Raw genomic sequence first — 115,343 nt, 5'->3', positions numbered from 1 at the left:
GGTCTTTGGTGTCGGCCGGGGTGCCGTGGGCCACCACGCCCAGCACCGGAATGTTGGTCATGCGGGCCAGGTCGTTCTGGCCCTGCACGGTCTGGTTGGCTTTGTCGAGCAGCAGCACCAGGCCGGCGGGCAGCAGCAGCCCGGCCAGCAGCGCAATGAGCCCCACCAGCTTGGGATTGGGCGAATCGGGGCCGGCGCTGGTGCGTTGGGCGCGGTCCACTACGCGCTTGTCGGTGGTGTTGGTGGCCAGGGCCAGGGCGGCCTCGTTGCGCTTCTCCACCAGGAAGTTGTAATTCTTTTCGTTGAAGTCGCTCTCGCCCTTCAGCGAAGCCAGCTGGCGCTCGTTCTCGGGCATGCGGCTGATTTGGCCGCGCACCCGGGCCAGCTGGGCGTCGAGGTCGCGCAGGCCGATGGCGGCGGTGCGGCTCATGTTGGTGAGGGTCTGCATCAGGGCCTCCTTGGTGCTGCGGATGCGCTCGTCCGTCACCACCAGCAGGGGGTTGGCGTCGCTGCCGTTCACGCTCAAGGCGGCGCGGCGGCTGTTGAGCTCGTTGAGCTGCAGAATGAGGCTGTTGAGCACGCCGTCGTCGATGCCGGCGCTGCTGGGCGAGGCCATCTGGCCGCCGCCCCGGTTGGCCTGCAGGTAGTCGAGCAGGCTCTGGCAGTAGCGGCGGGTGGTGGCGGCGCGGGCGCGGGCCGTTTCCAGCTCGGCCAGCCGGCCAATCTCCGACGACGACTGCGCCTGCACGTCCACCACGCCCCGCGTGGCCCGGAACGCCGACAGCGCCCCCGCGGCCTGCTGGCGGGTGCGGGCCAGCTTGGCAATCTCCTCATCCAAAAACGCCAAGCTTTTGCGGCCGGTCTGGTTTTTGGCGCGCAGGTCGGCGGCGATGTACACGGCCATCAGCGTATCGAGAAAGGCCTGTGCCTGGACCGGCACGCTGTTTTTGAGGCGTATCTCCACAATGCGCGAGTCGTGGTCGATGGGGCGCACGGCCAGGCCTTCGGCGTAGCGGCCGGCGGCCCCGTTCACGTCGTTCAGCACAAAGCCGTAGCGCCCGGCGCCGGCCTCGAAGGGCACGCCCGGCACGGGCCGCAGCACCAGGCGCAGCAGCGGGTGGCGCAGGGTGTCGCCGGCGGCCAGGGTGGTGTCGAGGCGCACGTTCCAGGTGTCGCGCACCACGCGGCCGGTGGGCAGGTCGGCGAGCCGGGCGCGGGCAGCGGTGGCCTGCAGGCGGTAGCGCCCGGCCCCGGCGGGCGTCACGTACACGCGCACGTCGGCGAGCTGGGGGGCCGTCAGGTCGGGCAGCACCTCAAAGGGCATGGCGGCGGCAGGCTGCTCGCGGCGCAGCACGGGCCGCAGGCGGTTCAGCCAGGAGGCGGGCTCGCGGAAGTAGGCCACGGCAAAGGGCAGCCGGCGCACGGCCTGCCGCACGGTGGCCCCCGAGGTGATGAGGCCAATTTCGTCTTCCATCTTCAGCCCCTTGTCGTGCACTTCCAGAATCTGCAGCAGCTCCTGGGCCCGCTTCGAGCCCGTGGCCTGGTCGCCGAGCAGCATGGTGGCGCGCAGGCCGTACACCGGCGGCGTCACTTGCAGGTACACGTAGGCCAGCGCCCCGGCCAGCAGCAGGGCACCCGCAAACAGCAGCCAGCGCCGCCGCAGCTTAAAAAACAGCTGGCTCAGGTCCAGTTCGTCGGGGGCCGGTTCGGGAGGTGTTTTCATACGGCAAGCCGGGCCCGGCGGCGGCCCGCAGCCGCCCGCCTGCCCCGCGGTTAGTTGGATTTCAGAAAGCTGAGCAGCAGCACCACGGCCGAAATGCCGGCGAAGGCCAGGCCGAGGTTGTTGGCGTTGGCGCGGGCGGCGCGGGCCTGCAGCGGCTCCACGTAGAGGGCGTCGTTGGGCAGCAGGTAGTAGTAGGGCGAGCCCAGCAGGGCAGGGTCGGTGAGGTTGAGCAGCACCACCTGCGAGCCCGTGGGCGTTTGGCGGATGAGCTTCACGTTCTGGCGGTTGCCGTATTCGGTGAGGTCGCCGGCCAGGCCCAGGCCTTCGAGCACGCTGGCCTGGCCGTTGTACACGAAGTAGCGGCCGGGGTTGCGCACCTCGCCCAGTACCGTCACCTTGAAGCTCAGCAGCTTCACCACCACGTTGGCCCCCCGCACGAAGCCGCTCACGCGCTGCTGCACCAGGGCCTGCGCGGCCATAACATCCAGCCCGGCCACTTTGAGGGCGCCCACCGTGGGCAGCGTAATCTGCCCATCCTCGCTCACCGAGTAGCCGCTCAGGAACATGGCGCCGGGGTCGCTGTTCATCATGACGCGCGCATCGGCCACGTTAAACAGCTCGTTGAATTCGGGCTGCGGGCTCTGCACCCGCACCGACAGCACGTCGTTGGGCTGAATGCGGTAGCTGGGTCGGGCATTGGCCACGGCCACGGCCGAGGACGCGGAGTAGCCCGGGCTTTGCAGGTAGGGCAGCTGCCGTTGGGCCACGCAGCCGCTCAGCAGCGTTAGGGCCGGCAGCAGCCACCGCAAGCAGGAGGAGGGGAGAGACGGCATGGCGAAGGAAGCAGTGGCGGTCGGAGCAGGCAGTGGGCCCCCGAAACGGGTTGGGTGACGGTTCTGGCGCGGCGAGGGGTGCTCGCGGCGCACCGGGCAGCAGCCGGTTGGAGTAGCCTGACAAAACTCGTCGCCGGTCCCAGCCATCGAAATGAGGAGCATCAATTTCCGAATTGAGGATGCTCACTTGCGCGCCGCAGCGGTAAGGGCCTTATTGCCAAACGAAAACCCTCCGGACCTTTTCAGCTGCCGACAGTGCCCGCGGCGCGCCATGGGGCAAAATTCCGCAGCGGGCACACGAGTCCGCGGTTGCATTTTCTTTGATAATATACTATATTTGATATATTGTGATGGCGTCCGGGTGCATCACAATACTGCGCTGCCGTCACTGCCTCATTCCTCGTAAGCGCCATGGCTGACTCCGCACTTCTCCGCTGCCTTATCGTGGACGACAACGAAGCCAGCCGCCTGATGCTGGCGCACATGGTTGGGCTCACCCACACGCTGGAGCTGGTGGCCAGCCTGCCCGACGGCGTGCAGGCCCTGAGCTACCTGCAAACCCACCCGCCGGTCGACATCCTGTTGCTCGACATCGAAATGCCGGAGCTGACCGGCCTCGCCCTCGTGCAGCTCCTGCCCGAGCCCCACCCGGAAATCATCCTCGTGAGCACGCACGCCGACTTCGCCATCGAAGCCTTCGAGCTGCACGTGACCGACTACCTGGTGAAGCCGGTCGATTTCGCCCGGTTTCGGCGGGCCGTGGACGTGGCCGTGCGCCGCCGCCGGGCCGCCCTGGCCCACGAAGCCGCCGCCGCATTGCCCGTGGCCGCCCGCAAAGACGCCCTCGAAGACTGGTCGGAGCTGTTTGTGAAAGTCAACAACCGCTTGGTCAAGCTCAATTTCGACGAAGTGCTCTACATCGAGGCCATGTCGATGTATTCGGTGCTGGTCATGGCCAACCACAAATACATTGTGCACGCCACGCTCAAGCAGCTGGCCGAGCGGCTGCCGTTTGCGCACTTTCAGCGCGTGCATCGGTCCTACATCGTCAACACCCGCCTCATCGACAGCATTGAGGACAACATGCTGGTGGTGGGGCCTTACGAAGTGCCGCTGGCTAAATCCTACCAGGAGGTGCTGTTTCGCTCTATTCGGAGCTTGTAACGTGGGCGTCCGCGTCGCGGCGCAGGGCCTGCACCACGTCTTCCACGGTGGCCACAAATTCCTGCGCCGCCGCCCGAAACGCCGCCGGGTCCACCGCCGCCGGGCCGCGCCCCCGCCCGTGAATGGGCGCAAGCAGGGTGGTGGTGCAGGTTTCGAGCCCGCCCACGTCCAGCGTCTTCACATTGAAGTGCAGGTAGTGCACCTGCTGGGCCGCCGTGCGCCAGTCGCCCGCGGCGGCGGCCGCGCTCAGCTTGGCCAGGGCGGCGGGGGCATTGTTCAAAAACGAGGCAACGACTTTGTCCACCAGCGCGTGGTCGCCTTTGGCAAAGCTCTGCAGGCCGGCCAGGCTGTAGGGGCGCGCCGGCCGGGGCACGGCCAGGAGCTGCTGGCACAATTCGGCTTCGCTGAAGGGCTTGGCTAGCCGGCCGATGATGCCCTGGCGCCGGTAGTAGTCGTCGGGGCGCGGCAGCGCGGCCGCCGTGAACGCAATGACCGGGGTGTGGGCCCGCGCCGGGTGGGGCAGGGCGCGCAGGCGGCGCACCACCTCCAGCCCGCTGAGGTCCGGCATCTGAATGTCGAGCAGGGCCACGTCGAAGTCCTGCGCCGCCAGCAGGCGCAGCGCTTCGCTTCCGCTGGCGGCTTCGGTGGGCCGAATGCCCCAGTCGGCCAGCGTCAGGCGCGTGACTTCGCGGTTCATCTCGTTGTCGTCGGCCAGCAGCACGCGCAGGCCCGCCAGGCGGGCCGGGAGGGAGGGCTGCTCCGCGGCGGGCGCCGGCCGGGCCCCGGCTGGGGCTTTGGGCAGGGCCAGCTCCAGCGCGAAGCAGCTGCCCCGGCCCGGCTGGCTGGTCACGCCGAGCGTGCCGCCCATTTGCCGGGCCAGGCGCCGACTGATGCTCAGGCCCAGTCCGGCGCCGCCGTAGTGCCGGCCGGTGGCCGCGTGGGCCTGGGTGAAGTCGTCGAACACGCTCGCCAGCATTTCCGGCGCAATGCCAATGCCGGTGTCGGCCACCCGAAACCGGACCCGCAGGGCGGTGGAGCTTTCGGCCAGCACCCGGCAGCTAACGCGAATGCTGCCCCGGTCCGTGAATTTCAGGGCGTTGCTCACCAGGTTGAGCAGAATCTGGTTGAGGCGGAGCGGGTCGCCCAGCACCCAGCGCCGCGGAAACGGCCGCCCCGCCGTGGCCCCCAGAAACCGCAGCCCCTTCTCCCGGGCCTGCGCCGCCAGCGGCCGCAGCACGGCGTCCACCGAGTCGCCCAGCACAAACGGCACGGCTTCGAGCTCAATGGCCCCGCTGTTGAGGCGGCTGAGGTCGAGCACGTCGTTGAGCAGGCCGGTGAGGTGCGCGCCGGCCTGGCAAATGCTGCTCAGCAAATACCGCTGCCGCTCGGTCAGGGCGGTTTTGCCCAGCTGCGCCGCCAGCCCCAACATGCCGTGAATGGGCGTGCGCACCTCGTGGCTGATGCTGGCCAGGAACACTTCGCGGGCCCGGGCGCTGGCCGCCGCCTGCTGACGGCTGCGCCGGGCTTCCCGCTCGGCCTCGATGCGCGCCGTGATGTCGTGCGAATGGCCGATGACGTAGGCCGGCTGGTCGGGTTCCTGCACCAAGGTGTTGTGAAACAACAGGTAGCGCACCTTTCCGGGCGCCGTGGCTACCCGCAGTACGCCCGTGGCGCTGCCCGCCGAACTGACCCGGGCCAGGTACCGGCTCAGCGCGCCCTGCTGTTCCGGCTGCAGAAACCGGCCAAGGGGCTGGCCCACCAGCTCGGCTTCGGGCCGCTGCAGGAGCGCGGCCAGGGCCGGGTTCACCGTAAGCAGGCGGCCGGTCAGGTCGTGGGTGCAAATCAGGGTTTGGGTGTGGCGCAGCAGGTCGTGGTACTGCTTTTCGCGCAGGGCCAGCACCTGCTCGTGGCGCTTGAGGTCGGTGATGTCGGTGGTCACGCCCAGCACGAACACCGTGCCGTCGGGGTTGTGCAGGGGGCAGCGCACGGTCTGGTACCAGCGCCGCTCCCCCGAGTCAAGGGTCAGCGTCATTTCCTGCCGCACCTCGCCGTTGGTTTGCCGCGCTTGCTCGTTGATTTCGGTGCGGCGTCGGCGTTCGGCGTAGGCGGGGGTGGCCGGGTCGTGGTGCGCCGGCCCGCTGTACACCTGCAGGTGCTGCATCAGCTCGCGCACGGCCCGGTTGTAGAAGACGGGCCGGTCGGCCGTGTCGTACACGGTAAACAAGGTAGAGCTGGTGTCGAGCATGAGCTGCCGGAAATCCTGCTGGTGGCGCAGCTGCTGCTCGGTGGCCCGCCACGCGGTCACGTCGACCAGGTAAAAAAACGTTAGTTCCTGGTCCGTTGCGCTGGCGCTGCTCACTTGCCAGCACTGCCCGTTGGCCTCCAGCACGGCCGGCTGGTTGGCAGGCTGCGTGCGCAGCCACTCCGCGGCGTCGCTCAGTGCTTGCCACAAAGCCGTGGGGCTGCTGCCTTGAAACGCCTCCCGGACGCTACTGGCGGCAGGATTGGCATAGCGCAGCCGGCCGCGTGCGTCGAAACACAGCACCGGGTGCGGGTTGTGGCCAAGAAGCGCCGCCGGAAGCGCCGGGTCGGAAGGACATGCACCGGAGCGGATACCCAGGGCGGAAGAGTCGGTGGTACTTTCGAACATGCTCATGCGTGCTGAGAAGTGAAGCGCACAACATGGATGCGCCTCGGGGGCCAGCAGCAAGTTGCTGCTCCTCAGTAGCCCCTTATGTGGCGGCTACACCGCTGAATGCTACTGATTCTAAGCAAATATATTAAATAATATATGTTTTGCTGCTTAGTTTCCTGGTGTGTTTATTAGATAGCGCCTTTTGTTACCAGCTATTTGCAACAATGGCGTCCAATCAGCCGGTTTGCCTACCGGTCGACTGGACACCATAAAGTCGTTGGAAACTTCTTGTTGGGCAGCACAGCGGCAGATGCTCCACCGAACAAGGGCGCGCATTATACCTGCGTTGTGCCGCCGTCCACGGCCATCGAGATGCCCGTGATGTAGCTCGAATCGGCCGAAGCCAGGAACAGGGCGGCGGTGGCAACCTCGCGAGGCTGGCCAGCCCGGCCCATTGGCACGGTGCTGACGAAGGCGGCTTTTTGCTCGTCGCTGAGCTGTGCAAATGCGGGGGTGTTAATCGGGCCGGGGTGAATGACGTTCACGCGGATGTTTCGCGCTTTCAAGTCCGCCGTCCAGGTTTTGGCAAACGTGCTCAGGGCGGCTTTGCTCGCGCTGTAAACGCTGGTGTAGGCGTTGCCTTTCAAGGCGGCCGCCGAGCCCGTCATGAGGATGGAAGCCCCGTCGCTGAGCAGCGGCAGGGGCCTTCTGCACCGTGAAGAACGTGCCCTTGGCGTTGACCGCAAACTGCGTGTCGAAGTGTGCTTCCGTCACCTTGCCCAGCGGCGCGAATTCCACCGCGCCGGCGCTGGCGTAGAGCACGTCAATGCGACCTTTTTCGGCTTGTACCTGGGCATACAAGCGGTCCAGGTCGGCGAGGTTGCCCGAGTCGCACACCACGCCGGTCACGTGGCGCCCAATGGTTTTCACGGCTTCGTCCAACTCGTGTTGGCGGCGGCCGGTGATGAAGACGTACGCGCCTTCTTCGACGAAAAGTTGGGCTGTGGCCAACGCCATGCCCAAACTAGCGCCCGTAATGACCGCAATTTCATTCCTGCAAATTCCGTGGCGAACAAACAGAAACTAGGCTGCTCGAGCTCAAGCCGCTGACTTTCCCGCCCCATTTCCGCTTGGTGAATCTGGTTTTCCCAACGGCTGCGTGCGCCCAGAAGCAGGGCTTCATCAGTGCAAGTGCTTTATTTCAACGCATTTAAGTTGCCTCTCAGAACAACTTCGCGATGGTTTGCGGGGCTGGAATGCCGCCCGTCAATTGAACATTGACATTATTCAACTAAGAAAAAGCACGGCTTGTGTTTGGGCAATTACCGCCTGTCCCTCGGCGCCGGTTGCCCCAGCAGTTGGATGGCATTCGCTTGAGGAACAATAACCCCAACAAGCTATAGGCCATGAAGGCGCACTTGCTTGCCCTGGGCTAGCCGTAAACTGCTGTTGCCCCCCATCCAATGCTGGTCTGGTTAGGTGTGGCCCTACCCTTGTAAAAAAAGCTGCAATTAGCGGAGCTATTGGCAGCTATACTACAAGCCCTGCTTATGCCAAGGCATATTTTTAACCCGAAATGCGGCCGTGAGCAGCACTATGTGCTGCCAGTTCACCCGCCGCGGCTCGTAGCCAGTCCACCAATTCCAGTAAATTACCTGCATCGTGATGCCCGCCCGGGGTTCGAACTGCACACCGGCCTGGGAGCGCACCTCTTGCAGCCAGCTGCCGGTCCGGTACACGAATGGCTCGGTATTGAGGACTAAGCTCAGGTGCGAGTTGAGCGGGGGCATTATGCCGGCCAGGGTGCGAACCCGATAGATGGGCTGCCGCTGCTGCCCTTCGTAGAGCCCCGGCGTGAACCAGAGGCGGTCTAAAGAAAGCTGCCAGCGTGGGTGCAGCGGCCGGTTGGCCAATACCTGGCCCCCGTAGAGACGGGCGAGCTGCAGCGTGCCTTGCTGGTCGATTGCGCCCACCTCGTACACGGCAGATAGGGTTAGCTGCTGCCGCGGCCAGGCGTAGCAGACCCGGCCAAGGCCCAGCTGCAAAAACGTGCGCGTCAGATTCTGGTAGGCCACGTAATTGGGCGAAATTTCCAGTGCCCAACGGCTGCTGTCGGGTTGCCATGTTATACTCGTCCAGTTCCAGCTTACCAGGTCCGACTGCTGCTGCGCGTGGCTACTGATGGGCTGTAGCACAATGCCAACAAATACGCTGGTTAGCAGTAAGTGGCGCCGGCCTATCATGCTTTCTCCTGATAAACTGCCCAGGGCGTTTCCTGCTCGGGAACAGCGGGCTTGGCTGGCGCAGAACCGGGCTGCGGGCCGCTGCCGTGACTTGAATTCTGCTTCGGTTCGTGGGTGTAGCGGGAGGCAATGGTGGGGAAGCCGGTGACCGGGGCCAGCGGGCCGAAATAGTCCTGGAGCACAATGCCCAGGCCGGTGGCGGCACCCAGCAGCAACAAGAGCAGCGGCGAAGCCCAAGACGCAGCCAGCAGCAGGCAGCCCCCGGCCACTAAGCGAAGGGCCACGCGCCGCCTGGCGCCGGGCTGGGCTTGCTCGCTGGCCCAGCTGTTAACAATGCCGAGCAGCCCCATGACCAGGTAGCTGCCGCCCACTCCGCCCCCGACCAGCCAGCTGGTGAGGGCAACCTCCGGCTTTTCGTCCACGGCCAGGGTCAGGCCCGCGCTGCCCAGGAGCAGAAACAAGGTCAGCGGCAGGTGCAGGTAGGCCCAGGTCCAAAACGGGGCAGTGCGTTTCCGTTCGCTCAGGGCCTGCACCGGTGCCTCGTACACCCGGGTGAAGTAGGCCCCGCCGAGCCCGATGAGGGTGCCGCCCGCCAGTAGCGCCCGGCCGAGGCCATCGGCGTTAAGGCCGGTTTGGGAGAGCCCTTGCGTGATGCCGTGCGCCACCTGCCCCAGCACCAGCAGCACGAAGGTGGCCACTCGGCCCGGCAGGTGGCGGGCATCGGGCGGGATGTGCTGGTGCAAGGCGCGCCCACCCGCCACCAAGGGCGTACATATCTCTGCGGCCAACGCCAACGCCCACAAGTAGTAGCCAACCGGCGCCTCCGCCAGCGCCGCCCCAACCCAGCAGGCCAGCGACACCGCGAAGCCGACCTGCACGTGCCGCACGTAGGCCCGGGCGGCCGGCACGAAATGCGCCACGCGGGCATACTGCACATGCACCACCCCGCGCAGCCCTGCGTAGATGCCCACGAAAATGACCGTATTGGTGTGGCTGGTCAGGGCCAGTTTGATGACGACTGCCAGCACCAGCAGGCCCAGCAGTTGCACCACCGTGAACAGGAAGTCGCCCAGGTCGTTGACCACCGCAAAACGGTTGGTGTAAAACGTGAGCCCATTCCAGAGCCACCAGACCGGCACCACCAGCAGCAGCAAATCGAAGACGGCCGCTCCGCCAGGCGCAGCAAGCAGCCGGCTCACCAACTGGCCCAAAATGACCACGAACGCCAAGTCGGTTAGCGTTTCCAGCCAGGAGGGGCGGCGCGTGCCGGGTGGGTCGCAGGCGCGCAGGCGAGGGACCGTATCAGGGGCGTTCTGACTCATGCGGGAAAACGATAGTAGGGTAAGCGGCTACAGATTTAGTGGCTATGCACGGCCCCGGCCCGCTCGCGCAACGGCCGCCCCAACCCGCCGCTGCGATGCGCCTGGATTTCCGCCACAATGCAAAGAGCTATTTCCTCGGGCGTGTCACTGCCCAAGTCCAGGCCAATGGGGCTGTGCAGGCGTTGGTAGAGCGAATGCGTGTCGCCGGTCAGGTCTGCGAGCAGGCGCTGCCCTTTTTTGCGCGGACCGAGCAGGCCCACGTAGGGCGCGGGCGCGCCGGCCAAGGCTTGCAGCGCGGCTAGGTCGTAGGCGTAGTTGTGGCTGAGCAGCACGTGATAGGCCAGCGGGTCGGGCGTTTGCGTGGCCAGCGCCTGCACCGATACCAGGCGCACGGCCGCTGCCTCTGGGAAGCGGGCGGCCGTGGCCAGGTTGGGCCGGCCATCGACCACCGTGATGTGCCAGCCCAGCGAGCCGGCCAGCCGCACCAGGGGCTGGGCGTCGTTGCCGGCGCCGTACACCACCAGCCGCAGCGGCGGCACCAGCACCTCCAGCAGCGCCCGCACCGGCCCGGCGTCCGTGTCGATGTCCAGCACCCGCGACTGGCCCAGCAGCAGCGTGGCGCGGGCCGCTTCCGTCAGGGGCCCGGCCAAGAAGGAGTTGCCTTCCATGCTGCCGCCGTCGGTGAGCAACAGGCGCTGGCCAACCACCGCCTGGGGGCCGGTCGCGTCGGTGGCGAAGATGGTGGCCAGCACGGCGGGCACGGGGTGGCGGGCAAAGGCGCGCAGCATTTCCAGCGCGTTGGCCTGGTCAGCAAAATCGAGCGGTTCGAGCAGGATGCGCACCACGCCCTGGCAGCCGGGCCCCAGACCGTGGCGCGGGTCGTCCTCGTCGCGGGTGTCGTAGGTGACGAGCGCCGGCTCGCCCTGGAAAATGGCGCGCCGGGCCCGCTGCCGGGCATCGCCTTCCAAGCAGCCGCCGCTGATGGCGCCGGTCAGCTCGCCGTCTTCGGTCACGAGCATGCGCGCGCCGGGGCGGCGGTAGGCCGACCCCAGCACCTCCACCACCGTGGCCAGGGCACAAGGTCGGGCCGCGGCGCGGTGCGCGTCGTAGGCCAGGAAAAGTCGCTGCAGCTCCGTCATGTTATCCGCGAATAGCGTGGCAGGGGCCTACAGCAGCTTATCCATTGTGATGGGCAGCTCGCGGACGCGCTTGCCCGTGGCGTGGTAAATGGCGTTGGCCACGGCCGCCGTCACACCCAACATGCCCACTTCCCCAATGCCTTTCACCCCGATGGGGCTCACCACATCGTCGTTTTCCTCCACAAAAATCACGTCGATTGTATGGATGTCGGCGTTGACCGGAACGTGGTACTCGCCGTAGTTGTGGTTCACGTAGCGGCCGAAATGGTGGTCGGTAACGGTTTCCTCCATCAACGCCATGCCGATGCCCCACACCACCGAGCCCAGAATCTGGCTGCGCGCCGTTTTGGGGTTCATGATGCGGCCGGCCGCCACGGCGTTGACCACCCGCGTGACGTGCACCACGCCCAGCTCCTCGTCCACTTTCACCTCCGCAAACACGGCGTTGTGCGAGTGGCAAGAATACTGCGCCTGCCGGGCGGCGTCGGGCTTGGCCCCGCCTTCGGCTTCGAGGGCGACGGGCCCGCTGGCCGCCAGCACCTCGCGGATGGCGACCTGGCGGCTCAGGTCGTCGTTGGCGCGCATCACGCCGTCGACAAACTGCACGTCCTCGAAAGCCAGCCCGGCCAGGGGCGAATCGGCCTGCTGCTGCGCCAGCGCCAGCACCTTCTTGCCCAGGGCCTGACAGGTGTTCTGCACCGCCGTGCCCAGCGAGGCCGACATCCACGAGCCGCCCTGGATGGGCGCCTGGGGCAAGCTGGTGTCGCCGAGCACCAGGGTAACATCCTCGATGGGCAGGCCTAGGGTTTGGGCGGCCATCTGCGTCATGATGGTGTAGGTGCCGGTGCCGATGTCGGTGCTGGCGCTGCTCACCGTGAGGTGGCCTTCGGAGCTCAGCCGCGCCTTGGCCTTGACCGGCTGCTGCTTGGCTTCCCACATGCCGGTGCCCACGCCCCAGCCCACCAGCAGGTGGCCGTCGCGCATGGAGCGGGGCTCGGGCGTGCGCTGCTCCCAGCCAAACCGGGCCGCGCCCTCGTGGTAGCACTCGCGCAGGCGCTTGCTGCTGAAGGGCTTGTTTTCGGCCTTGTCCCGCTCGGCGTAGTTCAGCAGGCGAAATTCCAGCGGGTCGCGGCCGGCCTGGTAGGCCATTTCGTCGATGGCGACTTCGAGGGCAAACTCGCCCGAGGCCGCGCCCGGCGCCCGCATGGATTGGGGCGTGTAGAGGTCGAGTGGCACGATTTGGTGCTGGAGCGAGACGTTGTCGCAGTTGTACAACACCCCGGAAGTCGGCACCACGTTGTCGGCGTAGTTTTCGAAGCGCGAGGTTTCGCTCACAGCCGTGTGCTGCAGGGCCGTGAGGTGGCCCCACTCGTCGGTGCCCAGCTGCAGGTGCTGGATGACGCCGGGCCGGTTGCCCATGCTGAACATCTGGTCGCGGGTGAGGGTGAGGCGCACCGAGTGCTGCAGCTCCAGGGCCGCCAGCGTGGCCAGAAACACCTGATGCTGCGGCCGCAGCCCCGAGCCGAAGCCGCCGCCCATGTAGGCCGTAATCACCTGCGCGTCGGCTTTTTCCAGCCCAAACACGTTGCACAGGTACTCCTGCACGTTGTATACGCCCTGGGTTTTGTCGTAGATTTTCATCTTCCGGCCCTCGCCCAGCCACTGCACCGTGGTGGCAAACAGCTCCATCGGGTTGTGGTGCTGTGCCTGGTGCCGGTACTCGCCGCTGTGCCGGTGGGTGGCCTGCGCAAACGCCTGCCCGAAGTGCCCATAGGAAGCCGGGGGCGTGAACACGCTGTCCTTCGGCGGCGTGAAGCCCGCGTGCTGCCCTTGCTCCAGGTCGGTATTGAAATCGGCGGTTTCGTAGTCGATTTCCAGCACCGAGGCGGCGTAGCGGGCCAGCTCAAAGGTATCGGCCACCACCAGCGCCACCGGTTGCAGGTTGAACAGAATATCGGGGGCGTGCAGCGGCCGAAACGGCGACCCATTCGGTGCAATGACGTCTTGGTAGCTTTTATCGAGCGAGGCCAGGGCCGGCACGTTTTCGTGCGTAAAAATCTGCTTCACGCCGGGCAGGGCCAGCACGGGCGCCGTGTCAATCCGTGTGATTCGGCCCTTGGTGATGGGGCTGTTTACCACGTAGCCGTACCACAGGTCGGCCACGGGATAATCGGCGGCGTAATGGGCCGCGCCCGATACTTTGGCCGGTCCCTCCACGCGGTTGGTCGGCTGGCCTACGTAGTCGGTGCCCAGCTTCACGGTGGGCGGCGGCGCAATGGTCTGGCTCATGGCTTACGGGTTAGAATTGAGAAATGCGTTCGGACTCAGGGCCTGATTCATGGCCGCGGCCTGCGTGAGGGCCCGCACGATGGCGCGCTGGCCCAATTCAATTTTGAAGGCATTGTATTGGTAGCCCTTGGCCTCGGCAAATACCAGGGCCGCCGCCCGGCGAAACGCGGTGGGCGAGGCGGGCTGGCCTTCGAGCAGGCGCTCGGCTTCCGGGTCGCGCCAGGGCTTGTGGGCCACGCCGCCCAGGGCAAAGCGAGCTTTTCGGATGGTGTCACCGTCCATTTCCAGGCCCACGGCCACGCTCACCGTGGCGAAGGCGTAGCTGGTGCGGTCGCGCACTTTCAGGTAGGTGAAGTGCTCGGCGTAGCCCTGCGCGGGCAGGTCGATGGCCGTCACCAGCTCGCCGGGCCGCAGCGTGTTGTCGAGGTGGGGTGTGTCGCCCGGCAGCCGGTGGTAGTCTTTGATGGGAATGGTGCGCTCGCCCTCCGGGCCTTGCACGCGCACCACGGCCTCCAGCACGGCCAGGGCCACGCACATATCCGAGGGGTGGGTGGCAATGCAGCTTTCACTGGTGCCCAGCACGCCATGCCCGCGGTTGAAGCCGGCAATGGCCGAGCAGCCGGTGCCCGGCTCGCGCTTGTTGCAGGGCGTGGCCAGGTCGTAGAAATAAGGGCAGCGGGTGCGCTGGTTGAGGTTGCCGCCGTCGGTGGCCGCGTTGCGCAGCTGCGGCGTAGCCCCCGACAAAATGCTCTGGCTCAGCACCGGGTAGCGCGCCTGCACCTGCGCATCGTAAGCCGTGGCCGAGTTGGTGACGAGGGCACCCAGCCGCAAGCCGCCATCGGGCAGCGGCTCGATGTGGTGCAGCGGCAGGTGGCCCAAGCTGGTGAGGTGACGCGGGCGCGTCACGTTGTATTTCAGCAGGTCCACGAGGTTGGTGCCGCCGCTCAGGTAGGCCGATTCCGCGTGGCCGACCCGGTCGGCTACTGCCGCCGCCACCGAGTCCACTTGGGTTAGCGTGAAGCTGTTCATAGGAAGCGCGTTGGTTATTGGGCGGTGGCGGGAATGGTCGTCAGGGTGCCGTTGTCTACCACGGCCTGGCCGTCGTGCAGCACCTCCATCACGGCCGAGAGAATGTTGGTGTAGGCTCCGCAGCGGCACAGGTTGCCGCTCAGCAGCTCGCGCACCTCGTCCACGGTCTGGGCACGGCTCTCGTTGATGAGGCCCTGCGCCGAGCAAATCTGGCCGGGCGTGCAGTAGCCGCACTGGAAGGCGTCGTGGTCGATGAAGGCCTGCTGCAAGGGCGAGAGGTTGTCGGCGCTGCCCAGCCCTTCGATGGTTTCGATTTTTCGGCCCTGGTACACGGTGACCAGCGCCAGGCAGGCGTTGATGCGCAGGCCGTCGACCAGCACGGTGCAGGCGCCGCACTGGCCGTGGTCGCAGCCCTTTTTGGTGCCCGTCAGGCCCACGTACTCGCGCAGGGCGTCGAGCAGGCTGGTCCAGGGCGCAATGTGGATGGTGCGGTCCTGGCCGTTCACGTGCAGCGTCACCGGCTGGGCCGCGGCAACAGTTGGCGCCGGCGGACTTAGCGGCTTCTGGAGGAAGTGAGTCATAAAAACAACGAAAAGCGAGCGACTAGGAAAGGGCTGGCGCAGCGGTCAGCTCAGGCCCGCGCCCGGCGTTTCAGGGCGAAGCCTGAGCTGACCGGAGCGGGTTAATGCGTGGCCGCGGCCATTTCCGGCCGCGCTACTTTGTGGCTCACCAGCCACTCGGTCACGGCCAGCGAGAAATCGGCCACGTCGATGGGGTGGCGGCTGGTAATGAGGTTGCCATCCACCACCACGGGCTCGTCCACCACGTTGCCGCCGGCGTTCACCAAATCGGTCTGAATGTTCCAGTAGCCGGTGAGTTTTTTGCCCTTCAGCAGGTCGGCCGTGGCCAGCACCACCGGGGCATGGCAGATGGCCGCCACCAGCTTGCCCGCTTTAGAAAAGTCCTGCACGTACTTGATGACGGCTTTGTCGTAGCGCAGATTATCGGGATTCCAGGCGCCGCCGGGGATGAACACGGCGTCGTAGTCGTCCACCTTAACCTGGTCGGCCCGGCGGTCGAGCTTCACCCAGCCCACCGGCGTCAGGTACTGAATGGCCATGATGTGGTCTTTGGCCATTTCCGGGGTGCTGAGCCCAAAGCGGGCCGGGGCCGGATTGTCCGACGGCCCCACAATTTCGACCTGCGCGCCCAGGGCGCGGAAGTACCACACGGGCCCCAGCATCTCGATTTCCTCGAAGCCATCGGCGGCAATGACCCCAATCTTTTTGCCCGCCAGCTTTTTCGGGTCGTCGATGGGAGTAAAGAAAAACTCCCGCATCTTCTCGTTGCCGGGCGCCGTGAGCAGTTTTGCCACCGGCAGCCCCGCCACCGCCGTTTGGCTGGTCAGCTGCATGACGATTTCTAGTTCGCGTTTGCTTTCATCTGATACATTCATGATTTAGGGGTGTTAAAGGGTGAAAAAGGGGAAGGCATTATTTCCAGTGCAGCGGGGCCAGCTCGGTCAGTTTGTGCAGGCCCTGCTCGAAAGGCGGGTTGGTGATGGAGGAGTGCAGAAAATCGAGGATGGGCGCCAGAAACGGAAACTTCAAATGGTCCTGCAAAGCCTGCTCGCTGCGGAACTTCTCGTAGGTAATGAACTTATCAGCAGCCCCTTCTATCTGGGTCAGTTGGTAGGTCACCACGCCGGCTTCGCCCCGGATTTGCGGCATGGCGGCGTGGTAGCGCTTTTTGAATTCTGCCCCGGTTCCCGGCTTCGCATCCACGAATAGCATCACGGTCATGGGCTGGTCGTCGGGGTTAGGAGCCCGCTGCCACGCTTCTTTGGCGAGGGGTTCGAGGTCCTGCACGGCCAGGGTTTCGGCGGGCGCTTCCAGGGCCTCCGCCGCCAGGCGGCTAATGGCGGCGGCCGGGCTGCTTTTCTGGTGGGCCTCCAGATGCGTCTGGGTTTCCCAGCGTTCCACTAGCCAAAGCACGCCGGCCTTGTCGCGCTCGGCGTAGGCCTCGGCCATGATGTTGCCGGTGCTTTGAAGCGCGCCAGCCACGTACTCGCTCAGGGCCTGACGGAAAGCGTCCTGCTGCGCCGGCTTGACGTGGTAGCTGGTCAGCCGCGCCACTGGGGCGGTGCTTGCGGACGGCGGTGCGGCGGCTTGGGGAGAAGATTTTTGCTTTGTTTCCATAAGTTTACATGCGGTTGGGTAAGGCGTATGGCAGTTGGGAAGGCGCCATTCATTCAATGGCCCAGGACTCCGGATTCTGCTCCTGCTTGGCGTTCATTCCGGCCTGCAGGATGGGAAACAGCACCTAATAGCAGGGTCGTGAGCATGTGGGCTCGTCCCGTCAATGGCCTTAAAGGGGTGGATGCTAATCGGCGTAGACCATGGCCTGCTCTCCCATCGAACCGGCCGCTAATACTGCGGGCGGCACAGCCGCAAGCCGGGAAATGTTTATCAAGGGAGGCTACTCCGACACGCGGCAGCAGGTCAACCAATCGTTAGTCTGGTGGTCCAAAGGTCACCGTTGCAGCCCTTTTCCTTTGTCTCTTTTTGAACAAATATTGTTCAATCCCTATTTATTATTTATGCATCTTTTAATCAGCAACTTATATTGATAACACACGCCTGCATGTGAGGCTTTTTTTGTTTTTTGTGCGCGCTTGTCAAAATACTCTTATTGAAAGCAGGCCTCATTTAAGTGCGTTACTCCTGCCGGTGCGCCACAGCTCCAGTAACCAGCTGCAGTGGCTAAACACCGGGAGCAAATAGCCTTTCGGATGCCCGCTTACATGCGAATGCCCAGAAGCAACGATACTGCTTCTGGGCATTCGCATGTAAGCGGGTACTATTGGTAGAAAAAACGATACTTCCAACCAGCAGAATCAGGTCTGACTACTCAGAGAATTGGTTGGTGACGACCCAGGCAAATACTGCTGACCTTGAATGGCGGTCAAGTGACTAGCCGGAAAGCAGCCACACCGTACTGCGGCAATTACGGGGCGAGGCCTTAGCTGTGTTCCAACACCACACCGGCGCCCATGGCCTCGACCCAGCGTTTGAATCAGGGGCGCGAAGCCGCTACGAGCGGTCAGTTAGCCGGGAAATAAGTCGTTTTCAAGTACTCGCGCAGCGACGTGGGCTTGCGGCCCAGCAGCCGCTCCACCGTACCATCCGGCACCGCCAGCATGCCGTGCTTGATGGCATCATCCCACTGGGCGAAGAACTTGGCCACGGCTTCGGGGAAGCCAGCGGCTACTTTTTGCGCGATGTAAGGCGCCGGCTCGGTGTTTTTGTAAACAATGGGCCGGCCCGCCAGCGCGGAGAGTTCCTGGGCTACGTCGTGAAACGAATAAGCTTCGCTCCCGGCCAGGGTATACTCTTGGTTGTCATGGGCTTCGCTGGTTAGCAGGGCGGCCGTGGCAGCGGCCAACTCAGCCCGCTTAACAAACGCGGCCTTGCCTTCTCCCGCCGGGACCTCAATCTCCGACTCGGGCACCTCGCTGCCAATCAGGTACCCGAGGCCTTCGAAGTAGTAGCCGTTTTTGAGAATGGTGTAAACCAGCCCGGACGCTTTGAGGTAGGCTTCGGTGGCCAGGTCGCTTTCCGTGACCTCCGGCATCACAAAATCGGAGCTGCGCTGGATGCTGGTGTAGAACAGGTGCTTCACCCCTGCCTCCTTGGCGGCGTCGATGACGTTGCGGTGCTGGCTCACCCGGTCGGTAAAGGCGACGGCAGAAACCAGCAGCACCTTCTCAATGCCCCGGAAGGCTTGCACCAGCGCAGGGTAGTCAAAATAGTCGGCTCGCCGCACATCGACGCCCCGCTGCACGAGGTCAGTGGCTTTGCTGGCGTCGCGCACCAAGGCGGCGATTTCCGCGGCCGGGATGGTCGTGAGCAGGCAATCGATGGTTTCGTGGCCTAAGCCACCGGTGGCTCCAGTTACTAAAAGCATGGTAAACAGAAAAAGAGAGTTGTTAAATAAAGAAAACCGCCCAGGCTGAGCCGGGCAGGCTCCCAGTGACGGCAGGAAAAAACCCTGCGTATATTTGCTTGCAAATTGCAAGTGCAAATGTATTGTTAAATACTTGCAAAAAGCAAGTGAAAAATATTTTTTGTTATGAAACCGCTCAAACAGCGTTCTACCTGCCCCGTTAGCACCTCGCTCGACGTGTTGGGCGACAGATGGACCCTACTCATTCTCCGAGACATGGTGTTCGCGGGGAAGTCTACCTATGGGCAATTCCTGCAGTCCGCAGAGAAAATAGCCACCAATGTGCTGGCCGACCGTCTGGCGGTATTGGAGGCGCAAGGCCTCTTAACCAAGGCCGTAGCCGCCGATAAGAAGTCGAAGTTCACCTACCGCCTGACGGAAAAAGGCGTCGATACCATCCCCATTATTATAGAACTCGTGCTGTGGGGCGCCGCGCATTGCCCCACCGTCACCGACACTGGCTTATTGGCAGAACTCCAGACCGGAAAAGATGCGGCGGTGGAGAAGTACAAGCAGCTCGCCCGCGAAAAAGCCCTGACCTAAACAAAAAGGCACCGCCTGGGTGAGCGGTGCAAAGCCCCAGGAGTGAATGGGGTGTGCGCGGTTAGCGGGCGTTGGCGCAATAAGTCAGCGTATCATGCTTCCGCCAGCATCACAAGTTGGCCTACGAAAATGACTTTTTTACGCGCACGAGCGCCCCTACCGCCATGCCAAGCAGGGATAGCAACGGCCGATGGAAAGGCTAGAATGAAGCCAGGAATGGCAAACCGCCGCGCTTACAGCGTCCAGGGCAGCCGGAGGGCGTTGGGGTAAAGCGCGAATACTTTGTCGGCCTCCAGGTCGGGGTAGTGCGGGGCGGCTTTCTCATAGAGCAGCAGCGCCGACTCGTTGCCGGCGGGCACGATGTCGCCTTTTTCCATCTGCTTCTGTTGCAGCAGGTAGGGCTTCAGCCACAGCAGGGCGGCGTGCAGGCCGCGGCCGTCGGGCAAGGCATAATTCCACAAGTCGATGTGGAGGCGTTGGGCGAGCTGCGCCAGCCGCACCCAGCCCACCAGGTTCATGGTCACGTAGTTCCAGGGGCGGGTGCGGGCCAGCTCCAGGGGCTGGGCGCCGTCGGGGGCCAGCTGCATGGCCAGGCGCGGCTTCGTCTGCGTTTCGATTACCTGCCGGGCCAGCGCTTCATCGCCGGTGAACAGCGCGTAATCAATCATTTGCGTGTCGTAGAAGGTGCCGTGGTTGTTCTTCACCTTGCCCTCGGCTACGCCCAGCTTGCTGGTGGTGGCCCAAGTGGTAAATTGCCAAAACCAGTCCCGCAGGCCGCTTACCAGTGGGTCATCAATGCTTTTGCTGCCGTTCATCATAGCCAGCGCATCCGGAATTTCTACCAGGTTGCGGGTTTCAATCATACCGTAGCTGCGGCCAGTGGTCACGCCCGGAATGGCCTGCGCGAAATTTAGGTTGGGGTTCATGCGGGTGGCGGGGTCCAGAAAAAACACCCGCAACAGCTTGGCGGCATGCGCCGCGTATTCCTCCTTGCCGCTGAAGTAATACGCCACGCCCAGCTTTTTCACGTCGCTAATCATGCCGACGCAATTGGCCCCGTCGGTAAACGTCGCGGCTTCGGGGTTGCGCAGGCCGTCGCGGTCGATGTAAGGCTTGCCGCCGGGCTTGGTCGTGTCGGCCCAGCTGTAGGGCGCCTGCGACATGTAGTCGTGCTTGTCGCCGCTGGGCGGCACCTGGCTTTTGCCCGTGATGAAGTAGGGCCCGCGGCGCAGGGCTAGGTCGGCTTCGCGCAGCACGGCCTGCACCTGCTTGGTTTCGGCGGGCTGCTTTTTCAGATAGGCCGCCTTGTACGCGGCCAGTTGGGTCTCATCGAGCAAAATGAACGCGGGGCCCCGGCCGGCCTGGGCCAAAGCCAGGTGTTGAGGTAAGCCCAGCAAAGCCAGCACCAGCCAGCAGTTGATAACAAGCACGCGCAACATAGAAGAAAGGAAAATGGGCTGGAGCCTGTTCAGGAAACCGGCCAACTCGGTGTAGCGCAAAGGTGCGCGCGGTCACGCAGGCACGCTGTCTGATTTTATACATTCTGTGTTCACAAATACATTTTGTGTAGAAATGCTGACCACCAACATATTAAAAATAAAAAACCGGGCCTTTAATGAGCCCGGTTTCACTTTTTGAACGTGACAAGTAGCCTGGGTTTTAGTGCGGAGCGTGCTGCAACCGGTATTCGGAGGGCGTGAGCTGGTAACGTGAGCGGAAGCTGCTGGAGAAATACGACGGCGTGGAGAACCCCAGCTCGTAGGCTACTTCGGTGATGGTGCGCGACCCTTCCAGCAACAGCTCGCACGCCTTCACCAGCCGGCGGCCTTGGATGAACTCCGTAATGTTCATGCCCAGCACGGCCTTCACTTTGCGGTAGAGCTGCATGCGCGTCAGGCCCACGTAGCGGGCCACGTCTTCCACGGCCAGGTTGGCGTCGCTCAGGTGCGCGTCCACGGTGGCCGTGAGGTTGGCCACGAACTGCTGGTCGGGGGTGAGGGCGACTTCGTCGAGGCGGAACTCGCGGCGGAACTGCGCGCGCTGGCGGGCGCGGTTGGCCAGCAGCGTGCGCACGCTTTCGAGCAGGAGCGCGGGGTTGAAGGGCTTGGTCAGGTACACGTCGGCGCCGGCCTGCACGCCTTCCACCTGCTGCTCGGGCGCGCCGCGGGCCGTGAGCAGCACCACCGGAATGTGCGAGGTGCGCCAGTCGGCCCGCAGGCGGGCCACCACTTCCAGCCCGTTCAGGCCGGGCATCATCACGTCGCACACTATCAGGTCGGGCAGCAGCTCGGTGGCCAGCCGAAAACCCGAGTGGCCGTCGGTGGCGCTCTGCACCCGGAAGTCCCCGCCCAGCTTGCGCACCAAAAAGTCGTTGACTTCTTGGTTGTCCTCAATCACCAGCACCAGCGTTTCGCTTTCGGCGTTGGCCGACACCTCGGTTTCGGGCACCAAGTCGCTCAGCGCGCCCGTCGGCTCGTCGAGCCAGCTCGCCGGAGGTTCCAGCGGCTGGCGGGCCGTCAGCTCGGCGGGCAGTTCGCGCGGCAGCGTCACGGTGAAGGTGCTGCCCCGCCCGGCCAGGCTGCTGAACGTTAGCTCGCCTTGGTGCAGGCGCACCAGCCCGTGGGCCAGCGCCAGCCCAATGCCGGAGCCTTTGGCCCCGGACCCCTGGCTGCCCTGGTAAAACCACTCGAAAATGTGGGCCCGGTCTTGCTCCGTGATGCCGCGGCCCGTATCGGCAATGCTCACCTGCACGGACCGGCCCGCCGCCACGGGCTGCAGGCTGATGGTAATCGTGCCCCGGTCGGGCGTGAACTTCACCGCATTGGAAAGCAGGTTGAAAAACACCTTGTCCAGGATATTGCCATCGAACCAAGCCAGCAGTTCCGGCTTGGGGCTCAGCAGCCGCAGGTCGATTCCGCGCAGCTGGGCCGGCTTCTCAAACAGTTCCACAATCTCGCGCACAAAGCCCACCAGGTCGCCCCGCGTGGCATGCACGGCCGTTTTGCCCACCTCAATTTTGCGGAAATCCAGCAGCTGATTCACCAGTTGCAGCAGCCGCTGGGTGTTGCGCCGCACCAACGCCAAATCCTGGCGCTGCCCCTCGGTGAGGGCGGAGCCCGTGGTGAGCAATTCTTCCACCGGCCCCATAATCAAGGTGAGGGGCGTGCGCAGCTCGTGCGACAGGTTGGTGAAGAAGCGCAGCTTGGCTTCGGTTTCGGCGCGGGCCTGCTCGGCCAGCGCTTCGAGCTGGTTGCGCTGCGCCAAGATTTCCTCGTTCTGGCTTATTAACTGCCGATTAATCCGGTCGTTCTCCTCGTTTTGGGCGATTAACTCGCGGTTGATTTTATCGTTTTCCGCGTTTTGCAGCGCCAGCTGGCGGTTCACCAGCCGGATTTTGCGCGCCGAGCCCCAGGCAATAATACCCAGCACAATGGCCCCGGCCAACGAGGCCAACAGCGCGTACAGAGCCGTCCGCTGCGTGGCATAAGTGTCCTGCAAATGCTGTAACAAGCCCTGCTGCCGCTCAATGTCGCGCCGCTGACTCGCCATTTTGCCGGTCTGGTATTGTATCGTCGCGGCGTTGGTCGAATCAACGACAATCGTGCCGATGACATTCTCCCGCTTGAAAGGCAGCTTGTCCAGAATGCGGGCCGCCAGCCGAATGGCATCTTCGCCCGCCGTGGGATACAGCAGCGAGGCCGTTAGTTCGCCCCGCTGTATCAGCACCGGGTCGAGCCCATCGACGCCGATGATGCGCACTTGCCGCGTGCGGCCCATTCGCTGCAGCACGTCGGCGGCGCCGCGCGCCATGGCGTCGTTATGCGCAAAAATGAGCGACACCCCGGGGTGCGCTTGCAGGGCTTCGGTCAGGGCCGGCTGCAGCGCGGTGCGGTTCCAATTGCCGGCCACTTGGGCCACCAAGTGCAGGTCGCGAAACTCGGCCAAGCCTTCGCCAAAGCCTTGGTGCCGGTTGATAGTGGCCGGCGCATCGGCCGTGCCCAGAATCTCCACCACGCTGCCCCGGCCTTTGAGCAAGCGGGCAGCGTAGCGCGCAGCGGTTTTGCCAGCAGCTAGGTTGTCGCCCCCCACAAAAGCCGTGTACTGGGCCGATGCAGTCCGCCGGTCAAGCAATATGACGGGAATGCCGCGTTGGTACACCTCTTCCACCACCGGCGTCAACGCCTTCGCTTCCTGCGGCGACACGATGAGCAGGTCGATGCCCTCGCGCAGCAACGCGCGGATTTGCTCCTGCTGCCGCTGGCTGTCACTGCGCGCGTCCATCACGCGCAGCCGCAGTTCAGGGTGGAAGCTCAATTCCCGCTCCATGCCCGCCGATACGGCCTGCCGCCACGTGCCGCCAGTGTTGCACTGCGAAAACCCAATGCGGTAAGGCCGCGGTTTCACGGGCCCGCTGCAGGCACTGAGCAGCACAACGAGGGCGGGTGCCAAGCGCCACAAAAAGCGAATACGAACTTTGTGGGTCAATGCGTTAGAGGGTATTCTTAATCTGGAACCAACACGTTACTTTCCAAATATACATAATCGGAAGAGGAGCCGTAATAAATCGTCACCACTTCATTTTGCAAAAAAGCAGGAGTTCGTTAAGCGCTAATTCTTTGACGTAACTGCTTTGGAATTATCCTCGACGTTCCATTCAATCAGCAACTGGCGCGGGTCGACACCAGCTTTTGCCGGGCGGTAGGGCACCGTGAACACAATGGTTTGCTGGCCGGATTTGATGAGGTGCTTTTGCCGATATATCCTTTTGCCGTCTTCCTTGCCTTTGTCAGCGGGGGCGAAGGCGCCGATTTCCACCCATTCCTTCAGGGGGCGTTTGGTCTCGGTGCCGGCGCTGTCCACGGCCAGCTTGCGGGCCTGCAGGGTAAGCGTCACCTGCCAGGCGCCTCCGTTCAGTTGTTTGGTGGTGGCGGTTTTCGCGGCTAATTCCCAAAAGGTATTGGCCCGGAACAGGTCGTGCAGCAGCGGGTGGAGCGAGTCCGGCGTGGCCGTTTGCAGCTCCCGGTAGAGGTCGAGCGAAGTAGCGAAGGGGCGAGTCCCGGGGCGATGGTGCGCCAGCAGCTGCCGAAGGGCCCCATTTACCCGGTCGCGGCCGATGTATTGGCTCAGCGCGTACAGCGCCAGGGGCCCTTTGCGGTAGTTCTGGTAAAAATCGTCGGCTTGCAGCAGCGGCTTGGCGGCGCGGGTGCGCGGGGTTTCGTTTTCTTCCCGCAGGAAGCGGAGCAGCGCCCGCAGGTGCTCCGGGCCGTACTTGTCCTCCACCACGCCCAGGGCCGAGTACCACGCCAGGCTTTCGGAAATGAGGCCGGCGCCCTCCACGTAGGCTTGTTTGAGCTGGTTGCCCCACCACTGGTGCGCCACTTCGTGCGCCACCACGGCCGTCACCAGGTCGAAGCCGCGCTGGTCCGCCTTCGGGTTCAGCAGGAAAAAGCCCTCTTCGGCCGTGATGTCGAGGGGCGCGGCGTGGTGGCCAAAGGCGTAGCTTGGGTGGGCCACAAAGCGCAGCTGCCGGTGCGGGTAAGGCCCAAACTGCTGCGTGTAATAATCCAGCGACGCCCGGGCGCTCCGAACCATGCGCGCCGGGTTCTCCGTCAGCCCCGGGGGATAATAAATCTGGATGGCCACGTCCTGGCCGGCTCCGGCCGATGGGCTCTGCCATTTTCCTGCCAGCACCGCGTAGCTAGCCGAGAAAAAGGCGTATTCGTTGCGAATGGGCGCGTCCGTGGCGTAGTGGAAGTAGCGGCGGCCGGCGGTGGTCCAGGTGCGGCGCAAGGTGCCCGGCGCCACCGCCGTCTGGTCGGCATCCGTGCCGATGATGGCTTCGAAGCGGATTTGCTCGGGAAACGGGGCGTAGCGGCGGGCGGCCCCGTCGTGGAGCGAGTAGGAGGCGGGCCGGGGAGGCAAGCCGTAGGTCTTGCGGGCGCCGGCCTCGTCCAGCTCGCGGTAGGGCTGGTACCCCAGAACCGGCAGCCACTCCAGATTCCGGAAACTGGTGCCGTTGGCCTGCACCTGCGCGTCGGCGCCGTCGTTGGAAAAGCCCTGCGGGTGGTGCTTCACCTGAAAACTGAGGCGCAGCGAGTCGCCGGGAAGGAGGGGGTGGGCGAGGGTGTAAATGCGGTAGCCTTGCTCCGCGTCCACGAGCACGGCCTTGGCTGGCTGGTCGAAGCGGATGGCGGTGGTTTCAACGCCGGCCCCGGTCGCCAGGTGAACCGAGTCGATGGGCGCTTGGCCGTTGTTTACCAGCAGGTAGGTGCCCTGGATTTCTGCCGCCCGCTGCTTGGGATACATTTCCACCCGCAGCTTTACGCCGGTCAGCAGGGGCTGCGGGGCGTGCTGGTACCGGCGGTAGTGCTGCTCGTAGGCCGCGCGCTGCGCCGCAGTCTTCGAAGATGACGCGTAGGCATGCAGCACGTTGGTGTTGTAGAATATGAACCCGCCACACAAGCAGATGCCAGCAACCGCCGCCCCCGAAACCAGGCCGGTGGAACGCGTAACTCGCCGCCGCGCCAGCTGCAGCCGCGCCGCCAGGCCACCCTCCCGGCCCCGCACCCAAAACAGCCGCGCCACCACCGCCAGCAGCAGCGCCCAGGCCACCCAGTACCCTTTAAACCACAGCCACGGTCCCAGCGTCGGCCCGAAACCCGCCATGTCGGTATACGTCCAGCCCGGACTGGCGCCAAAGAGCAGCAGCTTGTGCTCAATGCCCAATTTGGGCGCCAAGACAATGAAGCCATAGGCCAGGAGCGCCACCAGATGCCCCACGAATTTCTGATTAATCAGCACGTGCACCAGCAGGGCCACCAGGGCGAAAAGCAGGCAGTCTACCAACTGCAGCCCGAAGAGAATTTTTAAGTACAGCCCAATTTCCGCAGTGGCCCCGCCAAAGGCTACCTGCGCCAGCGTGCCGGCCGTCATCACAAAGGCCAGCCAGGCCACCAGTACCAGGCCCAGGGCCAGAAACCGGCTGCCGAACAGCACCCATTCCGGCACCGGCGCCGCGTTGGCCAGTTCGCTCAGGCCCGCATCCCGTTCCCGCCACACCAGCGCGCCGGCGTAGAAAATGGTGAGCAGGGCCATGAACAGCCAGAAAACCGTGGGCTCCGTCAGGGGAGCCGTTAGCTGATGCAGCACGAAGTCGGTGCGGGGCAGCAGCGGCACGCCCCGGCCCTTCAGGTTGCCGCGCAAAGTCAAGGCGAATAGGCCGGCCAGGACGGCCAGCAGGGGCAACCCAGCCTTGCTGGCAGCGAGCTGCCGAAAGCATTCCCAGGCGATGCGGCGCAGCTGGTGCAGCTGCGTGGCCCAGCCGTACGTGCCTCGTACCGGCGACAGCGCTTTGCCGGTTTCCCAGCTCAACTCTTCCCGGGCCGTCCGCGCGGGCGCTGGCTGGCTGCCCGAAAGCGGCTGTTGGCCGCTTTCGGGCAGCACAAACTGAAAACGGGCATACGTAAACATCAGCAGGCCCAACGAAGCGGCGAGCCACAGCAGGCGGTTGGCAAGGAAAAAGCCCTCGGGCAGCACCAGACGCGTGTTTCGCTCCAGCGGGCCCCACGTGGTCAGGTAGCGCATCACCGGGGCAAACCCCGTGGAATCCACCAGATGGGCCCATTCCCCAGTTTGGTGCAGCACGAGGCCGAGCCCGTAGCCCGCCGCCCAAAGGGCCGTGGCGCCCGCATAACTACCCATGACCCGGCGGCTGAGCGTCGCCGCCGAGAATTGCGTGGCCGTCGCAAAAAACGCGTTGGGCAGCAGGATAAAGCCAAAAGTTGTCAGGTAAGGCGCCGTCCGGAACGGGCCCAGAATTTCCGCCTCCAGCCCGGAGAAGCGCAGGGCCAGCAGCGTGCCCAGCGGCACGGCCAGCAGGAGCAGGCCATTGAGGGCCAAAGCGGCGCCAAACCGCCCGCCCAGGTAAGCGGCCTTGCCGGCGGGGGCCGGGTAGGTGAGCAAATGCATGCGGGTCTGCACGTCGCGGGCCGCCGCCTCGCCCGCCACGGAGGCCCCAATGACCAGCCAAAACCCGCTGCAAACCACCGCCACCGAGGCGATGACGACGGGCGCATTCGCCAAAAAATACCCGTCCCGCGCATCGGAGGCATAATTGGCCGTGACAATCAGAAACGCGAGGACCAGCAGGGCCCCGAAGTAGAGCCAGGTGGTGGCCCGGCGCAGCTGGTAGCGAAATTCCAGCGCAAAAATGGTTCGGAACTTCATCGCGCTGCTTCCTCCGCGTTTGGCTGCGCCCGGGCCGGGCCGAAGCAGCCCGTCATGGCACTGAAATAGACATCCTCCAGGTCCGGCTCCACCGGCTCGAACCCGGGCCCCGGCATTGCGAGGCTGTGCACGTGCACCATCGTGCGGCCACTGAGCAGCTTGGCCGAAATAAGCCGGTGTTCCTGCTCCAGCGCCGGGAGGACGGTTTTGTCGGTCAGCTTGCGCCAGATGCGGCCCTTGAGGGCGGCCACGGCTTCCAGCGGCTGCGCTTCCAGCAGGATTTGGCCCTGGTTGATGATGGCCATGTTGGTGCACAGCTCCGAAACGTCTTCCACGATGTGCGTGGAGAGGATGACGACGCTGTTCTCGCCCAACTCGCTGAGCAGGTTGAGAAAACGAACCCGCTCGGTGGGGTCCAGGCCGGCCGTGGGCTCGTCGACGATGAGCAGCCGGGGGTTGCCCAACAGGGCCACGGCCACGCCGAAGCGCTGCCGCATGCCGCCCGAGTAGCCGCCGAGTTTCTGTTTGCGCTTGTCCCAAAGGTTGGTTTGCCGGAGCAGGGCCTCGGTGGCGGCGCGGCGCTCGGCCCGGTTGGTGATGCCTTTGAGGACCGCGAAGTAGTCGAGCAGCTCCTCGGCGCTGGCTTTGGGGTACACGCCGAACTCTTGGGGCAGGTAGCCCAGCGTCTGGCGCAGCGCTTCTTTTTGGTGTATCACGTCAATGTCGCCCAGGAAGACTTGTCCGGTATCGGGCTCCTGGAGCGTGGCCAGGGTGCGCATCAGCGTGGATTTGCCGGCGCCGTTCGGGCCCAGCAGGCCGTACATGCCCGGCGGGATGTCCAGCGACACATTGTTCAGGGCCTGCACGCCATTCGCATACTTTTTGGAGACGTTGCGGATGGAGAGGCCCAGCGGGTGCTTTCCCATTTTATTGGTTTTGCTTCGGTGAATCGTTCAATCGGGAGAAAGCCTCAGCCCCTTGGCCGGAGCCGGCTGCCTCGCTTTCAGGACGAAGCACCTGGCGCCGGCGCGAATGGCCAAAACCGATATGCTGATGCGCCGAACCGCTCTACCAAGCCGGGCTTTGCCGCCGCGAAAGCCCTGGTAGTGTCCTTTCCGCCTCCCGTAGATTAGCCCCCGCAGCTGGTCGAAACGCGGGCCCGGACCACCGCCCACCGCCCCACCTTTGTGCCATGGAGCGCGTCAAAAAAATCTTCCGGCTGATTCACCTGGTCGTTTGGGGCTTGTTCACCTCGTTGGTGGTGCTGCAGCTGAGCAGTGAAACCGATGCCCATTGGCGTAGCACCGCCGCGGGGTTCATTGCCACCTGTCTGTATGTGTTTTACGCCCACTTCACCCTATTGACCCGGTACGCCGGCAAGCAAAAGGGCTATTGGCCCCGGCTAGCGGCCATTGCCTTGACCGGGCCGGTTCCGTCTGTGTTTTTTCAGCAAAAGCCGTTTGATTTTGGGTACTACGCCATGCACCTGGCTACTACGGTGCTCATCTTTCTCTTTCTGAGCTGGCTGGCCCGGGTCACGGAAACGCTGGTGCTCAACACCATCCGGAAAGAACAGCTGGAGAAACAGGCCGTGGAGGCCGAGCTGAATTACCTGAAGTCGCAGATTAACCCGCACTTTCTCTTCAACACCCTCAACAACATCCACACGCTGGTGTACAAGCAGGCTCCGGCCGCCCCGGAGGCCGTCATGCACCTGGCCTCGCTGATGCGCTACATGATATACGAGTCGAACGCGGCCACGGTGCCGCTGGCCCGGGAGCTGGACTACCTGCGGGACTACGTGAGCTTGCAGCAACTGCGCTACAAGCACAGCCCGGTGGTCGACCTGCATCTCACGGGCGAAACAACGCCCTGCCACATCGCTCCTTTGCTGTTCATCCACCTGCTCGAAAACGCCTACAAGCACAGCCCCGCCCGGTTGGAACCCGGCGACTTGCGGGTCAACGTAGCGCTGCACGAAGGCACCCTGATTTTCCGCGTGCAAAACCCCGTCGCGAGCAAGCCGGCCAACCTGCTGGAGGAGCCGGGCGGCATCGGCTTGCCCAACGTCCGCAAACGGCTGGCGTTGCTCTATCCCGGCCGGCACACGCTGGCCATTGAGCACACCGGCGAGACCTTTGCGGTCCTGCTCACCATCCACGGCCTTCACGCCCCGGCTCATGAAAGACAAGCTCACCTGCATCATCATTGAGGACGAGTACCTGGCCCAGGAAATTCTGGAAGAGTACATCCGCAAGGTCTCCTTTCTGGAGCTGAAAGGGACCTACGCCAGCCCGCTGGAGGCCGCGGGCCAGCTAGCCGAGGATAACCCCGACCTGCTGTTCCTCGACATCAACATGCCGGACCTGGACGGGCTCAGCTTCATCCCGATGCTGAACCCCAAGCCCCTGATTATCCTCACCACCGCCTACGACCAGTACGCCCTGAAAGCCTACGATTTGGAGGTGAAAGACTACCTGCTCAAGCCCTTCACGTTCGAGCGGTTTTACCGGGCCGTGCTGCGGCTGTACCAGGAGCACGGCCCCCGGCCGGCCCCGGAAAAGAAGGCGGAAAAAACCGAGGCGAGGCCGGAGCCGGAATACCTTTTCCTCAAGGTGGGCCACCGCATCCAGCGAGTGGCGACCCGCGACATTCTCTTCGTGGAGGGCATGAAAGACTATTTGCGGATTCACACCCGGGAAGAAAAAATCATGACACTGCTCAGCTTCGCCAAATTGGAAGAGCTGCTGCCCGCCCCGGAATTTGCCCGCGTGCACCGGTCCTTCCTGGTCGCCATCGACAAAATCGACCACATCGAGAAAAACCGGATTCAGATTGCCGACCAACTCATTCCCATCAGCGACACTTACGCCGAGGCTTTCTATAACATGCTGAAAGGGATGCAGTAAGGGAACAGACTCTTGGCACTGCCCTTACCTGCGGAAATGCGCTGACGGCATTTCACACCGGTATTTCCAGCGGTTGCCGGCTTTTAAACTTGACCAGCAAGTGGAAACAAGGAACGCCGCGATGAAGAAGGGCGACTGCGGCCCGGCAGGCTATCAGGAATCAGCGATGCTCATCCCCATTACTTCTTCGGACGTGAGGCCAAAGAGGGGAGGGGTCGGCACGTCCACCAGGCCCAGGTAGACGTACAGCTGCCCCCGGTGATGAATTTCATGCTCCAGGAGCGCCCGCAGCCATTTCCACAGCGTAATCTGCCCGTTGCCCGGCGGGTAGCGCTTTTGCTGCAGGTCGCTGTCGCTCAGGCTGCTGAAGATGGCCGCGGACTCTGCCCGCAGCCGCTGGTAGTAGCGCAGCACCTCAGCGGGCCCATCGGCCAGATTCCGGCCACAGCCCGCGTAGGCACTCGGCCGGCCCGCCGCCACTTCGGCGTACAGGTACCGCTCGATGGCCGCGAGGTGGCGAACGGTATCGCCGAGGGAGAAGCTGCCAGGCCGGGGGCGCCATTCCACGTGGTCAGGAGGCACCAGCGCAACCACCCGGTCGGTGCGCTGGCGGATTTTCCCGTGGTAGTCGAGAAAAGAGGCAATGGTGCGGATTTCCATCAGGGTTTCGCCAAGAGGGCGGTACCTGCCGCGCCTTCGTCCAGCAGCAGTTCCATGTGAATGTTGACCCGCTCGTAGGGCGAAGGCCGGTCGGGCTCAATTTTTCGGAAGCCCAGCTTGTAGTAAAGCCGAATGGCGGCCGTGAGCCCGGTGTTGCTTTCCAGGTACACGCGCCGCGCGCCCATGCCGCGGGCCGTGTCGAGGGCGGCCTGGGCCAGGCGCTGGCCAATGCCCAGCCCTTGCGCGGCCGGCGACACGGCCATTTTGGCCAGCTCCAGCGTGTCGGCGTCCATGCGTATCAGCGCGCAGGCGCCCACCACCTGCCCCTGGTATTCGGCCAGTAGGATTTGGCCGCCCCCCTGCAGCACGTATTCTTCCGGGTGGTCGAGCATTTTCAGGTCGGCGGCTTCGAGCACGAAGTCCTTCTCAATCCACTCCACGTTCAGGCGCTTGAAATCTGCCGCGTACTGCGGCTGGTAAGTCAGAATGCGGACGTGTTCAGTGAAGAGCCCGGCTTGGCGGGCCTTCGTCCCACGTTTTTCGGGGGTGTCAGGTGTATCAAGAGTGGGCATGGCATTGAGTAAATAAGCTTGTGAAAAGTGACGGAATCGGCTGGTTAGGCCTGCCGAAAGCAGGCGGCTTGGCCCTTTCTAGGACGCCGAGGGCTGCTGGTTTTGCAAGTACTCGTCGGTGAAGTGCACCGTGCGTTTGGGCTGGGCAAACTTCTCGGCGTTGTAACTCTGCGAATTACCCCGCGGAATGGACAGCGACTGCCACTGGCCATCGAGCACCAGTTTGCCGATGAACACGATTTGGCCCACGTGGTAGGGGTAGTGCGCCAGCTGCCGGTTGATGGCCTCGGTGATGCTGTGGCCCTGGTTGCGGATGTAGACCATAGTGTCCTGGTTGGCCTCCGTGATGGAGTCAAGGGCCGTGAACAGGCACGTCCAGCCGGCTTCCCACTGGGCCAGCAGGTCGGCGCGGGTCCGGCTGCCGGTTTCAAATTCCGCGTCGCGGTTGCGCCATTCCTTCTCTCCGTCGGAAGTGAGGAAATCGGTCCAGCGGGAGAGCATGTTGCCCCACAGGTGCTGCACGATAATGGCAATGCTGTTGCTTTCGGCGTTGTACTGCCAGAACAGGGCCTCGTCGGGCAGCTGGGCAAACGTCTGGTCGCCGAGCAGCTTATAGTACTCGAACTGTTTTCTTACACTGGTGAGGTAGTCGGGGGCCATGAGAAAAGGGTTGGAGGATGAGGGAAAAAGCAACGGGTTCTCTGATAGGAAGTGCGTTAAGCCAAAAGCTTGGCGGGCTGCTTTTTTGGCTGCTGCGCTTGGCTGGACGGCAGCGGTGGGACAAGAGCCGGACGGTTGATGAGCCACACGCCGCCCAGTATCACCCCCAGGGCCAGCACCTGCTGGCGGCTGATGGCCTCGTGGGCCAGGCCTGCCCCCAGCAGCACGGCCACCACGGGATTGACGTAGGCGTAGGTGCCCACCACGGCCGGTGGCCGCACCTGCAGCAGCCACAGGTAAGCCAGGTAGGCCACGCCCGAGCCGAATACCACCAAGTAGCCCACCGCCCACAAACTCCGGCCACTGACCTGGGCCGGCGCCACCTGCGCCCACTCGCCCGCCGCAGTGCCCACCAGTCCGCAAAACAACCCCGCCGCCAAGAGCTGCTGCGCCGCGTTGGGCAGGGGCGGGCCCGGCGCGGCCCAGTAGCGGTTCAGCAGCGCCCCGGCCGCGGTGCACAAGCTCCCCGCCCCAATGGCCCCGACCGCCAGCCAATACCCGGGGCCGGGCAACCGCGCGGCCGAGGCCAACAGCTGCTCGCCAAACAGGCCCACCACGCCCAAGCCGCCCAGCAGCAGGCCCAGCAACCGCAGCTTCTCGTGTCGGTACTGCGCCCACCGCGGCCAGTCGAGGACGGCCAGCCACAGCGGCACCGTGGTGGCCAGAATGGCGGCCAGGCTGCTGGGCAGCACCTGCTCGGCCCATACCGTGGAACCGCTGCCCAGTCCCAGAATCAGCACGCCGCAGGCCGCGTTGCGGGGCCAGCCGGCCCGCCTCAAGGCCGGCTGACCCCGCAGTTGGCTCAGGCCCGCCAATAGCGTGCCGGCCAGCAGCAAGCGGGCGGCCATCAGCAGGTAGGGCGGCAGCGTTTCCAGGGCCACCAGCGCCGCGAAGTACGTCGACCCCCAAATCACATAAATGGCCGCAAAAGCCAGCGCTACGGCGCCGCGCTTGGCCTGAGCGGGCGCGGGTGGGCTGCGGTGAACGGGAGAATTGGCAGTCGCGGGCATGGGGAGACGAGCAGCAGCAGCCGCTGATTGAATGAAATGCACATTTCTAAGCCGATGAGAGGCTAGCCGTTGGCCGGCTCGGCCAGTTCCGTGGGCACCACCACAATGCCCTGCTGCAGCTTGGAATGCTTGCGGCCATACAGAAAGTAAACCCCGAAGCCGAGCAGCATCCACACCACGGCCACTTGCAGCGTAAAGGCATCGAGGGCCACAATGAGCAGGGTGCAGAGTACGGCCCCCAGCGCGGGCACCAGCGGAAAGCCCGGCGACGAAAGCGGGGCCCGGAACGGCCGCGGCTGCTCGGGGTGGGAGCGGCGCATGAGCCACACGCCGATGCTCACCAGCACGAAGGCCAGTAGCGTGCCGAAGGAGGTCAAATCGCCCGCCAGCGAGCCGGGCACGAAGGCCGCAAACAAGCCCACGAACACCATTAGCATGAGGTTGGACTTGTAGGGCGTGCGGTAGCGCGGGTGCAGTTCGGCAAAGGCCGGCGGCATGAGGCCGTCCTTGGCCATGGAGAAAAACACGCGACTCTGGCCCATGAGCATCACCAGCACCACCGACGAGAAGCCCAGCAGAATGGCCAGCGTCACGGCCGTGGCCAGCCAGCCGTAGCCGGGCATGTGCGCCCGGATGGCGTAGGCCACGCTCGCCTCGGCCCCCAGCGAGGGGTCGGCAAACTCGCGCCAGTTGGCCACGCCCGTGAGCACGTGCCCAAACAGGATGTAGAGCACCGTGCAGATGGCCAGCGACCCCAAAATGCTCAGCGGCATGTCGCGCTTGGGGTTTTTGGCTTCTTGGGCGGCCGTGCTCACGGCATCAAATCCAATGAAGGCGAAGAACACAATGGCCGCCCCGCCCAAGATGCCGCCCAGGCCATGCTTGTTCCAGGCCGAATACTCGCGCACCACCGCGCCGGCTGCATTGCGCACCGGCGCCGCGTTTTCGGGAATGAGGTAAGGCGTGTGGTTGGCGGGGGTGATGAATTGCCAGCCGACCCCGATAAAGAGCAGTACCACCGCCACCTTGACGACGACCATGACGGAGTTGAACACCGCCGATTCCTGCGTGCCCTTCACCAGCAGCAAGCTCAGGGCCACCACCACCAGCACCGCCGGCAGGTTGATAAGCCCGTGCTGCGTGACGCCGCCCAGCACGGCGCTTTCCAGTGGGGAGTGGCACCAGGCGTAAGGCATCTGAATGCCAAACGCCTGCAAGAGCTTGTTCAGGTATTCACTCCAGCCGATGCTGACGGTGGCCGCGCCCAGCGCGTATTCCATAATCAGGGCCCAGCCAATCACCCAGGCCACGAACTCGCCCATGGTGGTGTAAGCGTAGGTGTAGGCCGACCCAGCAATGGGAATCATGGCCGCGAACTCGGCGTAGCATAACCCCGCGAACACGCAGCCCAGCGCCGCCAGCACGAAGGCCAGCGTCACGCCCGGGCCCGAGGCCTGCGAAACAGCATTGGCCGTGCGGATAAACAGGCCGGAGCCGATGATGGCCCCCACGCCCAGGGCAATGAGGTTGCCCGCGCCCAGCGTGCGCTTCAGCGCGCCGTGCCCGGAGGCGTTGGCCTCGCCCAGCAGCACGGCCAGGGGTTTGGTGGCGAAGATGTTTTTCATGAATGCGAGGCAGGAGTAAGGGGTGAGGCAATGCCAACGGAGTGAGAGCCGCCCAGCTGCCGGGCCAGCTCGCTGATGCGGGCCAGGTGGTGGTCGTCGTGCTCGGCCACGAACAAAAACAGGTCCGTCGGCCGCATCGGCGTGCGCATGCGCGGGTGCAGCCCCGACCGGCTGAGCACGGCCTCGTCTAGCGCCTGCAGGCGCTGCACCGTGCGCATGCGCTGCTGCCGGAAACTGCCCAGCAGCGCGGGCAGGGCCGTGGCGTTGTGATTCGCCCGGGTCGTGGCCTCGTTGGTCAAATCGGTTGGGCGCAGCTCGGCCTTACCGGCTGCGATGTCTTCCAGCCGGCCCAGCCACAGGGGCTCCAGGTCCCCGAGGTGGCCCGCGTTTTCCTGGATGGTCCAGGTGCCGTCCACGCGCGCCGTCAGCCATTCGGGCGGCATCGCGGCCAGCTTTTCTTCCAGTCGGGCCGGGGTGCCCGCCAGCCGCTCCAGCAGCGAGGGCAGCAGGCGCGGGTCGGCCAATTGAGAAAATTCGCGCTCAAACCATTTGAGTTGTTTCATGCGGGGGGATTGGCAAGGGGCCGCAAGGCCGGGTTTTGAATGCGGAAGGGGAATGCCCGCCGCGCTAGGTTGGGGGCTGGGCCAGCGCGATGGCCTCGCGCACGAGCCCGGCCAGGCGAATAAGGCCGGCTTCTACCTCCTCGCTGAACGGCAGCCCGTAGCTGAGCCGGAAGCAGTTGTGGTATTGCTCGTGCAGGGTAAACATGCGGCCCGGCGCCAGGCTGATGCCCGCCTGCGCCGCCCGCCGAAACAGCGCCGTGGCGCTGACCTGGGCCGGCAGCTCCACCCATAGCAGAAAGCCGCCCTGCGGCCGGCTGACCTTAGCACCCGGAAAGTGCTGCTCCAGGACCCGGGCGTAGCGCCGGTAGTTGTCGAGCAAAAAGCGCCGCAGCCGCTGCAGGTGCAGCTCGTAGCGGCCGGTGGCCAGCAAATAGCCAATGGCCTGCTGCGTGAGCCCCGGCGAGGCCACCTGCTGGTAGAGCTTCAGCCGCTTGATTTGCTCCAGGTAGCGGCCGGGCGCCACCCAGCCCACCCGGTAGCCGGGGGCCAGCGTCTTGCTCACCGAGCCGCACCAGAGCACGAGGCCGGTGGTGTCGAAGGCCTTGCAGGGCTTGGGCCGCTGAGCTCCGAAGTGCAGGTCCCCGTAGAGGTCGTCCTCGATGAGCGGCACCTGATAGCGCTCGAGCAGCTGCACCAGCCGGCGCTTGTGGGCTTCGGGCATGCAGCTGCCCATGGGGTTGAGGAAATTGGGCGTCAGCAGGCACACCTGCACGCGGCCCGCCGCCAGGTGCTCGGCCAGCGCGTCGAGCTCCACGCCGGTTTCGGGGTGGGTGGGCAGCTCCAGCACCTGCCGGCCCAGGGCGCGGGCCAGCTGCAGCACGCCCAGGTAGGTGGGGCTTTCCACGGCCAGCGTGTCGCCGGGCTTGGTCAGGGCCAGCAGGCACAGCGACATGGCCGCCATGCAGCCCTCTGTAGTTAGCAGCTCGTGCTCCGTGAGCTGCCCGCCCCAGAGCAGGCTATAGCGGGCAATCTGCTGGCGCAGCAGCAGGTTGCCCTGCACGGGCTCATAGCGGGTGCCGGCCTGCGGCAGCTGCTGCTGGGCCCGCCGCATGGCCTCGGCCAGCCGGGCCACGGGCAGCACCGAAGGGTCGGGACCCGATAGCGAAAGCGGCAGCAAATCCGGCCGGTGCATCTGGGCCGAGTATTCGGCAATCAGGTCCTCGGCTTCGCTGAAGGCTGCGGGCGCCGGCGGGTGTGCGGCGGGCTGCGTGGGCGTGGGCTGGGCGGGGGCGGCCCGGCCCGCCGCCCGCACGTAGTAGCCCGACTGAGCCCGGACTTCCACCAGCCCGCCCGCCTCCAGCGCGTAGTAGGCCTGCAAAATGGTGCTCACGCTCAGCCCCTGCTCCCGGCTCAGTACCCGCACCGAGGGCAACTTGTCGCCCGCGCGCAGCACGCCGCCCCGAATCTGGGCCGTCAGGTGGTGGGCCACCACTTGGTACTTGTGCAGCGGGGCAGCGCCGGGCAGCGTAGGGTTCATGGTAAGTCAAAGGTGTTGATAATGAACAGGAGAATCCGGTCGGGGATGCACCGCGAGTCAGGCGCCGGCCGCCGGCGCCGCGTAGTGCGCCCGCACCCGCTGCACCCGGCCCTGGGCGTTTAGCTCCATGTATTCGGCGGCCGGCCAGTCGTTGATGCTGCGGTAGCAGAGCACCACCGACTGCACGCCGGGCAGCACCTGCTGCAAGTCAAAGCGCAGGTCGGGGTAGCGGGCCAGGCCCGTGGCAAAGTAGGCGCGCAGGGCGGCTTTAGTGTGAAGAGTGCCGCTGGCGTCCGCACCCAGCTGCTGAATCAGCGGCGAGCGGAAGTCCAGCTCGTCGGCGTAGTGGGCCATGATGCGGTCTAAGTCGTGGGCATTCCAGCTGTCGACCCAGTCGTGGGCAAAGGCGGTGGCTTGTTCGGGGTTCATGGGAAAAGCAGAATGGCAGTGGCACGGGCGGCGCCGGAACCCGACAAAAGTCCGGGGCGCTGTACCGCCAAAACAGAGGCAGTTTTCGACTTATTGCACCAGCACAGTTGGCCCCTGCGCCACCATCCGGATGCCCCAATAGGCCCGGCGCCCGCCTCGACAGTGTGCTTTTGGCCGAGCAAGAGGCCATTGCCGTGCATGTTTAGTCGATGCCAAGGGGATGGTTGGTGCCCTTCGTTCTGGTGGCCTGCGTAACCTAGGTGCGCGGCATGCCTAATGTAACTTGACGGTAATGGCGTTTCGCGCCCAAGCATTGAGGTGAGCCTGGAGTAGGGCCGAAGAGCTGCTACACAGAAGCACATAAACTTGCTTCACATAAACCGATTGTATCTGTCTTTAAGGGGCGCGCTTCACGCCAGAATTGCTCAGATTCATGGTTGTGAAACGACAATCTTAGTCCGGCGGACCGGGCAATTTTAACCAACCCCAATTGGAGCAACCCAAAAACCTTGGGTTCCCTTACGGGGCATCCGGAAAAGCAAAAGGCCCATCGCGTGCTGCGGAGGACCTTTTCTGTGGTCGTGCGATGCCTTGCTTCATCAGCTAAGTCGAGCCTGAGGGTACCCCGGAAAACGAAAATGCCCTTCCTGCTCGCAGGAAGGGCATCGTTTATAGTCCGTAGGGGGCTGGAAACTAGTGTCCAAAGGCATCTAGCAAAAGCTGCTGGCAACTACTATACGGCTTTCGTGTGCTAAGAAGAGAAGCATAATGACTACCCACAAGTAACCTGGATGGCCTAAATGAATCAGTAGGGCCCCTGGCGGGTCCCCGCTACCTCACTTGCTTGCGCTGTATTTAATTATGTCTGACTGTGGCCAGTAACTCCCGAATGACCACGACGCGGTTGACGATGTGAGTGTAATGATGGCTGGCAGGTACCACCACTTCGATGCCCCGGCGCGCCTCCCGACTGAAGCGGCTGCACCCGGCCTGCTCCCACGGGCCTACCCCGAGTGGGCACCCCTGTACTTGGAGCTGTCGGTGCCCGATATCACGCCTCAGGTAGCCGCTGGACTCAGCAGCAAGGCCTATTTTTCTCGGCAAGCCCCGGCGTTGGAAGCCATCATCCGCCAATGAACCGGCTTAACTGCTGCTCTCATTGAGGCGGGCTTTTGTGTTGCCGACGACTGGGCAATGGCCCACGCAATTTCTTCATTTGCGAATTCTCTCGCCGTGACGCTCCTTGCCCTCGCAAATCCGGTCACCCGCTGCTGGCCCAGCTGAGGAAACCCCAGAAGCATCAATAAAAGCCCTGGCCACCGAGCCGGGACTTTTCTGTTTGCAGAGGACGCACCACTCCGTCGGCCCGCGTTGTGCTGCGGGCGCAGCCCCGCAGGCGTCCCCAAGCCAGCTTGCATCACAGGGAAAACCCAGGAATCAAATCAAGATGGCAAACGTGAGCATTCCGTACGCAATTAAGGCCCCGGTGTAGCCTATCAAAAACAGGGTCAACGCCAACAGGCCCGGCCAGCTATTTAGGCAAAACACCGTTCGGAAGAAGCGATAAAGCAAGCACAGCAGGACCAGCAAGCTGGCCCCGACCACCGCCGTGACCACATACGCGTTGGCAAAGGCCAGCTCGGCGGCGCTGGCCAGCAGGCTACCGAGAAGAAAAAAGCCAATGAGGACAAGCGAGTTGATTTCCAGAGCGGCCACCCCCAGGTCGTAGGCCGTGAGCCGGTGGCTGCCGTGGAAGCGCCGGGTGCCGGCGTTCACCGCCCACAGCACCGGCACGGTGAGCGGAATGAGCAGAAAGGCCAGCAGCTTGCCGTAGGCTTGCTTGCGCTGGTCGAAGCCGGCGGCTACCTGTGCTTCGGGTAGCCGCTGTCGGCGCATCTTGGCTTCGGCCAGGCGGCGTTTGAAGGCGCCCACGCCGCCGCCCTGCACCTCTTGCCGGTAGGAGGTGACCATGTTGCTGCGGATGCTGTGCTGGTTGGGGAACAGAAAGTACAGCAGCGTGGCGATGAGGAAAAGCGAACTGAGGCTAAAATGCCGCACGGTGATGCCGGCAATGGCGTCTTGGGCCTGCAGGCCGGGCCGGGTCAGCAGGTTGCGCAGCGCCGCTACGAACTTGCCGTCCAGGTGGGTGAGGTGATGAAAGAACTCGTGGGCGAGGTGGCGGAGCTTCCGGTCTTCCGGCCGAATTTTCTTCTGCCCGCAACGGTGGCAGTAGGGGCCGTGGAGCGCGGCGTGGCAGTTTTTGCAGGTAGGGGTATGGGTCATCGAGGAGAGATGCGCTTCATGGTTGCCTTCACTTAAAACCAGGTCCTGGCGTCAGCAGTCCCTGGTTTTAAGTGAAGGCATGCTGTCGCAGGGGGCGCTCAACGATGCACGCTTAGCCCGCGCGGCGCTTTTCATCTTCGGCGCCGTCCGCGCGGCGGCGCGCGGGAGCGACCTTGCTGTTGCCGAAGCGGTAGGAAAAGGAAAGCGTGACCTGCCGCGAGTCGCGGCGCTGCCGGTAGTTTTCTACATAATTGCCGTAGGTGGACGTCACGCGGGCGGTCTGCGTGTAGAGCAGGTCGGCCCCGCTCAGCTTGAGGGTGCCTTTGCCGTCCCACAGGGCTTTTTGCACCCCGGCCGCGAGTTCGCCCAGGGGCTGCTGCACCAGGAAGCCGTACACTTGGCGCGACTCGTAGCGGCCATTCAGTTCCGCGCTCCAGCCCCTGCCGAACGTCAGGGAGTGGTTGGTCGTCAGCTGCAGCGTGAGGCCGCCGCGGTTGAGGCTAGTGCTGCCCAGCTCGCCGCTGAACCGGTTGTAGTACAGCACCGCGTTGGAGTAGGCCGTCCACCACTTGGCCAACTGCACGGGGGCCGTGAGGGTGAGGCCGAAGTAGTGCTGCTGGCTGAGGTTGCGCACGGTGGAAAGCACCGTGCTGTCGGTTTCGAGCTCGAACACGCTGACGATGGGCTGGCTGGTGAGGCTGTAGCTCAGGCCCAGGCTGTACTTCTGCCGGAAGGTGTGGGTCAGGTCGGCGGTGTAGCTGGTTTGGGGCCGCAGCGCGGGGTTGCCGCTGGCAAAGGTGGTCCGGTCGGTGATGGCGCGGAAGGGGTTCAGCTGCGAATACGTGGGCCGGTCGATGCGCCGGCTCAGCGAAAAGCTCGTTTCGTGCCGCTCCGAGAAGGCGCGTTTGAGGGCCGCGCTGGGAAACAAATTCAGGTAGTGCCGGGTAAAATTCTGAAATTCCACTTCGCGCTCCTGCCGGCCCACGGTGGTGGTGTGCTCGGCGCGCAGGCCCGCCGTGAGCGTCAGGCCCGGCCGCTTGCGGGTGAGGGTGAGGTAGCCGGCGCGGATGGTTTCCTCGTATTGAAACCGGTTGGAGCGGCCGAGGTCGAATTGCTGGTTCGTGTAAAAGCGCAGGTCGTTGTCGGTGGTCACCCGGCTCATTTTCGCGCCGGCTTCCAGGCGGGCCTGCGGGCCCAGGGGCTGGGCGTAATCCACGTTGGCCGACCATAAGTTGATGTCGCCGGTTTGCACGCTGCTGTTCTGGTCCAGCGGCACTTCCTGCAAGGTGTAGGTTTGCAGCAGGTTGTCGCGGTCGGCGGTGAAGTAGCCATAGTCCAGGTCGGCGGTGAGCTCGCGCGTGCCCACCGAGTCGTCGAACACGTGGCGCAGGTTCAGGTTGGCGTTGGTCTTGGTCAGGTAGCGGTTCGAGTAATTGGTGGAGTAGTAGGCTTCCGCGGTGCCCTGGGCCAAGCTTCGCACCACGGCCGCGTTGAGGCCGTTCACCACGGCCCGGTTGCTGGCGCTGTTGCCCGTCACGCCCACGGTCGTGCGCTTCGAGAGGGCGTAGTCGGCCCCGGCCTTCCAGCCCTGCACCCGCACGTTGTTGGGCAGGTGGTTGTCCTGGTCCGATTGCGCCATCAGTTGGGAATTTTCGCCACTGGCCCGGTAGAAGTTGCGGTGAATCACCAGGTCCGTCACCCCGGTGCGGTCGCCGTAGTTATAGGCGCCGAACAGGTTGACCTTTTGATGGCGATGATTCAGGCTCAGGCCGCCGGCGTATTTGTTGTAAGGGCTATAGCCGTAGCTGCCGTTCACGGTGCCGTTGGTGCCCTGGCGCTGGTCCTTTTTGAGGTTGATGGCGATGATGCCGGCCCCGCCCTGCGCGTCGTACTTGGCCGGCGGGTTGGTGATGAGCTCGATGTTTTTGAGCTGTTCGGCGGGCAGGGCGCGCAAGTAGTCGGCCAGCTCGGCGCCGCTCATGGGCTGGCGCTTGCCGTCGATGAGCACCAGCAGGCCCTGCTTGCCGCGCAGGGCCAGGTTGTCGTTGGCGTCCACGGTCACGCCCGGGGCGCGGCGCAGCACGTCGAGGCTGGTGTTGCCGGCCGCCAGCGTCGAGCCCTCCACGTTCACGATGGTGCGGTCGGCTTCCCGCTCATACAGCGGCAGCTTGCCCACCACCTTCACTTCCTGCAGCTGCGTGGCCGCGCTGATGGCCAGTTGCAGCACCGGCAGCTCTACCGGGGCCCGGCCGGCGTCGAACGGCCGCGACCAGCGCCGCTCAAACCCCACCTGCGCCGCCGACACCACGTAGCGCCCCGCCGGCGCCGCCTCAAACTGAAACGTACCCTTGTCGTCGCTAAACTCGGTCTTGACCACGGTCGAATCCGCGGCCCGGTGCAGGGTCACCGTGGCGTACTCAATGGGCACGCCGGCCGGCGTTTGCACCGCGCCGCGCACCCCCGCGGGCGTTTGGGCCCGGGCCCACGGGGCCGCCAGCAGCAAGAGGAGGGCCAGCCTGCCGCGCAGCGGGGCAAGAAACAGGTGCAGAAAAAAGGAGGGCGTTGTCATGGAAATAAGGTTAAAGGATGCAGAAAAGGTGGTATTTCAGTGCGGTAAGATTTCGAAAGACTCGTGGCCGGCTCGCCGCTGCCTTGGGCAAGGCCGTTGAAGCCGTGGTTTTGGCGGTACTCAGCCCCGGTTTGGCGGGCGCGCAACACGGGCGTCACGCTCACGCGGGCTTCCGGCTGGCACTTGGCGTACACTCGTCCTCATTGTTCGGCTTGTACAGCAGCGATGTTGTTATCCATACCCCCGTCGAATAGCAGGTGATTGGGGTCAATGCCCGCCCGCGCGGGTTTGCGTGGCACCGTCACGGTAAGCTGCTGCCTGCCGGAGCGAATGCGGTGCTGCCGCAGGTAGAGCAAGCCCGCCGACTCGTTTTCCTCCTTGGCGGAGGCAAACAGACCAAGCTGCACCCAGTCGTTCATGGGGACTTCCGTTTCAAGGCCGTTGGCCTCGATTACCACCTTGCGCGCCTGCACGTCCAGCGTCACCTGCCAGGTCCCGGCTGCGGTTTTTCGGGTGGTGACATTCTTCGTTTCCAGTTCCCAAAAGGTATTGGCGGCGAATAAATCGTGCAGCAGGTAGTGCAGCGAATCCGGGGTGGCTGCCCGCAGTTCCCGGTAGAGGTCGAGCGGGGTCGGCAGCGGGGTTCTTCCCAATGCTTGTTTTTCGAGCAACCGGCGCAGGGCCGTGTGCACCTGGTCTTTGCCCGCGTACTCCCGCAGCGCGAACAGGGCCAGCGGGCCCTTGCGGTAGTATTGCACGCGGTCGGTTGCCCGCAGCAGCGGCTCAGCGGCCCGCGCCCGCCCGCCCAGAAAATCTTCGCGCACCATGCCCAGTAGTTGGCGCAGCTTCGCCGGCCCTTGCGCGGCTTCCACCACTTCCAGGGCCGAGTACCAGGCCAGGCTCTCGGTGAGCAGCGCCGCGCCTCCCACCTGGGCCGGCGCGAGCTGGTGCCCCCACCAGTGGTGCGCCACCTCGTGCGCCACCGTCGCCGACGGCAAATCCACGCCTCGCGGGTCTTTATCGGGGTCGAGCAGGGCAAATCCCTCCTCGTAAGAAATGTTGGTTGGGTGGGCGAACAGGGTTTTGCTGTCGCCGGGCACTTCCACGAGCCGCAGCTGGCGGTGCGGGTAGGAGCCAAACTGGCGGGAAAGGTAGCCGAGCGCCGCCTGCGCCGCGCGTAGCATCCGCTCCACGTTCAGGCGGTGGCCGGGGTGGTGCAGGATTTGTATTTCCGTGTCCTTCCACTTGCCTTGGCGCACGGCGTAGGCGGCGGAGAAGAAGGCGACGCTGTTTTTAATGGGCGCGTCGGTGCCGTAGTGAAAGTAGCGCCGCCCGCCCCGCGCCCACGTCTGGCGCAGCGTGCCGGGCGCCACGGCGGTTTGCCCCACGTCGGTGCCCACCACGGCGTCAAGCATAATCTGCTCTTGCCCCGCCACGTCCCGAAGCGCCATGGGGTCGTCCAGGGGCGTTACTGCTGGGCGCGGGGCCAGCCCGTGGCTTCGCCGCTGCCGGGCGTCCCGAAACTCGCGGCTTCGCTGATAGCCCACGCTGGGCAGCCACCAACCGTCAACGTACGTGCCGTTCGGCACCACCGACGCGTCCAGCTGATTCGGGGCAAAGCCCTGGGGCGCAAAGCGCACGTCGAAGGTGAGTTGCAGGGAGTCGCCCGGCAGCAGCGGCTTTTTCAGCGCGTAGATGTGATGGCCCAGCGCGTCGTCTGCCATCGCGGGGCGCGCCGGCACGTCGAAGCCCACCGAACGCGTTTCCACGCCCGGGGCGGTGGCCACGTGCACCGAATCGATGGCTGAGCGGGTGTTATTGACCAAGCGGCAGGTACCGCGCGCCTCTACGGCCCGCCGCTTGGGGTAAATTTCGACGCGGAGGTTGGCGCTGATTATGCGGGGCTGCGGGATGCCGGCGTACCGGCCGTATTTCCGCTCGTAGTCGGCTCGCCACGCTTCTGTGTCGGAGGTGGCTGGCTTAGTGCCCGGCACATTTAGGTTGTAAAAGAGCAGGCCGCCACCGGTGATAATGAGCGCCACGGACGCAGCAAGGATTGCGGCGATGCGGCGGCTAAGGCGGCGGCGCGCCCCGCGGAGCCGCGGCCCCAAGCCCCGCTCACCGCCCCGGGCCCAGAACAGCTGCGTCAGCACCGCCAGCAGCAAAGCCCACGCCGCCCAGTAGCCCTTGAACAGCAGCCACGGCCCGAGGTACGGTTCGAGCCCGCGCATATCCGAATACGACCACCCCGGGTCCGAGCCGTAAGCCAGCAGGCCCGGCTCCAGGCCGAGCTGCGAACCAAAGGCCACGGCCACGTACGCCAGTATTGCGAGCAGGTGGGCCACGTATTTTTGGTCAACCACCACGTGTACCGTGAAGGCGAGCACGGCAAACAGGAGGTAATCGGTGAGCCGGAGCCCCAAAAGGATTTGGGCGTACAGTCCCAGCTCAAAGTGGTAGTACCCCAAGCGCACCTGCACAAGCATGGCGGTGGCAATGAGCAGCGCCTGCACGGCGATAAGCGCCAGGCCCAGCCCCGTAAACTTGCCGGCGAAGGAAACCCACACCGGCACAGGGGCCGCCCCGGCAATCCCGCCCAGTCCGGCTTCGCGCTCCCGCCACACGAGCTCGCCGGCGTAGTAGACGATGAGCAGCGGAATGACCAGCCACAGGCCGTGGTCGCCGGTATTTTCCAGGATGTTGACGCCCTTGCCGGTGGCCGGAAGCTCAGGCACATCGTAGTATTCCGAGAACCACAGGGGGCCGGTCAGGAACACGAAGGCCGCCAGGATGGCCGCCCCAATGCTGCCCCAGCCCGTCACGATGAGTTGAAACGATTCCTTCGCCATGGTGAATGCCTGCACCACCCGGGCCCCAGGGCCGAACGCCGGCTGGACCGGCGGAACGGTGAGTTGGGGAATCCTTGCGGTTTGGATTCCGGCAGGCAAGGCGGCCGGCCCTTTTGGGCTTTGGGCAGCGCGGCCCCGCTGGCTGCCCTCGGCGAGGTGCGCGAGCCGGAATCGGAAATAGGTGAGCGCCAAAACGCCCAGCGCCACCCCCAGCCACAGCAGGCGGTTGGCGAGCATCGCCGGCTGTAGCCCGACTTGGAGCGTGTTTTTTTCGCTGGCCGACCAGAGCTCCGACAGTTCGCCCAGCCCCGTAAGCCCCAGCGGGTCCGTCAGCTTGCCGAGGGCCCAGTTTCCTTGGCTCACGGCCACGAACTGCCAGCTAACGACCGCGGCAAAGAAGACGAAAACGCCCCCCAGGTAGCTCACCACGCCGCGCCGGCTGAAAGCTGCCGCCGAAAACATGAAGGCCATGGCGATAAACGCGTTCGGCAGCGCGAGCAGGAAATACGCGCTTAGGTACGCGGCCGGCCGCATCGGGCCGATGAGGTCGCCGTGCGCGCCCGGCAGGAACGCCGCGGCGAGCAGGCCCGCCGGAATGGTGCTCATCAGCAGGGCGCTGAGGGCGAAGGCGGCAAGGAGCCGCCCGCCGAGGTAGGCGCCCTTGCCAATGGGCGCGGTGTAGAGAATTGGGTGCATTCGGGTTTCCACGTCGCGGGCCGCCGCGCCGCCCGCAAACGCCGCCAGCGGCAGCAGCCCCAACATGGACGCCACAAGCGTGACTTGCGCCACCGCAAACGGCGCGTTGAGAAAGTAGCCGCCCACCTGCGCTTCATTCACGAACACCTGCCGGGCCAGCAGGAAGCTTAGCCCCAGCAGGAGCAGGAAATAGAACCAGGTCGAGACCCGGCCCGCCTGGTAAACGAATTCAAATCGACAGACCTCCCACAGCTTCCTCATAGTTCCACCCTTCCTTCCTGAGTTGGAGTTTGTCCGTAGTGCCCGGCCATGGTGGTGAAGTAGACGTCTTCCAGGTCGGGCGGCACGGCTTCGAAGCCGGCTCCCGGTGCCGTTTCGCTGAACACCCGCACCACGGTGCGGCCCCCCAGCAGCTTGGTGGAAATAATGGCGTGGGCTTGCTCCAGCGCGGGCAGGGCCGGCTTGTCCACCACGCTGCGCCATACTTTCCCGTTTAGCTTTTCGATGGCCCGGAGCGGCTCGGCTTCGAGCAGGATGCGGCCTTGGTTGATGATGGCCATGCGGGGGCACAGCTCCGCGACGTCTTCCACGAGGTGGGTGGAAAGGATGACCACGCTGTTTTCGCCCAGCTCGCTGAGCAGGTTCAGGAAGCGCACCCGTTCGGCGGGGTCGAGGCCCGCCGTGGGCTCGTCCACAATCAGCAGCCGGGGGTTGCCCAGCAGCGCCACGGCCACGCCGAAGCGCTGGCGCATGCCGCCCGAGAAGCCCCCCAGCCGTTGCCGGCGCACGTCCCACAGGTTGGTTTGCCGCAGCAGGCCTTCCACCACGGGCTGGCGCGTGCGCCGGTTGGTGAGGCCTTTGAGGACGGCAAAATAATCGAGCAGGTCCTCCGCCCGGGCTTTGGGGTACACGCCAAATTCCTGGGGCAGGTAGCCCAGGGTTTGGCGCACGGCATCGGGCTGGCCGAGCACGTCGAGGTCGCCCAGCCGTATCTGCCCGGCATCGGGCTCCTGCAGCGTGGCCAGCGTGCGCATGAGCGTGGATTTGCCGGCTCCGTTCGGCCCGAGCAGGCCGTACATGCCCGCCGGAATGGTCAGCGTCACGTCCTGCAGCGCCTGCACGCCGTTGGCGTAGCGTTTAGAAACATTGCGAATGTGTAGTTCCACCGGTTTAATGGGAAATGGATGAACCTTAAAGCGGTTTTTGCGAAGGCTGCCGGCAGGAATTGAAGAGCCTGCGAAAAAGCAGCGCCTTGAGTGGCTCCTTACCGGCCGGCCCGGTTTACTTCGTCCAAGTCGCTGGCGCGGCGCTTGCTGTCGAACTTCTCGCCCCGGGCAAACTTGTAGCGTAAACTCAGGCGCACGGCTTGCTCGCCGCGGTACTGGGCAAACTCGTTGAGGCTGCTGTTTTGGCGGTAAACGCCTCCGATTTGGCGGGAGCGAAACACGTCCGTCACGCTCAGACTGGCTTCCAGCTGGTCTTTGGCGAAGGTGCGTTTCAGGCCCGTATCCACCCACGCGATGCCCTGCACCCGGTACACGCCGTAGATGCCCGGGCCCACATAGCTGCCGTTCACTTCCAGGCGCAGCTTGGCAGGCAGCTGCACGGTGTGGGTGGTTTGGGCGAAGAGGCTCAGGCGGCTGTTGCGCACGCCCTGGCCGTTGAGTTCGGTGCTCACCCGCTCGTAGGTGCCGGTCAGCACGTTGGTGGTCTGCCACTTGGCCATCAGCCGCCACGGCGCCGAGAGCGTGGCGTTGAAGTTTTCATACCGGCTCAGGTTCTGCTGCTGAAACACGGTGAGTGTGTCGCGGGTGTCCTGCAGCGGAATCTGGGCCATGTAGTCGCGGGTGTGGGCGTAGCCCACCGTCAGGTTGTAGAGCGATTTCCAGGTCTGGACCACTTGCAGCGAGGTGGTGTATTGCGGCCGCAGGCCAGGGTTGCCCTTCACCACCGAATAAGGGTCCAGGAATATCACGAAGGGATTCAGCTCCTCGTAGCGGGGCCGGTCGATGCGGCGGCTGTACTGGTAGCTGACCTGGTACTGGGGCGACACGGTTTGCTGCACAAACACGCTCGGAAACAGATTTAGGTAGCGCCGTTCACTCGTCTGGCCCAGCGTGCGGGAGGTGCCCCGGCTGTGGGTTTGCTCGGCGCGCAGGCCGGCCTCCACGCTCCAGCGCTTCGAGAGCGTGCGCGACAGGTTGGCGTAGGCCGCGTAGATGTTTTCCTGGTAGACAAAATGGTTGGTGCGGCCCAGGTCGGGCAGCGACTTTTCGGCCACCACGTTGAAAAACCGCAGGTCGTTGTCCGACACCACCTGGCTGATTTTGGCGCCGGCTTCCAGCTTGGTGTCCCGCGCCAGGGGCCGCTCCACGTCCAGCTTGGCGGCGTAGATGTCGTAGTTCACCGGGTTGTCGCTGGTGAGCAGCTGGTCGCGCACGGCGCCGGTTTCCCGTCGAATGTGGTTGGTAAACGCATTGCCGACCGTGCTGCTGAGGTTGACGTAATTCAGGTCGAGGGCCAGCGTGGTGCCCGCCGTGTCGAGCTGGCCGAGGTAGTGCAGGTTGGCGGTGTGGCTGCGCAGCTCGGAGGTGGTACGGGTGAGGGCGTCGATGAACTGGTTGGTGGCCGCTTGGTCGGAGCGCAGGCTGGTGGCGGTGCTCAGGTCGCGCGCCTGGTCGGCCCGCAGCACGTAGAGCATGCCGCCTAGCGTATGGCCGGGGCGCACGGTCCAGTCGGTGCCCAGGCGCAGCGCGGGCGAGTTGCGGAAGCCTTCTTCCCGCCCGGTCTGGTCGAACAGCAGCCCCTGACTCACATCCGAAAACACCCGCGTAAAAGCCAGCGTCCGCAAGGTGGGCCGGCGGGAGAAATCCAGGTTGCCGAAGGAATTCCAGGCCCCGCGCTTGTAGTTCAGCGTGCCGCCCGTGGTGTAGCCCGCCAGCCCGTTGTACTGCGCGCCCGCGTTCACGCTGCCGTTGAGGCCGCGGGCGGTGTTTTTCTTCAGCGTGATGTTGATGAGGCCGCCGGTGCCGGCGGCGTCGTACTTGGCCGAGGGGTTGGTAATCAGCTCCAGGGTTTTGATGTTGTCGGCCGCCATCGACTGCAGCAGGCTTTGCAGCTCCTTGGCCGAGAGATAGGTGAGCTTGCCATCAAGCATTACCTGCGCCCCCGCCTTGCCGTTGAGCTGGATGGCGCCTTCGGGGTCGATGAACACGCCCGGGGCCCGGGCCAGCACGTCGTAAGCCGTGTTGCCGGCCGCCAGAGCCTTGCCTTCTACGTTCACCACCAGCCGGTCGGCGTATTGCACGATGGTCGGCTTCAGGCCCTGCACCACCACTTCTTTCAGCGCTCTGGCTTCGGAAACTAGTTGAATGGTGCCAAAATCCTGGCCTTGGCCGGGCGCCGTCACCGCGAGGGGCCCGGACTGCCAGCGGCGGTAGCCCAGCGCCGAGATGCGCAGCCGGTACGCCCCCGGGGCTGGCGCGGGCAGCGCAAAGTGCCCCGCGCCGTTGGCCACGCCGCCCGCCACAAAAACCGAGTCCGCCGCGCGCACCAGCACCGCATTCGCAAAGGGCACGGCCTGGGATTTTTCGTCTGCGACCAGCCCAGTGAAAGAGCCGGCGGGTTGGGCCTGGCACAGGTGCCCGCTGCCCCACAGCAGCACCAGCAGCGAAAGCAGCGCTTTCATAAGAATAAACTTGAGAGGGTACGCCATTGGGGTAAAACGACAGCCTCAGCACCTCACCAGATAGGTATTGGGGTTGCTCGACTTGCCAGCCATCTCAAAAGAAACCCCCCGTCCGGCGCCCCGGCGCGGCGTTCGACACGTGGGCAGATATATTCGACACCCGGCCTTTTCAGACACCATTCTGCGCCGGCGCAACCTGCCGAATATATCCGCCCACGTGTCGAGTAATTGGGTTGGTTGCGCAAAAGCATTGCGCCCAGCCGGTACCTTTAAGTAGCTTTTCGCCACCCCGCTGCTTATGCTTGACTTTCTTCGGCGCCACCGGGTCGTGCTGCTGCACGTCTCGTTTTGGGGGCTGTATTTCTCGTGGTACGTCTACCAGTTTCGGGCCGAGTACAGCTGGCTGGCCTCGGTGGGCTACACGCTGCTGTCCATCGGGCTGTACTTGCCGCTGGTGTATGTCAACTACTTCTGGCTGCTGCCGCGCTGGCTGCGCCACCAGCGCACCGGCCGCTACCTGCTGGAGTTTGCGGCGGCTTTTGTGCCGGCCCTGGCGCTGCGGGTCTACGTGCTCTGGCATTTCGCCCCGGCCAATGTGCCCGCCAACTACCTGTACTCGGCGCTTTATGTGCTGGGGCTGGGCGTCAGCATGCTGTTCATTGCGGCCTTCATCAGCATGCTGCGGTTTGCCGTGGGCTGGTTCGAGTTGGAAGCCAAGGCCAAAGCCCTGGAAAATGCCCAGCTCACGGCCGAGCTGCAATTGCTCAAGGCCCAAATCAACCCGCATTTCCTGTTCAATACCCTCAACAACCTCCAGTACCTGGCCTACATGCAGTCGCCGAACACGCCGGAAGGCATCGCCAAGCTGGGCCAGATGATGCGCTACATGATTTACGACTCCAACCACCCCGAAGTGGCCCTGCGCGAGGAACTGGAATACCTGGAAAACTACATCAGCCTCGAACAGCTGCGCCTCAACAACGCCAGCGCCATTGCCTTCGAAGTGGCCGGGCCCATCGGCGCGCAGCAAATCGCACCGCTCATTTTGGTGAGCTTTCTGGAAAACGCGTTCAAGCACGGCCTGGCTACCCACGGCAATGGCTGGGTCCGGGTGCAGGTGGAGCTGCAGGGCTGTAACTGCCATTATACCGTGGCCAACAGCCGGCCGCTCTCGCTGGCGCCGCCCAAAAAATACTCCGGCGCAGGCCTGCAAAACGTGCGCCGCCGCCTGGCCCTGAGCTACCCCGACCGCCACTCGCTGCACATTGAAGAATCGCCGGAGGAGTACCGGATTCACCTGCGTTTGGCCTTGTCATGAAACTCGCCTGCCTGATTCTTGACGACGAACCCCTGGCCCGCGAGCTGCTGGTGGAGTTCACCAAAAAAGTGCCTTACCTGCAGGTGCAGGCCACCTGCGCCAGCGCTCTGGAAGCCATGGAAGTGCTGCGCGCCACGCCCATCGACGTGCTGTTTCTAGACGTGCAGATGCCCGACCTCACTGGCCTGGAGTTGCTGCGCTTGCTGCCCCGCAAGCCCCTGGTCGTCCTCACCACGGCCTATTCCCGATATGCCCTGGAAAGCTACGATTTTGACACGGTCGACTACCTGCTCAAGCCTTTCACCCTGGAACGCTTCCTGCGGGCCGCGGAGAAAGTGCGGGCCCGCGCCCAGCTTTCGCCCGAGCCGGAACCGCCCGCGGGGCGAGGCGGCAGCTCGCCGTTCTTGTTCGTGAAAGACGGCGTGAAGCTAGTGAAAGTGCGCTGGACCGATATTCTGTACGTGGAAGGCCTGCGCGACTACGTGGCCATCCACACCCGGGACCAGAAAATCGTGAGCCTGCAGCGCCTTAAGGTGCTGGAGCAGCAACTGCCCGCCGAGCAGTTCGTGCGCATTCACCAGTCCTTTATCGTGAGCCTGGAAGGCATCCAGTCCATTCACAAGGAAAAGGTGCAGGTCGGCGAGCGGTTTCTGCCCATCAGCGACTCCTACCGCAAGGCATTTAAGGAGTTCATCGACCGCAACTTCCTACAGACCGATTAGCAAAAAAATAAACGCAGGCTGCCAATCAACTGCAATAAATTGGCGGCAGAGGAAAAGTGAAAAATGCTCCGGAGAAGAAATCCGAGCGCCACCCAGTCCAATTGCTTCCTCGGACTGAGGCCGAAGAGGGGAGGAGTGGGCAAATAGAGGATTACATCTGCGTACTGGGCAGCTGACCCGACAATAGCCAGCTTGCTTGTGCCGTCAAAGCGCACCATTTGGCGCCGAGGGTCCCCGTCACGGTTTACCCGGAAAACCAAAATGCCCTTCCTGCTAGCAGGAAGGGCATCGTTTGTAGTCCGTAGGGGAATCGAACCCCTGTTGGTAGAATGAAAATCTACTGTCCTAACCCCTAGACGAACGGACCGTTGTTCGTTTTGATGATGCAAAGGTACGGCGCGCGGCTTTTGATGCAAGTATCAGCGCTAAAAAAAATGGCTTGCCAACGGAAATGGCCTGTTTTACAGGCTAAAAAAAATTATGCGTGGCCACGTTGGTAGTGTAGCCACGGCCGGCAACTCCAGGCGGCACCTGCCTGTTACGGTATCGCGTGGAGAAATCGACGCCGCGCCGCATCGTATCGTGGAATGCGGCATCAACCCGCGCCATTCTACTATCTTCGCCCCGCTTTTTAACCAGTCGCCGATGTGGCGGCTGTCACTTACCACCTTCCTGTTTCACCATGGCTAAAATTAAAGTCGCCATCAACGGCTTCGGTCGCATCGGCCGCCTCACTTTCAAGTCGCTGCTGGGCCGCGACAACGTGGAAATCGTTGCCATCAACGACCTGACCGACAACAAAACGTTGGCCCACTTGCTGAAGTATGACTCCGTGCACGGCCGCTTCGACGGCACCGTGAGCTACGACGAGGAAAGCCTCACCGTGAACGGCGTGAAAATTGCCGCCCTTGCCGAGCGTGACCCCAAGCTCCTGCCCTGGGGCACGATGGGCGTTGACGTGGTATTGGAATCGACCGGCCGCTTCGTGGACGAGGCCGGCGCCGGCCAGCACCTCACCGCCGGCGCCAAGAAAGTGGTGATTTCGGCCCCCGCCACCGGCAACATCCCCACGGTGGTGCTGGGCGTGAACGAGGACATCCTCACCGGCTCCGAAACCATCCTGAGCAACGCCAGCTGCACCACCAACTGCCTGGCCCCCATGGCCAAGGTGCTGGACGACGCTTTCGGCATTGAGAAGGGCTACATCACCACGGTGCACGCCTATACCTCGGACCAAAACCTGCAGGACGCCCCCCACAAGGACCTGCGCCGCGCCCGCGCCGCTGCCTACAGCATCATCCCCACCAGCACCGGCGCCGCCAAAGCCGTGGGCCTGGTGCTGCCCAAGCTGAAAGGCAAACTCGACGGCCTGGCCATGCGCGTGCCCGTGCCCGATGGCTCGATGACCGACCTGACCGTCATCCTGAAAAAGGAAGTGACCAAGGAGGAAATCAACAACGCCCTGAAAGCTGCGGCTGAAGGCCCCCTGAAAGGCATCATCGAGTACGCCACCGACCCGCTGGTGAGCATCGACATCGTGGGCAACCCCCACAGCTGCATCTTCGATTCGGAGCTGACGTCGGCCAACGGCACGCTGGCCAAGGTCATTGGCTGGTACGACAACGAGTTCGGCTACTCCACCCGCACCGCCGACCTCATCCAGAAGCTCGGCGAGCGGATGAACGGTTAAGCGCTAAGTGCGTACATAAGACGCCGCCTGCTTTGCCACCCGTGGCGAGGCGGGCGGCGTTTTTTGTGTGATTATTTCGGCCGTTGGTTTCAACGCTCTTTTCTCACTTATCCGCCGGGCCTGCTCCTGGCGTGCGCAATGCCCAAAACTTGCTTCATCCTGAATCCCATGGCCGGCCCCAGCCGCCGCCTCGACATGCCGGCCCTCATCGACCGGTATTTCGGGGCGCGCGAAGCTGATTACGAAATCAGGCTGACCGAATACGCGGGCCACGCGGTGGAAATAGCCCGGGCCGCCGCCGGTGAGGGCTACGAAGTGGTGGTGGCCGTGGGCGGCGATGGTACCGTGAACGAGGTGGGCCGCGGCCTGCTGGGCACCGATGCGGCCATGGGCATCGTGCCGCAGGGCTCCGGCAACGGCCTGGCCCGCCACCTGAAAGTGCCGCTGGCGCTGCCGGCCGCCCTGCGCCGGCTGGCCGCGCCCACTTTCAGCCGCATGGACGTGGGCGTGATGAACGGCCACCCGTTTTTTTGCACGGCGGGGCTGGGGTTTGATGCGCACGTGAGCCAGCACTTTGCCCAAGCCGGCTCGCGCGGGCTGGCCACCTACCTGCGCGTGACCCTGAGCGAATACCGCCGCTACCAGCCCACCCCGGTGCGCGTGCTACTCAACGGCGAAGAGCGGGCCACCGACTGCTACGTGCTGGCCTTCGCCAACGCTTCGCAGTACGGCAACAACGCCTACATCGCCCCGCGCGCCGACCTGCGCGACGGCCTGCTCGACGTGTGCCTGATTGACGCCCTGCCCGTGGGCCGGGCCTTCCGCGTGAGCTTGGCCATGGCCCTCGGCAACCTGCCCCAAACCAAAGCCGCCGAATATTTTCGGGTGACGGAAGGCACGGTGCGCGCGGAAGCTCCCATCGGCTTTCATGTGGATGGCGACTACATGGGCCACGCCAGCGAATTCAACGTTGAAATGATGCCATTGGCCCTGGCCGTGGCGGTGTAACTTACTATTGGCGCGAGGGGAGCTTGGTGTGTCAGGGCTGCACCAAGGCTGCGTGCACCGTTTGATTAAATCCCTAAGCCGGTCGTTTGCGACTGTTTTTACAACCGTTTCGCTAAACTGCACCAGTAACTGTCAAGTAGCAGAGCTACTGGTCAACAGAAACGAAGCTTCTGCTCCGATGCGGATAAAATGGTCATCCTCCAGCCGAAACAAGATGTGGTCCGTTTCCGCATCGGCTCGCTCCATAAACCAGTCTACATCGAGGTCGCTCGGTTCTTTGAAGCCGATTTCTTGGATGCTGTTGGGCAGTTGGAGCCCTTCACTTTGCTGAAAATACTCTACTTGCTCAAACACAAGGGCCAAGTGGGAGGGGTTGGGCGCCTTGACCCACTTGGCCGTTCGTTTGACGAAGTGGAGGTAACACCGGGCGTTGTCGCGCAGGGCACTCACCAATTCATAGTCATTATGCAAGTCGAAGTAGCCCGTGCCCCATTGCAGCGCAATCATCTGGTCCAGGGTGTAGGTCAGCTTCATATTAAGCAAAGAAAGGCTTCTTTCCCTTAACCCCTAGCAGCAAGCCCATAACAGGTGTCTCACAAGCCACTGCTGCACCCCGCGAGTTTACAGAACTCGTCTACGAATCAACGTTTACCACATGCCTAAAGGCGATGGGTTTCGTAAACTCCTCTCGTGCCCGTTTTGATGGCCACTGTTGCCTGAAACCTAGTGGGAAGAATATGCCTGCACCTGCTGGCGGTACCTTGTTTAAAATTGCAGTTGGTTATTTATACCTAAACAAGTACTCAGTAACCAACAAAAGCCACGCTCTCCAGCGTAATAGCCCGGACGTATTCCCCAGCATCTGCATGAAAAATAACCGCACCGGCGTGGTCTATTCCACGAACCCCGACTTTGCCTACCAATCCGACGAGCCAGCCGCGGCCACCACGCTGCCGCCCCAGCAACAGCAGCTGCGCGTGCAACTCGATAAAAAACAGCGCGGCGGCAAGCAAGTAACCCTCGTGACCGGTTTTGTGGGCACCGATGCCGACCTGCAGGCCCTCGGCAAGCTGCTCAAAACCAAGTGCGGTGTGGGCGGCAGCGCCAAAGACGGCGAAGTGGTGGTGCAGGGTGACTTCCGCGACAAAGTGCTGGAAGTGCTGCTCAAAGAAGGCTACAAAGCCAAAAAGGCCGGTGGCTAAAGGGCTGCTTTCTGTTTTTCGCTGCTGCCACAATCACCTTAATAACTGCCCATGCTGCTCCAATTCTCAGCCCTGCCCGAAGCGGCCCGCGACGTCACCTCCATTCACGGGCAGGCGGAAAGCGGCGTCATCAGTGCCGTGCTGTGGCTGAAGCTGGGCGTGGAAACCGTGGGCGCCACCATCATTGCGCTGGGCATTCTCAGCGCAGGCTGGCTGCTGGTGAAGGCCTTGCTGAAGCGCCAAACGGCTGATTTTACGGCCATTCGGCTGGCGCTGGCACGCTACCTGGCGTTGGCGCTGGAGTTTCAGCTGGGGGCCGATATTTTGTCGACGGCCATTGCGCCGAGCTGGGAGCAGATTGGCAAGCTGGGCGCCATTGCCGTCATTCGGACGGCGCTCAACTACTTCCTCTCCCGCGAAATGCGCGAGGAGCGCCACGAAGCCACGCCCGAAAACCACGTGGTGCAGCGCGCCGACGCCGACTAGTGCCCCAGCCGCACGCGGGCGCGCTCGGCATCCTCGGGCGTGTCGATGCCGAAGGCTTCGAGCTCGGTTTCGGCGCACTGAATGCGGAACCCGGCTTCGAGCCAGCGCAACTGCTCCAAGCTTTCGGCCGCTTCGAGCGGCGACACGGGCAGGCGGGTGAGCTGCTCCAGCACGGCGGGCTTGTAGGCGTAGAGGCCCAGGTGGCGCAGGTAGTGGTGGTGCGCCAGCCACTCCTGGGGCTCGCGGCCGCGCTGGTAGGGCAGGGGGTGGCGGCTGAAATAAAGGGCCTGGCTCTGCTGGTTGAGCACCACCTTGGGCAGGTGCGGGCTGAACAATTCTTCCTCCGTGAGCACGGGTTTTACCAGCGTGGCAATGTCGGGCGCGGCGGCCGGGTCGGCGAACAAATCGGCCAGGGCGTTAATTTGGGCGGGGTTGATGAAGGGCTCGTCGCCCTGGATGTTGACGATGCAGTGCACGTCGGCGGGACTGCCCAGCAGCTGGAAGGCTTCCCACAGGCGGTCGGTGCCGCTGGGGTGGTTTGGGTGGGTGAGCACGGCCTCGCCCCCGAAGTCCTGCACGTGCTGCATGATGCGCTCATCGTCGGTGGCCACCACCACGCGGGCCAGATTGGCCTGCCGGGCCTGGGCCACCACCCGCCGAATCATGCTTTGGCCGCCGAGGTCGACAAGGGGCTTGCCGGGCAGGCGGGTGGAAGCAAAACGGGCGGGAATCAGGCCAAGAACCATGCGGAAAAGGGAGGGGAATGCAGGAGAAAGCACCAAAAATAACTGGCAAATACCGGGTTTCGGGCGGATGGCAGACGCGGCGCGGCCAATTACCCGCGCGTTTTTGCGTTATTTTGCCTGCGCTGCCTGCCCGGCTGGTTTTTGGGCAGTTGTGGTGCTGATTTTGCCAGGTTGATTTTATGACGATACTACTTTCCTTGTTCACGGTGCTGGCCCTCGGGGGCCCTGGGCCCGGCAAGGGCGCCGCCAAAGGCACGCCCACAGACTCCATTGGCGTGGAAATACGCGGCGGCCAGCGCTTTGTGAAGCACCGCGTGACCGCCGGGGAAACCCTCACTGCCCTCACGCGCCGCTACCACGTGACCCTCGAGCTACTCACGGCCGCCAACCCGCAGATTAAAAACGGCCTCGGCATCGGCCAAATCGTGTTCGTGCCACGCCCGGCGGCCGGCAAAGCCGCCGCTGCCAGCCCCGCCGCGAAAGTTCCGGCGGCCTCGGGAGCCCTGCCCGCTAAGCACACGGTAGCCAAGGGCGAAACGCTGTTTGCCATCGCCCGCAAGTACCAGGTGACGCCCGATGAGCTCATTCGCTTGAACAAGCTGCCCGGCAACGGCTCGGTGCGGGTGGGCCAGCAGCTTCAAATCGCCGGGGCTGCCGAGGCCGCGGCGCCTGCTCCGGCCGCGGCCACGCCGGCTGCTCCTACGCCAGCGCCGGTGCGCCCGGCGGAGGTGGAAGCCGTGCCCGCCACCACGGTGGCCAAAACGCCCCCGCCGGCTCCCGACAAACCCGCCCAGATTGCAACGGTGACGCCGGCCGCCTCCGCCGAAAAAGAAAAGGAGAAAGAAGAGGAGCGCACGCCCACCCGCGCCGGCGAATTGCTGTCGCGCGTAGTGGAGTCGGGCCTGGGCGCGCCCATCGAGAAGAGCGTGACCGACAAGTACCTCGCCCTGCACAAAACGGCGCCCGTGGGCACCATCATGCAGGTGCGCAACAGCATGAACGGCCTGTCGGTGTACGTGCGCGTCATCGGCAAGCTGCCCGATACGGGCGAAAACAACAACATCCTGGTGCGCCTCTCGCCCCGCGCCGTGCAGAAGCTGGGCACGGCCGACTCGCGCTTCCGAGTCGAGACGAACTACATTCCGCAGTAGCGCGAGGTAGGTTATTGAATGAGTAGAACGTCATGCTGAGCGCAGTCGAAGCATCTCTACTGCTATGGTAATCCTTTCAATGGGATTAGTGTTGCGGTAGAGATGCTTCGACTGCGCTCAGCATGACGTTCTTTTTGTGCTTTCTTATTAACGCTTCCGCCCGCCGTCTTTTGAACATCGCCCAGCTCCGCCGACAGCTCGACGCCCAGTACGAGCGCTACAACCGGCCCGAATTCATCCAGAACGACCCCATCCAAATCCCGCACCGCTTCACCCAGCGGCCGGATATTGAAATCGCGGCGCTGTTTGCGGCGCTGCTGGCCTGGGGGCAGCGGCCCACCATCATCAACAAGGTGACCGAACTGCTGCGCCGCATGGACGACGCGCCCCACCAGTTCGTAACGCAGCACCAAGACGAGGACCTCAAGCGCCTGCTCGGCTTCTGCCACCGCACCTTCTGCGATACCGATTTGCTGTACTTCGTGCATTTCCTGCGCGACTGGTACCGGCAGCACGACACCCTGGAAACCGCGTTTCTGGTGGGCCACACGCAGCGCGAGCGGCTCATCAACTTCCACAACCGCTTTTTCAGCCTGCCCGATGCGCCCCAGCGCACCCGCAAGCACGTGGCCACGCCGGCCCGCAAATCGGCCTGCAAACGCGTGAACATGTACCTGCGCTGGCTGGTGCGCCGCGACGACAAGGGCGTCGACTTTGGCCTCTGGACCCGCCTTTCCATGGCCGACCTCATCATGCCCATCGACCTGCACGTGGAGCGCCAGGCCCGCCCGCTGGGCCTGCTCACCCGAAAGCTGGTGGACTGGCAAGCCGCCGAAGAGCTCACCGCCAACCTGCGCCTGCTCGACCCCACCGACCCCGTGAAATACGACTTTGCGCTGTTCGGGGCGGGGGTGGACAAGTAGCGGTTATTAAATCAACAAGCTGGGATGAGGCAGTTTGAAGTAATGCAGTACCATACCGGGAAACTTCTGCTGGTTTGGTTGGGCGGTATTGTCGCAATTCTTGTTGTGGCTGCAATGGGGCTAAACACCGGCCTGGCAGCAGCTAACTCTATTGTTAGAACCATATGGTTTTTGGCCATTGTAATAGGTGGAATGTATGGGCTGTTCCGAGTGGGGAAATCAATAAGTGCGGAGCCCACGCTGGTTGTAATTGATGGTAATGGATTAGCAGTTTTAAACCAGAAAACCGGCGAAACCCGACTCATGCGCTTTTCTGAAATAGCCGCTTATCGTTTCACCGACTTCAATAATGCTGAGCAATTTCGAGTGACGTCAACAGATGGCACAAAGCTGAAAATAGCAATCAATACAAAGCTGAGTAATGGCCAAAGCATTTGCCGGATTGTGGAGGCATTTGAGGCCGAATTGGGTGTATACCAAATCCAAGCTGGCGAAATAAGACCTACACTCCGAGAAAAAACCTTTTTTGAGAAACCTATTTCAACAGCGGTGATGGCATTGCTCTTTATTGGGCTAGCTTGGCTTCTGTGGAGCGTATTCACTAGTGCAAAACCTGTGAAATGGGGCAGTCTCTTTCTGGTGTGCGGTAATGTTTTGATATACTTCAGCGCGTGGCTTGCGGCTAGCGGCAAAAGAAAAGGAGGTTGAATCGATACAGTTCCGTGTTTCGCAGCGGTTGGTGAATAGATTCAAGTTTGCATTTACCATAACCGACAGATAATTTGGGACCCTTCATCTCCAATTCCGGTCCATGGATGCACCTTTTGTTGCAATAGAATCTTCACCGGCCATTCCTTCCACCACGTTGCGCAGCCATCTGGTGCTGGTGCGCATGGGCCTGATGCTGGCCGGTATTCTGCTGCCTACGCTGGGTTTGTTGATGCTGATAACGGGCGGCCTCTTGCTCAGCGACGGCGACCGCACTTGGGGCGGGGGCCTGCTGCTGGGCAGCCTGCCGCTGCTGGCCGTGGCCTGGCCGCTGCTGCGACGCAGCATGCTGCCGGTGCTGGCCACCCTCACGCCCGCGGCCCTGCGCCTGGACCCGCGCGGCCGCAGCCTGGCCCTCGGCCTGGCGCCGGTGGAATGCCCGCTGGACGAGATAACCGGCTATGGCGAGCTTCTGTCGGAAGGCGGCAACCACATCAAGCTCTACCGCCGCGAAGGCCCCATGCTGCAGCTCGCCGACCGCCCGAAACGTGCCATCCCCGCCGCCGAGGCCGACCTGCCCGGTTTGGTAGACGCCCTTACCTTAAGCGAGGCCATGCAACACCAGACGGCCGACGCCGATGCCCCGGCCGAAAGCCTGCACCGCCCCAATTTCTACCAAAGCGGCCTGGGCCGTGCCCTGGCCGGGCTGTGCTACGCCCTGATGGCGCTGGGCGTGGTGTTGCTATTTGTGCCCGGCGTCGACTGGACGGTGGGCCTGCGCCTGTTCACTTTCACGGGGCTGTACTTGGGCCTGTACCGCCGCAACCAGCGCGCTACCCCAGCGGCGTAGGTTTCCCACTAACGCGCGTCGCAGCGGGTGGTATAGTAAAAGGAAGATTCTGCCGGCCTCTCGTTCCTGAGCGAAGGCCATATCAGGTTACGCGCGCAGCTTCACCGCGCCGGATGACCATTCTTTAGAATGGTCAGGGAAGTGTAGCGAAATACTCTTGCGGGGGGCGGATTGCCTTTGGACCAGTGAATGCCCTCCGGCAATCCTTTGCCCGGCTTGAACTGCCCGGTCACGCGAAGCTGTAGAGGAAGGCTCATGCCGTTCCATAGGTCTTCGGCAAGTGGAAGTGTTGGCTTACCTCTTTCCAGGTAGATGTATTCCGGGTATTGCACGCGCGGGCTGGTCTGAACAACCCACTGCGCGCACGGACACGCAACCGCACCGTAATTAACCACAATCGTCGACACGTGTGGCTCTTTGGATGGCCCGAAAGCCGTTGCACCCAATAGCAGGGCGAAGGCAAGTCGTATGTGCATCGTGGCGGCGGAAGGAAAAGTTAAACAAGGCTTCACAGCTACCGTGTCAGGGAGCGAAAAGGCGCATCCCCGCAACCGTTTCTTGTTGATAGTTCAAATAAATAATAATTTTCACTACCCCAGCCCCGCCACCCCAGCCGCCGGGCCACATGGGCTACCCGCAGGCGGCGGGTGGCGCGGCCCATACCGATGGCGCCCGGCACGTCTGACCCCGCTCCGGCCATCCCGCGCCATTTCTTAATGCTTTCTGGCGAATCTTCCCGGCCGGCCTGCTGTTTACCTTCGTATCTCATTCCCGAATACCGAAAGACTACTTTCTTGCTTTTACCCCAACATTTCGAACAAAAGATTGGCTTCAGCACGCTCCGCGAGCAGCTCGAGGCCAATTGCCTCTCGGCCCTGGGCCGGCAGTACGTGGCCCGCATGGAGTTTCAGCCCAAGCACGAGCCCCTGCTGAAACTGCTGCAGCAAACCAACGAATTCGCCTACCTGCTGCGCTCCGGCGCCGACTTCCCGGCCTCGCATTACTACGACGCCAAGGTGCACTTCAAGCGCGCCGCCCTGCCGGGCGCCTACCTCGACGTGGCCGCGTTTTTTGAGGTGAAAATGAGCCTACGCACCATCCGGCAGGCCCTTACTTTCTTCTCGCAGGCCGACGAGGACCAGTACCCCACGCTGCGCCTGCTGGGCATTGGCGTGCAGGTGGACCGCAACCTGCTGGCCGCCTTGGACAAGGTGGTGGACGACGACGGTGCCGTACGCGACGACGCCAGCCCGCTGCTGCGTCAGATTCGGCAGGAGCTCATTGCCCGCCAGGGCCAGCTCCGCAAGCAGATTGCTGGCATCCTGCGCCACGCCAAAACCGAGGGCTGGATTCCCTCCGACGCCGAGCCCACCATCCGGGGCGGGCGTCTGGTGCTGCCCGTCATCGCTGAGCACAAGCGCAAGGTGAAGGGCTTGATTCACGACGAATCGGCCTCGGGCCAGACCGTCTACATCGAGCCGGCCGAGGTGTTCGAGCTCAACAACGACATCAAGGACCTCGACAATGCCTACCACCGCGAGCTGATTCGCATCCTCACGGCCCTCACCGACCAGCTGCGCCCCCACATTCCGGACCTGCGCAAAGCATACGGCTACCTCGGGCTGATTGACTTCATCCGGGCCAAAGCCCGCCTCGCGGTCACCCTCGATTGCCAGCTGCCCCAGCTGCACAACAAGCCACTACTGAAATGGCACGGCGTGCGCCACCCGCTGCTGCAGCTGGCCTTCGCCCAGCACAAGCGCGACAACGGCGACCCCCGCGAAGTGGTGCCCCTCGACCTGGAGCTGAACCATGAGCAGCGCATTCTGGTGATATCGGGTCCAAACGCGGGCGGCAAGTCGGTGAGCCTTAAAACCGTGGGCCTCGTGCAGTTTATGCTGCAAATGGGATTGCTCATTCCCTGCGCCGACAACTCCGAAGCCGGCGTGTTTGAGGACATTTTCCTCGACATCGGCGACGAGCAGAGCCTGGAAAACGACCTCTCAACCTATTCCTCGCACCTGCTGGCCATGAAGCAATTCCTGCTGCTGGCTGGCAAGAAAAGCCTGGTGTTGATTGACGAGTTTGGCACTGGCACCGAGCCCAGCCTGGGCGGCGCCATCGCTGAGGCCGTGCTCGACCAGTTGAACAAGTCGCGCGTGTTCGGCGTCATCACCACCCACTACACCAACCTCAAGAACTTCGCCGAGCGCACTCCGCACCTCGTCAACGGCGCCATGCGCTACGACCCGGAGAAGCTGCAGCCGCTTTACCGCCTCGAAGTGGGCAAGCCGGGCTCGTCGTTTGCCATCGAAATTGCCCGCAAAATCGGCCTGCCGAAAGACGTGGTGGAGCGTGCTACTCAGCTCGTGGGCAAAGACAAAATCCGCTACGACCGCCTGCTCGAAGGCCTCGAAAAGGAGAAAACCGAGCTCGAACAGCGCACCGCCGAAGCCGCCAAGGCCGAGCGCCGCCTCAAAAAAGCCGCTCAGGAATACCAGGACCTCAAGCAGCACCTCGAAGACACTAAGCTCGAAACCCTGCGCACGGCCAAGCAGCAAGCCAAAGCACTTTTGGTGAACACCAACCAGCAGATTGAGGCCACCATCGGCGAAATTCGCCGGGGCAACGCCGAGAAGGAAACCAACAAGGCGGCCCGCGAGAAGCTCGACACCTTCGTGCGCACCGAATTGCAGATAGAGCCGCCCAAACCGAAACCCACCCGCGAGCGGGCCGTGGCCGGCGCCGTGCAGCCCGGCGATAAAGTGGCCCTGTTTGGCCAAGACGGCTATGGCGAAGTCGTGAGCGTGAAGGGCCAGACCGCCGAAGTGATGTTCGGCGGCATGAAAACCCTCACCAAGCTCAGCCAGCTCGAAAAGCTGGGTCGGGCTGAAATCCGGGAGCGGGAGCAGGCCGCCAAATCCAAAGCCGGCCGCCTGGGCGGCAGCGGCGCGGGCGGCGGCAAAAGCGTGAACATCACTGACCGCATGGCCGGCTTCAGCCCCACGCTCGACCTGCGCGGCGAGCGCGCCGAAGACGCCCTCACCAAAACCATGAGCTTCGTCGACGACGCCGTGATGCTGGGCATGCCCGAAATCAAGTTCCTGCACGGCCGCGGTAACGGCGTGCTGCGCCAGGTGGTGCGCGACTACCTGCGCTCGCAGCGCGCCGTGGCCAGCGTGGCCGACGAGCACGCCGATAGGGGCGGGGATGGCGTAACCATTGCGGTGCTGAAGTAAAGGGCTATGGCGCATAGTTGCACGGTGGCCGGTGCCGCAAAAGCATTGCTTGCAAGCATCCTGCTCTTCGGTGGAGCGGGATGCGGGCAGCAGGCACCGGTGGTTTTCAGCCAGGTGCCCAAGGAACTGGCCGTGTACTATGCGCGGGCCGGCGACACGTTGCACGTGGCTCGCCTGCTCGAAGCGGAGCACCGCATAGCGTTGCACCGGGCCACGCTTGTGGAAGGGCACGCCATGGCCCAGCGGCCGGCGCCGGTGCGGCGCGTGCCGGCCGATAGTCTGGAAAGCGTGAAGAGACAATTGCTTTCCCACTACCCGTGGCGGCCGTACGCCAGCAAATACCCGGAGGAGCTTTTCGTGCAGGTGGACCCCGCTGCTGAACATCGGAAGGAAACCCTGCTGAACGTCATCGCCATCATGAACGAGCGCGGCAATCTGGAGGACGCCATTGGTGAGGCGCTGGAGTTGGAGCACCTGGGGCAATGGGTGGCGGGCGACTTGGGACCCGGAGGCATGAACATGCTCTACGAAGTCAATTCGGCCACGACGGCACTTCCCGTAGTGGTTAAGACCCTGGAGGCGCGCCAGGCGCAGGGGCGGGCCCGCATCGCGCGTCGGCTCATGACCAGTGCCGACGACTGGCGCTACGAAGTGGTGTATCCGGTGGACTTTTCCGGCGCGTTCAACTCCATGTAATGACGGGCGTCCCGCGTCATTATGCTGATTTCATTTGTCCTTGAATTCAATGTGAGCCCAGGCCTGAATACGCCATGGGTTTCTTTTTTTGACGGTTTTTGAACGATGTTTGAGCAGCGAGTACGCAGTTTGAAAAGTCTGTAAAAACAAAAAATGAGGTGGTGGCCGGCAGCGGCTAGCGCTAGGTTTGCACAGCATTGCCAACAGCTGCGAAGTAGCTTTCGGCCCGCAGTCACCGCCTTCACCTTTCAACCGCCATGCAACCCCAACACCCCAGCCCGTCCGTTCCGCAAACTTCTCCGGCTTTCATTGCCGCCTCCTGGGTGGCGCTGCTCGTGGGCGTGGTCGCCTTCAACGTCGGCCTCTGGAACGCGCAGATGGGCCTCAACGAGAAAGGCTATTATTTCACGGTGCTGATGTACGGACTGTTCGCCGCCATTTCGGTGCAGAAAAGCGTGCGCGACCGCCTCGAAGGCATCCCCGTCACCAACCTGTACTACGGCATCAGTTGGGTGTCGGTCCTGCTCACGGTGCTGCTCCTCGCCGTGGGCCTCTGGAACGCCACGCTCACGCTGAGCGAGAAGGGGTTCTACGCCATGTCTTTCGTGCTGAGCTTGTTTGCCGCCATTGCCGTGCAGAAAAACACCCGCGACACCATGCGCCAGGGCCGGCCCGAGCAATCCGACCTGGGCCAGTAGCTCATCGGTCGCCGGCTCGCTATGCCTCGTGCTACATCGGCCATGGAATCTGTTCCGCTGGCCCTCGTCTATTCCCGGCTCGTCATCGGGGGGCTGCTGGTAGCGTGCAGCTACGGGCGCGTGGCGCATTTTGGGGCACTGGCCGTGGGGCTGATTGTGCTGGGGGTGCTCACCGATGTGTTCGACGGCATCGTGGCCCGGCAGCTGAACGTGTCGACCGAGAAGCTGCGTCGGCTCGATTCGGCCATCGACCAGGTGTTCTGGGGGCTGGTGTTGCTGGCCACCTACCTGGCTTGCCCGGGTTTCTTTGCGCGCCACGCCACCAAACTGTGGCTGCTGCTCGCGCTGGAAGGGCTGACGTATGCCGTGAGCTACCTCCGGTTTCGCAAGGAAATCGCCACGCATTCCTGGGGTGCGAAGGCGTGGGTGCTGGTTTCGGCCGCCGCGCTGGTTCAGATTCTCCTGACTGCCGAGTCCCGCGTGTTGTTCGCCGTTTCGTTTTGGGTAGGGGCGGCGAGCCGGCTCGAAATAGTGGCCATTGTGCTCCTTCTGCGAACGTGGACCAACGACGTGCCTACTTGTTTCCACGCGCTCCGGCTACGTCAGCACAAGCCCATCAGGCGGCACAAGCTGCTGAATGGATGAAATAAAAAAGGCGGTTTGGGTTTGGAAGTGCCCTTTTTAACAGAAGAAGCAACTCTTTTGAGCAAATACTTTGAAATGCAAAGTTCTTTAAAATACTTTTGCTGTGGCCTTGCCAGTCGCCAGCCTAGTGTGTGCTTGGCTGTTGGGCACGAGTTCCTGCGCGTATTTCTTCACTAGCTCCGGACGAGTCCGGCTTTCGTTCCATGCACAGCTTACGCAATCCGAAATGGCTTTTCCTGACGAATACTTTCCCAACAGCGGTGCTGCTGCTGCTCTGCTCCGGCGAGTTCGCGGTGGTGCACACGCTGCTGCCGGCCAGCAGCGTGGCCCTGTGGCAAGCGTACGGGCTGGCGCTGCTGGCCATGGGGGTGGTGGCCGCTTGCTATGCGGGCACGCAGCTGGCCCGGCAGCGGCCCTTGGGGGGCTGGTTTAGCGTGGCTGTGCTGGTCGGCTACAGCTTGTGGCTGTGCCTGCTCACGGTGGAGTCGAACAAGCTGTTGCCGCCGGGCGCGGTGCCGCGTTGGATGTTGCCCACCGAGCCGCTGCTGATGGCCTGGACTTTCCTGATGCCCACGCTGGCGTACGCCATGCTGGTACTGGTGGCCAGGTTCACACCCGACGACCAGCCCCACAGCGCGGCGCCCAACATCTTGCTGGCGGTGGTCACGCCGTTTGGGTGGTGGCTGGTATTCTCGGTGGTGAGCTGGATTGACGACCACACGCGAGGCGCTTCGGCCGAGCCCTACACGCCCGGCCGCTGGGACGAAGTGGTCGGTACCCTTGTCGTGTTCGGGGCGGTAATCAGTACGCTGAGCTTCTTTTTTTTTCTGGTGCGGGCGCTGTTCATCATCACGCAGCACCGGAATGGCTTCTGGGCTGAAACCAGCCTGGTCTGGAAAGTTGTCATTACGCTCGTGTTGCCATTGGTGGGGTTGGGCGTAAACAACGGCCTGCTGTTTGGGCAGGGCTTTCATCACAGCGACAGCGGCGTATTCGGCAATTTCACCAGCCCATGGTTTTATGCTTTGGCTGCGCTGAACGCCCTCCTGCTGTGCCTGCCCGACAGCCCCCGGCCAGGGGTGCGGCTGGTGCAGCTGCTGGGCCGGAGTGCGGTGTTTGGCTACACGTTCTATTTTTTCCTGGTGTTCCTGCCCTTTCTGCCGCTGGCCATTCCGGCCATCATCCTCATTGGTACCGGTTTTTTGCTGCTGGCGCCGTTGATGTTGTTCGTAGTGCACGTGCGCCAGCTACACGAAGACGTGACCGCACTGCAACTGGTGTTTTCGCGGGCCGTGGTGCGGGCCGCACTGCTGGGTGGGCTGGCGGTACTGCCCTTGGCGGTTACGGGAAGCTTCTGGCACCGGCGGCAAGTGCTGCACGAGGCGCTGGCTTATGTATACACTCCCGACTTTAGCAAAACCGAGCACATCGACCCCTCGGCGCTGGCTGCCACGCTCGCCGTGGTGCGCCAAAACAAAGACCGAAACATGGATTTCCTCTTCGGTTCGCAGCAACCCTACCTGTCCACGTATTTCAACTGGCTGGTGCTCGACAACCTCATGCTATCGGAGGAGAAGCTCAGCGAACTGGACCGCATTTTCATGAGCGCCTCGTCAGGCTACCGGTGGGCGCCGGGGTGGGCAAACGACGCACCGCAGCCCGCCTCCTCGGCACCGCAGCTGCGCGAGGCAACCGCCAGCAGCACCTACGACGCTCGCCAGCAGGCCTGGGTGAGCTGGGTAAACCTGGAGATTGCCAACCCTGTCTCCGATATTCAAAACGGCGAATACAGCACGGCCATCACCCTGCCCATCGGCTGCTGGGTGAGCGACTATTACCTGACCATCGGCCACCGGCAGGAGCGGGGCATTCTGGCCGAAAAGCGGGCGGCTACCTGGGTCTACGCCCAGATTCTGAATGAAAACCGCAGCCGCGACCCCGGCCTGCTGGCCTACCGCCGGGCCAACGAAATTTCGCTGCGCGTATACCCCGTGTCGGGCAGCGAGGTGCGCCGCACCCGCATTCAACTGTTGCACAAGGAGCCGTGCACCCTCACCATCGATGGCCGCGTGCTGACTCTGGGCGACTCCACTTCCGCGCCGCCGGTGGCCGCCCCCGTGGCCTTGCCCGGCAGCGGCGTGGCCTACGTGAGTGCCCTGGCTAAGCAGCGCCTGCCGCTGGTTCAACGCAGGCCGTACTACCATTTTTTGCTCGATGCCTCGGCGGGGCAGTCTTCGGCGGCTTACGAAACACGCGTTGCAGACGTGCTAGCCCAACCACTGCCCAACGGGGCGCCTGCGCGGTTCAGCATCGTAAATGCGGCCACTACGCCCGTGCCCGCGGGCGCCGACTGGACGGCGCAGTTACGCCGCACGCCCCTTACCGGCGGTTTTTACCTCACGGGCGCCATACGACGGGTGTTGTTTGAGGCGCAGGAGCACCCGGCCGCCACCTACCCGGTGCTGGTGGCCGTGACCGATGACCTGGCCCAGGCCGTGCTGGCCCCAGACTTTCAAGAGTTCAGCAGCGCCTTCCCCGAAAGCGACGTGTTCTACGTGTTGGGCGCCGATGGGCAGCTCGTGCCGCATTCGCTGCGCCACGATGCCCGCACGCCGCTGGCGACGGCCCCACCCGCAGGCGCGGCAGTGGCCGTGCGGGCCTGGCCTACCGCCGTCCGGCCCCGCGCTTACCTTCCCAATACCAGCACGCCCAGCATCGTGCTCAGCCAGCGCCCGGCCGTGCCCGCGCCCACCGCCGCGCCCGGCAACCGCTGGCTCACGGGCCTGCTGCTGAGCGGCTACCACCAGTGGCAAACCTTCCACCCCGAGGCGACCGAGCAGGAGCGGATACCCTTCATTCAGGCCAGTTTCCGGGCGGGCATTCTCACGCCTTTCACTTCTTTCCTGGCGTTGGAAAACGACGCCCAGAAGGCTGCGCTGTTCCGTAAGCAGGCCGAGACGCTGGCGGCAAATGCCTCACTCGATACCCTGGAGAAAGATGCCCCGCCACCGGCCCAAACGCCCGTGGACGGCGGCGCCGCCCTGCTGCTGGCAGCCGGCGTGCTGCTGGCCGGTTGGTACCTGCGCCGCGCCCGACCGGCGGCTGGCTAAGGGGGTTACAGCGTCACCGAAAGGCGCATAAAAAAAGGCAGCTCCCCAAGGGAAGCTGCCTTTTTTTTATGGGTAGGCAAGAGGTTACTGCACCACCACGCGGCTCACTTGCGTGGCCTCGGGGGTCGTCACCTGCACCATGTACAGGCCGGCTTTCAGCGCCGTGGCGTCGATGGTCAGGTCGGCACCGGTGAGGGGCTGGGTTTGGGTGAGCACCACGCGGCCGGTGGCGTCGCGCAGCACCACGGTAGCCGTGCGGGCCGAGGTGCTGGCCAGGTGCAGGTTGAAGTTGCCCTTGGTGGGGTTGGGGTAGAGCTGCACGGTGCTGGCCTGCACCGTGCCGGTGCGGGTGGCCAGGGCAATGCGGCAGGCCGTTACGCCCTGGTTTTGCTCGGCAATGCGGGCGGCGTACTCCTGGTAGTACTGGTTGGCGATGCGCTGGTCGTGGATAACGAGGGTGTTTTCGTCGTTCTCGGTGTCGGCCGAAGCCGTCCAGTTGTGCGAGCCCACGAACACCGTCGGGTCCGACTGCGGGGCGCTGGCGTCCACAATCAGGGTTTTGTGGTGCATGATGCCGGTGCGGTTGTCGAGCAGGTAGCGCGTGCCCATGCCGCTCCGAATGGTGCGGAACACGAAGCCGGCCACGCCGCTGGTGTCGTTGGTCAGGCCGTCGGAGCACTGGCCGATGTTGCGCAGCGTCACCTGGTCGGCAATGGCGCGGCCGATGTCGGTGCGCGTCACCAGCATCGACAGCACGTGCAGGTCGTAGTCGGCCGTGCGCACGGTTTCGATGAGGTGGGCGTTCACGTTGTCGGTGGGCGAAAACCACGATTCCACCTGCTTGCCGCCGATGACGAGGTAGTGGGGCGTGTTGTCGGTTTTGCGCGAGCCAAACAGGGGCGTGCCGGGCGTGGCCGTGGCGCTGCCCCACATTTCGTTGAATTCCAGCGTGTACACGCGGGCCAGGCTCTGGTCCTGCACGGTCACCACGTTGTTGCGGTCGGTGCTGAGCTGGGCGCCGGTCCAGTTCGTCGAGCCGGTCCACACCATGGGCACATTGGGGTTGGTGTTGTTGGCGTCAATCACCACAAACTTGTTGTGCATGATGGAGCTGCCGCTGCTGCCGGTTTGGGCCGGGCGGAAGATGCGCGGAATGGCCGCGTTCAGGCTCCCAATGCTCACGTTGGCGTTGTCGTCTTCGTAAATCACGCGCACGGCCACGCCGCGGGCCTGGGCCGCATTCACAGCCGCCAGGATGGTGGGGCTGTTCCAGTTGTAAATGGTGATGTCGAGCGTTTGCGTGGCGCGGCCAATGTAGCGGGCCAACGTATCGGCCACGCTGCCGTTGGGGGCGTACACGGCTGCGTTGCCGGCCAGGGCCAGCGTGTTGTCGACGGGGCGGGTGAAGTACGTGCGCATGCGGCCTGACGAGAGCGAAGCCGTAATCATGGGCACCACGCGCGACTCCGAGCGGCCCACGCTGTTCACCGACACGGCCTGCACGTAGTACACCGTGGCCGGCTGCAGGCCGGTCAGGGTTTGGGTGTGGGCCGTGGTGAGGGCGGTGTTGCCGGCCACCGTCGTGAACGTGCCGGTGGGGCTGGTGGCGTACGAAAGCTGGGTGTTGCCGGCGTTGGCCGTGTTGAACGTGACCGTGAAACCGGTGGTGCTGATGTTGGTCGGCTTCGGCGTCGACGTCAGGTTGGGCGTCAGGCCCTGGATGAAGTCGCCGTACTTGCGGTTCAGCAGCTGGTAGCCGCCCGTGGTGGACGTGGCCGACGAGCTATACTGGCTCATGATGCCCACGGCGTCGAAGGTGCCCGTGGGGCTGGGCTTGCCAATCAGGCCGTCGGGGCCGTTGGAGTTGGTGGGCACGTAGGTGACCAGCGTCGAGTTGTTGTTGAGGCGGTAAGTGGTGTTGGCCGTGAACGACGTCACCGACGCGCCGCCGGTCGTGTTCACCGACGTCAGGCCGTTGATGCGCACCAGCATGCCCTCGTACTGCTCGGCGTAGGCCGAAGCCGCCTGGGCCGACGGAAACACCACCGGCGCCGGAATGGGCCGGTTGCCGGCCAGCACGGTCACCGACGTGATGGGGTCAATTTCGAGCAGGCCGCGGAACATTTTCAACCCGCCCGTTACCTGAATGCTGTCGCCGGGCACGAGCTGCGACACCAGCGGGCCCGTTGCGCCGCCCGTCGTGTACACCCCGATGCCGGCCGTGCCGTCCTGAATGTAGCGAATGATGCTCACCGACGAACCCAACTCGTCGCCGTTCGTCACCGTGCCGCGCACCGTCACGGTGGGCCCTTGGGTGGTGTTGGTGGTGGGGGCCAGGGCCCGCGCCGCCGCAATGGTAATGGGGGTCTGGGCTTGCGCGGCGTGCCACGAGGTGGCGCACGCCAGCAGCGCCAGCAGGGTAAATTTCTTCATAAAGAAGCGAGTGTGATGAAACGGTTAGGTCTTTAAAAATGTGGGAAGCCGAATTACAAAGATGCTGAATTTCAACGAAACCAGCGGCTCTGCCCCCCGGCCGGCCCAACACGGGCTCCTAGTTTTTGGTGCCCGGCCGGCTCCGTTTGCCGCTGCTGGTGATGAACGGCACGGGCGTGGCCGTTTCGGTGCCGGCGGCGTTGCGCGAGCTCACCTCCACGTAGTAAGTGGTGCCCGGAATCAGGTCGCTCAGCGTGAGGCTGTGACGGGTGGTGAGGGCGGCATCGGTCCGGACTTCCTTCAATTCCTGGGCATTGAGGCCGTAGCGCACGCGGGTGTCGCCGGCGTTCAGCGTCGAAAACACCACCGTGAAGCCCGTCGGGCTCACGTCCACGGGCACGGGCTCTTCGGTGAGGCGGGGCAGGCCGCCGCCCAGCACCAGGTCGGAGGCCAGGCGCGGCAGCAGCTGGTAGCCGCCCGTGCCGCTGGGCGAGTACTGGCTCAGCACGCCGCGCAGGTCAAAGGTTTCGGTGGGCGGCGGGGCATCCACGAGGCCGCCCGGGCCGGTGCTGGCGGCGCCCACCCGCACCAGCGTGCCCGGCTGCCCGTTGATGAGGTAGTTGGCGTTGCCGGCCAGGGCCGTGACGGGCGTACCGGCGGGCGTGAGCAGGCGCGGCACGCCCGTGATTTCGAGCAGGCGGCCTTCGTTGGCTTCCACAAACGCGCTGGTGGCTTGGGCCAGGGGCACTTGCAGGGCGCGCAGCCGCACGCCGCCGGCCAGCTTGTGAAACGAGGCCACGGGGTCCATTTCCAGCAGGCCGTTGTAGAGCTTCAGCTGGCCCGTCACCTGAATGCTGTCGCCGGCGTGCAGCTCGCCGTAGCCCGGCAGCTTGGCCGGCTGGGCGTAGAGGGCCAGGCCCGCCTCGGCGTCCTGGATGTAGCGGATGTTGCCCATCTCGGCGCCGTTGAGCACCACGGCGCGCACCGTGACGGTGCTGCCGGCCCCGAGGGCCCGGGCGGCTTTCACGGTGAGAACGGGAGGAGCGGCGGGGCCGGGGGCGGCCTGTGCGGTGGCCGTCAGGCCGGCAAAAAGCGAAACGAAAGTGAGCAGCTTGGTCATGGCGTGAATTGAAGAATATGTAGACCGAGAAAGAAGAGCTTACGCAAATCTCGTTATAAATTCTTCATTTGCTGCGCTCATTCACCATAAATGCCTCGCTTTGCTGCAATGCTATTTTGTCACAAAATATTAACTTCCGGATGAAGCTCGACCGCAAACTGCTCGCGCACGGAGGCTATGATTTCTTCGGCCAGCTGCCGCACTTCGGCGCCGGTGGCACCGCCGTGGTTCACCAGCACCAGGGCCTGGCGGGCGTGCACGCCGTGGGTGCCCGCGCCGGCGCCGCGGCGCAGGCCCTTCCAGCCGGCCCGCTCGATGAGCCAGCCCGCGGGCACCTTCACGCCGCCGGGCACGGGGTAGCCGGGCAGGTCGGGGTATTGGCTTTTGAGCTGGTCGAACTTGGCCTGCGACACTTCGGGGTTCTTGAAAAACGAGCCCGCGTTGCCGATTTCGGCCGGGTCGGGCAGCTTGCTGCGGCGGATGTGCACCACGGCCCGGCTCACGTCGTGCGGGGTGGGCTCGCCCTCGATGCCCATTTCGGCCAGCGTTTCGGCAATGGCGCCGTAGCGCACGTTGGGCCGGGCCTGGCGGTGCAGGCGTAGCACCACGGCCGTGACCACAAATTGTCCTTTGAGCACGTTTTTGAAGACGCTTTCGCGGTAGCCGAAGCCGCACTCCTCGGCCGTGAACACGCGCAGCGCGCCGGTGGCAATTTCAACGGCTTCGAGGCGGTCGAAGGTGTCGCGCAGTTCGGCCCCGTAGGCGCCGATGTTTTGCAGCGGCGCGGCGCCCACCGTGCCGGGAATGAGGGAGAGGTTTTCGATGCCGCTCAGTTGCTGGTCCAGCGTGTATTCCACGAGGCCGTGCCAGCTTTCGCCGGCCCCGGCTCGCACCAGCGCGGTGTGGGTGTCGGCGTCTTCGCGCAGGATTTCCAGCCCGCGAATCTCGTTTTTGAGCACCACGCCGTCGAAGTCTTGGGTAAAGAGCAGATTGGAGCCCCCGCCCAAAATGAGTTTTTCGGCGGCCTGTACCTCGGGCCGCTGCAGCAGCTCGCGCAGCTCATCGGCAGAAGCAAAGCGGGCGAAATAGCGGGCCTTCACGTCGAGGCCAAAGGTGTTGTAGGGGCGGAGGGAAACGTTTTCTTCGAGAACCATGCCGCAAAGGTACCGGCGGCCGGGCATGGCGCGGGCCTGCAATCGCGAGAGATGTTTGTGCTTCGACCGCCCCGTTTGTACCGTTCTTAAGCAAGTTGTGCTCTTAAATAGCGGTATTTGTGCCAATCGCGGCGGGCTTATACCCCTGGTGAGGAACTTGTGCTATTCGGTTGCGCAAGTCTTGGGCTGCTACGGAGTTGGGCATAAGGCAAGGATTCTTTGGCGACCTTTGGCGCCATGGATACCAAGCAAGCCATCCGTCTGAGCAAGTTTCTGAGCCTACACCTGCGCCACCAGCCGGCCGCCATCGGCCTGAGTTTGCAGGAGGGCGGCTGGGTTGGCGTGGCCGAACTGCTGGCCGCCTGCGCGGCGCATGGCACGCCCATCAGTCCGGCCGAACTGGCCGAAATTGTGGAAGGCAGCGACAAGAAGCGTTTCGCCTTCGATGCCGCCGGCACCCGCATTCGGGCCCAGCAAGGCCATAGCGTAGAAGTTGATTTGCAGCTAGCGCCCGCCGTGCCACCGCCCGTGCTGTACCACGGCACGGCTCCGGCCGCCCTGCCGGCCATCCGGCGTGAGGGCTTGCAGAAAATGGACCGCCACCACGTGCACCTCTCGCCCGACGAGGAAACCGCTCGGCGGGTGGGCGCCAGGCGGGGCCGGCCCGTTATCCTGAAAATCGATGCGGCTGGGTTGCACGCCGCGGGCGGCGTTTTCTACGAGTCGGGCAACGGCGTGTGGCTGGTGGATGCCGTGCCACACTCGTTTATTCAGGAACTGTAGAACGGGGAATTACCGTACCCGGTAGCCGCTCAGCGCATAAAACAGCAGGTACAGGTAGCACAGCGCCGGCACCACAAACGCCACCCGCAGCCCGCCGCCGTGCGTGGCCAGCCAGCCCATGAGCGGCGGAATGAGCGCCCCGCCCACAATGGCCATAATCAGGTACGACGAGCCTTGTTTGGTGAACGGCCCCAGCCCGGTGATGGCCAGCGGGAAGATGACGGGCCACATGATGGAGTTCATCAGCCCGCAGAGCACGATGAGCCACAGGGCCGTTTCGCCGGTGCTCAGAATGCTCGCGCCCACCAGGGCCACGCCCGCCGCGCACACCGCCACCAGCAGGGCGCGGTTGTGAAACTTGAGCAGCAGCGGGATGCCCACCACGCGCCCAATCAGCGAGCCAAACCAATACGAGGACACCAGCACCGCGCCCACGGCCTTGGTGAAGCCGGCGGCGGTGTCGATGGGGGCGGGGTCCTGGCCGAAGAGGACGCCCACGTAGTTGGTGGCCACGTTGAGGCCGCGCACCAGGCTTTGGGTGAAGCTGGAAAGCTGCTGAATGCCCTGCGACTCGCCGTAGCGAATGAGGAAGGAGCCCAAGCCTACTTCCACGCCCACGTACACGAAAATGGCCACCACGCCCAGCACCAAATGCGGGAACGCCAGCGCCGACGTGCGTCCCGGTGCCATGGGCCGGGCCTCTTCGGCCGCTTCTTCGGGAATGCCTTCGATGTCGGGCAACTTCACGAGGAAGAAAAACATGGCCGCCAGCAGCACCAAAAACACGGCCAGGCCGATGTAAGGCCCTTTCACAAGCTGCGATTCCTCCGCCAGGCGCTCGCTCAGCGGCAGGGCCGCCAGCCGGGCTTTCAGGGCCACCGAGCCGCCAAATAGCACCAGGCCGCCCACCAGCGGCGAGAGGCTGCCCCCGAAGTTGTTGGCCACGCCCACCACGCTCACCCGCGCCGCCGCGCCGCGCGCCGGACCCAGGATGCTCACGTAAGGATTGGCCGCTACTTGCAGCAGCGTGATGCCCGCGCCCAGCGTCGCCAGCGCCGTGAGAAACAGCGCAAATGCCCGCGAGTTGGCGGCCGGAATGAAGAGCAGCGCGCCCACGGCCATCACCAGCAGGCCCACCACAATGCCGCGCTGGTAGCCCAGCTTCCGCAGCACCCAACCGGCCGGCAGCGACATCAGAAAGTAGGCCCCGAAAAAGGCCGACTGCACGGCCGAGGACTGCAAATCGGTGAGCTGGCACACGTCCTTGAGGTAGGGCATGAGCACGTCGTTGAAGTTGGTGACGGCGCCGAACAGGAAGAACAGCGTGGTCATCAGCACCATGGGGCCGGCGTAGGAGCGAGCGGGTGCGGCAGTGGTAGCCGCTGAAGAAACTGGAATAGCCATACGCGGCGGAAGGTACAAAAAAGCCGGCCACATAGGGCCGGCTTTAAGGAAGGATTACGTGATAAAGCGAGCGGGCCGACTTGGCAAATCCAACCCACGGATAAGCAATAACGGCTGAATGACTGCTGCTAGCGAGCAACTGCCGGCAGTTGCACTACTGTCGGCTGCTTCATTCTCTGGTTGTAATCGGCAACGGTGCCGTAATTCCGGAACCCCTCCATGTAACTTATTTTCCAGGCACCGTTCACTTTTTTCGCTTTCATCGCATAGCTGAAAGGAGGGGCTATGCCGTCTTTTTCATCCCAGGTCCAGTTGAACGTGGCCGTGTCAGCACCAAACTGCAAATTCCTGAGGGTAAGCCGCTGCCAGTAATTGTCGGGGTTGTCCTGACAGTTACACCAATCATCAGCATCGGAATACCACAATGGAATGCCGTCGTTTGCGTTTCGCCATTCAGCACTTGCTTGTCTGACCGATGAATCAATCGTCAGGGCAATTGCCCGGTGCCTGGCCAGGAATTCATTGGAGAAAAAGCCGGTCTTTTTAAAAGCTGCATGATTTTTATTGTAGGCGGCCCAGTCGATGCCTGTGAGTAGGCTATCGGATGGGGTGTTGACCTGTAGCGGGAATCCGTAGTTTGGGTATTTGGTTACGTGCCATTCGTAGACGTTTCTCACCAACGCCGTGAGCTCAACACTGTCTGGGTTTATACGGGGCGCGGTGCCGGATTTTGGAGGGCTCACTAACGACGCGGCCTTGGTGCTGCCAGCGCCTGCTTGCCGCTGGACGACAATTTCAGCAGTTGGATTTGAAGTTGGGGAATTGCCGCAGCCGGCGAACGTGAGAGCCACTAGCAGTATGGCAAACAGGGGGATTCTGCGGCGCATTTTAAGGTAGTAATTAAACGCTTGCCCTATCAGGCTGTGTTCAGGTTGGTTGGTGTGTTGCTAAAGCTACAGGCTGCAGCGGAATAGTTGAATCAGCTTGACGGTTGCCAGGATAGCAAATCAACGCAAAGGGACAGAAGTGTGAGTTACAACAAGGGCGATGAATGCTTTCGCCGGAAGAACATTCACGATTGCCCGGACGCGTAGGTAGAGAAAAAAGGAAGCTCAATGCCGCGTGGGCTGGTTGAAGGACTTTCCCCGCGCGCTATTCCCGACCTTTGTGGCCGCGGACTACAAAGTCCGCGCTACCTATGCACCTCACCGCCACCACCCAGTTCGGCCTGGAAGAACTGCTCGCCGACGAGCTCTACGACCTTGGCGCCGACATCACGCACGTGGGCTCCCGCGCCGTCGAGTTCATCGGCGACCACCGCCTGCTCTACGAAGTGGCCCTCTGGAGCCGCCTTTCCATGCGCCTGCTGCGGCCCTTCGCCGCCTTTTACGCCGCCGATGAAAAAGCGCTGTACCGCGAAGTAAGTCGCATCGACTGGCAGGACTTCATCGGCCCCGGCCAAACCTTCGCCATCACGCCCGTCGTGAACCGCTCCACGTTCGAGCACTCGCTGTTCGTGGCTCAGCTCACCAAGGACGCCATCGTGGACCAGTTTCGGGCCCGCACCGGCGAGCGGCCCAGCATCGACACCCGCAACCCCGACATCCGCCTGCACCTGCGCATGACGGAGAACGAAGTCATCCTCAGCCTCGACGCGGCCGGCGACTCGCTGCACCGCCGCGGCTACCGCCAGCACACCAACGAGGCCCCGCTGAACGAGGTGCTGGCCGCCGGCCTGGTGCTGCTCTCGGGCTGGGATGGCAAGCAGCCGCTCATCGACCCCCTGTGCGGCTCGGCCACCATCCTCACCGAGGCGGGCCTGATGTGCCAGCGCATCGCGCCCGGCCTGTTTCACCAAGGCAAGTTCGGCTTTGAAAACTGGTACGACTTCGACCCAAAACTCTGGGAGCAGGTGCGCGAAGAAGCCAAAGCCCAACGCCTCGAAGAGCCGCAAGCCTACCTCGCCGGCTCCGACCTCGACCCCAAAGTCATCGACATGGCCGCCGCCAACATCACCGCCGCCGGGCTGGAGGACTGCGTGCGCCTCTCGGTGCGTGACGTGCGCGAGGCCGCCGCGCCCGCCAAGGAAGCGCCCGGCATCGTGCTCACCAACCCGCCATATGGCGAGCGAATAGGGGAGGAGGCCCAGATGGCCGCTTTGTACAAGACCATCGGCGACACGCTGAAAACAGGGTTTCAGGGCTACAATGCCTGCGTTTTTACCGGCAACCTGGAGGCGGCCAAGAGCATCGGGCTGAAGCCGGCGCGGCGCATTCCGCTGTTCAATGGGCCGATTGACTGCCGGCTGTTGAAGTATGAGCTGTACCGGGGAAGCCGGCGGGAAGCCAGGTCGGCGCAGCCGGGGGACCTCACCCCCTGACCCCCTCTCCAAAAAAGAGGGGGCACCGGCTCTGCTCCTGTTGACTAGACAAAGAATCGACTTCACGAACCGGTGCCCCCTCTTTTTTGGAGAGGGGGTCAGGGGGTGAGGTTGATGCCGGGTGGTGCTACCTTACCTGCACGGAAGCCCCCAAGCTCAGCGGCCCGCAGGAGCACATCTATACCACCGACCCGCGCACCTGGGAAAAGCGCCTGAAAGCCTACGCCCGCGAAAACCGCAAGCAGTCCACTCCCGCCGAGCACAAGCTTTGGCAATGTTTACGCGGCGCGAAGCTGGGCACAAAGTTCCGCCGTCAGCACGCCATCGGCTTTTTTATCGTTGATTTTGTCTGTATTGAGGGCAAGCTGATTATCGAACTCGACGGCGAAATTCACGCTAAGCCCGAGCAAGCCGAATACGACGCGGGCCGTACCTTCACGCTAACGGAATTAGGCTACCGCGAACTGCGTTTCACCAACCAGCAAGTGCTAACCAGCTTGGACAAAGTCCTCACGGAAATCGCCCAAGCCCTAAAAGAAAAATCCCCAGAACACCCGTCTGGCTCCCCCTCTTTTTTGGAGAGGGGGCCTGGGGGTGAGGTTACCCGTCACAACATGCCCGAACTAGCCACTGCCCCGCCCATCATGCAAGCCGCCCGCCAGGCCCTGAAACGGTATTACGGCTACGACAATTTCCGGCCCATGCAGGCCGACATCATCCAGAACATTCTGGGGGGCAAAGACACCGTGGTGCTCATGCCCACCGGCGGCGGCAAGTCGGTCTGCTTCCAGATTCCGGCCGTGGTGTCGGAGGGCACCTGCGTGGTGGTGTCGCCGCTCATTGCGTTGATGAAAGACCAGGTGGAAGCCCTAAAAGCCAACGGCATCGCGGCGGCCTACATCAACAGCAGCGTGGGGCAGTCGGAGTCCAACGACATTGCGCGGGCGGCCGTGAGCGGGCACCTGAAGCTGCTGTACGTGTCGCCGGAAAAGCTGCTGAGCGACGGCTTCTTGCAGTTTCTGAACCGGGTCAACATCAGCCTGTTTGCCATCGACGAGGCGCACTGCATTTCGAGCTGGGGCCACGATTTTCGGCCCGAGTACACCCAACTCGGCGCGCTGCGGACGCACTTCCCCCACACGCCCATCATCGCCCTCACGGCCACGGCCGACCGCCTCACCAAGCGCGACATCATCACCCAACTCAACCTGCACGAGCCCCGGGTGTTCCTCTCCAGCTTCGACCGGCCCAACATCAACCTGCTCGTGCGGCCGGGCCAGGACCGCATGGGCTCGGTGCTCGACTACATCGCGCGCCACCCGCAGGACCCGGGCATCATCTACTGCCTTTCGCGCAAAACCTGCGAAACCGTGGCCCAGAAGCTCATCGCCAAAGGCGTGAAGGCCGGCCACTACCACGCCGGCATGACGCCCCTGCAGCGCGGCAAGGTGCAGGAAGCTTTTTTGCAGGACGATTTGCAGGTCATCGTGGCCACCATCGCCTTCGGCATGGGCATCGACAAGAGCAACGTGCGCTGGGTGATGCACTACAACCTGCCCAAAAACATCGAGGGCTACTACCAGGAAATCGGCCGCGCCGGCCGCGACGGCGCGCCCAGCACCGCCATCCTGTTCTACAGTTTCGCCGACGTGATGCAGATGCGCGAGATGGTGACCAAGGACGTGCCCGCGCGCCAGGCCCAGCTCAACACCGCCAAGCTGGAGCGCATGCAGCAGTTTGCCGAGGCCGCCAGCTGCCGCCGCAAAATCCTGCTCAACTACTTCTCCGAAACCCTGGGCGAAGACTGCGGCAACTGCGACATCTGCCGCAACCCGCCCACCACGTTCGACGGCACCCTCATTGCCCAGAAAGCCCTTTCGGCCGTGTTCCGCAGCCGCGAGCGGGTGGCCATCAACCTGCTGATTGACATCTTGCGCGGCATGCGCAACCAGGCCGTGCTGCAGGGCGGCTACGACCAGATTAAAACCTACGGCGCCGGCTCCGATTTGCCCTACCTCGACTGGTACAGCTACATCCACCAGATGCTGAACGACGGGCTGTTCTACATCGCCTACGAGGAAGGCTATGCCCTGAAAATCACGGAGCGCGGCCACCAGGTGCTGAAGGGCCAGCTCGCGCTGCCGCTCAAGAAGTTCCAGCCCGCCGAGAAGGCCGAAAAGCCCACCCGCGCCAGCAAGAAAGCCGCCAACGCTGCTTCTACGGCTACCGTCGGCACGCCCGAGGCGCAGCTGTTTGAGAAGCTGCGCCGGCTCCGCAAAGCCATTGCCGACGAGCAGGGCGTGCCGCCCTACGTGGTGTTTTCGGACGCCACGCTGCAGGAAATGGCCGCCGAACGGCCCGTCAACCGCGTGGGCATGCTGGGCATTTCGGGCGTGGGCATGAAGAAGTTCGAGACCTACGGCGAAGCCTTCATCAAGCTGATTCTGGAGGACGGCGGCGGGCAGTACGTGCCGTCCGATTCGGACAGCATGTTCAACGAGCCGCGCCCGCGCCTGGCCAAGGCCGAGAAAACCGAAAAGTCGGCGGGCGACTCCGAAGATGCCACCGTGCAGTTTCACCACATGGGCCTCACGCCGGAGGACATTTCCGAGCGCCGCGGCCTGGCCCTGAGCACCGTGAAAACGCACCTCTACACGGCCTACGCCAAGGGCCGCGAGCTGCGCATCCACGACTTCGTGAGCGACTCGGAGCTGGCCGAAATCCTCACGGCCCGCGCCCAGCTCGGCAACGAGGCATCGCTGCGCGACCTGTTCGACCACCTGCGCGAGAAGTACGACTACTTCCAGCTGCGCATGGCCGCGCTGTACCACAAGCGCCTGCGCGGGCAATAATTCCGATAAGCCAATGTTGCAAGCAGGCCCGCCGGTACCCACGGCGGGCCGCTTCAGTTTATTTGCCGGCTATCGCCCGAACGCGCTGCTTTTATGCTCCGAAAAATCGTCCTCTTTCTTGCCGCCGCTTTCATCGCCGCCTTCGCGGGCCTGATGCTCACCAAAACGCTGCCCTACTACACCTTTGAAAAGGGCATTAACTTCCTCACCACCAAAAGCGACGAAACCAACGATAACCCGTTTTTCCGACTGGGGTTCTACGTGCACATCACCACCAGCTTGGTGGTGCTGGTGCTGGGGTTGCTGCAGTTTCTGCCGGTGCTGGCGCGGCGCGGGCCGGGGCTGCACCGGCAGATGGGCAAGGGCTACGTCATCGGTATTCTGGCCCTGGCGGCGCCGTCGGGCCTCATTCTGGCCCGCTTTGCCAACGGCGGGCTGGCGGCCCAGGTGGGCTTCACGCTGCAGTGCCTGGTGTGGTGGGGCTGCACCTGGCGGGCCTACCAAGCGGCCCGCCAGCGCCAGTGGAGCCTGCACGTGGAGTGGATGCTGCGCAGCTTCGCCGTGACACTGGCCGCCCTGGCCCTGCGCGGCGAGAGCTACGTGATGTACTACGTGTTCGAAACCAAGCCCATTGAGACGTATCTGACGGTGACGTGGCTGTCGTGGGTGGGCAATTTGATAGGGATGGAAATTCTACTGGAAACAGGGCTGGGGCGGTATTTCCTGCGGGAGTTTATGCCGGAGCTTCGCAGTAAATTGGCGGCATGAAGCAAACGTACTACCCGTTTTTACTAGCTGGGCTGCTGGTTGCCTGCCAGCAGCAGAAACCGGTTGCCGTCAACGTTGCAGTAGATGCCAGCGCGCCCGTTCCAGTGGCCAAAGACGGCGAAAAAGCGTTGCCGTCGCTATTCGCCGCTGCCGATACGCTCACAGGACCCATGCGGCAGCTGCTGCGCGAAATCGATTTGTCGAAGCTGTGGCAGGGCGATACCCAATATCGCCGGGAGAACCCAACGCTGCAGGGTTTCTTCGGCCCCGACCATTACCGGTTTGCGCTGGCTTTTACCAGTGTGCAGCGCGATGCCCGGCACCCCGAGGTGTACCACGTGCGGGGCAAATGCCGCTACCGGAAAAATATCCGGCCGTTCGAGGGCACACTCACGGTGCGGCAGGTTGCTGATTTGGATGCGCCCTGGGATTACGATGAATTCACGCCCCAGCAGCAAGACTCGACCCTGACGGAAGCGGCCGCCAACGATTCGGCCGAGGCGCAATATGAGCGCGCCCGGCAGCTGTCGCATCCCTACACCTTGCGCGCCGAACTGGCAATTCAGGAAGCAGCGGCCCCAAATAGCGGCGTATTTCGCGGAGAAGCCGTGCTCAATTTTCACGTTGCCAGCCGTGGTCGGCTGGACTACGTCACGGCCCCGTTTGTGCATAAAGGCGTGCCTGCCAACGGTAGCGAAATGCTCGTGCACGGCGCGCGGCGCAACCTGACGACCCGGGAAGTAAAGACGTTTGTGGTAGCCGCTGACGTGTTTGCTGCGGCCCCGGAGGTGTACAAAGATTTCGGCATCGGCGACCGGGGTGGCGAAGTCAACCCCAAATACGCTAAGCTGGGCTGGAACGAGGTTTGGGAAAACGACGAATGGTGGGCCGCCTCGCCCAAGCCCTCGCTCAGCCTGTAATACTAAAGCATAGCCATACACCGTTAGGAACTGCGGAAGCGCCAGCTAGCCCCGTTGCCGGCCTTCACTCACTGTTTTTCGCGGTATTATGCGTTTTCACCTGTTGCTGGCGGCCCCCGTGCTGCTGCTCGGCGCGGCGCGGCCCCTGAGCCCGCCCGCTGGCCTTGCCCTCCCTCACGCGGCGCCCGCGCCCGCCGCCCTGGCCGCCCCCGGCGCCATCCTCTCCAATGCCGCCCGCCAAGCCCTGCTGGCCCGCGCCAACCTGGGCAAGCTGTGGCAGCACCAGCCCCAGAGCGGCACCGAGGACGTGCTCAACGGCTGCTTTGGCTACGACGGGCGGCGGCTGGAATTTGTGTTTACCACCGTGCAGCCCGACGCCAAAAGCCCCGGCCGCTACCGGGTGGCCGGCAAGTTTCGTTGCTACGGCGACGTGACGCCCTTCCGCGGCAGCATCGAGCTGCAGCAGGTGCAGCGCCTCACCGCCGAGCAAGCCGGCTATTACGAGAACGACAAAACCCAGGCGCCCATCTACTGCGCCACGGGCAGCTTTGCCCTGCGGGCCAGCAGCAGCGCCGGCCTCGGCGGGCAGTTCAGCGGGCGCGTAGCCCTGGACTTCAAGCTGCCGCCCGGCCACCGGCCCGAGCTGGCCATCTATACCCACGACCCCGCCACCCGCAACGGCGGCTTGCTTTTCGACGGCGAATGGCGCGAAGATGCTGCGGCCGAAACCGCCGTGCCCGCCCTCTGGAAGCAGGGCACGGCCGTGACGCGGCAGGTGCTTGCGCGTTTCGACATCGGCGAGCGCAACGCGTTCGTCAACCCCAAATACGCCCGCGTGGGCTGGAACGACTTCTGGAAAAACGACGAATGGTGGGCCGAGCGACAACTGGCTCGACGCTAAAGTGGTGGGCAGAAAATTATTAGCTAAGTGAATTAGTAACTTCGCACTTGCGTTGCTAACTTCACCAGCCGAATTCGCGTTGAAACCAACGCCATTCCCGGCCGCTGCCCCTCCCGATGATTAATACCAACCTCAAGTTTTGCCGGCGCGAGCTCGCCCTCACGCAGGCCCAGATGGCCGACAAGCTCGGCATCAAACGCTCCTTGGTGGGCGCTTACGAAGAAGGCCGCGCCGAGCCCCGCCTCGCTACGCTCGTCAACATGGCCCGCTTGTTCGGCATCACGCTCGACCAGCTCGTGACCACCGACTTTAGCAAGAAGAAGAACGCCAAGATTATTGGCTCGGTGCCGGCCCCCGAAGCCGGCGGCGCCGAAGACGACACCGACCCGCCCACCACGCCGGCCGGCGGCAAGCTCCGCATCCTGGCCCTGACCGTGGACAAGGACCAGAACGAAAACATCGAGTGGGTGCCCCAAAAGGCCGCCGCCGGCTACCTCAACGGCTACGCCGACCCCGAGTACCTGGAGGTGCTGCCCAAGTTCCGCCTGCCCATGCTCTCGAACACGGGCACGTACCGGGCCTTTGAAATTGCGGGCGACTCCATGCTGCCCATTGCCAGCGGCACGGTCATCGTGGGCCGCTACGTGGAAGACTGGAGCACCATCAAGGACGGCACGCCGTGCATCGTGGTGAGCAAGCGCGAAGGCATCGTGTTCAAGCGCCTTTTCAACAAGCTACGCTCCGGGGCCATGTTTGTGCTGCACTCCGACAACCCCAACTTCTCGCCCTACGACCTGAACGTGGACGACGTGCTCGAAATCTGGGAAGCCAAGAGCTACATCAGCAGCACCTTCCCGATTGCTGAGCTGTCGCTGGAGCGCGTGGCCAGCCTCGTGCTCGACCTGCAGCAGCAGGTGGCGCTGCTGAAAAGGGCGTAGCCAGTAGAACGCAAGCGTAAACCGTCATGCCGCGCGTAGCGGAAGCATTTTGCTCGACCGTTTTCTTGTCCTCACAAAGCCCTGCCGCGCTCGCGGCGGGGCTTTGCCGTTTGCTGGGCCTAACTTCTGAGGCAACTGGCCCGTATGCGGGGCACGCCCACCCTTACGCGCCACCCTCTATGCTCAAATACATTTCCGCTGCCGACCGCCACCACGCCGCCCCCGCCGCTTGGCTCAGCAGCTATTTTCTGTTTTCGTTCGCCGATTACTTCGACCGCGACAATATGCATTTTGGCCCGCTCCGGGTGTTCAACGACGACAGCGTAGCGCCGCAGTCGGGCTTTCCGCAGCACCCGCACTCAGAGATGGAAATCGTGACGCTGGTGCTCGAAGGCGAAATCCAGCACCAGGACACGATGGGCAACAAAACCACCATCAAAGCCGGCGAAGTGCAACGCATGACCGCCGGCACCGGGCTGGCCCATTCCGAATTCAACCGCCAGGACAAGCCCCTGCACCTCTACCAGTTGTGGTTCATTCCCGGCCAGAAAGGCCTGGCGCCCAGCTACGAGCAGAAGGACATTGGCTTCATCAGCGGCAACAAGAACGAACTGGTGCCCCTCGTGACCGGCCAGAAAGTGCTGGAAGACGTGGTGTACATGAACTCCAACAGCACCGTGTACTGGGCCAACCTGGACTGCGGCAAGGAAATCGAGTTCAAGACGTTTCCCATTCGCCTCACTTTCATTTACGTGAAAGAAGGCGTGATTTTCGTGAACGGCACCGAGCTCGGCCCCAACGACCAGGCCCGCATGACCAACGACGACGTGGTGCATGTGCGCGCCAGCAAGGACGCCCAGTTCATCCTGATTGACCTGCCTTCGAGCGAGTCGAACTACTAGCTTTCCAACGCGTCACCGAACAAAAAAAAGCCGGCCTCCAGGGGCCGGCTTTTTTTGTTCGGTGCCAAACGGCTAGAAATTATACGTGACGCCCGCCGAGAAGCCGGTCGACTTGCCGATGTTGCGGCCGGCCACGTAGGTGCTGGCGCCTAGCGTGAGGCCGAAGCCGTTGGCAATGGGGCGGTAGGCGCTGGCCCCGAGGCGCACGTAGTTGACACGCGTAGACGGAAAAAATCCGTTGAAGCCGGTTTCTGAAATGTCGGTGCCACCGTTCGATTCCTGGAAGGAGGCGAAGCCTTCTACGTAGGTTTTGGGGCCGGCGTAGCCGATTTTGGCTTCGCCGATGAGGGCGTGGGGTACCGGGCCGGTGCGCAGGCTGTAGCCAATTTGGCCGGTGGCAAACACGCCCGACGCCGTTTTGAGGTGCGCTACGCCGGCGGCCGTGTACTTGGTGGCGCGGTTGCCGATGGCGATGATGTAGCCGTAGCCGGTGTTGCTCTGGTAGTTGCTCAGGGGCGTGCTGAAGCTGACCACCCCGAGCAGGTCCAGGATGCTGCTGCCCAGCTCGCGGCTGTAGGTTTTGAACTTGAACAGCGCCGTCACGTCCTGAAAGCCTTGGCGCACGTTGGTGTAGCCTTGGGTGGAATACAGCGCGTTCAGGTCGTTAATCACGGTGCCCGGCGCTTTGCCCTTCGACTGGATATAGGGCAGGCTGAGCACCACGTCTACCTTGTCGGAGAGGCCGTAGGTGCCGTAGAGGTTCACGGAGTTGACGCGCACTTCCTGGAAGATGGGCACGCCCTCAATTTTTTCTGGGGCCAGGTAGGCACTGGTGTAGCTTTCGGTGGTGCCCGACACCACCACCGAGCCGTGGTGCTTACCGGCCATAAAGCCGCTCACCAAGCTTTGGGCGCGAGCGGCTGGAACGGAAGCTGCCAGCAGGAGCGAGGCAACGGCCAGGGTAACATATTTTTGCATAATATCAAGAATGCTTAAGAAGTAAGAGGGCGCGAGCGAGTGATTGGGTAATTGCTGCAAAGCATCAATGGCGCAATTTACGGGCTGATTCAGGGCTTCGGATTTACCTTAGCGCAATCCGACGGCCCGCGAAATGCGTTTGTATTCAGCCTGGTATGGCCAACAACTCTATTTGCCCGATGAACCTTACGATTTACCCGATGAAAAATTATTTCCCTTCTAAAGCCGGCGTGCTGCTTCTGGCACTTTTGGCATTGGGTGGCTGCGCCAAGAACAGCGAAGTGGCGCCAACCATAACAAACATTGCCGTCACCAACCCCGACTTCCAGACGCTGGAAGACGCCGCCATCCGCGGCGACGTGGCCGTGCTGCTCGGCAACAAAAACGAAGCCGACCCATCGGGTAACTTCACCGTGTTTGCCCCCACCAACGCGGCCTTTGCCCGCCTGGGCCTCAACTCGGCCGCCGACCTGACGGCCCTGCAGCAGCCGTTCCTGCGCAACACGCTGTTTTACCACGTGTTCAGCGGCACGCTGCCGGGCGGCGCCCTCGCGCCGGGCAGCACGTCGGCCTCGGCGCTGGGCCTCACGCGCCGCATCATTCAGCGCCCCGACGGCAGCCAGTACGTCAACGGCTCGAAGATTCTCGGCAAAGACGTGCAGGCAGCCAACGGCCTCATTCACCCCATCGACAAAGTGCTGCTGGCCACGGGCGCCGACGTGCTCAACTCGGCCCTGGCCCTGCAAAGCGGCAGCGTGTTTGTGAAGCCTGAGCTCACTTTTTTGGTTGAAGCCGTGGTGTACTGCAACCTGCAGTCGGCCCTGACGGGCACGCCTGGCAGCGCCAAGCTCACCGTTTTTGCGCCCACCGACCAAGCGTTTAAGGACCTGGGGGTCTTGCTGAACGTGCCGCTCAACGTGCCCGCCGACATCCGCAAGCTGCCCGTGGCCACGGTCACGGCGGTACTGCTCAACCACGTGGTGGTGGGCGGCACGCAGGGCGGCAAGTTCACGCCCGAGCTGCCCGAAAATTCCACCATCGCCGCGGCCGGCGGCCCCATTGCGCTGGGCGCCTTCACCAACGGCGTGCTCACGGCCAAAGGCAACGGCAATGCTACCCCGGCCAACATGGTGATTCCCGACGTGCAATGCACCAACGGCGTGGTGCACGTCATCGACCGCGTGCTGCTGCCGTAGCTGGCGCAACAATACAAAAACGCAAAAAGGCCGACTCTGTGTAAGAGTCGGCCTTTTTCATGCTCGTTATGGCAGCTTACATGGTGTATTTCCGGCCTTTGTTTTGGGCTTTCAGGTAGGCCATCAGCGGCTGGAAGTAGTCGACCATGGCGCGGGCCGAGAGGTCCTCGCCGGTTTTCTCTTTCAGCACCACGCGCCAGTCGCGGCTGGCGCCCGGGCGCATGATGTCGCGCAGGAACTGGCCTACTTCCTTGCTGCCGTAATAGTTGGTGGCGTGCGGGTCCTGGTGCAGAATGTTCTTGGCAATGTGGTCGTGCAGCTGAAACAGTATGACGTAGCTCAGGGCGTAGTCGTAGTACTGCGCGGGGTCGTCGTTGATGTGGGTTTTGGTGGCCGGGTCGAGGTGGTTTTCGCCGCGCGCGGTGGGCGGCACCATGCCCTGGTACTGCTTGCACAGGGCCCACCACTTGGCGTTGAGCTGGTCGGCGGGCAGCTTGTCGGCGTAGAAGCTGTTTTCCCATTCACTCATCACGCCCGAGGCGAAGGGGATGAACACCACGTAGTCCAGCGCTTCCTTGAGCAGTTGCTGGGTCTGGTCGGTTTTGGTGCCCGGCTTCACCAGGCCCAGGCCTTCCAGGAAGGGTTGCTGCTTGGCGGCCAGGCCCATCATGCTGCCAATGGCCTCGTGGTAGGCGCGGTTGGCGCCCTGGCGCAGCAGCGGCGGCACGTCGGGGTTGGAATAGGACTGGTAGTAGAAAATGTGGCCCAACTCGTGATGGGCGGTTTCGTACCACTCGGTGTTGGCCTCCACGCTCATCAGGCTGCGCAGGTCGTTGTTGAGGTCGATGTGCCAGGCCGAGGCGTGGTTGTTCTTTTTGTAGGTGGCGTCTTTGGGCAGCGGGTAGAGGCTGCTTTTCTCGTAAAACGAGGCCGGCAGCGCCGGAAAGCCCAGGCTCTGGTAAAACCGCTCGCCCTGCTTCACCTGCCACTCGGCACCTTTTTGGGCCAGCACGGCGTCCAGGTTCAGGCCTTTCACGTCCACCATCGAACCCCAGCTCTGGCCCCAGCGGTTGGGCAGCCAGTGGGCGGGCAGGTAGTCGGGCACCTGCTTCACCTTGTATTTCTTGGCCAGTTCGTAGCGGGCGTAGGTGTGCAGCTCGCGGTAGAGCGGGCGCAGCTCGTCGTTGATTTTGCGCACCAGCGCCATCATTTCGTCCCGAGTCAGGCCGTAATCGCTGGCCTGGTAGGTGAAATAGTCGGGGTAGCCCAGGGCCTGCACCGTCTGGTTGCGCAGGTCGCGCAGGTTCAGCAGGCCGTCTTTCAGCGTGGGGCCGATGGCCTTGCTGGCTTCCCACACCTGCTGGCGCTTCTGCGGGTTGGTTTCCTTGCGCAGCAGCTCGTCAAGGTCGTTGGTCGTCACGGACTTGCCGGCGTATTTGTAGTCGAAGCCGTAGAGCTTTTCGGTCTGCGCGGCTTCGGCGCTGATGCGCTTTTTTACCACGTCGGCCACGGTTTGGGGGTTGTTGGCGGCGTTGTAGAGGGCCGTTTCCAGCTGCTTCACCTGCAGCTCGGTCAGGGCGGATTTGTGGCTCAGCAGTTCGCGCAGCTGGCGGATGTTGTCGGCGCTGCCGGTAAAGGCGGCCATGCGCTGGTTGGCGCGGGTGGTGGCGCCGGCGTTGGCCGTGTCGCCGGCCACGATGTGCGTGTTCGAGCGCCACTCGGCCTCGCTCGACGCGGTGTAGAGGCGCACGTAGTCGGCGTTGTAGCCGTCCAGAAATTGCTGCGCCTGGGCGCGGTAATCGGGGGCCGTGGGCGGCACGGTGGGGGCCATCGGGGCGGCCGGCGTGGTGGCCACGGGTGTTTTCGCGGTGGGCGCGCAGGCCGCCAGCGTGGCAGCGGCCATGAGGGGAAGCAGTTGCTTTTTCATGGGGCAAAGAAATGCATTTTGCCAATGAAAAAAGGTGCGTCATGCTGAGCTGGTCGAAGCATCTCTACCGCGAGAGTAATTGATTTACCTCCACGGTAGAGATGCTTCGACCAGCTCAGCATGACGTTCAAGCAGTTTGCGCCTGCCCCAAGTGGCATTCCTTGTATTTCTTGCCGCTGCCGCACGGGCACGGGTCGTTGCGGCCAAATTTGCGGCGGTTGCGCAGGGTTTTCAGCCATTCGCGCGGGTCGGTGGCAAAGCGCAGGAAGCGCTTCTTGGGGTTTTGGCGGAAGGCCCGGCTCAGCAGTTCGTACAGCTCGGGGTGGTTTTCCTGCAGCTTCTCGGGCTTCTCAAAGAAATACTCCGTGACCACGGCAAAAAACTCGGCCTCGTTGGTGGCGGCGTAGGGGTTGATTTCGGACTTCCCGGCCTGAATGGCGGCAATTTCGCGCTGCATCACGGCGGCCCAGGGCTGCAGCAGCTCGGGCGGCAGGGCGGCTTTGGGCAGGCCGTCAATCACGCCGTCGGCCTCGTCGAGCAGGTGGGCGAATTCATGAATGCCCACGTTCTGCCGGTCCAGCCCGTCGCGGAAGCCCTGTTCCAACGACGCCTTCGAAAGGCGCATGTAGTGCTGGTTTTGGAAGTTCTGCACCGAGCCCAGCAGCGTGCCCTGCAGCGGCTTCACCTCCTTGTCGGGGTCGTTTTCCAGCTTCCAGGCATCGGGCACAATGAGCACCTCGCCCAAGTTGCCGTATTCCCACTCCGGAAAGCCAAACACCGGAATCAGGGCCGAGGCCGCCACCAGCAGGCGCGTGACGTCATCGACCTCTGTTTGCACGCCCGTGATGCGCGTGCTGGCCAGAAAAACCTGCACCTGCTTCTCAAACCGCACTTTTTCCTTCTTCGTGAGCGACAGGTAAAACGCCACCCGCTCGGCCAGAATCTGGCGCCAAGCGGCCGGAAATTCTTCGGCCAGGGCCTCGGTGCGGCGTCGGCTGTCGGCGGTGGCGTAGCGGTAAAAAGCGTAGAGCACGGCCGCCAGCACGGCCAGGGAAATCAAATAAGGCATGGCCGCTGGTACGGTGCCGGCCCGCTGGGGTTGGGTTAGGGCCGGGCGACAGCGGTGGCTTTGGCTACGTCTGGATTGCGACTGAGGCGGTAAGTTAGTCCCAGGCGCATCGCGGCAACGCCCAGGGCATCAAGGCTCACGGCCACGCGCTGGTTGCGCCAGCCCAGGCCGAGCTCCGGAATAAAAGGCACGGTGGGTTTGCTGAGGTCCTCGTCATTGGGCGTGGCCGCTGGGCCGTCGGTGATGCGGACGTTGGGCGCAAAAATCCGATTGCCCTCCACGCCAAACCCCACAAACAGCCGCTGCGGCCGCCGCGACCGAAAATGAAACCGCAGGCCCACCCGGCCCGAGGCCAGCCCCGCGCGGTAGGCAAAGGCGCTGTACACGGGTTCGGACACCGTCACGGGCTTGTTGTCGATGACGACCGTCCGCTCGCTCGTGTACGCCAACGTCCGGCCCTTGCCGTCGAACAAGCTCACGCTCAGGTCGCTGTATACCGATATGGAGCGGTTGGGCAAAAATACTTCGCCATACACGCCGGCAAACGGACTGTTTTGCCGCTCGCCCGTGCCGTACCCGCCCAGCTTCAGGGTGCGGCCCCCGGCCACCACGCCGGCCTGAAACGCGGGCCGCTTTTGGCTGATGGCCTGCGCCACCCACGAGGCCGTGGGCGCACGTTCAGCCGCGCAGGATTCATTGTAGGCCAGCACCACGCGGGCCAGCCCCTCGGGCGTGAAGGCCGCGGCGCGGGCGGCCGAGCTCGCGGCCGGGCAATCGCCGAAATACTGTTCCAACTGCGCCTGGTAATTATTGGCGTCGACCACCACCATCTTACCCATTGAGCTTGCGCGCAAGTAGCTGCGCCCGCTGAGGTCGAGCACGGGCTGGCCGGGGCGCCGCACGAAGTAGTGCGTGGCGCTGTAGCGCACCACCCGCAGCAGCGAAGCGGGCCCTTCCAGCAGCACTTCGGCCAGCAGAGAATCCGTGCGCACGTCGGGATGGTAGCCTTTGGGCAGGCGGTCGAGGCGGGTTTCGGCGGCGTGGTCGATGGGCAGGGCTTCGAACCGGAAATACCGGCCCCCGGCAAACAGCACGGTGCGCAGGTGGCGCGGCAGTAGCGTCACGGCATCGGCCGTGGCAGTGGGGCGGAAATGAATGAACTTGGGCGGGTCGAGCCAAAAACTGTTTTCGATTTCGCCGCGCAGCGTGTCGCCGTTGGCGCGCACCAGCAGGCCGGGCTCATAAGCTTGGGCCATGCTTTGGGTGACGGCGCTCGTAAGGAACAGAAGCAGAAACAGTAGACGTGCGGGCATGCGCGACAGAAAAGGAGGGCGGGGGATGGAAATTGTGACGCTACTTGCCCCCAGTGGAAAGCGGCGCGGGGGCGTCGTGGTTGCGGCCCAGGCGGTAGGCCAGGGCCAGGCGCAACGCGTAGTTTGAGCCGACCAAGTTGGAAAAGAGGTCGAAGCTGCCGGCGCTATTGCGGTAGCTCTGGCCATCGGCGCTGATGGTGGTGCGCCCGCTGCGCCAGCCCAGCGTCAGGTTGGGCAAAATGGTGGGCACGGCATATAGGTCGTTGGCACCCAAGTCGCCGGGTAGTGCGGCGCCCGTGCTGTTCACTCGGGCCTGAATGATACTGTTCAACTCATAGCCCATGCCCAGCATGAACTGCTTTTCGCGAGGCAGCGGAAAGTAGAAGCGCAGGCCCAGCCGAGCCGTGCCCAACAGCGCCCGATAGTCGACAGCGATGTACTGTGTCCCGGAGCTCGAATAGCCGTTGTAGTACAGCACTTGGTTGCTGTAGGGGCTCACGCTCAGCTCGCCATACACCGCCGCCGTGCGGCTGGGCTGAAACAGCTCCGCGTACAGGCCGCCAAAAGGCCTCACCCGGCAGTCGACGCAGGCCCCGTCGGTGAAACCCGTCATGTTTTCAATGCGGTTGTAGCGCGCGCCGGCCAGCACGCCGCCCTGCAGCGACATGCGGCGGCGCGGCCGGGCCGTGGCCAGCCAGCTGCGGCCGGTCTGCTTGGCCGGGCTGCACGCGGCGTTGTAGGCCTGCACCACCGCGGCCAGCCCGGCGGCCGTGAAGGGGGCCCGCTCGGCCGCCTGCGCGGCCGCCGGGCAGGGGCCAAAGTAGAGGGCCAGCAGGTTCTGGTAGTTGTTGCCGTCGGCCACTTCCCACGCGCCTTTCTGGTTCATGCGCAGGTATTTTCGGTCGCTCAGCTCCAGCACGGGCTGGTCGGGCGCGGTCACGTAGTAATGCACGGCGCCGGGCTGCACCACGCGCTGCAAGCCGGCCGGGCCGTCTACCAGCACCTCGGCCAGCAGGGAGTCCTGCTTCACGTCGAAGTAGTTGCCGCGCGGCAGTTTGGTCAGGTTGGTTTCGGCAGCGTGGTTGAGGGGCAGCACCTCGTACCGGAAATACCGGCCCTGCGCAAACACCACGGCCCGCAGCTGGCGCGGCTGAAAAAGCTGGCTGGGCGCGTCGGCCGCGGCCCGAAACCGAATAAAAGCGGGCGGCTCCAGCCAAAAGCCGTTTTCAAGCTCGCCCCGCAGCGTGTCGCCGGTGGCGCGCACCAGCAGGCCGGGCTCGTAGGCCTGGGCGCGGCCCTGAAAAGTGAAGCCGAAAAAAGCAGCAAACAAAGGCAGTAGCCGGCGCAGCATGGGGCAAAATGGTAGAATGAAGCCCCTAAAGTAACGGCAAATGCGTGGCCAGCTTCGTGCGCAGCAGCGCAATCAGCGCCGGGTCGCCAAACGGGTATTTGTCGGGAATGCGCAGCACCACGAGGGTTTTGCCGCGCAGCTCTTCGGCAAATTTCTCGCGCAGCCGGTCGGCGTGGCGGCGCTCCATCACGAAGACGGTTTCGGCCCAGCCCAGGTGCCCGGCCGTGACGCGCACCCGCGCGCCGGGCTCCGTGCCGGCCGAGCGGGCTTCGTAGTGAGAATGGTCGTCGAAAAGCCGCTCGGCCGTGAGGCTGCGCCACTTGTTCTGGCTGCAGATGAAAAGCAGGCGCATGGGACAGTTTGGCGGGGCTTGAAATCGAAATCGACTGTCATCCTGAGCGCAGCGAAGGACCTTCTCACGCCTGAAAATGCTGCCGTGAGAAGGTCCTTCGCTGCGCTCAGGATGACAGTTGGCGTTATTTACTTTATTCACTTACCGAATCAGGGCCACCTTCACTTTCTTGCCTTTCACCTTGGCGCCCTGCATGCGGGCCAGCACTTCTTCCGCCTGGGCCTCGGGCACGGCCACAAAGCTGTGGTGGTCGAACACCTCGATGCGGCCCACGGCGTCGCGCTCCAGCCCACCCACGCTCACGAAGGCGCCGGCCAGGTCGCCCCGGCTGATTTTCTCGCCCTTGCCGGCCGACACGTGCAGCGTAACAGTGCTGGGGCGCGGGGCTTTGGGCGCGGCGGCTGGCAATGCCGGCGGGCGCAAGCCAGCCCACTGCACGTTTTTGGCGGTGGGCCACTGCTGAATTTTCTGCTGCTCGGGCGGCGTCACTATGAGGTGGGCCGTGCCCACGGCGCCGGCGCGGGCCGTGCGGCCGGCGCGGTGCTGGAAGGTATCCGTCTCGTGCGGCGGGTCAAACTGCACCACGGTGTCGAGGTCGTTCACGTCGAGGCCGCGGGCGGCCACGTCGGTGGCCACCAGCACGGTGGCCGAGCCGTTGCGCAGCTTCATCATGGACTTGTCGCGCTCGGGCTGCAGCATTTTGCCGTGCAAGGCTTCGGCGGCCAAGCCCCGACCACGCAGGAAGCGGGTGAGCTCTTCCACCCGGTCGCGGGTGTTAGCAAATACCAGCGAGCGGCCCGCGTCGGGCTGCGAAATGAGATGGAACAGCGCGGCGGGTTTCTGGTCGGCGGCGCTTACCACGTGGCCGCGCAGCACCAGGCTCGCGGGCAGGGTGGTGGCGTTGGAGCCGCCCACGTTCATCACCCGGGGCCGGGTGAGATACTCGCGCACCAGGCCCAACACCTTATCCGGCATGGTGGCCGAGAACAGCAGCGTTTGCCGCCGCTGCGGCAGACGGCTGATGATGGTGGCCATTTCTTCCTGAAAGCCCAGTTCCAGCAGCTTGTCGGCTTCGTCCAGCACCAATACTTTTAGGCGGTTCGGGACGATGGTGCGACGCTCCAGGTGGTCGAGCATGCGGCCGGGGGTGGCCACCACCACGTGGGGCATTTGTTGCAGGCCTTTCACTTCCTCGCGCATGGCGTGGCCGCCGTAGTAGCCGGCCACGCGCAGGTTGGGCACGTGCTTGCCCAGGCGCTGCAGGGCATCGCGCACCTGCAGCACCAGCTCGCGGGCGGGCACCAGCACCAGGGCCTGCATGGTGGCCGACGTGGGGTCGACCTGCTGCAGCACGGCCAGACCGTAGGCGGCGGTTTTGCCCGAGCCGGTGGGCGCCTGCCCGGCCACGTCTTGGCCTTCCAGCGCCGGGGCCAGCACCAGCTGCTGCACAGGGGTGGGCTGGGTGAAATTCAGGTCGGCCACGCCCGCCAGCAGGGCAGGCGAGAGGGCGAAATCGGCGAATTGCAGGTCGGGCTTGGGGGAGGGCGCGGCTTGCGGGGCGGCGCCAGCGGCGGAGGTATCGGGGGTTTGCACGGGGCAAAGGTACGGCAGCGGAAAAGGCCGGTTAAGCAACCCGCACGTTCTGCCCCGTTGCCGCCTATGAGGAGGGCTCACTGCCTATCCAGGCAGGCACTCTTTTTTCTTAGTGTTCGTCCTCCACGTTCACCAGCCGGTAGCGCACGGCCGTCTTTTTGGGCCGAATGTCCAGCCCAATCCGGTGCGCGTAAGCTTTGGTAAATGCCGCCCCGAAATAGAATATCATGGCACAATAGAACACAAACAGCAGCACCAGCACCAGGCTGGAGGCCGGCCCGTAGACCGGGCCCAGGTCGCGGGCCACCAGCAACTGGCCCAGCACCACTTCGCCCAGGCTGATGAGCACGGCCGTGAGCGCTGCCCCGCGCGTAACGGCCCGCCAGGGCACTTTTGCCAGACTAAGTGTGCGAAACGTGACCCCGAACCACGCCGCCAGTATCAGCCACGCCACCAGCGCGTTCAGCACCCGCACCACGTAGTAAGCGAAGGTGGCATCGAAGTCCCGAATGCTCTCGGCAAACAATCCCAGGGCCGCATCGGAGGCAAAAGCCAGCAGCGACAGCACCGCCGTGGCCAGCAAAATGCCCGCCGAGCGCGCCCGCTCGCGCAGGGCCTGCGATACTTTGCCCGTGCCGCGCTTGGGGCGAATTTGCCAGAGTTGATTGAGCGAGTGCTGAATGATGGTGAACAGCGTGGTGGCCACAAACACCAGGAACGCAAAACCCGCCCACGTCACCCAGCGGCTGCGCTGCGGGTCGGCCACGTTCATCACAATCTGCGACACCAGCCCCGCCGCCGACGCGCCCAGCACCGTGCTGAGCTTGCTCAGCAGCAGCAGCCGCACCATGGAAGTAGAATAGAGCGAGCCCAGCACCGCAATGAGGATGATGAGGATAGGCGGCAGCGCAAACGACGTGAAAAACGCCGTGGCCGCCCCCAGCCGCAGCGGGTCGTTGGCGCCGAGCTCACGGCCCGCGCGGTGTAGCAAAATGGGCAGCTCGCGCCACCAGGGGCCCGGCAGCTCGGCCGGAGAACCTAACTTTGTCATAACGCCCAAAAGGCAACTTTCCGGGCGCCGCCGCTTGGCCAGCGCCTTCCGGCGAAGGTACGGGCTGCCGTATGGCCCGGTGCACGCGCCCGTTATTTTTCTTTATGCCCCTTCCCGAATCTTACCCCGAGCCCCACGCAGTGCCCGCGCGCTCGTGGTTCCGGCGCCGGGTGGTCGACCCACTTCTCGATCTGCTCAAGGCGGGCCTCTCGCCTCAGCAGTTGGCTCTTACCGTAGGCCTGGGCGTGGCCCTGGGGCTGATTCCGGCCCTGGGCACCACCACGCTGCTGAGTGCGGCCGTGGCCCTGCGCCTGCGCCTCAACGTGGCCGCCATGCAGCTGGCCGCCCACCTGATGAGTGCTTTTCAACTGGCGCTACTCATCCCACTGCTGCGGAACGGGGCCATCATCATGGGCCAAGGCGACAAAGTGGCGAACCTTACCGTGGCCAGCCTGCGCCAGCTCATCGCACACGAGGGCTGGGGGGCCGTGGGCAAGCTCCTGTGGCGGGCCGAGCTGGGCGCGCTGCTCATTTGGGCGCTGGCCTGCGTGCCGCTGGTGCTGGTGCTCTACTTCGTGCTGCGGGCCGTATTCGGCCGGGTGCTGGCTCGGCAACGTGCTTGATGACCGCTGAATTTGCGACAGCCCGACAACTAAAATGCTAGCAGGGCCTTGGCCTGCTCCTGCAGCAGCTGCCGCGACAGGTCGTGGTTGAGGCCGTCTTCGGCGTTCAGGTCTTGGTTGATGAAGGGCAGGCGCACGCGCTGGGGCAGCACCGAGGTGCCGAGGTACATCAGCACGTCGGTGAGGTGGGCCATGGCCAGCAGGCCGCCCTGCCCGCCGCTGCTCAGGCCCACCAGGGCTGCTTTTTTGCCTGCAATGCCGCCCGGATACGCCAGCCCGTCAATGAACGCTTTGAGCGCGCCGGGAAACGAGGCATTATATTCGGGGGTGATAATGACCAGCTTGTCGCTGGCATTGAGCATGGCGGCCAAGCGGTTGAATTCGGGGTTGGTGCCCACGTTGGCGTAGAGGGCCGTGGCCAGAAAGTCGGCCGGCAGCTCGGCCAAATCCAGAATCTGGCTTTCAGACCCGAGCCCGGCGAGCACGGTGCGGTAATAGTTGGCAATGCGGCGGGCGCGCGAGTTGGGCCGGTTGGTACCGGAGAGGAGCGTAATCAAAGCGAAATGGCAGGGCTGGCGAGGGATTGTGCAGTGCTAACCCGTTGGGCCGGCCAGAGGTTACGAACGGGCGGCAATTGTCCGCGCCGCGTGGCCCTTCCAAAGCCGGATTCAGTGCAGAAACGGCCTGCCCGCAGCAATGTCAGCCGGCGGCGGGGGTTGGGGGCGCCGTGCCGCCAGCCAGGCCACTGCGGCCAGGCACAGCGCAAACCATGCCCACGGCAGCCGCAAGTCCAGCACCGACAGCGCCCCGAACACCAGCGTGGTGCCAAAGCTGGCCAGGCCCTGAAAGGCCTGGTTCAGCCCGAAAATCTCGCCGCGGTCGGTATCGGTGGTGCGGCGGGCCAGCAGCCCTTCCAGCAGGCCCTGAATGAGCGAAAGCGTGAGGCAATCGAGGGTGACCAGGCCGTAGAGCGCCACGCGCGAGGTGCCCACTAGGCCGTAGCCGGCCAGCACCGGCGTGCCCAGCGCCGCCAGCCACACAATGGCCTGGCGCTGGTTGATGCGGTCGGCAAAGTAGGTGTAGAACACGTAATTAAGCCCTACGCTCAATGCTCCGAAAAACATGAAGAAGTAGGAGATGGCGCGCGCATCCATGCGCAGCGCACTCAGGCTGGCGAAGGGCACGAAATAGAAGTAGTAGCCCGTGCTGAGCGTGAGGGCCACCTGCGTGAGCACAATGCGCCGGATGCCGGGGTTGCTGGCATTCTTGGCGCTTAGCCGGGCCCAGAGCGTGAGCGGGTTGATGCTCCGGGCCAGCTCGGTGCGCAGCTCGGCGCCGCGCACGCCGTTGCGCTGCTGGTGGGTTTCGGGCAGGGCGAGAGCCAGCAGCACGTTGAGGGCGGCCAGGGCCAGGGCCAGGCGCACCACGTAGGTGGCCTGCTGGCCGGCGGGCACCTGCAGGGCCGTGAGCAGCAATCCCGCCGCCATGGGCCCGAGCACAAAGCCCAGCGAAATGATGGCGCCCTCGATGCCCAGGTTGCGAAACAGCCGCTCGGGCGCCGACGCGTCGGTGATGGCCGAGCGGGCCGTGGCGTACATGCCGTTGGTGAGGCCGTCGGACACGCGGTTGGCGAAGTACAAGCCCGCGCGCACGGGCAGCAGCAGGGCATTGGCCAGCAGCGTGCCCACCGCCGAAAGGATGAAGATGGGCCGGCGCCCGTAGCCGTCGCCCAACCGTCCCAGCAGCGGCGCCGAGAACAGCTGCACCCCCAGAAACAGCCCCGTGCCCACGCTCAGCCACAGCTGCGGCTGGTGCAGGCCGCGCACAAAATCGGGCAGCACCGGGCCCACGGCGGCACCCACCACTACGTCAACCAGAATCAGGGCGTACAGCAGCGGTAAGGTTCGGCGGGGGAGGGGCGGCATTGCCACAAAATAACGCCATTATTGGCCGTCGGCAGTACTTTCAAGATGAAGCGGCCGTATAGGACGGCCTTTGCGCGAAACTGATTTTGCCACTACGCCCGCCCAAAGCCACAGGAAACAGGTCCCTCGCTGCCGCAGTGGCCTTACTTTGTGCCGCAGGGCCTCCCGGCCACCCTGGATTATGAGTGAAGTATTGGTTGAGTCGCCGTTGCGGGTGTCGCCCACGCGGGCCCGCGTGGCCATTGCGTTGTTTTTCTTCGTGTCGGGGTTTGGGTTTGCCACCTGGGCCTCGCGCATTCCCGTCATTCAGCACCGCCTGGGGCTAAGCGCGGCCGAGCTGGGCGGCGTGCTGCTGGCCTTGCCGGCCGGCCTCATGCTCACGCTGCCCGTGACCGGGCAGCTGTTGCAGCGCTTCAGCAGCCGGCAGGTAATGCTGGTTGGGGCCGTGCTCTACAACCTGGCGTTGGGCCTGCTGGGGTTTGCGGCGCATACCTGGCAGCTGGCGGTGCTGCTGTTCTGCTTCGGGTGCTCGCGCAACCTGCTCAACCTGTCGGTGAACGCCCAATCGGTGGGCGTGCAAACGCTGTACAACCGTTCCATCATCGCCACGTTTCACGGCATCTGGAGCGTGGCGGGCTTTGCGGCGGCGGGGCTGGGGGCACTGCTCATTAGCCGCGACGTGAGCACCACCGTGCATTTCGCCGCCGTCTCCGTGGGCCTTACGGCGCTGGCCTTTGCCTTCTTTCCCCAAACGCTGGCCCTGCCGCCGGCTCCCGAAAAGAAGTCCTTCTTCACCTGGCCCGAGAAAACGGTGCTGAAATACGGCCTCATCACCTTCGCCTCCATGGCGTGCGAAGGCACGTTTTATGATTGGAGCGGCGTGTATTTCTCCCAAGCAGCCCACGCGCCCAAAGCCATTTCCGGCCTGGGCTTCACCCTCTACATGGTGGCCATGACGTCGGGCCGCTTCTTGGGCGACTGGCTGGTGGGTCGTTTCGGCATCAAGCAAATCCTGCAAGCCAGCGGCCTGCTCATGAGCACCGGGCTGCTGCTGGCCGCCGCTTTTCCCACGCCCGTGGTGGCGGGGCTGGGCTTCGTGCTGGGTGGGCTGGGCGTGTCGTGCGTGGTGCCTTTGGTGTTCAGCCTGGTGGGCCGCGCCAACCCCTTGAGCGCGGGCGCGGCCATTGCGTCGGTGTCGACGGTCAGCTACTTTGGCTTTCTGATGGTGCCGCCGCTGGTGGGCTTTGTGGCCAAGGCGGCGAGTTTGCGGTGGTCGTTCGCCCTGGTGTCGGTGCTGGGCCTGCTGGTGGTGTGGGTGGTGCCCAATCTGCGGGTAGAAGGGAAGAAGTAGGGTACAAAAAAAGCGCGACGGCTGCCCGTCGCGCTTTTTTATTGTCTGGTGCGAAGCTTTACGCCAGGTTGTTCGAAGTCGCCTTGGCGGCCAGGAACTCGCGGTTCAGAATGGCAATGTTTTCGAGCGAAATGCCCACCGGGCATTCCGCCGCGCACGAGCCGATGTTGGAGCAGGCGCCGAAGCCTTCCTTGTCCATCTGGGCAATCATGTTTTCGACGCGGGACTTGCGCTCCGGTTGGCCCTGCGGCAGCAACGCCAGCTGCGACACCTTGGCCGACACAAACAGCATGGCCGAAGCATTCTTGCAGGCCGCCACGCAGGCGCCGCACGAGATGCACGTAGCCGCCTCAAACGCACGGTCGGCAATTTCCTTCGGAATCGGAATCTCGTTGCCGTCGGGGGCGCCGCCGGTGTTCACGCTCACGTAGCCGCCGGCCTGAATGATGCGGTCAAACGCCGAACGGTCCACGCTCAGGTCTTTGTTGACCGGGAAAGCGTTGGCGCGCCAGGGCTCGATGGTGATGGTGTCGCCATCCGAGAACTTGCGCATGTGCAGCTGGCAGGTGGTGGTGCCCTTCTCGGGTCCGTGGCTACGGCCGTTGATGAACAGGTCGCACGAGCCGCAAATGCCCTCGCGGCAGTCGTGGTCGAACGCCACCGGGTCCTGGCCGGCGTGTAGCAAGTCCTCGTTCAGCACGTCGAGCATCTCCAGGAAGGACATGTCGGGCGAAATGTCTTTTACGTGGTACTCCACCATTTTCCCCTGGGCCTGGCGGTTGGGTTGCCGCCACACGTTCAGGGTCAGGTTCATCGGTTTAGCATTGGGGTTGGAACCGGCCATCTTTCTTTGAATATCTCGTTTGTCATCCTGAGCGCCGCGAAGGACCTTATCACGCCGGGGCTCGGTGGGGGTAGTAACTAAACTGGCGTCAGCGTGATAAGATGCTTCGCTGCAATCAGCATGACAGGGTATTACTTGTAGCTGCGCTGGGTGAGCTTCACGTTCTCAAACGTCAGCTCTTCCTTGTTGAGTTTCTCGGGCTGGTTTTCACCCTGGTATTCCCACGCTGCCACGTAGGCGTACTCGTCGTCGTTGCGCAGGGCCTCGCCTTCGGGGGTCTGGTACTCTTCGCGGAAGTGGCCGCCGCAGCTTTCGTTGCGGTTCAGGGCGTCGTCCACCATCAGCTCGCCCAGTTCCAGGAAGTCGGCCACGCGGCCGGCTTTCTCCAGGGCTTGGTTCATTTCCTCGCCCGAACCCACGATTTTCACGTCGCTCCAGAACTCCGAGCGCAGCTTCTGAATCTCGGCTTTGGCGTGGCGCAGGCCTTCGGCGTTGCGGGCCATGCCGCAATACTCCCACATGATGTGGCCCAGGGCCTTGTGGAACTGGTCGGGCGTGCGCGTGCCGTTGATGCTGAGCAGGCGCTCGGTGCGGGCCTGCACGTAGGCTTTCGACTCGGCAAAGGCCGGATGGTCGGTGCCCACGGGTTTGGGCGGCGTGCTGGCCAGGTAATCGCCAATGGTGTAGGGAATCACGAAGTAGCCGTCGGCCAGGCCCTGCATCAGCGCCGAGGCGCCGAGGCGGTTGGCGCCGTGGTCGGAGAAGTTGCACTCGCCGGTGGCGTAAAGGCCGGGCACGGTGGTTTGCAGGTTGTAGTCCACCCACAGGCCGCCCATGGTGTAGTGCACGGCGGGGTAGATGCGCATGGGCTGCTTGTACGGGTCTTCGTCGGTGATTTTCTCGTACATGGCAAACAGGTTGCCGTACTTCTGGCTCACCGCCTCAGCGCCCGTGCGCTTGATGATTTCGGAGAAGTCGAGGTACACGGCCAGTCCAGTGCTGCCCACGCCGCGACCTTCGTCGCACATCATTTTGGCGTTGCGCGAAGCCACGTCGCGCGGCACCAGGTTGCCGAAGGCAGGGTACTTACGCTCCAAGAAGTAGTCGCGGTCATCTTCGGCAATGTCCTGCGGCTTAATCTGGCCTTGGCGCACGCGCTCGGCCATTTCCACCGTTTTGGGCACCCATACCCGGCCGTCGTTGCGAAGCGACTCCGACATCAGCGTGAGCTTGGACTGGTAGTCGCCGCTCACCGGAATGCAGGTGGGGTGAATCTGGGTGAAGCAGGGGTTGGCGAAATAGGCGCCTTTCTTGTGGGCTCGCCAGGCGGCGGTCACGTTGCAGTATTTGGCGTTGGTGCTCAGGTAGAACACGTTGCCGTAGCCGCCGGTGGCCAGCACCACGGCGTGGGCCGCGTGGGTTTCAATCTCGCCCGTAATCAGGTTGCGCGTCACGATGCCGCGGGCCTGGCCGTCAATCACCACCACGTCGAGCATTTCCGAACGGGTGTACATCTTCACCTTGCCGTAGGCAATCTGGCGGCTCAGGGCCGAATAGGCACCCAGCAGCAGCTGCTGGCCCGTTTGGCCGCGGGCGTAGAACGTGCGGCTTACCTGGGCGCCGCCGAAAGAGCGGTTGGCCAGCAGGCCGCCGTATTCGCGGGCAAAGGGCACGCCCTGGGCCACGCATTGGTCGATGATGTTGACCGACACCTGGGCCAGGCGGTACACGTTGGCTTCGCGGGCGCGGTAGTCGCCGCCCTTGATGGTGTCGTAGAACAGGCGGAACACGGAGTCGCCGTCGTTCTGGTAGTTTTTAGCGGCGTTGATGCCTCCCTGCGCCGCAATGGAGTGCGCGCGGCGGGGCGAGTCGTGGTAGGTGAAGGCCTTCACGTTGTAGCCCAGCTCAGCCAGCGAGGCGGCTGCCGAAGCGCCGGCCAGGCCCGTGCCGACCACGATGATGTCGTACTTCCGCTTGTTGGCGGGGTTCACGAGCTTCACGTTGAACTTGTGCTTTTCCCACTTTTCGGCGAGGGGGCCTTCGGGTATTTTGGAATCCAACAGCATACTGGGAGCGGAGTGATGGAGTGACGTTTGGTAGTAGAACAGCTGAGCGACCAAGGTGTTGCGGCGCGCGGCGGGTTTCTACCGGCCAACCGAATTGCTTAGAAAGCCGACGCGACGGTGTGCACCAGGCTGGGGGCGTTGGCCGCCAGTTCGCCCTGGGCGTTGGTGAACAGGAAGAAGTAGAGCGGCATGGAGGCGAAGCCCGCCGACACCACCACGGCAAACACGTAGCCCACGTACTTGATGAGGGGCGTGTACTTGCGGTGGTTGAGGCCCAGCGTCTGGAAGCCGGAGCGGAAGCCGTGCCACAGGTGGTAGCCGAGGCTAATCTGGGCCAGCACGTAGAGCAGCACGTACCACCACACGTGGAAGGAGTCGACCACGGCCAGGTACAGGTTGTCGAGGTCGCGCACTTCGGGGTTGGCGCCGCCTACTTTGGGCAGGCCGCCAAAACGGGCGCGCCAGAAGAAGTTGTAGAGGTGTACCAGCAGGAAAATCAGGATGATGGTGCCCAGGATGCCCATGTTGCGCGAGGTCCACTCCGAGTTTTTCTCGGCGTGCCACTGCGCGTAGCCCTGCGTGCGGGCGGCCTTGTTGCGGCGGGTGAGCGCCCAGGCTTCGAAGATGTGGAAACCGAAGCCCAGCACCAGGCCCCACTCGATGGTGCGGATGACCGGGTTGGTGCCCATGAAGTGGGAATACGTGTTGAAAGCAGCGCCTTGGTCGTGCTTAAACAGCTGCAAATTACCGATGAGGTGAACGACCAGGAAGGTGCACAGGAACAGGCCCGTGACCGACATGATGATTTTCCGGCCGATGCTGCTGGTTAAGGTTTTTGTTATCCAACTCATATAGTAGCCAAACTGGGCAAGTGAAGAGGTGTGTTTTGAGGGCTCAAAGGTAGCCCCCGCCTGCTAACCGGGCAACGCGTGGGCTTTATTCTTGGCTGCGGGGCGTATTTCAATAAACTATGACCGGCGTGGTGAATCTATCCGCCGCCGGCATCGTTAACACGCACGGGCGCGGTGTGGTTTGCCAAGGCAGGGCAGCGTGGGATGGGCAGCAATCGTTGCCGCGCCGAGGCCAAGCTTCTTTTCTTTCGTTATCTGCTTTATATGACACAGTTTTTTCCGCTTCGAGTAAGGGCATGGGCGCCGGCGGCGCCGCTGCTGGTCATACTACTGGTGCTGGGCGGCTGGCCCCGCGCGGCGCAGGCTACTCACCTGCGCGCCGGCGACATTCAGGCCAAGGTGGACACCACCTCGCCGGGCAATCCGCGCCGCATCTTCTTCAAGATGATTTTGTACACCGACAATAGCTCGAGTGTGCCGGCCGACGTCGCCACGTTCTTCTTCGGTGACGGAACCTCGACGTGCAGCCCGGGAGTGCCGCGTTTTGGCGGCCGCCGGCCGGTGCCCGGCAACCCCGATACGAGCTACAATATTTTCTACTTCGAGCATACCTACCCCTCCAGCGGCAGCTTCACGGTGAGCTACATTGGCGAGAACCGGAACCCGGGGGTGCGGAACACCGATAACTCGGTGAACCAGACGTTCTACATCAGCACCACCTTCACTATCAATCCCTCGCTGGGCCGCAACCGCTCGCCCATTCTCACAGCCCCGGCCGTGGATAACGCGGCCATCAACCAGGTGTTTTTGCACAACCCGGGCGCTTATGATGCCGACGGCGATTCGCTGGCGTTTCACCTGCGGCCCAGCCAGCAGGTGCCGCTGGGCATTACGGGCACGCAGGGGGCGCCGTGCAGCGGCACGGGCACCAACAACCCCGCCGCGGTGCAGATTACCAATTTCCGCTACCCCAACGACCCGGCCATTGCGCCGGGGCCGGTGCAGGTGGCGTTTCCGGGCACGCCCACCGGGGTGCCGGGGGCGCCGGCCATATTCGTGCAAGACCCCTACACCGGGCAAATCACCTGGAACGCGCCCATCTCGCTCGGGCCCTACAACGTGGCCTTTGAGGTGGAAGAGTGGCGCCGCACGCCGCTGGGCCGCAGCAAAATCGGTTCGGTGATTCGTGACATGCAGATTATTGTGACGGCGGCTGCTAACCTGCGCCCGCTCATCACCGTGCCGGCCGACATCTGCGTGATTGCCGGCCAAACCGTGACCGGCAACGTGACCGCCGTGGACGTGGCTTCGGCTAGCGCCCCCCAAACGCCGATTACGCTGTTTGCTTATTCGGGCATTATTCCGCCGGCTTCTTTCCGCCAGACGCAAAGCGGCCCGCCTCAGGCCAGCGGCACGTTTACTTGGAATACCGATTGCAGCAACGTGGCCCGTCAGCCTTATCTGGTGGTATTTAAGGCCCAGGACAACCCCAGCCCGCCCTCGCCCTCCAATTCGCCCCTGATTGACGAGCGCGCCTGGCGCATCACGGTGGTGGGGCCGCCGCCCCAGAACCTGCGTGCCGCGCCGGCCACGGGCACCGCGGTGGCCAGCGCCACGCTCACCTGGAATCCTTACGTGTGCACCAACGCCTCCCAGATTTACATCTACCGCAAGGTGAACCCGTCGAGCTTCGTGCCCGGTCCCTGTGAAACGGGCATTCCGGCTTCGGCGGGCTATGTGCGCGTGGGTTCGGTGCCGGCCACGGCCACCGCCTTTACCGACAGCAACCTCGACGCCAACGGCAACCCGCAGGGCCTCGACCGGGGCCAGACGTATTGCTACCGCATCTACGCCGAGTTTCCGCTGCCGGCCGGCGGCTCCAGCATTGCCTCGCAGGAGGCCTGCGTGTCGTTTCAGGGCACCTCGGCGCGGCTGGTGAAGGTAGACGTGGAAAACACTTCGACCACCACCGGCCAGATTCAGGTGTGCTGGACGCGGCCGCGGCCGGTGGGCGGCGGCACCTTCGAGGGTACGCCCAGCTACGTGCTGTCGCGCGGGGCGGGGCTGGCACCTGCTGCGTTCACGCCCATTGCCACGCTCACTTCGCTGGTTGACACCTGCTACACCGATACCGGGCTGAACACCCAGGACCAGCCCTATACCTATAAGCTGGAGTTTGTGCGCACCTTCCCGGCCGGCGACCCCCGGCCCACGGCGCGCGAGGCCTCGCCCCCGGCCAGCAGCGTGCGCACCACCACGGCGCCCACCTCGGCCGCGGCCACGGCCGTGCGGGTCAGCTGGACGTACAGCGTGCCCTGGGACAACGCTTCCCGCCCGGCTGTGATATTCCGGCGTGCCGGCAGCACGGGGGCCTTCGTCCGCTTGGGCACGGCCCCCACCACGGCCACCGGCGGCACCTACACCGACAGCGACCCCGCACTGGTGAAAGGCCAAACCTATTGCTACTACGTGCAGACCGATGGCCAGTACGCGGGCGTGCCTTACCTCAGCTCGCTCATCAACCGCAGCCAGGTAAGCTGCCTCGTGCTCAGCAGCCCGCCGTGCACGCCCAAGCTCACGCTAGAGCCCACCAACTGCGACGAACTGGCCGCGCGCCCCAACTTCCCCACGGCCAGCGACCGGTACACCAACCGCCTGAACTGGACGCTGACCGACGTGCCGACCGGCTGCGACGCCACCGTGACCGGCTACCGGGTGTATTACCGGCCCACGCCCACCGGCGCCTTCACCTTCCTCGGCACCACCATCACGCCCAACTATGTGCATACTGACCTGGCCTTCAATGGCGGGTGCTACGCGGTGCAGGCCGTGGGCACGGGGGGCGTGCTGAGCGACACGAGCAACGTGGCCTGCCAAGACAACTGCTTGTTCTTCTCCCTGCCCAACATCTTCACCCCCAACGGCGACGCGCAGAACGCCGTGTTCCGGCCTCGCAGCAACTCGCCCGTGCGCAGCGTGCACTTCCAGGCCTTCAACCGCTGGGGCCGCAAAGTATTTGAGAACACCACCACGGCTAACGACCCCGTTCTCATCAACTGGAACGGCGGCGGGCCCGAACTGGAGTCGGGAGCGCCGACCGGCACCTCGCCCGGGGCGGGCAAGGCTGTATCGGAAGGCATTTACTATTACTTGGCCGAGGTGGAGTTTGCCGATTTCGCCAACACCAAGCGCACGTATAAGGGCTGGGTCGAAATTGTTCGGTAGACCCTGACCGGAAGCGTAGCAATCAAGCCCAAAAAGCCTTCTCTTCGAAAGGTCTTTTTGGGCTTGATTTTTGGGGCATTGCCCAGGGCACTTCGAGCGCGCAAGCACATTTTTGGGGCGCAGGCCCTACTTTGCCGAAACCTGGCGCCAAGCGTCGGGTTAGTGCTTTACTTTTTGTTACTCGGGGCCGCCGGGGGCGTGGCCGCGCTTCATCAGCTGGATTAGACATGCAAGCATTTTTCCTCTTCCGACCAGGTGCCGGCGCCCGTTTGCTGCTGCTGTTGCTGCTGGCCACGGCCGGGATGCTGGCCCGGCCCGAGGCCGCGCGGGCCAGCCACATTCGGGCCGGCGACATTCAGGCCAAAGTGGACACCACGGCGGCCCGCAACCCCCGCCGCATCTTCTTCAAAATGGTGCTGTACACCACCGAAAACTTGAGCAATCCCACGTCCGTGGTGGACGAAAACCAGGTCACCATTTTCTTTGGCGATGGCACGTCGAGCTGTTACAAGGGCGTGGACCGGGTGGGGGGACGCCGGCCGCTGCCGGGCCTTTCGGATACGAGCTACAACATCTACCTATTCGAGCACACCTTTCCCGCAGCCGGCCAATACACCATTAAGTACGTGGGGGAAAACCGGGTGGCCGGGGTGCTGAACATGACCGCCTCCGGCAACCAGTCGTTTTACATCAGCACCACCATTGAAATTGCGCCCGTTTACGCCGCAAACCGCACCCCCATTCTGACTGCTCCGGCTGTAGACAAAGCCGCCGTAAACCAAGTGTTCGTCCACAACCCCGGCGCGTACGACGCCGACGGTGACTCCTTGGTATACACCCTGCAGCCCAGCCAAAAGTCCACCTTGCTGGCCGATGCAATTGTGGGGCCGCCCTGCGCCGGCGCTACCGGCAACAACAACCCGCAGGTGAGCGACGTGCCGAACTTCCGCTACCCCAACGACCCCATCATCACGCAGCCAACCGTGCCCTATCAGGTGCCCTACAATGGCATTCCGGCCGGGCAACTACCTAATGTGCCGGCCATTTTTGAAATCAGCAACCGAAGGGCCAACCCCGGACAAATTACCTGGAATGCGCCCGTGCAGGCCGGTACCTACAACTTTGCTTTCCGGGTAGAAGAGCTGCGCCGCACGCCCCTGGGCTGGCGCAAGATAGGAGAGGTGGTGCGCGACATGCAGATTGTGGTCATCAACACCAACAACCTGCGGCCCATCCTGACGCTGCCGCCCGACCTGTGCGTGGTGGCCGGCCAAACCGTGACCGGCACCGTCACGGCCGTGGACGGGTCATCGAGCACCAGCGCCGCGCCCACGCCCATTGCGTTGTTCGCTTTTTCCGGCATCAGGCCGCCGGCTACGTTCTTCCAGACCCAGGCCGGGCCGCCGGTAGCCAGCGGCGTATTCACCTGGCGCACCGACTGCAGCAACGTGGCGCAGCAGCCTTACCTGGTGGTGTTTAAAGCCCAGGATACGCCGCCCGGCGCGCCCACGCCCACCAACCAGCCCCTGATTGACGAACAGGTGTGGAGCATTCGGGTGGTGGGGCCGCCGCCGCGCAACGTGCAGGCCGTGGCCAGCAGCACCACCGGGGGCCTCAACAGCACCACCCTGACCTGGGACCGGTACACGTGCACCAACGCGGCCAACATCTACGTGTACCGCAAGGTGGGCCCGGGCCCTGCGCCGGGCGCCTGCGAAACCGGCATTCCGGCTTCGTCGGGCTATGTGCGCATTGGCACCGTGTCGCCCGGCGCCACCACCTTCACCGATGACAACGCCGGGCGCGGCCTCGACCGGGGCCTGACGTACTGCTACCGTCTCTACGCCGACTTCCCGCTGCCCGCGGGCGGCGCCAGCCTGGCTTCGGACGAAGCCTGTGTGACTTTTGCCGGCCGCGCGGCCCAGCTGAAAAACGTGGACGTGGAAACCACCAGCGCCACCGCGGGGCAGATTGCGGTGCGCTGGACGCAGCCGCGTCCGGCCACGGGCGCGTCGTTTGCGGGCACGCCCAGCTTCGTGCTCTCGCGCGGCGAGGGACTGAACCCGGCCACGTTTGTGCCGGTGCGCACCTTCACCTCGCTCAACGACACGTCGTACGTCGACACCAACCTCAATACCCTGGACCGACAGTATAGCTACCGGCTGGAGTTTGTGCGCTCCTTCCCCAATGGCCAGCCCAGCATCACCGAAACCAGCGCGCCGGCCAGCAGCGTGCGCACCACCGTGCTGGCCGCCAATCCGCCCACGGCCTTCACGGTGAGTTGGACGCACAACGTGCCGTGGGACAACTCGGCCCGGCCCGTCCGAATTTTCCGCAAGCTCACGGGCAGTCCCACCTACGTGCAAGTGGCCACCGCCCCCACGGGCCTGAGCGGCGGCACCTACACCGACAGCGACCCCGCGTTGGTGAAAGGCCAGACCTACTGCTACTACGTGCAGACGGAGGGCCGCTACACCCTCACCGGCTTCCTGAGCTCGCTGCTCAACAAAAGCCAGGAGCAATGCCGCCCGCTGATTGCGCCGCCCTGCACGCCCGTGCTGAGTTTGAAAGCCACAAACTGCGACAGCCTGGCGGCGCTGCCTCAGTCCCCGGGCAGCCAAACCTACACCAACGCCCTGCGCTGGACCCTGGGCAACACCCCGGCCGGCTGCGACGCGGCGGTGGCCAGCTACCGCGTGTATTACCGCCCGGGCACCTCGGGCGCGTTTGCCCTCATCGGTACCACCAGCCAGACCACCTTCAACCACGGCAACCTGCCCAACTCCGGCGGGTGCTACGCGGTGCAGGCCGTGGCCGCCGGCGGCGCGGTGAGCGACACGAGCAACGTGGCCTGCCAGGAAAACTGCTTGTTCTTCCTGCTGCCCAACATCTTTACGCCTAACGGCGACGGGCAGAATGCCGTGTTCCGACCCAAGAATAACTCGCCCGTGCGTAGCGTGCACTTCCAGGCCTTCAACCGCTGGGGCCGAAAGGTTTTCGAAAACACGACTACGGCCGACGACCCCGCCCTCATCAACTGGGACGGCGGCGGGCCCATTAGCGGCGACGTTTCGGGCGGCAAGGACGGCAAAACCGCCGATGGCATCTACTACTACCTGGCCGAGGTAGAGTTTGCCGACGTGGCCAGCACCAAGCGCACCTACAAGGGCTGGGTGGAGATTGTGCGGTAACTGCCGTTGCCAGCGCGGCGCGCGGCGCCAAAGCATGCGGAGCGGGCCTAGGGGTCCGCTCCGTTTTTTTGGGGCAATGCGGGTTTTTGTGCAGCTTGCGCCCCCAATCCATTTTCCCTCCCTCAGCAACTCATTGCCATGAGCTCGACTTCCGCCATCGTATTCCCCGGCCAGGGCAGCCAGTTTCCGGGCATGGCCCGCGACTTGTTCGACCAAAGCCTCGACGCCCGCGCCCTGCTTACCCAAGCCAACGACCTGCTCGGCTTCAGCCTCACCGACATCATGTTCACGGGTTCGGAGGAGGACCTGCGCCGCACCGACGTCACCCAGCCCGCCATTTTTGTGCACTCGGTGGCCCAGTTTGTGGCCCGCCCCGAGCTGCGGCCCGCCATGACGGCCGGCCATTCGCTGGGTGAATTCTCGGCACTGGTGGCGGCCGGCGTGCTCAAGTTCGAAGACGCCCTGCCGCTGGTGGCCCGCCGCGCCCAGGCCATGCAGGCCGCCTGCGAAGAGCAGCCCGGCACCATGGCCGCCATTCTGGGCCTCGACGACGCGGTGGTGGAGCGCATCTGCCAGGAAATCACCGACGGCGGCCACGTGGTGGTGGCCGCCAACTACAACTGCCCCGGCCAGCTCGTCATCTCCGGCTCGGCCGAAGGCGTGGCCAAGGCCTGCGAAGCCCTGAAAGCCGCCGGGGCCAAGCGCGCCCTGCCGCTGCCGGTGGGCGGCGCCTTCCACTCGCCCCTCATGCAAAGCGCCGCCGCCGCCCTCGCCGAGGCCATCGAAAAAACCACTTTCCACGCGGCCAAGTGCCCCGTGTACCAAAACGTGGACGCTCTGCCGCACACCGACCCGGCCGAAATCAAAGCCAACCTGCTGGCCCAGCTCACGGCCCCCGTGCGCTGGACGCAGCTGGTGCAACGCATGGCCGCCGACGGCGCCACCGAATTCATCGAGTGCGGCCCCGGTAAGGTGCTGCAAGGCCTGGTGAAGAAAATTGTGCCCACGGCCACGATTGGCTAACCATCTGCTTTGCTCCCTGAAGCCCTGGCCCGGCCGCTGATTCGTTCAGCGGCCGGGCCAGGGCTTCACTGCTAAGGGGTCGGGGCAAATGGCCAGCAGCTCGGCGATGCTGGTGTGCCGCACCGGATGGAGCACACTACCCGCAATTTCGGCCAGCGGCACCAGTGCAAAGCGCCGCTCGGCCAGGCGCGGGTGCGGCACCGTCAGCGTTGGCGCGTCGATGATTTCGGGGCCATATAGCAGAATGTCCACGTCGAGGGTGCGGCTACCCCAGCGTTCGAGGCGCTGGCGGCCGGCGCGTTGCTCGGTGGCCAGGCAGTGGGCCAGCAGCTCGTGCGGCGTGAGCGTAGTGCGCACCGCCAGGGCCTGGTTGAGAAAAGCCGGCTGGTCTTCGCGGCCCCAGGCCGCGGTTTCGTACAGGGCCGAGCTCGCCATGAGTTCGCCGGCGGCCAAGGCCAGTTGCTCGCGGGCGGCGGCCAGCAGCGCGGCCCGGTCGCCGAGGTTGCTGCCGAGCAGGAGGTAGGCGGTGACGGCGGCGCTCACGTGGCGCGGAGGAAAAAATCAGCCGTTTGTTCGGCCACCAGGCGGGCCGGCTCGGGCAGCTGCTGGTGCGGCCAGGGGTGGGCGCCGCCAAACATGTGCGTGGCACCGGGCACGAGCAGCAGCTCGGCATCGGGCCGGAGCTGGTGCAGGGCGTGGGCGGCAGCCACGTTCACGGTTTCGTCTTCGTCGCCGTGCACCAGCAGCAGGGGCTGGCGCAGCTTGCGGCGCACGTTGTGGGCAATGTCGAGGCGCGGGCGGTTGGCGTGGTAGTCTTCTACTATCTGGTAGTGCATGGGCAGCTGCTGGCCCGTGCGGGTGTTGGGCACGTGCAGCACGCCGGTGCGCTGCCACTCATCAAATACGGCCTGGGGCCAGTGCGGGTGCACCTCCGCAATGGCGGCCCAGGTGGCCACGGCCCGCACGCGCGGGTCTTCGGCGGCCTTGAGCAATACCAGGCCGCCCCCGCGGCTGTGGCCCACCAGGACCAGGCGCGTGAGGTCCATTTCGGCGGCGGGCACGGGCGAGTGGCCGTCAAACAGCGCGTCGATGACCTGGCCGATGTCGTCGAGCTCTATGCTGAAGTTGTTGCGGGCAAATGCTTCCAAGTCTTCCAAATCGCCGGTGCCGCCCACCACCAGGCCGTTGTGCGACAGGTTGAGCTTCACGAACACGAAGCCGCGCTCAGCGAAGAAATCGGCCAGCCGTGGAAAGTGGCCCCAGTCCTTAAAGCCCTTGAAGCCATGCACAAACAACACCACGGGCTTGGGCTGGCCATCGGGCCGAAAGGTGGCGTCGGCCTCGAAAGGACGGCCGTGGCCGGTGCCGGTGAGCAAAAAAGAGGCGTGAGTGAGCATACAGCGAAGGTAGGGCCGGGGAGATGGGGAAATGGTGAGTGGGCGAGCCGCGCGCAAAATGACAAAACACTCTGGCCCGCGCCGCGGCTTACCCTGCTATTTCTGCCGTATCATTGTTGCCGAAATGCCCCAACAACCCACTTTCTCCCTCAACCAGATTCAGGCGCCCATTGCGGCCGAAATGGAAGAGTTTGAGCACAAGTTCCGCCAGTCGATGCGCACCAAAGTGCTGCTGCTCGACAAGATAATGGGCTACATCGTGAAGCGCAAGGGCAAGCAGATTCGGCCCATGTTCGTGTTTCTCACGGCCCGCGCCGCCCGCCCCGAACCCAACACCGGCGACCCGCTGCCCGATTCGTCCTTCCGCGGCGCGGCCCTCATCGAGCTGCTGCACACCGCCACGCTGGTGCACGACGACGTGGTGGACGAAAGCAACTACCGCCGCGGCTTCTTCTCCATCAATGCGCTGTGGAAGAACAAGATTGCCGTGCTGGTCGGTGATTATTTGCTCTCGCGCGGCCTGCTGCTGGGCCTGCAAAACGACGACTACGACCTGCTCAAAATCGTGAGCAACGCCGTGCGCGAGCTCAGCGAAGGCGAGCTGCTGCAAATCGAGAAAGCCCGGAAGCTCGACATCACCGAAGACGTGTATTTCGACATCATCCGGCAGAAAACGGCGTCGCTCATTGCCTCCTGCACGGCCGTGGGCGCGGCTTCGGTGGGGGCCGACAAGGAAACGATTGAGCGCGCTCGTTTATTCGGCGAAAAAGTCGGCATTGCGTTTCAGATAAAAGACGACTTGTTCGACTACGGCACCGCCGAAATCGGCAAGCCCGTGGGCATCGACATCAAAGAAAAGAAGATGACGCTGCCCCTGATTTATGCCCTGCAGCACGCCTCCTGGCTGGAAAAACGCAAGGTCATCTTCAACGTGAAAAACAACGAAGGCCACCGCGACCGGGTGCAGCAGGTGATTGAATTCGTGAAGAAATCGGGCGGGCTGGACTACGCCATCAACACGATGAAGCGGTATCGCGACGACGCCCTGGCCATCCTGCACACCTTCCCGGAGTCGCCGAGCCGCACGTCGCTGGAAGAGCTGATTAACTACACCATTGAGCGGGAGAAGTAGCGCGCGGCTGTCATTGCGAGGCGGAACCGGAGCAATCCGTCCTGTCAAAACCAGACACGCTCTTTCACCAGAAAGCCCCGGTACCGAAATGGTGCCGGGGCTTTTCACGTTTAGGGCTTTATCACAGTAGAAGGTGAGTCGCTGAGAACAAGACGGATTGCCGCGCTGCGCTCGCAATGACAGACGGCTATTTCGATTCCGCTACCTGGTAGCTCACCTGTTTCGCGTCGCTCACCTTGAAGGTCACGCCGTCGAAGGTGCTGTCGACTTCCAGCTGGTGGGTCATGTCGCAGCCGGGGCACTTGATTTCCTCGATTTCGTGGTTGTCGGCGTGCTCGGGCGAGTCGGCCTGGTCGTTGGGGGCGGGCACGCCGATGAGGTCGGTGAAGACTTCGGTGTTGCAGTGCTGGCACTCAAACTTGAGGCCCACGGCGCGGCCTTGCAAATCGGCGAGCGGGGCGGGCGTGCTGGGGTTTTGCTGAATCCACATAAGGGCAAGGGGGTTGGAGGAAAGAAAAGGCGGACGTGGGCCGGGGCCCGGTTGAGGTTTACGCGGCCGGGCCGAAAAAGTATGAAGTGGCCGCGGGCGGGTGGTATGTTTGAGTGGCCGGCGCGTGGCGGGCCCGAACAACATGAACATGGAAGCTTCCGAAAAAGCCGCGGCCGGCGCGTTTCAGCTGCCGCGGGTGCCGCGCTGGCGCTCGTTGCTGCGCTCGTTTGCGCTGGCCAAAGACCCCTTGCCCGTGCTGGACGCCACCCTGGCGCGCTTCGGCGACACCGTGCAGCTGTACATCGGCGGCGTGGAGAAAAGCATCCTCACCCGCGACCCCGGCCTGACGCAGCACATTCTGCAGAAAAACAACCGCAACTACGCCAAGTCGAAATTCACCCAGGGCTTTTCGCGCTACATCGGCCACGGCCTGCTCACCAACGACGGCCCCGACTGGCTGCGCCAGCGCCGGCTCATTCAGCCGGGCTTTCATCGGCAGCGGGTGGCGGGCCTCACCGGGCTGATGCAGGAAATAACCGCCGAAACCCTGGCGCCGCTGGTGGCCCGGGCCCGGCAGGCGGGCGGCGCCACCGCCGTGGAAGTGCACGAGCTGATGACGCGCCTGACCTTTCGCATCATTGCCCGCTCGGTGTTCAGCACCAACTTTCCGGAGGCGGAGCTCGACCGCCTGGCCCGGCTCATCACCGAGATTCAGGCGTTTTTTGTGCGCACCATCCGGCAGCCCTACCTCAACCCGTGGTTTCGGCTGCGGGGCCGGTTCCGGTACCACGACGCGCTGGCCGCCGAGCTGCGCGCCTTATTGGGCCGCCTCATTGCCGAGCGCCAGCAGGCCAACGCCCAGCCCGGTGCTACTCCGCCCGACGACCTGCTGCAAATGCTGCTCGACGTGCGCTACGAAGACACCGGCGAGCCCATGACGCCCGACCGCGTGCTCGACGAGGCCCTCATCCTGCTCGTGGCCGGCCACGAAACCAGCGCCAACGCCCTCACTTGGCTCACCTACCTGCTGGCCCACCATCCGGCCGAAGCCGTGGCCATTCGCGCCCAGGCCGACGCCGTGCTGGCCGGCCGCGCGCCCGCCTTCGACGACCTGCCGCGCCTGGGCCAGGCCTTGTGGGCCGTGCAGGAAACCATGCGCCACTACCCGCCCGCCTGGATGGTGGACCGCGTGGCCCTGGCCGACGACGAGTACCAGGGCCTGCGCATCCCCAAAGGCACGCTGTTTTCGCTCTACTTCCACGGCCTGCACCACGACGCCAAGTATTGGGACGCGCCCGAGGAGTTTCGGCCCCGCCGCTTTGCGCCGGGACAGGCGCGGCCGGTGCAGCCGTTTGCCTACGTGCCCTTCGGCGGCGGGCCGCGCCTG

The 115,343-nt window shown here is 63.9% G+C and carries 88 protein-coding genes, 1 tRNA gene and 2 pseudogenes (1 of these 91 running past the window's edge); 36 read left to right on the top strand and 55 right to left on the bottom strand.

The window, feature by feature from the left end; all coding sequences use genetic code 11:
- A protein-coding gene (locus tag JAO73_RS15135; protein ID WP_198977958.1) for a polysaccharide biosynthesis tyrosine autokinase crosses the window boundary here: on the bottom strand, window positions 1-1,723 show its 5' portion. The gene continues 668 nt to the left of window position 1, outside the view; the window shows 1,723 of its 2,391 coding nt (coding positions 1-1,723); it begins with the start codon at window positions 1,721-1,723; its stop codon lies off the left edge, out of view.
- A 50-nt stretch (window positions 1,724-1,773) separates the two neighbouring features.
- Window positions 1,774-2,556 carry a polysaccharide biosynthesis/export family protein gene (locus JAO73_RS15130; RefSeq protein ID WP_198977954.1) on the bottom strand — a complete coding sequence of 261 codons (783 nt, stop codon included), beginning with the start codon at window positions 2,554-2,556 and terminating at the stop codon, window positions 1,774-1,776.
- 411 nt (window positions 2,557-2,967) lie between these two features.
- Here JAO73_RS15130 and JAO73_RS15125 point away from each other — a divergent pair, with 411 nt between their 5' ends.
- Window positions 2,968-3,720 (top strand): LytR/AlgR family response regulator transcription factor, encoded by a 753-nt coding sequence (locus tag JAO73_RS15125; protein ID WP_198977952.1) that lies wholly within the window; start codon window positions 2,968-2,970, stop codon window positions 3,718-3,720.
- Here JAO73_RS15125 and JAO73_RS15120 read toward each other — a convergent pair.
- The 12 genes and pseudogenes from JAO73_RS15120 to JAO73_RS15065 form a co-directional block, all read right to left on the bottom strand.
- Window positions 3,704-6,376, bottom strand: a complete 2,673-nt coding sequence (locus JAO73_RS15120; protein ID WP_198977950.1) for a PAS domain-containing hybrid sensor histidine kinase/response regulator — start codon at window positions 6,374-6,376, stop codon at window positions 3,704-3,706. The two genes, JAO73_RS15125 and JAO73_RS15120, sit on opposite strands and share 17 nt — an antisense overlap.
- 314 nt (window positions 6,377-6,690) lie before the next feature.
- Window positions 6,691-7,023 carry an SDR family NAD(P)-dependent oxidoreductase gene (locus tag JAO73_RS23250; protein WP_262896066.1) on the bottom strand — a complete coding sequence of 111 codons (333 nt, stop codon included), beginning with the start codon at window positions 7,021-7,023 and terminating at the stop codon, window positions 6,691-6,693.
- Between the two features lie 46 nt (window positions 7,024-7,069).
- Window positions 7,070-7,393: pseudogene (locus JAO73_RS23245) on the bottom strand (SDR family NAD(P)-dependent oxidoreductase); the annotation flags it as partial.
- A 497-nt stretch (window positions 7,394-7,890) separates the two neighbouring features.
- Complete coding sequence (locus tag JAO73_RS15105; protein ID WP_198977944.1) at window positions 7,891-8,550, bottom strand: hypothetical protein; 660 nt, start codon at window positions 8,548-8,550, stop codon at window positions 7,891-7,893.
- A gap of 44 nt (window positions 8,551-8,594) precedes the next feature.
- On the bottom strand, window positions 8,595-9,920 hold the full coding sequence (locus JAO73_RS15100) for a low temperature requirement protein A (protein WP_198977943.1): 1,326 nt from the start codon (window positions 9,918-9,920) through the stop codon (window positions 8,595-8,597).
- Window positions 9,921-9,955: 35 nt separating this feature from the next.
- Complete coding sequence (locus JAO73_RS15095; RefSeq protein ID WP_198977941.1) at window positions 9,956-11,059, bottom strand: XdhC family protein; 1,104 nt, start codon at window positions 11,057-11,059, stop codon at window positions 9,956-9,958.
- A gap of 27 nt (window positions 11,060-11,086) precedes the next feature.
- Window positions 11,087-13,348 (bottom strand): xanthine dehydrogenase family protein molybdopterin-binding subunit, encoded by a 2,262-nt coding sequence (locus tag JAO73_RS15090; RefSeq protein ID WP_198977939.1) that lies wholly within the window; start codon window positions 13,346-13,348, stop codon window positions 11,087-11,089.
- 3 nt (window positions 13,349-13,351) lie between these two features.
- On the bottom strand, window positions 13,352-14,377 hold the full coding sequence (locus JAO73_RS15085) for an FAD binding domain-containing protein (protein WP_198977937.1): 1,026 nt from the start codon (window positions 14,375-14,377) through the stop codon (window positions 13,352-13,354).
- A 14-nt stretch (window positions 14,378-14,391) separates the two neighbouring features.
- On the bottom strand, window positions 14,392-14,958 hold the full coding sequence (locus JAO73_RS15080; protein WP_198977935.1) for a (2Fe-2S)-binding protein: 567 nt from the start codon (window positions 14,956-14,958) through the stop codon (window positions 14,392-14,394).
- Window positions 14,959-15,059: 101 nt separating this feature from the next.
- Complete coding sequence (locus JAO73_RS15075; RefSeq protein WP_198977933.1) at window positions 15,060-15,833, bottom strand: DJ-1/PfpI/YhbO family deglycase/protease; 774 nt, start codon at window positions 15,831-15,833, stop codon at window positions 15,060-15,062.
- 37 nt (window positions 15,834-15,870) lie between these two features.
- Entirely contained in the window at window positions 15,871-16,575 is a 705-nt protein-coding gene (locus JAO73_RS15070) for a putative quinol monooxygenase (protein ID WP_198977932.1), read from the bottom strand.
- A gap of 904 nt (window positions 16,576-17,479) precedes the next feature.
- The gene (locus JAO73_RS15065; RefSeq protein WP_198977930.1) at window positions 17,480-18,343 is read right to left on the bottom strand and encodes an SDR family oxidoreductase; all 864 of its coding nucleotides are present in this window, start codon (window positions 18,341-18,343) and stop codon (window positions 17,480-17,482) included.
- Window positions 18,344-18,508: 165 nt separating this feature from the next.
- On the opposite strand from JAO73_RS15065, the gene JAO73_RS15060 reads away from it, so the two are divergent.
- Window positions 18,509-18,925 carry a winged helix-turn-helix transcriptional regulator gene (locus JAO73_RS15060; protein WP_198977928.1) on the top strand — a complete coding sequence of 139 codons (417 nt, stop codon included), beginning with the start codon at window positions 18,509-18,511 and terminating at the stop codon, window positions 18,923-18,925.
- Between the two features lie 233 nt (window positions 18,926-19,158).
- Here the strand turns inward: JAO73_RS15060 and JAO73_RS15055 are convergent, their stop codons facing one another.
- The 4 genes from JAO73_RS15055 to JAO73_RS15040 all read right to left on the bottom strand — a co-directional run bounded on the left by JAO73_RS15055 (window position 19,159) and on the right by JAO73_RS15040 (window position 28,077).
- The gene (locus JAO73_RS15055; RefSeq protein ID WP_198977921.1) at window positions 19,159-20,364 is read right to left on the bottom strand and encodes an alginate lyase family protein; all 1,206 of its coding nucleotides are present in this window, start codon (window positions 20,362-20,364) and stop codon (window positions 19,159-19,161) included.
- Window positions 20,365-20,584: 220 nt separating this feature from the next.
- A complete protein-coding gene (locus JAO73_RS15050; RefSeq protein ID WP_198977920.1) occupies window positions 20,585-23,374 on the bottom strand; it encodes a substrate-binding domain-containing protein in 2,790 nt (929 codons plus the stop codon).
- 159 nt (window positions 23,375-23,533) lie between these two features.
- Window positions 23,534-27,151, bottom strand: a complete 3,618-nt coding sequence (locus JAO73_RS15045; RefSeq protein WP_198977919.1) for an ABC transporter permease/M1 family aminopeptidase — start codon at window positions 27,149-27,151, stop codon at window positions 23,534-23,536.
- Window positions 27,148-28,077: an ABC transporter ATP-binding protein gene (locus JAO73_RS15040; protein WP_410504994.1), complete on the bottom strand. Its 930-nt coding sequence runs from the start codon at window positions 28,075-28,077 to the stop codon at window positions 27,148-27,150. Before JAO73_RS15040 ends, JAO73_RS15045 begins: the two co-directional genes overlap by 4 nt.
- Window positions 28,078-28,343: 266 nt before the next feature.
- Between JAO73_RS15040 and JAO73_RS15035 the strand changes: the two genes are divergently transcribed.
- Window positions 28,344-29,363 (top strand): sensor histidine kinase, encoded by a 1,020-nt coding sequence (locus tag JAO73_RS15035; protein ID WP_198977917.1) that lies wholly within the window; start codon window positions 28,344-28,346, stop codon window positions 29,361-29,363.
- Window positions 29,332-30,060, top strand: coding sequence for a LytR/AlgR family response regulator transcription factor (locus tag JAO73_RS15030; protein ID WP_198977915.1), 729 nt, complete (start codon window positions 29,332-29,334; stop codon window positions 30,058-30,060). Before JAO73_RS15035 ends, JAO73_RS15030 begins: the two co-directional genes overlap by 32 nt.
- Before the next feature lie 153 nt (window positions 30,061-30,213).
- On the opposite strand, the gene JAO73_RS15025 is transcribed toward JAO73_RS15030, so the two are convergent.
- The 13 genes from JAO73_RS15025 to JAO73_RS14965 form a co-directional block, all read right to left on the bottom strand.
- A complete protein-coding gene (locus JAO73_RS15025; protein ID WP_198977913.1) occupies window positions 30,214-30,720 on the bottom strand; it encodes a DinB family protein in 507 nt (168 codons plus the stop codon).
- Entirely contained in the window at window positions 30,720-31,292 is a 573-nt protein-coding gene (locus JAO73_RS15020; protein WP_198977911.1) for a GNAT family N-acetyltransferase, read from the bottom strand. Before JAO73_RS15020 ends, JAO73_RS15025 begins: the two co-directional genes overlap by 1 nt.
- Before the next feature lie 78 nt (window positions 31,293-31,370).
- Window positions 31,371-31,952, bottom strand: a complete 582-nt coding sequence (locus tag JAO73_RS15015) for a DUF1572 domain-containing protein (protein WP_198977909.1) — start codon at window positions 31,950-31,952, stop codon at window positions 31,371-31,373.
- Window positions 31,953-32,008: 56 nt separating this feature from the next.
- Window positions 32,009-33,022, bottom strand: a complete 1,014-nt coding sequence (locus JAO73_RS15010) for an EamA family transporter (RefSeq protein ID WP_198977907.1) — start codon at window positions 33,020-33,022, stop codon at window positions 32,009-32,011.
- A 62-nt stretch (window positions 33,023-33,084) separates the two neighbouring features.
- Window positions 33,085-34,647 carry an amino acid permease gene (locus JAO73_RS15005; RefSeq protein ID WP_198977904.1) on the bottom strand — a complete coding sequence of 521 codons (1,563 nt, stop codon included), beginning with the start codon at window positions 34,645-34,647 and terminating at the stop codon, window positions 33,085-33,087.
- Complete coding sequence (locus JAO73_RS15000; RefSeq protein WP_198977903.1) at window positions 34,644-35,210, bottom strand: DinB family protein; 567 nt, start codon at window positions 35,208-35,210, stop codon at window positions 34,644-34,646. The genes JAO73_RS15005 and JAO73_RS15000 overlap by 4 nt, the downstream gene beginning before the upstream one ends.
- Before the next feature lie 64 nt (window positions 35,211-35,274).
- Window positions 35,275-36,747, bottom strand: coding sequence for an aminotransferase-like domain-containing protein (locus JAO73_RS14995; protein ID WP_198977902.1), 1,473 nt, complete (start codon window positions 36,745-36,747; stop codon window positions 35,275-35,277).
- Between the two features lie 57 nt (window positions 36,748-36,804).
- Complete coding sequence (locus JAO73_RS14990; protein ID WP_198977901.1) at window positions 36,805-37,176, bottom strand: nuclear transport factor 2 family protein; 372 nt, start codon at window positions 37,174-37,176, stop codon at window positions 36,805-36,807.
- A gap of 1,437 nt (window positions 37,177-38,613) precedes the next feature.
- Window positions 38,614-39,459, bottom strand: coding sequence for a DUF3667 domain-containing protein (locus JAO73_RS14985; protein WP_198977900.1), 846 nt, complete (start codon window positions 39,457-39,459; stop codon window positions 38,614-38,616).
- A 112-nt stretch (window positions 39,460-39,571) separates the two neighbouring features.
- Window positions 39,572-42,028, bottom strand: a complete 2,457-nt coding sequence (locus JAO73_RS14980; protein ID WP_198977899.1) for an outer membrane beta-barrel protein — start codon at window positions 42,026-42,028, stop codon at window positions 39,572-39,574.
- 200 nt (window positions 42,029-42,228) lie between these two features.
- Window positions 42,229-45,834, bottom strand: coding sequence for an ABC transporter permease/M1 family aminopeptidase (locus tag JAO73_RS14975; protein WP_198977898.1), 3,606 nt, complete (start codon window positions 45,832-45,834; stop codon window positions 42,229-42,231).
- Window positions 45,831-46,739, bottom strand: coding sequence for an ABC transporter ATP-binding protein (locus tag JAO73_RS14970; protein ID WP_198977896.1), 909 nt, complete (start codon window positions 46,737-46,739; stop codon window positions 45,831-45,833). The genes JAO73_RS14975 and JAO73_RS14970 overlap by 4 nt, the downstream gene beginning before the upstream one ends.
- Before the next feature lie 98 nt (window positions 46,740-46,837).
- Window positions 46,838-49,261, bottom strand: a complete 2,424-nt coding sequence (locus JAO73_RS14965) for an outer membrane beta-barrel family protein (protein ID WP_198977895.1) — start codon at window positions 49,259-49,261, stop codon at window positions 46,838-46,840.
- 298 nt (window positions 49,262-49,559) lie between these two features.
- Between JAO73_RS14965 and JAO73_RS14960 the strand changes: the two genes are divergently transcribed.
- A complete protein-coding gene (locus JAO73_RS14960; RefSeq protein WP_198977893.1) occupies window positions 49,560-50,579 on the top strand; it encodes a sensor histidine kinase in 1,020 nt (339 codons plus the stop codon).
- On the top strand, window positions 50,576-51,301 hold the full coding sequence (locus tag JAO73_RS14955) for a LytR/AlgR family response regulator transcription factor (protein ID WP_198977892.1): 726 nt from the start codon (window positions 50,576-50,578) through the stop codon (window positions 51,299-51,301). Before JAO73_RS14960 ends, JAO73_RS14955 begins: the two co-directional genes overlap by 4 nt.
- Before the next feature lie 295 nt (window positions 51,302-51,596).
- Here the strand turns inward: JAO73_RS14955 and JAO73_RS14950 are convergent.
- Window positions 51,597-51,668, bottom strand: a tRNA-Glu gene (locus JAO73_RS14950).
- Between the two features lie 315 nt (window positions 51,669-51,983).
- On the opposite strand from JAO73_RS14950, the gene gap reads away from it, so the two are divergent.
- Both gap and JAO73_RS14940 read left to right on the top strand, forming a co-directional pair.
- Window positions 51,984-52,991: a type I glyceraldehyde-3-phosphate dehydrogenase gene (gene gap, locus JAO73_RS14945; RefSeq protein WP_198977891.1), complete on the top strand. Its 1,008-nt coding sequence runs from the start codon at window positions 51,984-51,986 to the stop codon at window positions 52,989-52,991.
- 138 nt (window positions 52,992-53,129) lie between these two features.
- Window positions 53,130-53,999, top strand: coding sequence for a diacylglycerol/lipid kinase family protein (locus JAO73_RS14940; RefSeq protein WP_198977887.1), 870 nt, complete (start codon window positions 53,130-53,132; stop codon window positions 53,997-53,999).
- A 132-nt stretch (window positions 54,000-54,131) separates the two neighbouring features.
- Here JAO73_RS14940 and JAO73_RS14935 read toward each other — a convergent pair whose 3' ends face one another.
- Window positions 54,132-54,533, bottom strand: coding sequence for a hypothetical protein (locus tag JAO73_RS14935; RefSeq protein ID WP_198977886.1), 402 nt, complete (start codon window positions 54,531-54,533; stop codon window positions 54,132-54,134).
- A gap of 332 nt (window positions 54,534-54,865) precedes the next feature.
- Here JAO73_RS14935 and JAO73_RS14930 point away from each other — a divergent pair, with 332 nt between their 5' ends.
- Together JAO73_RS14930 and JAO73_RS14925 are read left to right on the top strand one after the other, a co-directional pair.
- Window positions 54,866-55,201, top strand: coding sequence for a translation initiation factor (locus JAO73_RS14930; RefSeq protein ID WP_198977885.1), 336 nt, complete (start codon window positions 54,866-54,868; stop codon window positions 55,199-55,201).
- A 51-nt stretch (window positions 55,202-55,252) separates the two neighbouring features.
- Window positions 55,253-55,687, top strand: a complete 435-nt coding sequence (locus tag JAO73_RS14925; RefSeq protein WP_198977883.1) for a DUF1622 domain-containing protein — start codon at window positions 55,253-55,255, stop codon at window positions 55,685-55,687.
- On the opposite strand, the gene kdsB is transcribed toward JAO73_RS14925, so the two are convergent.
- Complete coding sequence (gene kdsB, locus JAO73_RS14920; RefSeq protein WP_198977881.1) at window positions 55,684-56,433, bottom strand: 3-deoxy-manno-octulosonate cytidylyltransferase; 750 nt, start codon at window positions 56,431-56,433, stop codon at window positions 55,684-55,686. The genes JAO73_RS14925 and kdsB overlap by 4 nt on opposite strands.
- 179 nt (window positions 56,434-56,612) lie before the next feature.
- Here kdsB and JAO73_RS14915 point away from each other — a divergent pair, with 179 nt between their 5' ends.
- The 9 genes from JAO73_RS14915 to JAO73_RS14875 all read left to right on the top strand — a co-directional run bounded on the left by JAO73_RS14915 (window position 56,613) and on the right by JAO73_RS14875 (window position 68,453).
- On the top strand, window positions 56,613-57,584 hold the full coding sequence (locus tag JAO73_RS14915) for a DPBB and LysM peptidoglycan-binding domain-containing protein (protein WP_198977880.1): 972 nt from the start codon (window positions 56,613-56,615) through the stop codon (window positions 57,582-57,584).
- Window positions 57,585-57,754: 170 nt separating this feature from the next.
- Window positions 57,755-58,507, top strand: coding sequence for a TIGR02757 family protein (locus JAO73_RS14910; protein ID WP_233169221.1), 753 nt, complete (start codon window positions 57,755-57,757; stop codon window positions 58,505-58,507).
- A 42-nt stretch (window positions 58,508-58,549) separates the two neighbouring features.
- Window positions 58,550-59,215: a hypothetical protein gene (locus JAO73_RS14905; RefSeq protein WP_198977874.1), complete on the top strand. Its 666-nt coding sequence runs from the start codon at window positions 58,550-58,552 to the stop codon at window positions 59,213-59,215.
- A 103-nt stretch (window positions 59,216-59,318) separates the two neighbouring features.
- On the top strand, window positions 59,319-60,065 hold the full coding sequence (locus JAO73_RS14900) for a hypothetical protein (protein ID WP_198977870.1): 747 nt from the start codon (window positions 59,319-59,321) through the stop codon (window positions 60,063-60,065).
- A 794-nt stretch (window positions 60,066-60,859) separates the two neighbouring features.
- Window positions 60,860-63,304 carry an endonuclease MutS2 gene (locus tag JAO73_RS14895; RefSeq protein WP_198977869.1) on the top strand — a complete coding sequence of 815 codons (2,445 nt, stop codon included), beginning with the start codon at window positions 60,860-60,862 and terminating at the stop codon, window positions 63,302-63,304.
- Between the two features lie 114 nt (window positions 63,305-63,418).
- A complete protein-coding gene (locus tag JAO73_RS14890) occupies window positions 63,419-64,000 on the top strand; it encodes a hypothetical protein (RefSeq protein WP_198977862.1) in 582 nt (193 codons plus the stop codon).
- A gap of 257 nt (window positions 64,001-64,257) precedes the next feature.
- A complete protein-coding gene (yiaA, locus tag JAO73_RS14885; RefSeq protein WP_198977860.1) occupies window positions 64,258-64,698 on the top strand; it encodes an inner membrane protein YiaA in 441 nt (146 codons plus the stop codon).
- A 42-nt stretch (window positions 64,699-64,740) separates the two neighbouring features.
- Window positions 64,741-65,343 (top strand): CDP-alcohol phosphatidyltransferase family protein, encoded by a 603-nt coding sequence (locus JAO73_RS14880; RefSeq protein ID WP_198977858.1) that lies wholly within the window; start codon window positions 64,741-64,743, stop codon window positions 65,341-65,343.
- Between the two features lie 203 nt (window positions 65,344-65,546).
- Window positions 65,547-68,453 carry an MSEP-CTERM sorting domain-containing protein gene (locus JAO73_RS14875; RefSeq protein WP_198977856.1) on the top strand — a complete coding sequence of 969 codons (2,907 nt, stop codon included), beginning with the start codon at window positions 65,547-65,549 and terminating at the stop codon, window positions 68,451-68,453.
- 84 nt (window positions 68,454-68,537) lie between these two features.
- On the opposite strand, the gene JAO73_RS14870 is transcribed toward JAO73_RS14875, so the two are convergent.
- The 3 genes from JAO73_RS14870 to murB all read right to left on the bottom strand — a co-directional run bounded on the left by JAO73_RS14870 (window position 68,538) and on the right by murB (window position 73,160).
- Entirely contained in the window at window positions 68,538-70,886 is a 2,349-nt protein-coding gene (locus JAO73_RS14870) for a phospholipase D-like domain-containing protein (protein WP_198977854.1), read from the bottom strand.
- Window positions 70,887-71,004: 118 nt separating this feature from the next.
- Complete coding sequence (locus tag JAO73_RS14865) at window positions 71,005-72,006, bottom strand: hypothetical protein (protein ID WP_198977851.1); 1,002 nt, start codon at window positions 72,004-72,006, stop codon at window positions 71,005-71,007.
- 119 nt (window positions 72,007-72,125) lie between these two features.
- Window positions 72,126-73,160: a UDP-N-acetylmuramate dehydrogenase gene (murB, locus tag JAO73_RS14860; RefSeq protein WP_198977850.1), complete on the bottom strand. Its 1,035-nt coding sequence runs from the start codon at window positions 73,158-73,160 to the stop codon at window positions 72,126-72,128.
- A gap of 237 nt (window positions 73,161-73,397) precedes the next feature.
- Here murB and JAO73_RS14855 point away from each other — a divergent pair, with 237 nt between their 5' ends.
- The gene (locus JAO73_RS14855; protein ID WP_198977849.1) at window positions 73,398-73,943 is read left to right on the top strand and encodes an RNA 2'-phosphotransferase; all 546 of its coding nucleotides are present in this window, start codon (window positions 73,398-73,400) and stop codon (window positions 73,941-73,943) included.
- Between the two features lie 9 nt (window positions 73,944-73,952).
- On the opposite strand, the gene JAO73_RS14850 is transcribed toward JAO73_RS14855, so the two are convergent.
- Both JAO73_RS14850 and JAO73_RS14845 read right to left on the bottom strand, forming a co-directional pair.
- Window positions 73,953-75,347 (bottom strand): sugar MFS transporter, encoded by a 1,395-nt coding sequence (locus tag JAO73_RS14850; protein ID WP_198977848.1) that lies wholly within the window; start codon window positions 75,345-75,347, stop codon window positions 73,953-73,955.
- 128 nt (window positions 75,348-75,475) lie between these two features.
- Window positions 75,476-76,198 carry a hypothetical protein gene (locus JAO73_RS14845; protein WP_198977846.1) on the bottom strand — a complete coding sequence of 241 codons (723 nt, stop codon included), beginning with the start codon at window positions 76,196-76,198 and terminating at the stop codon, window positions 75,476-75,478.
- Between the two features lie 347 nt (window positions 76,199-76,545).
- Between JAO73_RS14845 and JAO73_RS14840 the strand changes: the two genes are divergently transcribed.
- From JAO73_RS14840 to JAO73_RS14810, 8 genes and pseudogenes are all read left to right on the top strand, one after another.
- A complete protein-coding gene (locus tag JAO73_RS14840; protein ID WP_198977845.1) occupies window positions 76,546-77,727 on the top strand; it encodes a THUMP domain-containing class I SAM-dependent RNA methyltransferase in 1,182 nt (393 codons plus the stop codon).
- A gap of 86 nt (window positions 77,728-77,813) precedes the next feature.
- Window positions 77,814-78,200 (top strand): annotated as a pseudogene (locus tag JAO73_RS23505) (endonuclease domain-containing protein); the annotation flags it as partial.
- Window positions 78,201-78,341: 141 nt separating this feature from the next.
- Window positions 78,342-80,579: a DNA helicase RecQ gene (gene recQ, locus JAO73_RS14835; RefSeq protein ID WP_233169220.1), complete on the top strand. Its 2,238-nt coding sequence runs from the start codon at window positions 78,342-78,344 to the stop codon at window positions 80,577-80,579.
- 93 nt (window positions 80,580-80,672) lie between these two features.
- Window positions 80,673-81,347, top strand: a complete 675-nt coding sequence (locus JAO73_RS14830; RefSeq protein WP_198977843.1) for a DUF2306 domain-containing protein — start codon at window positions 80,673-80,675, stop codon at window positions 81,345-81,347.
- Window positions 81,344-82,267 carry a hypothetical protein gene (locus JAO73_RS14825; RefSeq protein ID WP_198977842.1) on the top strand — a complete coding sequence of 308 codons (924 nt, stop codon included), beginning with the start codon at window positions 81,344-81,346 and terminating at the stop codon, window positions 82,265-82,267. The genes JAO73_RS14830 and JAO73_RS14825 overlap by 4 nt, the downstream gene beginning before the upstream one ends.
- An 88-nt stretch (window positions 82,268-82,355) precedes the next feature.
- Window positions 82,356-83,168, top strand: a complete 813-nt coding sequence (locus JAO73_RS14820; protein ID WP_198977841.1) for a hypothetical protein — start codon at window positions 82,356-82,358, stop codon at window positions 83,166-83,168.
- A gap of 116 nt (window positions 83,169-83,284) precedes the next feature.
- Window positions 83,285-84,106, top strand: a complete 822-nt coding sequence (locus JAO73_RS14815) for a LexA family transcriptional regulator (RefSeq protein ID WP_198977840.1) — start codon at window positions 83,285-83,287, stop codon at window positions 84,104-84,106.
- Between the two features lie 179 nt (window positions 84,107-84,285).
- Window positions 84,286-85,008, top strand: a complete 723-nt coding sequence (locus JAO73_RS14810) for a pirin family protein (RefSeq protein WP_198977839.1) — start codon at window positions 84,286-84,288, stop codon at window positions 85,006-85,008.
- A 72-nt stretch (window positions 85,009-85,080) separates the two neighbouring features.
- On the opposite strand, the gene JAO73_RS14805 is transcribed toward JAO73_RS14810, so the two are convergent.
- Entirely contained in the window at window positions 85,081-85,986 is a 906-nt protein-coding gene (locus JAO73_RS14805) for a hypothetical protein (RefSeq protein ID WP_198977838.1), read from the bottom strand.
- 200 nt (window positions 85,987-86,186) lie between these two features.
- Between JAO73_RS14805 and JAO73_RS14800 the strand changes: the two genes are divergently transcribed.
- Window positions 86,187-87,182 carry a fasciclin domain-containing protein gene (locus JAO73_RS14800; protein WP_190924657.1) on the top strand — a complete coding sequence of 332 codons (996 nt, stop codon included), beginning with the start codon at window positions 86,187-86,189 and terminating at the stop codon, window positions 87,180-87,182.
- Window positions 87,183-87,258: 76 nt separating this feature from the next.
- On the opposite strand, the gene JAO73_RS14795 is transcribed toward JAO73_RS14800, so the two are convergent.
- The 7 genes from JAO73_RS14795 to JAO73_RS14765 all read right to left on the bottom strand — a co-directional run bounded on the left by JAO73_RS14795 (window position 87,259) and on the right by JAO73_RS14765 (window position 95,838).
- Entirely contained in the window at window positions 87,259-89,109 is a 1,851-nt protein-coding gene (locus tag JAO73_RS14795) for a M2 family metallopeptidase (protein ID WP_198977837.1), read from the bottom strand.
- A gap of 127 nt (window positions 89,110-89,236) precedes the next feature.
- Complete coding sequence (locus JAO73_RS14790; RefSeq protein ID WP_198977836.1) at window positions 89,237-90,178, bottom strand: M90 family metallopeptidase; 942 nt, start codon at window positions 90,176-90,178, stop codon at window positions 89,237-89,239.
- A 35-nt stretch (window positions 90,179-90,213) separates the two neighbouring features.
- Window positions 90,214-91,491 carry a hypothetical protein gene (locus tag JAO73_RS14785; protein ID WP_198977835.1) on the bottom strand — a complete coding sequence of 426 codons (1,278 nt, stop codon included), beginning with the start codon at window positions 91,489-91,491 and terminating at the stop codon, window positions 90,214-90,216.
- 40 nt (window positions 91,492-91,531) lie between these two features.
- Entirely contained in the window at window positions 91,532-92,842 is a 1,311-nt protein-coding gene (locus JAO73_RS14780) for a hypothetical protein (protein ID WP_198977834.1), read from the bottom strand.
- A 25-nt stretch (window positions 92,843-92,867) separates the two neighbouring features.
- A complete protein-coding gene (locus JAO73_RS14775) occupies window positions 92,868-93,194 on the bottom strand; it encodes a low molecular weight protein tyrosine phosphatase family protein (RefSeq protein ID WP_198977833.1) in 327 nt (108 codons plus the stop codon).
- Between the two features lie 141 nt (window positions 93,195-93,335).
- Window positions 93,336-94,787, bottom strand: a complete 1,452-nt coding sequence (locus JAO73_RS14770; protein WP_198977832.1) for a DEAD/DEAH box helicase — start codon at window positions 94,785-94,787, stop codon at window positions 93,336-93,338.
- A gap of 109 nt (window positions 94,788-94,896) precedes the next feature.
- Window positions 94,897-95,838: a YihY/virulence factor BrkB family protein gene (locus JAO73_RS14765; protein WP_198977831.1), complete on the bottom strand. Its 942-nt coding sequence runs from the start codon at window positions 95,836-95,838 to the stop codon at window positions 94,897-94,899.
- Between the two features lie 104 nt (window positions 95,839-95,942).
- Here JAO73_RS14765 and JAO73_RS14760 point away from each other — a divergent pair, with 104 nt between their 5' ends.
- The gene (locus tag JAO73_RS14760; protein WP_198977830.1) at window positions 95,943-96,461 is read left to right on the top strand and encodes a DUF2062 domain-containing protein; all 519 of its coding nucleotides are present in this window, start codon (window positions 95,943-95,945) and stop codon (window positions 96,459-96,461) included.
- Window positions 96,462-96,490: 29 nt separating this feature from the next.
- On the opposite strand, the gene JAO73_RS14755 is transcribed toward JAO73_RS14760, so the two are convergent.
- Entirely contained in the window at window positions 96,491-97,018 is a 528-nt protein-coding gene (locus JAO73_RS14755; protein ID WP_198977829.1) for an NADPH-dependent FMN reductase, read from the bottom strand.
- 111 nt (window positions 97,019-97,129) lie between these two features.
- Window positions 97,130-98,386 carry an MFS transporter gene (locus tag JAO73_RS14750; RefSeq protein ID WP_198977828.1) on the bottom strand — a complete coding sequence of 419 codons (1,257 nt, stop codon included), beginning with the start codon at window positions 98,384-98,386 and terminating at the stop codon, window positions 97,130-97,132.
- 181 nt (window positions 98,387-98,567) lie between these two features.
- On the opposite strand from JAO73_RS14750, the gene JAO73_RS14745 reads away from it, so the two are divergent.
- Window positions 98,568-99,737 (top strand): MFS transporter, encoded by a 1,170-nt coding sequence (locus JAO73_RS14745; RefSeq protein ID WP_198977827.1) that lies wholly within the window; start codon window positions 98,568-98,570, stop codon window positions 99,735-99,737.
- Window positions 99,738-99,795: 58 nt separating this feature from the next.
- Here the strand turns inward: JAO73_RS14745 and JAO73_RS14740 are convergent, their stop codons facing one another.
- From JAO73_RS14740 to JAO73_RS14730, 3 genes are all read right to left on the bottom strand, one after another.
- On the bottom strand, window positions 99,796-100,551 hold the full coding sequence (locus JAO73_RS14740; RefSeq protein ID WP_190923638.1) for a succinate dehydrogenase/fumarate reductase iron-sulfur subunit: 756 nt from the start codon (window positions 100,549-100,551) through the stop codon (window positions 99,796-99,798).
- 161 nt (window positions 100,552-100,712) lie between these two features.
- Window positions 100,713-102,647: a fumarate reductase/succinate dehydrogenase flavoprotein subunit gene (locus JAO73_RS14735; protein WP_198977826.1), complete on the bottom strand. Its 1,935-nt coding sequence runs from the start codon at window positions 102,645-102,647 to the stop codon at window positions 100,713-100,715.
- Window positions 102,648-102,745: 98 nt separating this feature from the next.
- Window positions 102,746-103,498 (bottom strand): succinate dehydrogenase cytochrome b subunit, encoded by a 753-nt coding sequence (locus tag JAO73_RS14730; protein WP_198977825.1) that lies wholly within the window; start codon window positions 103,496-103,498, stop codon window positions 102,746-102,748.
- 264 nt (window positions 103,499-103,762) lie between these two features.
- On the opposite strand from JAO73_RS14730, the gene JAO73_RS14725 reads away from it, so the two are divergent.
- From JAO73_RS14725 to fabD, 3 genes are all read left to right on the top strand, one after another.
- Window positions 103,763-106,723 (top strand): T9SS type B sorting domain-containing protein, encoded by a 2,961-nt coding sequence (locus JAO73_RS14725; RefSeq protein WP_198977824.1) that lies wholly within the window; start codon window positions 103,763-103,765, stop codon window positions 106,721-106,723.
- A gap of 227 nt (window positions 106,724-106,950) precedes the next feature.
- Window positions 106,951-109,914 (top strand): T9SS type B sorting domain-containing protein, encoded by a 2,964-nt coding sequence (locus JAO73_RS14720; RefSeq protein WP_198977823.1) that lies wholly within the window; start codon window positions 106,951-106,953, stop codon window positions 109,912-109,914.
- 138 nt (window positions 109,915-110,052) lie between these two features.
- Complete coding sequence (gene fabD, locus JAO73_RS14715) at window positions 110,053-110,937, top strand: ACP S-malonyltransferase (protein WP_198977822.1); 885 nt, start codon at window positions 110,053-110,055, stop codon at window positions 110,935-110,937.
- A gap of 45 nt (window positions 110,938-110,982) precedes the next feature.
- On the opposite strand, the gene folK is transcribed toward fabD, so the two are convergent.
- Both folK and JAO73_RS14705 read right to left on the bottom strand, forming a co-directional pair.
- Window positions 110,983-111,480, bottom strand: a complete 498-nt coding sequence (gene folK, locus JAO73_RS14710; protein ID WP_198977821.1) for a 2-amino-4-hydroxy-6-hydroxymethyldihydropteridine diphosphokinase — start codon at window positions 111,478-111,480, stop codon at window positions 110,983-110,985.
- Entirely contained in the window at window positions 111,477-112,334 is an 858-nt protein-coding gene (locus JAO73_RS14705; RefSeq protein WP_198977820.1) for an alpha/beta hydrolase family protein, read from the bottom strand. The genes folK and JAO73_RS14705 overlap by 4 nt, the downstream gene beginning before the upstream one ends.
- Before the next feature lie 124 nt (window positions 112,335-112,458).
- Between JAO73_RS14705 and JAO73_RS14700 the strand changes: the two genes are divergently transcribed.
- Window positions 112,459-113,466, top strand: coding sequence for a polyprenyl synthetase family protein (locus JAO73_RS14700; protein ID WP_233169218.1), 1,008 nt, complete (start codon window positions 112,459-112,461; stop codon window positions 113,464-113,466).
- Between the two features lie 187 nt (window positions 113,467-113,653).
- Here JAO73_RS14700 and JAO73_RS14695 read toward each other — a convergent pair whose 3' ends face one another.
- Window positions 113,654-113,956 (bottom strand): hypothetical protein, encoded by a 303-nt coding sequence (locus JAO73_RS14695; protein ID WP_190923663.1) that lies wholly within the window; start codon window positions 113,954-113,956, stop codon window positions 113,654-113,656.
- 148 nt (window positions 113,957-114,104) lie between these two features.
- Here JAO73_RS14695 and JAO73_RS14690 point away from each other — a divergent pair.
- The coding region (locus JAO73_RS14690) for a cytochrome P450 (RefSeq protein ID WP_198977819.1) at window positions 114,105-115,343 on the top strand (1,239 nt) is incomplete at its 3' end.

Origin of the sequence: Hymenobacter miniatus, from assembly GCF_016427455.1 — a bacterium.
In the GTDB taxonomy this organism is placed as follows: domain Bacteria; phylum Bacteroidota; class Bacteroidia; order Cytophagales; family Hymenobacteraceae; genus Hymenobacter; species Hymenobacter armeniacus.
The sequence above is the reverse complement of the archived record's forward strand: the minus strand, read 5'-3'. Positions and strand labels throughout refer to the sequence as shown.

Excerpts from the sequence above, each read along its gene's own strand:
- JAO73_RS15130 (WP_198977954.1), bottom strand. The coding sequence starts at position 2,556 with ATGCCGTCTCTCCCCTCCTCCTGCTTGCGGTGGCTGCTGCCGGCCCTA.
- JAO73_RS15125 (WP_198977952.1), top strand. The coding sequence starts at position 2,968 with ATGGCTGACTCCGCACTTCTCCGCTGCCTTATCGTGGACGACAACGAA.
- JAO73_RS15120 (WP_198977950.1), bottom strand. The coding sequence starts at position 6,376 with ATGAGCATGTTCGAAAGTACCACCGACTCTTCCGCCCTGGGTATCCGC.
- JAO73_RS23250 (WP_262896066.1), bottom strand. The coding sequence starts at position 7,023 with ATGACGGGCTCGGCGGCCGCCTTGAAAGGCAACGCCTACACCAGCGTT.
- JAO73_RS15100 (WP_198977943.1), bottom strand. The coding sequence starts at position 9,920 with ATGAGTCAGAACGCCCCTGATACGGTCCCTCGCCTGCGCGCCTGCGAC.
- JAO73_RS15095 (WP_198977941.1), bottom strand. The coding sequence starts at position 11,059 with ATGACGGAGCTGCAGCGACTTTTCCTGGCCTACGACGCGCACCGCGCC.
- JAO73_RS15090 (WP_198977939.1), bottom strand. The coding sequence starts at position 13,348 with ATGAGCCAGACCATTGCGCCGCCGCCCACCGTGAAGCTGGGCACCGAC.
- JAO73_RS15085 (WP_198977937.1), bottom strand. The coding sequence starts at position 14,377 with ATGAACAGCTTCACGCTAACCCAAGTGGACTCGGTGGCGGCGGCAGTA.
- JAO73_RS15080 (WP_198977935.1), bottom strand. The coding sequence starts at position 14,958 with ATGACTCACTTCCTCCAGAAGCCGCTAAGTCCGCCGGCGCCAACTGTT.
- JAO73_RS15075 (WP_198977933.1), bottom strand. The coding sequence starts at position 15,833 with ATGAATGTATCAGATGAAAGCAAACGCGAACTAGAAATCGTCATGCAG.
- JAO73_RS15070 (WP_198977932.1), bottom strand. The coding sequence starts at position 16,575 with ATGGAAACAAAGCAAAAATCTTCTCCCCAAGCCGCCGCACCGCCGTCC.
- JAO73_RS15065 (WP_198977930.1), bottom strand. The coding sequence starts at position 18,343 with ATGCTTTTAGTAACTGGAGCCACCGGTGGCTTAGGCCACGAAACCATC.
- JAO73_RS15060 (WP_198977928.1), top strand. The coding sequence starts at position 18,509 with ATGAAACCGCTCAAACAGCGTTCTACCTGCCCCGTTAGCACCTCGCTC.
- JAO73_RS15055 (WP_198977921.1), bottom strand. The coding sequence starts at position 20,364 with ATGTTGCGCGTGCTTGTTATCAACTGCTGGCTGGTGCTGGCTTTGCTG.
- JAO73_RS15045 (WP_198977919.1), bottom strand. The coding sequence starts at position 27,151 with ATGAAGTTCCGAACCATTTTTGCGCTGGAATTTCGCTACCAGCTGCGC.
- JAO73_RS15040 (WP_410504994.1), bottom strand. The coding sequence starts at position 28,077 with ATGGGAAAGCACCCGCTGGGCCTCTCCATCCGCAACGTCTCCAAAAAG.
- JAO73_RS15035 (WP_198977917.1), top strand. The coding sequence starts at position 28,344 with ATGGAGCGCGTCAAAAAAATCTTCCGGCTGATTCACCTGGTCGTTTGG.
- JAO73_RS15030 (WP_198977915.1), top strand. The coding sequence starts at position 29,332 with ATGAAAGACAAGCTCACCTGCATCATCATTGAGGACGAGTACCTGGCC.
- JAO73_RS15025 (WP_198977913.1), bottom strand. The coding sequence starts at position 30,720 with ATGGAAATCCGCACCATTGCCTCTTTTCTCGACTACCACGGGAAAATC.
- JAO73_RS15020 (WP_198977911.1), bottom strand. The coding sequence starts at position 31,292 with ATGCCCACTCTTGATACACCTGACACCCCCGAAAAACGTGGGACGAAG.
- JAO73_RS15015 (WP_198977909.1), bottom strand. The coding sequence starts at position 31,952 with ATGGCCCCCGACTACCTCACCAGTGTAAGAAAACAGTTCGAGTACTAT.
- JAO73_RS15010 (WP_198977907.1), bottom strand. The coding sequence starts at position 33,022 with ATGCCCGCGACTGCCAATTCTCCCGTTCACCGCAGCCCACCCGCGCCC.
- JAO73_RS15005 (WP_198977904.1), bottom strand. The coding sequence starts at position 34,647 with ATGAAAAACATCTTCGCCACCAAACCCCTGGCCGTGCTGCTGGGCGAG.
- JAO73_RS15000 (WP_198977903.1), bottom strand. The coding sequence starts at position 35,210 with ATGAAACAACTCAAATGGTTTGAGCGCGAATTTTCTCAATTGGCCGAC.
- JAO73_RS14995 (WP_198977902.1), bottom strand. The coding sequence starts at position 36,747 with ATGAACCCTACGCTGCCCGGCGCTGCCCCGCTGCACAAGTACCAAGTG.
- JAO73_RS14990 (WP_198977901.1), bottom strand. The coding sequence starts at position 37,176 with ATGAACCCCGAACAAGCCACCGCCTTTGCCCACGACTGGGTCGACAGC.
- JAO73_RS14985 (WP_198977900.1), bottom strand. The coding sequence starts at position 39,459 with ATGACCCATACCCCTACCTGCAAAAACTGCCACGCCGCGCTCCACGGC.
- JAO73_RS14980 (WP_198977899.1), bottom strand. The coding sequence starts at position 42,028 with ATGACAACGCCCTCCTTTTTTCTGCACCTGTTTCTTGCCCCGCTGCGC.
- JAO73_RS14975 (WP_198977898.1), bottom strand. The coding sequence starts at position 45,834 with ATGAGGAAGCTGTGGGAGGTCTGTCGATTTGAATTCGTTTACCAGGCG.
- JAO73_RS14965 (WP_198977895.1), bottom strand. The coding sequence starts at position 49,261 with ATGAAAGCGCTGCTTTCGCTGCTGGTGCTGCTGTGGGGCAGCGGGCAC.
- JAO73_RS14960 (WP_198977893.1), top strand. The coding sequence starts at position 49,560 with ATGCTTGACTTTCTTCGGCGCCACCGGGTCGTGCTGCTGCACGTCTCG.
- JAO73_RS14955 (WP_198977892.1), top strand. The coding sequence starts at position 50,576 with ATGAAACTCGCCTGCCTGATTCTTGACGACGAACCCCTGGCCCGCGAG.
- gap (WP_198977891.1), top strand. The coding sequence starts at position 51,984 with ATGGCTAAAATTAAAGTCGCCATCAACGGCTTCGGTCGCATCGGCCGC.
- JAO73_RS14940 (WP_198977887.1), top strand. The coding sequence starts at position 53,130 with ATGCCCAAAACTTGCTTCATCCTGAATCCCATGGCCGGCCCCAGCCGC.
- JAO73_RS14935 (WP_198977886.1), bottom strand. The coding sequence starts at position 54,533 with ATGAAGCTGACCTACACCCTGGACCAGATGATTGCGCTGCAATGGGGC.
- JAO73_RS14930 (WP_198977885.1), top strand. The coding sequence starts at position 54,866 with ATGAAAAATAACCGCACCGGCGTGGTCTATTCCACGAACCCCGACTTT.
- JAO73_RS14925 (WP_198977883.1), top strand. The coding sequence starts at position 55,253 with ATGCTGCTCCAATTCTCAGCCCTGCCCGAAGCGGCCCGCGACGTCACC.
- kdsB (WP_198977881.1), bottom strand. The coding sequence starts at position 56,433 with ATGGTTCTTGGCCTGATTCCCGCCCGTTTTGCTTCCACCCGCCTGCCC.
- JAO73_RS14915 (WP_198977880.1), top strand. The coding sequence starts at position 56,613 with ATGACGATACTACTTTCCTTGTTCACGGTGCTGGCCCTCGGGGGCCCT.
- JAO73_RS14905 (WP_198977874.1), top strand. The coding sequence starts at position 58,550 with ATGCAGTACCATACCGGGAAACTTCTGCTGGTTTGGTTGGGCGGTATT.
- JAO73_RS14900 (WP_198977870.1), top strand. The coding sequence starts at position 59,319 with ATGGATGCACCTTTTGTTGCAATAGAATCTTCACCGGCCATTCCTTCC.
- yiaA (WP_198977860.1), top strand. The coding sequence starts at position 64,258 with ATGCAACCCCAACACCCCAGCCCGTCCGTTCCGCAAACTTCTCCGGCT.
- JAO73_RS14880 (WP_198977858.1), top strand. The coding sequence starts at position 64,741 with ATGGAATCTGTTCCGCTGGCCCTCGTCTATTCCCGGCTCGTCATCGGG.
- JAO73_RS14875 (WP_198977856.1), top strand. The coding sequence starts at position 65,547 with ATGCACAGCTTACGCAATCCGAAATGGCTTTTCCTGACGAATACTTTC.
- JAO73_RS14870 (WP_198977854.1), bottom strand. The coding sequence starts at position 70,886 with ATGAAGAAATTTACCCTGCTGGCGCTGCTGGCGTGCGCCACCTCGTGG.
- JAO73_RS14865 (WP_198977851.1), bottom strand. The coding sequence starts at position 72,006 with ATGACCAAGCTGCTCACTTTCGTTTCGCTTTTTGCCGGCCTGACGGCC.
- murB (WP_198977850.1), bottom strand. The coding sequence starts at position 73,160 with ATGGTTCTCGAAGAAAACGTTTCCCTCCGCCCCTACAACACCTTTGGC.
- JAO73_RS14855 (WP_198977849.1), top strand. The coding sequence starts at position 73,398 with ATGGATACCAAGCAAGCCATCCGTCTGAGCAAGTTTCTGAGCCTACAC.
- JAO73_RS14850 (WP_198977848.1), bottom strand. The coding sequence starts at position 75,347 with ATGGCTATTCCAGTTTCTTCAGCGGCTACCACTGCCGCACCCGCTCGC.
- JAO73_RS14840 (WP_198977845.1), top strand. The coding sequence starts at position 76,546 with ATGCACCTCACCGCCACCACCCAGTTCGGCCTGGAAGAACTGCTCGCC.
- recQ (WP_233169220.1), top strand. The coding sequence starts at position 78,342 with ATGCCCGAACTAGCCACTGCCCCGCCCATCATGCAAGCCGCCCGCCAG.
- JAO73_RS14830 (WP_198977843.1), top strand. The coding sequence starts at position 80,673 with ATGCTCCGAAAAATCGTCCTCTTTCTTGCCGCCGCTTTCATCGCCGCC.
- JAO73_RS14825 (WP_198977842.1), top strand. The coding sequence starts at position 81,344 with ATGAAGCAAACGTACTACCCGTTTTTACTAGCTGGGCTGCTGGTTGCC.
- JAO73_RS14820 (WP_198977841.1), top strand. The coding sequence starts at position 82,356 with ATGCGTTTTCACCTGTTGCTGGCGGCCCCCGTGCTGCTGCTCGGCGCG.
- JAO73_RS14815 (WP_198977840.1), top strand. The coding sequence starts at position 83,285 with ATGATTAATACCAACCTCAAGTTTTGCCGGCGCGAGCTCGCCCTCACG.
- JAO73_RS14810 (WP_198977839.1), top strand. The coding sequence starts at position 84,286 with ATGCTCAAATACATTTCCGCTGCCGACCGCCACCACGCCGCCCCCGCC.
- JAO73_RS14805 (WP_198977838.1), bottom strand. The coding sequence starts at position 85,986 with ATGCAAAAATATGTTACCCTGGCCGTTGCCTCGCTCCTGCTGGCAGCT.
- JAO73_RS14800 (WP_190924657.1), top strand. The coding sequence starts at position 86,187 with ATGAAAAATTATTTCCCTTCTAAAGCCGGCGTGCTGCTTCTGGCACTT.
- JAO73_RS14795 (WP_198977837.1), bottom strand. The coding sequence starts at position 89,109 with ATGAAAAAGCAACTGCTTCCCCTCATGGCCGCTGCCACGCTGGCGGCC.
- JAO73_RS14790 (WP_198977836.1), bottom strand. The coding sequence starts at position 90,178 with ATGCCTTATTTGATTTCCCTGGCCGTGCTGGCGGCCGTGCTCTACGCT.
- JAO73_RS14785 (WP_198977835.1), bottom strand. The coding sequence starts at position 91,491 with ATGCCCGCACGTCTACTGTTTCTGCTTCTGTTCCTTACGAGCGCCGTC.
- JAO73_RS14780 (WP_198977834.1), bottom strand. The coding sequence starts at position 92,842 with ATGCTGCGCCGGCTACTGCCTTTGTTTGCTGCTTTTTTCGGCTTCACT.
- JAO73_RS14775 (WP_198977833.1), bottom strand. The coding sequence starts at position 93,194 with ATGCGCCTGCTTTTCATCTGCAGCCAGAACAAGTGGCGCAGCCTCACG.
- JAO73_RS14765 (WP_198977831.1), bottom strand. The coding sequence starts at position 95,838 with ATGACAAAGTTAGGTTCTCCGGCCGAGCTGCCGGGCCCCTGGTGGCGC.
- JAO73_RS14760 (WP_198977830.1), top strand. The coding sequence starts at position 95,943 with ATGCCCCTTCCCGAATCTTACCCCGAGCCCCACGCAGTGCCCGCGCGC.
- JAO73_RS14750 (WP_198977828.1), bottom strand. The coding sequence starts at position 98,386 with ATGCCGCCCCTCCCCCGCCGAACCTTACCGCTGCTGTACGCCCTGATT.
- JAO73_RS14745 (WP_198977827.1), top strand. The coding sequence starts at position 98,568 with ATGAGTGAAGTATTGGTTGAGTCGCCGTTGCGGGTGTCGCCCACGCGG.
- JAO73_RS14740 (WP_190923638.1), bottom strand. The coding sequence starts at position 100,551 with ATGAACCTGACCCTGAACGTGTGGCGGCAACCCAACCGCCAGGCCCAG.
- JAO73_RS14735 (WP_198977826.1), bottom strand. The coding sequence starts at position 102,647 with ATGCTGTTGGATTCCAAAATACCCGAAGGCCCCCTCGCCGAAAAGTGG.
- JAO73_RS14730 (WP_198977825.1), bottom strand. The coding sequence starts at position 103,498 with ATGAGTTGGATAACAAAAACCTTAACCAGCAGCATCGGCCGGAAAATC.
- JAO73_RS14725 (WP_198977824.1), top strand. The coding sequence starts at position 103,763 with ATGACACAGTTTTTTCCGCTTCGAGTAAGGGCATGGGCGCCGGCGGCG.
- JAO73_RS14720 (WP_198977823.1), top strand. The coding sequence starts at position 106,951 with ATGCAAGCATTTTTCCTCTTCCGACCAGGTGCCGGCGCCCGTTTGCTG.
- fabD (WP_198977822.1), top strand. The coding sequence starts at position 110,053 with ATGAGCTCGACTTCCGCCATCGTATTCCCCGGCCAGGGCAGCCAGTTT.
- JAO73_RS14705 (WP_198977820.1), bottom strand. The coding sequence starts at position 112,334 with ATGCTCACTCACGCCTCTTTTTTGCTCACCGGCACCGGCCACGGCCGT.
- JAO73_RS14700 (WP_233169218.1), top strand. The coding sequence starts at position 112,459 with ATGCCCCAACAACCCACTTTCTCCCTCAACCAGATTCAGGCGCCCATT.
- JAO73_RS14695 (WP_190923663.1), bottom strand. The coding sequence starts at position 113,956 with ATGTGGATTCAGCAAAACCCCAGCACGCCCGCCCCGCTCGCCGATTTG.